This window comes from Flavobacterium cerinum (genome assembly GCF_024496085.1).
Lineage (GTDB): Bacteria > Bacteroidota > Bacteroidia > Flavobacteriales > Flavobacteriaceae > Flavobacterium > Flavobacterium cerinum_A.
On record NZ_CP101751.1, the window covers coordinates 1441785 to 1557127 of the forward strand.

The following is a 115343-nucleotide window of genomic DNA, read 5'->3' on the forward strand; positions in this document are numbered from 1 at the left end:
AAATCTTCGGCGTAGCTAAAAAAATCAATATCGCTGTTTTCGGACACGGATGGGTTGGCGGAACATTAATCGACCAGATTCTGGCTTCTGCCGAAAATATCGAAAAAGTAAAAGGAATAAAACTCAACATTTTTGCGATCGGAAATTCCAGAAAAGTACTACTGAATAAATCGGGAATTGCAACCGACTGGAAAGAACAACTGGAACAAACCGGAAAATTATACAGTGTGGATGATGTGATTGATTATGCTAATGAACATCATTTGGAAAACCTGATTGCTATTGACAATACAGCTAGTGCCGATTTTATAGAACATTATATTCCATTAGCCGAGAATAGCTTTGATCTGATCTCATCGAATAAAATAGCCAATACAGTCGGATATGATTTTTATGAGAAATTACGAAAAGTATTAGCTGAAAATCAAAAGACCTATTTGTATGAAACAAATGTGGGAGCGGGATTACCGTTAATCGATACCATTAAATTATTACACCTTTCCGGTGAGAATATTACAAAGATTAAAGGTGTCTTTTCCGGAACGTTAAGCTACCTGTTTAACCATTTTTCGGTTGAAGACAGACCGTTTAGTCAGGTATTACAGGAAGCGGTAGATAAAGGTTTTACCGAACCGGATCCGCGGGAAGATCTTAGCGGAAATGATGTCGCCCGAAAATTATTGATCCTTGCGAGGGAATTGGATCTGAAAAATGAATTTGAAGAAATTAAAGTACAAAACCTGATTCCGGAAGGATTACGCGGTGGTGATGCTCAGACTTTTTTAAGTCGGTTAACGGAATTGGATGCGCTTTATCAATCGGTTAAAGAAAACCAGCAACCGGGACATGTGCTACGTTATATCGGGGAATTGTCAGGGGATTTACAACAAGAAAAAGGAAATCTCGATGTAAAACTGGTTTCGGTTCCGGGTAATTCGGCATTAGGTCAGTTAAAAGGTTCGGATTCGATTTTTGAAATCTATACCGATTCCTATGGTGATCAACCGATAATTATTCAAGGAGCCGGAGCCGGAGCTTCTGTTACCGCAAGAGGTGTTTTTGGAGATATCTTACGATTATCCGAAAAGAAATAAAATAATTCAGAACAACAAAACATACAATAATATGAGCAACTTAGAATATGGGTTCGAAACGCAGGCCATCCGAACTCAGGCAGAACGAAGTCAATATCTGGAACATTCAGTGCCGTTATACCTGACTTCCAGTTTTATTTTTGAAGATGCGGAAGATATGAGAGCTTCTTTCGCAGAGGAAAAAGACCGAAATATTTATAGCCGTTTTACCAATCCGAATACCAGTGAATTCGTTGATAAGATGTGTAAAATGGAAGGAGCCGAGTCCGGTTATGCTTTTGCAACGGGAATGGCAGCAGTATATGCAACCTTCGCCGCTCTTTTAAATTCCGGTGATCATATCGTGTCGGCAAGTAGTGTGTTCGGTTCGACCCATACACTTTTTACTAAATATTTTCCGAAATGGAATATCACAACCAGCTATTTTAATACCAACCAACCGGAAACGATTGAAAATTATATTCAACCCAATACCAAAATACTTTTTGCCGAATCACCAACCAATCCCGCAGTCGATATTCTGGATCTGGAATACCTGGGAAAAATTGCTAAAAAACACAACCTGATTCTAATTGTCGACAATTGTTTTGCGACACCCTATATCCAGAATCCTATTGCTTTCGGTGCGGATTTGGTGGTTCATTCGGCAACCAAGTTAATTGACGGACAGGGAAGAGTATTAGGCGGTGTTACCGTTGGAAAGGAAGATTTAATACGGGAAATTTATCTCTTTGCCCGAAATACCGGACCGGCGTTGTCTCCGTTTAATGCCTGGATCTTATCGAAAAGTCTGGAAACATTACCTGTTCGGGTAGAAAAACATTGTGAAAATGCAGAAAAAATAGCCCGTTTTTTAGAAGAACATCCGAAAGTACAAACGGTTAAATATCCGTTTCTGAAATCACATCCGCAGTATGAAGTTGCAAAAAAACAAATGCGTTTGGGCGGAAATATCGTTGCTTTTGAAATTAAAGGCGGTATAACAGCCGGTCGCCAATTTCTGGATAAAATCCGTTTGTGTTCGTTATCGGCAAATTTAGGAGATACCCGTACTATCGTAACACATCCGGCTTCCACAACACATAGTAAACTAACCGAACAGGAACGTTTAGCAGTAAGTATAACCGATGGATTGGTTCGGATTTCGGCCGGATTGGAAAGCGTAAATGATATTATCGCCGACCTCGAACAAGCACTGTCGTAAACGAAATCAGAACAGAAATTTGGTTCGTATAAAACAATTGCGTTATTTTGCAGTGTTCTTATACAGACTGAAATGTTATCACGAAAGGCAGAGGGAATAGACCCGTTGAAGCCTTAGCAACCCTTTACACTTTAAAGAAGGTGCTACATTCTACCCGAAACGACTAAGTTTAGTTTTTTCAGGATAGATAACAAAGAATACTTTTTCGGGTATTCACACTCCCTTTTACAGATAACATTTTACAGAATTTTCAGAACGACAAATTGCTAAAGCAGTATGTTGAATTAGTTGTTATCATTTAAAATAACTTTTCATATTGACTTTGGCGGAAACTAAAAAAACTAAAAGATGTCAAAGATTAAGGAAGCCCTGAGCAACAGAATATTGATTCTTGACGGAGCAATGGGAACCATGTTACAACGGTACAATTTCTCTGAGGAAGATTTCAGAAGTGAACGCTTTAAAGATTTTCCGCATCCGCTAAAAGGGAATAACGACTTGTTGTCGATTACACAACCGCAAGCTATCCGTGAAATTCATGCACAGTATTTTGAAGCCGGTGCTGATATCGTGGAAACAAATACCTTTTCCGGTACTACAATCGGTATGGCCGATTATCATCTGGAAGATCTGGTATACGAGCTCAATTACGAATCGGCTAAAATCGCAAGAGAAGTTGCCGATGAATTTACCGCACAAAACCCGGAAAAACCAAGATTTGTAGCCGGTTCAATCGGACCTACAAATCGTACGGCAAGTATGTCGCCCGATGTAAATGATCCCGGATTTCGGGCAGTAACGTTCGATGATTTACGGATTGCCTATAAACAACAGGTGGAAGCATTGATAGACGGAGGAAGTGATATTCTGTTGGTCGAAACAATTTTCGATACACTTAATGCAAAAGCCGCTTTATTCGCCATTGATGAGGTAAAGGAAGAACGCAATCTGGATATTCCGGTGATGGTAAGCGGTACAATAACCGATGCTTCGGGAAGAACATTGTCGGGACAAACCGTTGAAGCTTTTCTGATATCAATTTCTCATATTCCGTTATTAAGCGTCGGGTTTAATTGCGCATTGGGAGCTGATCAGTTAAAACCGTATTTAAAGCGATTGGCTCATAATACTTCTTTTAATATATCAGCGCATCCGAATGCCGGTTTACCGAATGCTTTCGGACAATACGATCAGACACCCGAAGAAATGCAACTACTGATCAAAGAATACCTTGACGACAACCTGATAAATATTATAGGCGGATGTTGCGGAACAACTCCGGAGCATATACGTTTGATTGCCGAAGTGGCAAAAGAATACCAACCCAGAATTTTAGAATAGAAAGGAAAATGGCTGAAGCAGACTGTAAAAAATACTTGCGACTATCAGGATTAGAACCGTTGATAATAACGCCGGAAAGTATTTTCGTGAATGTAGGAGAACGGACGAATGTTACCGGATCCCGAAAATTTTTAAGACTGATTAAAGAAGAAAAATACGAGGAAGCACTCGACATCGCAAGAGCTCAGGTTGAAGGTGGCGCACAGATTATCGACATCAATATGGATGAAGGGATGCTGGATGGAGTTGCCGCGATGACCAAATTTTTAAACCTGGTAGCTTCCGAACCGGATATATCAAGGGTTCCGGTGATGATTGATAGTTCCAAATGGGAAATCATAGAAGCCGGATTAAAGGTGGCACAGGGAAAATGCGTCGTAAATTCGATTAGCTTAAAGGAAGGAGAAGCGACTTTTGTACATCATGCAAAACTGATTAAACGATACGGAGCCGCCGTAATTGTAATGGCCTTTGATGAGGTCGGCCAGGCGGATAACTATCAACGTCGTATTGAAATTTGTAAGCGTTCCTATGATATTCTGGTAGATCAGGTGGGTTTCCCGGCCGAAGATATCATTTTTGATCCCAATATATTTCCCGTAGCAACCGGAATGGAAGAACACCGCCGGAATGCCCTCGACTTTTTCCTGGCTACAAAGTGGATCCGGGAAAATTTGCCGTATACGAATGTGAGCGGAGGAGTGAGTAATGTTTCCTTTTCATTCCGCGGTAACGACAGAGTTCGGGAAGCAATGCATTCCGCATTTCTGTATCACGCTATTCAACACGGCATGTCTATGGGAATTGTAAACCCTGAAATGCTGGAAGTATACGATGAAATTCCAAAAGATTTACTGGAACATGTTGAAGATGTATTGCTCGATCGTCGGGATGATGCAACGGAACGTTTACTGACTTTTGCTGAAAATGTAAAAGGTGATGTTAAAGCAATCGAAAAACAAAATCAGGAATGGCGAAACGGAACAGTTCAGGAACGGCTTACGCATGCTTTGGTTAAAGGAATCGATGAATTTGTAGAACTTGATGTGGAAGAAGCTCGCTTACAGGCGGCTAAACCGATCGAAGTAATCGAGATCAATCTGATGTCCGGTATGAATGTCGTAGGGGATCTTTTCGGAAGCGGAAAAATGTTTCTGCCACAAGTGGTGAAATCGGCAAGGGTAATGAAAAAAGCGGTAGCTTATTTATTGCCGTTTATCGAAGCCGGAAAAGGAGGCGCCTCCCGTTCAGCCGGAAAGATACTAATGGCAACGGTTAAAGGAGATGTACATGATATCGGGAAAAACATTGTATCGGTAGTATTGGGTTGTAATAATTTTGAAATTATCGATTTAGGAGTAATGGTGCCGCCTGAAAAAATCATCGAAACGGCAATTAAAGAACAGGTCGATATTATCGGATTAAGCGGATTGATAACACCATCGCTGGATGAAATGGTTTACCTGGCCAAAGAAATGGATAAACTCAATATTAAAATTCCGTTGATGATTGGCGGTGCAACAACTTCCCGTGCACACACGGCTGTAAAAATTGCACCGGAATACTCGGAAACGGTTGTTCATGTTAATGATGCTTCGAGAGCAGTAACGGTAGCCGGAAATCTGATTAATGAAAATCTGAAAACCAATTATGCGAAAACGATACGCTCGGAATATGACGAATTAAGGGAAGGTTTTTTAAACCGGTCGCGGGATAAAAATTTCCTGACCATTGCCGAAGCGCGTAAAAATAAACGACAATTGGACTGGAATGCATTTACTCCGCAACAACCCAATACAACCGGAGTGCATACAATTACTGTTGCTCTGGAAGAATTAGTCGATTATATCGATTGGACACCATTTTTCAGAACCTGGGATTTGCACGGAAAATATCCGGATATTTTACAGGATGAAATTGTGGGCGAACAGGCTGCGATATTGTTTCAGGATGCGCGGAAAATGCTGCATCAGCTTATTGCGGAAAATTGGCTGGAAGCAAAGGGAATTTACGGAATTTTTCCGGCGAATCAGGTTAACGATGATGATATTGAAGTATATGATACTAACGGAAAATTACTGGAAACATTCCTGACATTAAGACAACAATCGCAAAAAACGAAAGGAGCTCCTAATATTGCATTGTCGGATTTTATTGCACCTAAAACCAGTGGAAAACAGGATTATATTGGTGCTTTCTGTGTCACAACCGGCTTTGGAGTTGATGAAAAGGCAGCGGAATTTGAAGCGGCTCATGACGATTATAACGCGATTATGATTAAAGCATTAGGCGACCGGTTTGCAGAAGCATTTGCCGAATACCTGCATGAAAAGATACGTAAAGAAATCTGGGGCTATGCAGTCGATGAAACATTGAATAATGACGAACTGATTTCGGAAAAATATAAAGGAATCCGACCGGCTCCGGGCTATCCGGCTTGTCCCGATCACCTGGAAAAAAACACCATCTGGAAACTATTGGATGTGGAAACGAAAATCGGAGTCAGATTAACGGAAAGTCTGGCAATGTGGCCGGCATCTTCGGTTTCCGGATATTATTTCGGAAACCCGGAAAGTAAATATTTCGGACTCGGGAAAATAAAAGAAGATCAGGTCCGGGATTATGCACAACGCCGTAATGTAACCTATGAATATGCCGAAAAATGGCTTAATCCTAATATAGCCGATTAACAAAACGAAAATAAGTATCTAAAATGAAAGTTACCCAACATATAGCCAATGCGGAAGGAAAGTCATTGTTCTCTTTTGAAATACTGCCGCCACTTAAAGGACAAAATATTCAGTGCATTTTTGATAATATCGAACCGCTGATGGAATTTAAACCGCCGTTTATCGATGTGACCTATCACCGGGAAGAATACGAATACAAGGAATTACCAAGCGGATTACTGGAAAAGAAAATCGTTAAAAAACGACCGGGTACTGTCGGTATTTGTTCAGCCATCCAGAATAAATATCAGGTAGATGCGATTCCTCATATCTTATGTGGTGGTTTTACAAAAGAGGATACTGAAAATTTCCTGATTGATATGGACTTCCTCGGGATTGATAATGTAGTTGCCCTACGCGGTGATGCTGTAAAAAGCGAAATCTATTTTAAACCGGAAAAAGAAGGGAATCATTATGCCAGCGAATTGGTAACGCAAATCAGTAATCTGAATAAAGGGATTTATCTCGATGCGGATTTACAGAACACTAATAATACCAATTTTTGCATTGGCGTAGCCGGATATCCTGAAAAGCATATGGAAGCACCTAGCCTTGACAGCGATATTCATTTCTTGAAACAAAAAATTAAAAACGGAGCGGATTATATTATCACACAAATGTTTTTTGATAACCGTAAATTTTTCGATTTTGTGGATAAATGCAGAAGAGAAGGAATCACGGTTCCGATTATTCCGGGATTAAAACCGATTTCCACAAAAAAACAGCTAAATCAGATACCCCATCGTTTTAAAGTGGATTTACCGGATGATCTGGTGAAAGAGATCGTCAAAGCAGAAGATAACGATGCGGTAAAAGAAATCGGGATCGAATGGTGCATCGCGCAAAGCCGGGAATTGATCCAGGCCGGAATTCCGGTACTGCATTACTATTCAATGGGACGCTCTGAAAGTATCCGAAAAATAGCCGAAACAGTATTTTAAGGGGCTTACCTGACAGGTTTTACAAACCTGTCAGGTATAAAGCAAGAAGAATCATTTGCTGTAGATGGATGAGTATATTCTTATTTTTTTATATTTGTCTGTTTGCCGAATACAAAATGAGATATTGTTTTTTTTTAGTCCTATTATTTTTCCCCGGTTTTGCGTTTGCTCAAAATGTAAAGGAGAAAAACTATTTTGTTGAAGCCAATTATTTTTACGGTAATATCCTGCCGCATAACAATACGATAAAACACCTTATTACAACCCATCCGGAAGGCGTTTTCTTAAGTCTGAACCGAAAAACGTATGGTAATGCCAACTGGCAATCGGAATACAATTTTCCGGATTATGGTTTGTCTTTTCAGTATCAGGGTAATAAAAATGAAACATTGGGTGATCTTTACGGATTATACGGCCATTATAACTTTTATTTTCTGAAGCGAAATCTGCAATTCAGAATCGGACAAGGCATCGCGTATAGTACCAATCCGTATGATAAGGAACATAATTTTAGAAATTTTGCCTATAGTACCCGATTGATGCCTTCGACTTATTTTATGCTGAACTATCAGAAGCAAAAGATTTGGAAAGGACTCGGTTTTCAGACCGGATTAGTATTGGTTCATCATTCCAATGCCAATATAAAAGCCCCGAACACGAGTACGAATACAATGGCTTTTACAGTCGGATTAAATTATAACTTCAACGAACAGGAACCGGATTATATAACTAAAAAAGATACAACGCGTTTTACCGAACCGTTACGTTATAACGTTGTTTTTAGAAGCGGTGTTAATGAAAGTGATGTAATCGGAAGCGGACAATATCCGTTTTATGTACTCTCGGGTCATGTAGATAAACGGATCAGTAAAAAAAGTGCCCTTCAGTTTGGAGGTGATTTTTTCTGGTCGTTGTACCTGAAAGAATACATCCGCTATATGGCTATTGCTTATTATGAGAAAAACAGTGATCCGGATGTCGATTATAAAAGAGCCGGAGTATTTATCGGACACGAGCTTTTTATCAATAAAATCAGTTTAGAAACCCAACTAGGGTGTTATGTCTATAACCCGGCAAAAATCAACGGGACATTATACCAAAGAGTAGGACTCAAATATTATATCACCGATCAGGTATTCGGTGCTTTCAGTTTAAAAACACATGCTGCCAAAGCCGAAGCACTCGAATTTGGTCTTGGAATCCGATTGTAAAAATGAAACAGATGTTACGTTATATATTTTATTGGTTGCTAATTTCGTTTTTTCTGATATCCTGTAATTCCGAAAAAGCACCGGATTGCTTTATGTCGGCCGGAAGTAGTATCACAAACGAAATTACGGTTCCGGATTTTGATCATGTTGATATCGGTGAAGGCATTGAAGTTATCATCAAACAAGGAACAGAAACGAAAGTAGTATTGGAAACCGGTTCGAATCTGGTGCCGGGTATTTCGGTTTCGGTTTCGGAAAAGAAGTTATTTCTTCGAAATTCTAACGGATGTAGCTGGTTTCGGGATAAGAATATGACAAAAGTATATATTACGGTTCCCGATTTAAAAGGAATCTATTCCGCTTCGCAGTTTAATGTACAATCGGACGGAATATTACATTTTGATGATCTTACGGTACAATCAGGAATGTATTCTGATACAGCTTCCGGAATATTTGATCTCCAGGTGGATTGTACTAACCTTGTTGTGGAAGATAACCAGGCATCTTTATACCGGATTTCCGGAAAAGCAACGAATCTGCATATCGCTTTTTACTCCGGAGCAGAACGGTTTGAAGGTCAGAATCTGATCGCACAGCATATTTATGTCTTCCAACGAAGTACAAACGATATCATTGTAAACCCGCAACAGGATATAAAAGGAAATATCTACAGTACCGGAGATCTGGTGCTGAAAAATAGACCGGCTATAGTTGAAATAACCGAGCATTATACCGGAAAAGTAATCTATAACTAGCCTTATTTTTTTTGCGTCATTTCGCGGAATACAGCCTCCAGATTTTTGTTTTTCAGGTTTAATTGTAATGTTTTTAAACCATTCTCCTGAGCAAAATCAAAAACAACCGGACGCATGTCTTTTTCCGTAGTAAACGTCAGTTCCCAAATAGTATCGTGAATGTTTTTATACGATTGCAGGTTTGGTATTTTTGAGATTAATTGAGCTTCTACCTGATAGTCAAATTCTACTTCAATAATCTGTTCTTTATCTTCCGTCATCAACGTATCCAGTTTTTTATCCGTTACGATTTTACCGTTGTTGATAATGATAACGCGGTCACAGATAGCTTCCACCTCTTGCATGATGTGTGTGGAAAGAAAAACGGTTTTATTTTTTCCGATGTTTTTAATCAGTTCCCGGATTTCAACCAATTGATTCGGATCCAGTCCGGTTGTCGGTTCATCCAGAATTAATACTTCAGGATCATGTAATAAAGCTGTGGCCAATCCTACACGTTGACGGTATCCTTTAGAAAGCGCTCCGATTTTTTTATGACTTTCCGGAGTCAGTCCCGTTAAAGCAATAACTTCATCAATACGGGATTTAGCTACTTTATAAACATCCGCATTAAACGCTAAATATTCGCGTACATATAAATCAAGATATAAGGGATTGTGTTCCGGTAAATAACCTACAACACGCTGAACGGCTTTTTGTTCCGAGGTAACGTCATGTCCGTTAACAGTTGCAGTACCCTGATCCGCATCTAAAAAAGTGGTCAGTATTTTCATTAAGGTTGACTTTCCGGCACCGTTTGGTCCCAGGAAACCGACAATTTCTCCTTTTTTTATCGAAAAAGTAACCGAATCCAACGCTTTTTGCTCACCGTAATTCTTGGATATATTTAAAACTTCAATAGACATAATAATACCTGATTTGGAGCAAAAATAAGAAGAAAATAATGCTGATTATTTTTAAAATCATAATTTTTTTAAAATATTGACAGTTGGAAATATTTTTTTTCTAATTTTGTCACTCAAATAGAATGGCGAAAAACCAATGAATTCAAGTAACACTTTTTATTATAACAATTTCTTTTATTTTTTCTGGAAAGAAGAAAGGGATTGTCGTATGGTTATTTGATCGCAGTATAAAAACGAATTCGTAAAACTATAATACACAATCCCGATGTCTCATCGGGATTTTTTTTTGGCTATATGGAAAGGAAAATTGCAATACAGGGAATAAAAGGCTCTTTCCACCATCAGGTGGCAAAAGAATACTTCAATGAAAGTAAAAGCCTTATCGAATGCATGTCGTTCGATGAATTAGTGAAAAATGTACTGGAGGATGACCGGAATCTCGGAATCATGGCATTGGAGAATTCGATTGCCGGATCCATTATTCCGAACTATGCGCTTATCGATTATAACAAGCTGCATATCATCGGCGAACATTATCTGGATATCCGAATGAATCTGATGGCACTGCCGGGACAAACGATCGAAGATATCCGGGAAGTGCATTCGCATCCGATAGCTTTATTGCAATGTAAAAAGTTTTTTAGCCGCTATCCGCATATCCGATTGGTGGAAGATGCCGATACAGCCGAAACGGCACGAAGAATAAAGGAAAAGCAGCTTACCGGTATCGGAGCGGTTGCCGGAATGGTGGCTTCAGAAATGTATGAGCTGCCGATAATAGCCGATAACATCCATACGGTAAAAAGCAATAAAACCCGCTTTGTGATTGTAAAAGCGCAAAATTCGGTAATCCCGAAAGACGAAATCAACAAAGCATCCTTAAAATTTGAATTAGAGGATATGCAGGGAAGTCTGGCCGGTGTTCTAAATCAGATGAACAATTATAAACTGAATCTGACCAAGATACAATCCATGCCGATTATAGAAAAACCGTGGCAATATTCCTTCTTTGTCGATATCACATTCGATCAGTATGAAGATTATGAAAAAGCAAAAATAAACCTGGAAGCGATTACAAAAGAATTTAAAGTTCTGGGAGAATATAAAAAAGGAGCAGTATGATAACAACAGCAAGAAGATTAGATCATGTACAGGAGTATTATTTCTCACAAAAACTGCGGGAAGTAAGAGCATTGCAGGCTGCGGGAAAACCGATTGTGAATATGGGAATCGGTAGTCCTGACCTGGTTCCGGATGTATCAGTAATGGAAGCCGTACAGGAAGCCATGTTACAACCGGCAGCCCATCAGTATCAGAGTTATCAGGGATTGCCGGAATTACGTCAGGCTATGGCTGCTTTTTATAGCAAGAATTTTAAAGTTGTACTGAATCCGGATACGGAAATATTACCGTTAATGGGATCAAAGGAAGGAATTCTGCATATTGCTATGGCATTCCTGAATGAAGGAGATGGTGTTTTGATCCCCAATCCGGGTTATCCGACTTATGCTTCGGTAGCAAATCTGGTCGGAGCCGAAAGTATACTGTATGATTTAGTAGCAGAAAATAACTGGGAACCGGATTTTGAGGCTTTGGAAAAACAAGATTTGTCTCGGGTAAAATTAATGTGGGTAAGTTATCCGCATATGCCAACCGGAGCCGCAGGAAGTGAAGAACTATTCCGGAAGCTGATCACTTTTGCTAAAAAACATCAAATCCTTTTGGTAAATGACAATCCGTATAGTTTTATATTAAACAATAAACCGGTGTCTGTTTTAAATATTCCCGGTGCGATGGAAGTAGCAATGGAGTTGAATTCACTCAGTAAAACATTTAATATGGCCGGATGGCGCGTAGGAATGGTAATGGGAAAACAAGAACTGATTGAAGCGGTACTGAAAGTGAAAAGTAATATGGATAGCGGTATGTTTTACGGAATACAAAAAGGAGCTATTGCAGCACTGAAAAGTGATCCGGAATGGTTTGAACAACAAAACAGAATTTATGAAAAGAGACGAAATCTTGTTTTTGAACTGGCCGAAAAACTAAATTGTACATACGATGAAAACAGTGTCGGCCTTTTTGTCTGGGCCAGATTACCGAAAGAAGAAACATCGTCCGAAGCTTTTGTGGATAAACTACTTTACGAAAAGGATCTGTTTATTGCACCCGGAACCATATTCGGAAGTAACGGAGAAGGATATATTCGTTTTTCATTATGTATCCCGGAAGAAAAAATTGAAGCGATTTTAAAACGATTTTAATGAAAATGAAGGAAGAAGAAAAAATAGTAATAATCGGTTTAGGACTCATCGGAGGATCATTGGCACTCGATTTTAGAAAAAATAAGGAACGGGCATTGCTGTTAGGAATCGATACCGATAAAGAACATGTTCGGGAGGCTTTGGAACTCGGAATTATTGATTGTGAAATTGACCGGAGTCAAATAGCGGAAGCCGATTGGGTAATATTGGCTATACCGGTTGATAAAACAGCAGCCATCTTACCTGAAATATTGGATTTGGTGAAAGAAGACGCCGTAGTGTTAGATGTAGGTTCGACAAAAGAACAAATTTGTAAAGCCGTTGAAAACCACCCGAAAAGACGTAATTTTATAGCGATGCATCCCATAGCGGGAACGGAATTTTCCGGACCGTCTGCGGCATTCGAAGGACTGTTTGCCGGAAAAACAAATATTATATGCGAAATTGAAAAAACAGCATTTAGTATACAGGAAAAAGCATTGCAATTGTTTAAAAAGCTAAATATGCGAATCCGTTATATGGATCCGAAAGCACACGACAAACACATTGCCTATGTTTCGCATCTGTCACATATCAGTTCCTTTATGCTTGGAAAAACAGTGATTGCCGAAGAACAAAATGAAAGGGATATTTTCGATATGGCCGGAAGTGGTTTTGAAAGTACGGTACGATTGGCTAAAAGTTCCCCGGCAATGTGGACACCGATCTTTAAACAAAACAAAAAGAGGGTATTGAAATCGTTGTCCGAGTATATTGATAATCTGAATCATTTTAAAATGTTACTGGAAAGTGATGATTTTGATTCAGTTTATACGGAAATGGAAGAAACAAATAAGATAAAAGAAATTTTAAAAGGAATACATTTAAAAAAAGAGTTGAGTTATGGAGAATAATGTTGCAATGAGAACATGGCTGGATGCCTTCAATTTAAGTCACCCTTTAGTGATAGCAGGACCATGTAGTGCGGAAACAGAAGAACAAGTATTAAAAATAGCACACGAATTGAAAGATTCGGATGTTAGTATTTTCAGAGCCGGTATCTGGAAGCCCAGAACCCGACCGGGTGGTTTTGAAGGTGTGGGTGCCATCGGATTAAAATGGTTACAACGTGCCAAAGCGGAAACAGGATTATTATTGGCCGTTGAGGTAGCGAATGCACATCACGTACAATTGGCATTGGAACACGATGTTGATGTATTGTGGATCGGAGCCAGAACAACGGTAAATCCGTTTGCTGTTCAGGAAATTGCCGATGCTTTAAAAGATACCGATAAAATCGTATTGGTTAAAAATCCGGTTAATCCCGATTTGTCATTATGGTTGGGTGGCGTAGAACGTTTGTATAATGCCAATATCAAAAAACTGGGCGTAATTCACAGAGGATTTTCAACATACGAAAAAACGAAATACAGAAATAATCCCGAATGGCAATTGCCGATCGAACTACAAAGTAAGTTTCCGGATTTACCGCTTATCTGTGATCCGTCGCATATCACCGGAAAACGCGATATGATATTGGAAGTATCACAACAGGCACTGGATTTAAATTACGACGGATTAATCATCGAAACACACATCGATCCGGATAATGCATGGAGTGATGCGGCACAACAGGTAACACCGTCTGCTTTAAAACAGATTTTTAAAGATTTGAGAATCCGAAAAATAACTGACGAAGCCGATGATTACAACCAAAGACTGGAAGGATTACGTACGCAGATTGATGAAATTGATAACAAGTTGCTGAATATTTTAGGTAAGCGTATGAAGATTGCAGATAGCATCGGAGCGTTGAAAAAAGAACGCAATGTTGCCGTATTACAAAACAAACGTTGGAATGAAATTCTGGGTAAAATGGTATTGGAAGGAGAAGAAAAAGGACTAAGTGAAGAGTTTATACTTAAAATGTTCAAAGCCATTCACCAGGAAAGTATAGCACATCAGGAGAAAATAATAAATAGTTAATAGGTGGGTTTAGGAAATTTCGTAGTTTCGCGAAATTTTTTAAAACAAGCCTTATATGAAAAAACTATTACTCTTAGCTGTAGTAACCTTAATGACAAGTTTTTCGGCTTTTTCTCAGTACAAAATGGAAAATGTTTCCATTACTTACGGAGAAGAAATTACCGAAGAAAAAGGGAAAATTATTAAAATCATCGGAGAAACCAATAACAAAGTGTACGCACTTGGGTTAAAGGGGAAAAGTGATTACTTCCTGAAAATTTTTGATTCCAAAGGAATGAAACTGTTAGTTAATAAACCGATTGTATTACCGGAATTAAAAGACAAAGACATCGATTTTGAGGAAATCGTTATTCTAAACGGAAGACTGTATGTGATCGGAAGTGTATATCACCGAAAAGACAAGATCTTTACATTGGTAGGAATCGAGTTTTCGGAAGACGGTAAATTAAGCAAGGACATGACCACGATGTTTCAGGCGGAAGTAGCAAGAAGTTCAGATCGCGGCGGATTCTATTTTAAAGTTTCACCGGACGAACATATGCTATTGGTAATGCATACGGCACTTTATGAAAAAGAAGACGCCCTGAAATATGAAATGAAATTGTTTGATCCGAATTTAAAACCGGTTTTCACCAATGTTGAAAAGGTAACATACAACGATGATCAAAAAGATTATGAGTTTACCATTGCCGATTTCGAATTGAATATGAAAGATGATGCGTTTCTGGTAATCAACGAAAGTTACAGAGATAAAAAGAAAAAAGAAAAAGTTGAAAAATTCCAGGTATTCGCGTTTAAAAAACAGAACGGATATAAAAAAGAAACTGTAGACATCAACTTTACAGGAAAAGAAATCATCAATTGTAAAATGATTTCTACCGCAAATAACAAATTGCAATTGGTTGGTTTTTATTCGAGTGTAAGAGAGAACGGAAAAGCAAATAAAGAACTGAAAGGAATTTATAATGCTTCTGTTAATCTGGATAACAATACGAACGAAAACCTGAAATTTAACGAGTTCGACTATGCCACCAAAGTAAAATTACTAGGAGAGCGTCGGGCGAAAAAAGGAAAAGATTTAAAACCGTTGTATATGATCCATTCCATCGTGGAAAAAAACGATGGCGGACTGATTGTAATTTCGGAATACCGTTTTGTTTATGTGGGTAAAAAACAAGGAATCGGACCGTTGGGCTTACAACCGATTACTTATACGACAAACGAAATGATCGTTACGGCATTAAAACCGGATGGTTCACTTGATTGGAGTAATGTAGTAGCTAAAGAACAGTCGGCAACAGTTACTGTAGCTTCTCTTAATATGTTTGGAGTAGGCGGTTCCGGAAACTTTAATGTGGCACTTGGATTATCATTTCCGTTGGGTGTAATGGGGAAAGGACCGGAATATTTAAGTGCTATCCCGATTTACAAAGACGGTCAGTTGAGTATTCTTTTTAACGATAATAAGAAAAATAAAGGAATAACGGATATCGAAGAAATTAAAGAATTGGGGAATTACAACAATGCCGTTCCTACAATTTTTGTATTTAGTGATAACGGTAGTATAACCCGAAAAGATCCGGAAGAAGCCATTAAAAATGAATTGGTAATCCGTCCCGGAATTTTTTACAGAAAAAATGAAAAGGAATTCCTGATCTATGCATCCCGAAAATCTCAGGATAAATTAGGTCGAATGGTTTTACAATAATTAAAATCAGAAAAGGTTGCCCTCAAAAGCAACCTTTTTTTGTAATAATAAGATAGTTATCTTTGCGGTATGACAGGAATCGTTTACAAATCTACAGGAAGTTGGTACAGCGTTAAAACCGAAGAAAATGAGGTTTTTGAATGCCGTATAAAAGGCAAGTTCCGAATGAAAGGAATTAAGAGTACCAATCCTATTGCAGTAGGAGATGTGGTGGACTTTGAACTGGATCAATCCACCGATGAAGTGGCCGGGATTATTCACAATATCCACGACCGGAAAAATTATATCGTACGGAAATCGGTTAACTTATCCAAGCAAACCCATATTATCGCATCCAATATTGATATCGTTTTTCTGTTGGTAACAATCAATAACCCGCCTACAACCACCAGTTTTATCGATCGTTTTCTGGTAACGGCCGAAGCTTATGGTATTGAAGCCGTGATTATCTTTAATAAAATTGATACCTACGACGAAGCTACGTTAGACGAACAATTGTATCTGCAATATGTTTATTCTAACATCGGATATAAATGTCTGAGAATTTCAGCCGCTGAAGGAAAGGGAATCGAGGAGTTGAAAGAAATGATGAAAGGGAAAGTATCAATGTTTTCAGGACATTCAGGTGTTGGGAAATCTACATTGGTAAACGCATTGGAACCGTCGTTAAATCTAAAAACAAAACAAATATCCGAACAACATCAGCAAGGACAACATACAACAACATTTGCAGAAATGTTCGATTTATCCTTCGGAGCGCGTATTATCGATACGCCGGGTATTCGCGGTTTCGGAATCGTTGATATGGAAAAACAGGAAATAGGCGATTATTTCCCGGAATTTTTTGCATTAAAAGACCAGTGTAAATTTAATAACTGTCTCCATAAAGAAGAACCGCATTGTGCAGTTAAAGCCGCATTGGACAACGATGAAATTGCCTGGTCGCGTTATAAAAGTTATATCCAGATTTTAGAAGGAGAAGACGAAAATTACAGAACCGATATCTATGGCGAAGGTAAATCACAGGATACCGAATGAAAGCAGTAATACAAAGAGTTACGGAAGCTTCTGTAACAATCGAAGAAAAAAGAGTAGCCGAAATCGGAAAAGGCTTATTGATCCTGATCGGAATTGAAGATGCCGATACCAAAGAAGATATAGATTGGTTGACTGCTAAAATAGCCAATCTTCGCATCTTCGGAGATGAAAACGATGTCATGAACCTTTCGGTAAAAGATATTGCGGGCGATATTATTGTCGTAAGTCAGTTTACGTTACATGCCCAAACCAAAAAAGGCAACAGACCTTCTTATATTAAAGCTTCAAAACCGGATGTTGCCATACCGCTATATGAAGCATTCGTAAAACAAATGGAATCAGAATCCGGCAAACCGGTTCAAACCGGACAATTCGGAGCCGATATGAAAGTTCGGTTACTAAATGACGGACCGGTTACCATTATCATCGATACTAAAAATAAAGAGTGATTTTTAGAGGAAAAAAGCGAAGAAAATCACCATAAATAACATCCCTTAACCGATTTTAATTGTTTCAAATGAGAAAAAAAGTACTTTTTTTTTATGCTTTATTTTGTGTTTTAACCAGTAGTTACGGTCAGATACGAATCCTAGGTCAGGTTGCTGCCGAAGAATTACAACAAAAAAAACACCCTAATGATACGAGTGCGGTTGCAGCAATACAATTTAAAAAAGGGCTTACAACATTTGTAATCGGTACCGACTCAAAATGGTATATGCATACCGAGGTACAACAGCGAATTAAAATCTACAAAAAAGAGGGCTATAGCTATGCCAATACAAAAGTTCCTATTTACAATTATAACGGATCCGGTGAAAAAGTAACTTTCGAAAATGCTTTTACCTATAATTGGGTGAATGGAAAAATAGAAAAAACGAAGTTAACAAAGGAAGGAGAGTTTAAAGAAAAGGTAAATGAAAACTGGGATGTCAAAAAGATTGTAATGCCGGCTGTCAAAGAAGGCTCGATAGTCGAATACCAGTATACAATTGTTTCTCCGTTTATAACCGATTTACGCGATTGGGACTTTCAGTATTTTATCCCGGCGGGTTTTGTGAGTTATAAAGTCAATATCCCGGATCGCCTGGTTTATAATCAAATTCTTACCGGATCAACAAATATTAATAAAGAATCAGTTGTAGAAAGCAGCCTGAACGGAGATTATGCCGAAACGAAGTTAACTTACACCGTTAAGGATGTTCCGGCAATTAAAGAAGAAAAATATGTAGATAATATCAAAAACTATATCTCCGGTTTAAAGTTTGAATTGATAGCAGTCAATTATGTAACAGGTAGTCACACTTACGCAAAAGACTGGAATGATGTTGTTAAGAATATCTACAATGAATCGGATTTCGGTCGACAGTTGAATCTTAAATCGTATTTCGAAGAAGAACTAAATCCTGTTTTAAGAGGTGTAACGGATAAAGATGAAAAACTAAAGAAAATCTTCAATTTCGTAAAACAGAAAATGACCTGGAATGAAACAAACGGTTACCTGTGTAATGAAGGCGTTAAAACAGCATTTAAAAATAAAGTCGGCAATGTAGCGGAAATCAACCTGATGTTGATTGCGATGTTACGATACGCCGGATTAGAAGCCAACCCGGTTTTGATTAGTACCCGAAACAACGGTATTGCGCCGTTTCCGTCCCGTACGGCTTTTAACTATGTTATCGCAGCCGTTAAAAAAGACGGTAAAAACCTGTTTTTGGATGCAACCGATAAAAATACCGAACCGGATGTGTTGCCGTTTAGAGCCATTAACTGGATTGGTAGACTAATAAGAGCCGATGAAACTTCAGAGCAAGTAGAGTTGGTCCCTACATTTAAATCCAGAGAAAACAGTATTGTTATGGCCGATTTGAATAAGGAAGGAGTATTCACAGGTAAAGTGCGAAAACAATATCTGGGCTATAATGCTTTTGAATTTAAAAGTGATTATGCCGGTCTGTCAAAAGAAAAAACAATTGAAACAATCGAAAAAGAATATAACGGAATTGAATTAGGAGACTATTCGGTTGTATATCCGGACGATACTACAAAACCGGTAACGGAAGATTATTCGTTTTCACATCCTAATATGGTAGAACGAATTGGTGACCGACTCTATTTTTCACCGTTATTGTTTCTGGCGATGAGTGAAAATCCTTTTAAATTGGAAAAAAGACAATATCCGATCGATTTTATTTATCCGTTCCAACAAAAAAATGTTATCAGTATCAATGTCCCGGAAGGATATGAAGTGGAATCGTTACCGGAAGCAACAACGTTAGCTATGGAAGAACAAATCGGGACTTTTAAATATAACATTGTAAAAAATGACCGACAACTACAATTGATGGTTCTCTTTGATATTAATCATCCGAATATCCCGGAATCATATTATGATAACCTGAAAGGCTTTTTTAATAAGATGATTAAAAAGCATACAGAAAAAATTGTACTTAAAAAGAGCTAATAATAAAACGATAGTAAAGCATCATGAATTCAAGATATATAGTTATACTGCTGTTTACCCTGGTTTGTTCACTACAATCATTTGCCCAGGATATATTTATCATTCCGGATAGCCTTAAAGAAAATACAAATGCTATTGTAAAAACGGATAGAACAAGTATTCAGGTGGTATCGGTAAAAAATATGCTCATCAGTAAAAAGCAAATTGTATTGGTACTTAACGAACAGGGAATGTCAGGTGTTGACGGAAATTTTTACTATGATACGGCTACTAAAATCAAAAGTGTTGAAGCGATTGTTTATGATAAGTTCGGAAAAGAGATCAAAAAAATAAAACGAAAAGATTTTATTGATCATAGTGTGGCAGATGGTTTTTCGGTTTTTTCGGATAACAGAGCACTTACTTTAAATTATATTCCTACCGAATATCCGTTTACAATCGAATTAAACAGTGAGGTAGAAACGACTAACACCGGTTTTGTAATGCCTTGGTATCCGGTTAAAGGGTATGCGCAAAGTCTGCTGAAAAGCGAATATAAGATCACGTATCCGTATGATCTGAAACTGAAATACAAAGGATATAATCTGGATACGTATAAAGTTTTGAAAACGGAAAAAGGTACAGAAATTTCCTTTACACTCGAAAATGTTCCGGCATTACGACACGAAGAATATGCGCCGGGTTTTAAAAAATTAATACCCTATGTCCGCTTTGGATTTAGCAAATTTTCATTAGAAGGAACCGATGGAGTTGCTGATAACTGGAAAGATTTCGGATTGTGGATGAACGAAAAATTATTACAGGACACACAGGAACTGCCTTTGGAAACGCAGACTGCCGTTAAAAAACTGGTTGAAAATGAAAAGAATCCGATAGACAAAGCAAGAAAGATCTATCGTTATGTACAGGATAAAACCCGATATATCAGTATTCAGGTAGGAATAGGCGGATGGAAACCGATGAAAGCGGTTGATGTGGATCGTTTAGGATACGGTGATTGTAAAGCGTTGTCCAACTATACGAAAGCACTTTTGAATGTGGTCGGAATACCTTCTTTTTATACGGTGATCTACGGAAATACCCAAAAAGAAGATATACAGGATGATCTGGTTTCGATTCAAGGAAACCATGCTATTTTGACGATTCCGGATAACGGAAAATACTATTTCTTGGAATGCACAAGTCAGATAACACCATTTGCTTATCAGGGAAAATTTACGGATGATCGGATGGCGCTACTAATGAAGCCGGAAGGAGGCGAATTGATACGTACGGCTGATATTCCGGATGCGGAAAACAGTCAGAAATCAAAAGGAAATTATACGGTTGACAGTCAGGGTAATTTTAAAGGAGAAGTGCTTATTGTATCCGAAGGGACGCAATATGAGAGTAAATATGAATTAAAAAGAAGATCAAAAGAGGAATCGGATAAGTTTTATAAGAAATATTTTGCTAATATTGAGAACTTGAAAGTTAATTCTGTTCAATTTGAGGATGATCCGGATAATGTGAAATTCAAAGAACGTATCGCAATTCAGGCAGAAGGTTATGGAACACCGTCTGGAGAACGATTGCTTTTTCCGGCCAATGCTTTTAATGTAAGCCGACACATTCCGCAACGGTACCGCAATCGAAAACTGCCTTTCCATCTCGAAAGAGGGTACCATGATTATGATGAAATAATCATACAGTTACCGGAAGGCTTTACTGTGGAAGGATTACCGCAAAATACAGTGCTGAATACAAAATTCGGAGAATACAAAACAGAATATACAATACAGGGAAAAGATAAAATAGTTGCTGTTCGATCGATGTTGTTAAAAAGAGGGATGTATCCGAAAGAGGATTATGAAGAGTTCCGGAAATTTATGGAACTCACAGCCCGAAACGATAATGCCAAAATCAGTCTAACCAAAAACAAATCATAATAATGAAGAGAAAATTAGTATTTCAGACCTTAGTACTTTTTTTATCGTTAAATGCATTCGCCCAAAAATTTGAATTGGGAAAAGTTTCAGTAGAAGAGCTGAAAGAAGCCGAGCACCCGAAAGATCCCAAAGCAGAAGCAGCTGTTCTGTATAAAAAGGGAAGAACGTATTTTGAATACAATGCCGATAAAGGTTTTAAAACCATTACCGAAGTCGAAACCCGTATTAAGATCTATAAAAAAGAAGGGTATGACTGGGCCACTTTTATAATCAATAATTATGCGGATAGTAATAAAAAAGAAAGTGTAAGCTTCTCTAGTGCCTATACCTATAACCTGGTTGGCGGTAAAATTGAAAAAACAAAACTAAAAAGCGAAGGGATTTTTGTAGAAAAGGCAAACAACTATTGGGAACGAAATAAAATTGTTTTCCCGAATGTAAAAGAACAATCCATTGTAGAGTTTAAATACACATTGGAATCGCCTTTTATTAGTACGTTAAAGGATTGGAATTTTCAGATGGCGATACCGGTTAACCACGTTGAATATATGACGCAGGTACCGGAATATTTTATCTATAAAACGCAGATGAAAGGAGCGTTGATTCCGAAAACAAATAAAACCAGTGTATCCAAAACGTATACCGGAAAAGTGACAGAAAAGGTAAATGGTGACGGCGGTTATAAAAATGTAAAGTCGGAAGTGAATATTAATTATATCGAAAATCAGGATACCTATGTCTTAAAAGATGTTCCGGCTATGGCTGATGAAAGTTATATCAATAATATCGATAATTACCGATCTGCGATACTTCATGAACTGATGTCTACAAAATATCCGAACGAACCGTATAAAGATTATTCAACGGACTGGGAAACAATCGTAAAAAATATATATCTGGGTGAGTTTGGAAGTGAACTGGGCAAAAGAAGCTATTTTGAAGACGATCTGAATACGATTCTAAAAGGAGTAACCAATCCGGATGAAAAAATCGCAATAGTTTTTAACTTTGTGAAAAACCGGATGAACTGGAATCAGTATGTCGGATATTTTTGTGAAAAAGGAGTACGTACGGCTTATAAGGAAAAAGTAGGAAATACAGCTGATATTAACCTGATTCTGGTAGCAATGTTACGTGAAGCGGGTATCGATGTAAATCCGATCTTGCTAAGTACAAGAGATAAAGGAGTGGCATTTTTTCCAAACAGAAATGGATATAACTATGTAATCGCCGGAATTCAAACACCAACCGGAATGATGTTTTTAGATGCGACGGATAAAAATGTAGGACCGAATATTCTTCCTTTCAGAGCCTTAAACTGGTTTGGTCGGGTTGTTCGTAAAGACGGCTCTTCTGACGATGTAGAACTGGTACCGACAAACTTGTCCAAAAATGTGGTTAATATTATGGCAACACTTGGAAATGACGGTGTGTTGAAAGGGATGTATCGGGAACAAAATTTTGATTATCTGGCTTATGTTTACAGAACGCAGAATGGCGATCTGAGTGAGGATAAATACCTGGAGAAAATAGAAAAGACCTATCCGGGATTGCAAATCGAAAATTATAAAGTAGCCAATAAAGCCGATATCGCAAAACCGGTAATTGAAGATTATAGTTTTACGCATGATGGTGTTGTTGAAAAAATCGGAGACAAAATGTATATCGACCCGATGTTGTTTGTTGCTAAAACACAGAATCCGTTTAAGCAAGAGAAAAGAGAATATCCGGTGGATTTCTCATTCCCGAATCAGGAAAAATACATGATCAATCTGACATTGCCGGAAGGGTATAAAGTAGAATCGATTCCGGAAGCGATTAGTATGGCCATGGAAGAAGATATGGCAAATTATACCTTTAATATTACACATGCCGGAAATAAAATTCAATTGGTAGTAACATTAGATACCCGATGGCCTATCGTTCCTTCAACACATTATGAAGGATTGAAAAACTTTTACAAAGCAATAATTGCAAAAGAAACCGAAAAAATAGTACTTAAAAAAGCATAAAAATGGACTTGAAAAATGCACAGCTGGATGTAGATAACTGGATTAAAAATCATGGTGTTCGCTATTTTAATGAGCTGACAAACATGGCGCAGTTAACAGAGGAAGTAGGAGAAGTAGCCCGCATTATCGCTCGTCGTTATGGCGAACAATCGGAAAAAGAAAGCGATAAAAACAAAGACCTGGGCGAAGAATTAGCCGATGTGGTATTCGTTGTTTTATGTCTGGCGAATCAAACCGGAGTTGACTTACAGGCGGCTTTTGATAAAAAGATGGATCTGAAAACAAAAAGGGATCACGATCGACATCATAATAATGAAAAACTGAAATAAGGAATCTGCCGGTCAGGTAACACTAAAACGATTAAACTATGGATCTACAACTCCTGAAATCAGAAATAAGCCCTAAATCAGAAATAGCGATAACCGGTTCTAAAAGTGAAACCAATCGCCTTTTATTACTGAAAGCGTTATATCCGAATCTGAAATTGGATAATAGGTCCAATTCTGATGATAGCGTGGTTATGACAAGTGCTTTGCAGTCGAAAGAAATGATAATTGATATTCATCATGCGGGTACTGCTATGCGTTTTCTGACGGCATTTTTTGCCTCACAGGAAGGTAGGGAAGTTGTATTGACCGGTTCTGCACGAATGCAGGAACGACCGGTTAGTATTTTGGTGGATGCTTTACGCCAATTAGGTGCCGATATCCGATATGAAAAAGAAGAAGGATATCCGCCGATTCGAATCAAAGGTAAAAAGTTAAGTCAATCAAAAGTGAATCTGAAAGCGAATGTAAGTAGTCAGTATATTTCTGCTTTACTTTTAATCGCTCCGGGACTTGAAAACGGGCTGGAATTGTTTTTGGATGGTGAACTGACATCAATTCCGTATATTCAGATGACCTTGTCGGTATTACATGAAATCGGCGTTGCAACAACATTTGAAGGGAATCGTATAACGGTTAGTCCAAAAACAGAATTAGCCGATTCGAAAGCTGTAATCGTGGAAAGCGACTGGAGTTCGGCGTCCTATTATTATAGTATTGCAGCATTAGCACCGGTTGGAACGGAAATCAGATTGACCAGTTATAAAGAAAACAGTTTTCAGGGGGATAGCGAATTGATAACAATTTACCGTCATTTCGGTGTTGAATCCACTTTTGAAAATCAGACGGTAGTCTTGCGAAAAATAACGGAAGCGGATAAAGAAAGCCTGACTCTCGATCTTCAAAATACACCCGATATAGCACAAACGATTGCAGTTACCTGTTTCGGACTACAGCGCGCTTGTCGGCTAACAGGTTTACATACATTAAAAATAAAAGAAACCGACCGGTTATTGGCTTTGCAAAATGAATTGACAAAACTTGGAGCATCCGTAACCGTAACGGATAATAGTCTGACTTTGGATCCTTCGGATAAAATAAATCCGGATGTTGCCATCAGCACCTATCAGGATCACCGGATGGCAATGGCATTTGCTCCGTTAGCTTTAAAAACAACACTGCTGATTAAAGAAGCCGAAGTCGTATCTAAATCTTATCCGGGGTTCTGGGAAGATCTCAAAAAAATCGGAGTTAAAATTCAGGAGAAAGACGCGTAAAAAAAGAGTTTTAAAAAATAAAACTTAAAACACTTGACAACCCCTATCTCACGATAGTATATTTGCACTCAATTTAAAATTTGTACAATGAAGTTATCTCATTTCAATTTCAATTTACCGGCTGAATTGCTTGCTGAGTTTCCTGCTGAAAACAGAGACGAAGCACGTTTGATGGTTGTAAACAGAAAAACGCAAACGATTGAACACAAACTTTTTAAAGATATCCTGGATTATTTTGAAGAGGGAGATGTAATGGTGCTGAATAATACTAAGGTTTTTCCGGCTCGTCTATATGGAAACAAAGAAAAGACGGGAGCGAGAATTGAGGTGTTCTTGTTAAGAGAATTAAATGCGGAACAACGTTTGTGGGATGTATTGGTAGATCCGGCGCGTAAAATCCGTATCGGTAATAAATTATATTTCGGAGATGATGATTCGTTAGTAGCGGAAGTTATTGATAATACAACCTCAAGAGGAAGAACATTGCGTTTCCTTTACGACGGTTCATATGAAGAATTCAGAGCAAAACTTTTAGAGCTTGGAGAAACACCGATCCCGAAATACATCAACCGTGCCGTAACGCCGGAAGATGCAGAAAGATATCAGACAATCTACGCTAAAGAAGAAGGTGCTGTCGCAGCTCCGACTGCCGGTTTACACTTTTCAAAACACCTGATGAAACGTTTGGAAATCAAAGGTGTTAACTTTGCTGAAATTACTTTGCACGTAGGATTAGGAACTTTTAACCCGGTTGAGGTGGAGGACTTGTCTAAACACAAAATGGATTCGGAAGAATTACGTATCACAGAAGAAGCTTGTGAAGTCGTAAATAGAGCGAAATCAAACAAGAAAAAAGTGTGTGCTATCGGAACAACAACAATGCGGGCTATGGAAAGTTCGGTTTCATCGGCGAAAACCTTAAATCCGTATGAAGGATGGACGAATAAATTTATTTTCCCTCCTTACGATTTCAGCGTAGCCGATTGTATGGTAACCAATTTCCACACACCAAAATCAACTTTGTTGATGATGATTTCAGCTTTTTGCGGACACGATCTAATGAAAAAAGCCTACGAAGAGGCGGTTAAAGAAAAATACAAATTCTATTCTTACGGTGACGCAATGTTAATCCTGTAAGAAGTAAATTCAAAATAAAAAAAGCGTTCTTTTTACAGGAACGCTTTTTTGTTATATAGCCTAATTGTTATTTAACCTGATAAACCAGTTTCATCGTAATATTAGCCGTTTTCTTTTTAGAAGCCGTGTTAAAGGAACCGCCCCAGGAATATTCCTCGGATGAGTTTTGTGCAATAATCTGGAAAACACCCATATCCGATTTTTTTAGATTGCCCAGTTTTGCATCTGCATTTTCGGCAATTTTCTGAGCGCGGGCATTCGCATCCTTAGTCGCTTCAGCAATCATTTCCAATTTTAAAGCAGCCAGTTTTGTGTAATAATATTCCGGTGGATTTGAATATAATTCTACTCCGGAATTGATCAATTCGGTTACCTCACGAGAGATGCCTTCTACTTTGTCAACTTCCGGACTTTCGATCTGTACATTTTGAGAAAGGGAAAAACCGGTAAAAATCTGTTGACGCGTATTACCGTTACTGTCATAACTATATTCGAAATCCTTGTTGATATTCACAGCCGAAAAAACAATGTTACTTTCCGGAATCCCTTTTGAAATCAAATACGATTTAATGATTTCACGATCTTTATCAAGAGCAGCATAGGCTTCCTTCAGGTTCATATTCTTTTTAGAAAAAGAACTGCTCCATACAATAAGATCGGAAACGAAATCTTTTTTACCCAAACCGGTAACACTTATGGTGTCGTTACTTTGGTTCCTGTTTTTAAATGCACTCGAAAATAGGAAAGCCGCAATAACAACAGCTGCTCCTATAATAAGGGAATTGATATTGTTTTTCATAACTAAAAAATATTTAATTGTTATAAATGTATGAAATATCTGTATTATAATAACAAACGCAAAAAATTATTTTTTCTTATTTTTACCCGAAACCAAAATTACTAACAATGACATTTCAAAATACACGTGAATTTGCAAGACAACTGGATGAGAAAGATGGGTTGGCAAAGTATCGAAGCGAATTTATATTCCCTAAAGTAAATGGTAAGCAGGTAATTTATTTTACCGGAAATTCTTTGGGATTGCAACCTAAAAGAACTAAGGCTTATGTGGATGAGATTATGGATGACTGGGGGAATCTGGCAGTGGAAGGCCATTTTTATGCCGATAAACCTTGGTGGGATTATCACGAGCGTTTTGCAGCGCCGTTAAGCTCAGTTGTAGGAGCGAAGCCAAGTGAAGTAACTGTGATGAATACTTTAACGGTAAACTTACATTTGCTGATGGTTACCTTTTACCGACCAACGGCTAAAAAATATAAAATCATTTGTGAAGAAAAAGCGTTTCCAAGTGATCAGTATATGTTCCAAAGTCAGGTTCATTTTCACGGACTGGATCCTAAAGATACTATCGTGGAAATCAAACGTAGAGAAGGGGAGCACAACATCCGTTTGGAAGATATTCTGGCAAAAATAGAAGAAGTAGGTGATGAGTTGGCTTTAGTGTTAATCGGTGGTGTTAATTATTATACCGGACAGGTTTTTGATATGAAAACCATAACCGAAGCCGGACATAAATACGGCGCTTATGTAGGATGGGATTTAGCACATGCTGCCGGAAATATTAAATTGGAATTACACGATTGGAACGTAGATTTTGCCGCTTGGTGTAGTTATAAATATATGAATTCAGGGCCGGGTAATGCTTCCGGATGTTTTATTCATGAAATGCATCACAATGATACCAGTTTACCGCGATTTGCAGGATGGTGGGGTCATAATAAAGAACGCCGTTTTAAAATGGAACCGCAGTTCGATCCGGTTCGCGGAGCAGACGGATGGCAAATCAGTAATTTACCGGTAATTTCATTGGCGCCTTATCTGGCATCGGTAGAAATGTTTGCCGAAGTAGGAATGGATAAACTAATTGAAAAAAGAAACCTGCTTACAGCTTATCTGGAATTTATCTTACAGGAAGTGGATAAAGAAGTGGAAAGTGAATTTGAAATTATCACACCTTCTGATCCGGAACAAAGAGCATGTCAACTTTCAGTATTTTTGCACGGAGAAGGTAGAGCCCTTTTTGATTACCTGATGAAAAACGGGGTTATCACCGATTGGAGAGAGCCGAATGTAATTCGTTTGGCACCGGCACCGTTTTATTGTTCTTTCGAAGATATGTACGAATTCGGACAGATTTTAAAAGAAGGAATTTTGAATAAAAAATAAATAAAAATCAACTTTTTTGTATTTTCTCTTCATTTTTATCTATTTTAGTAATCAAACTTAACTGAATTAACTAAAAAAAACTAACTAAAATGAAGAGAAAATTACTTAAGCTTGTTGTGGCTGTCTTTCTGATGTCACTACAGGTGAATGCGCAGCATTCCGATAAGGAAAGAGCGGCACGCGACTACATTAAATCACAGGAGAAAAACCTGAATATCCAATCTTTTCACGACTTTACATTACGATTTAACAGAAAAGGTCCTTCAGGGGAAACATTGCGTTTTCAACAAATGCTAAAAGGAGTTCCTGTTTTTGAATCGGAAATTGTAGTTCATTTTGATACTACAGGAAAAATTTCCTATTCCTCGGATAGTTATGATAAAACCATAACCGACATTGATGTGGCACCTCAGTTTGATGATAAACGAGCCATTGAAATTTCGGATAAGGCTTTGGAAATCGAAGGAGCCGGAACGATAACCTGGCAGGAATGCAAGCTGTTTGTTTATAATAAGCAGGAAAAAACAACATTGGTTTACCGAATTACTACGGCGGCCGAAAACTTAAAAGGACAATGGGAAGCCATAGTCGATGCAAAAACCGGAACAATAATAAGTCTTAAAGATGTGGCTTATTATGCGCATTCGAATAAAGATAAAGACAAGAAAAAACAAAAAGAAAAACAATTCGGAAAAAGTATAGCCGGAACGGCGCAATCCGTAACGGGAACAGCACTGATTTTTAATCCGGATCCGTTATCCGTTGCGGGTGCGACATATGGCGGTCAATATGTCGATAATAATGATGCTACAAATGCCGCGTTAGATGCCGCAAGAAGTCAGGTGGAATTGGTGGATATCGAATTGCTAAACGGTGTCTATAAACTGAAAAGCCAGTATGTAGAGATCAAAAATTTACAAAATCCGAATACAGGATTGTTTACTCAAAGCACGAATTCTTTTATGTTTAACCGATTTGATCAGGGATTTGAAGCTGTAAATGCTTTTTATCATATTGATCAAAGCTTTCGTTATATTAATGAAACGCTAGGAATACCGTTGGTACCGTTACAAAATAACGGAGTGTTATTCTACGATCCGCATAGTTTTAACGGAGCAGATAATTCCAGTTATGCCAGTGGCGCTCTTAACTTTGGTGAAGGTGGCGTAGATGATGCGGAAGATGCTGATGTAATCTTACACGAACTAGGTCACGGATTACACGATTGGTTAACCGGAGGTTCTCTGTCACAGGTTAACGGATTAAGTGAGGGTTCCGGTGATTATTGGGCGCAATCGTACAGTCGTAGTTTGAATCAATGGAGCTCCGGTCAGGCGGCTTATCATTATGTGTTTAGCTGGGACGGGCATAATCCTTTCTGGCCGGGAAGGGTAACGAATTATACGGCTACTTATCCGGGTGGATTGGTAAACCAGGTGCATCAGGACGGACAAATTTGGGCTACCGCTTTAATGAAAGTATATGATCAAATTGGTAGAACGAAGGTGGATAAAGCGTTTTTGGAAGGTTTGGCCAGAACAAATAGCTCGACTAATCAGCAGAATGCGGCAATTGCGGTTCGTCAGGCGGCAATTGATATGGGATATAGTTGTTCCGATGTACAGGCTTTTACAACCCATTTTACAGCGACAGGATATAATATGCCGGCATTACCGTTAACAATTCACTGTCCGGGTAATCAGACAGTAAATGCGAATAGTAGCGGAAATTATACAGTTCCGGATTTTACCGGACAAGCGAGTGTGGTGACAGCCAATTGTAATGCAACAGTGGCGCAATCTCCGGCTCCGGGAACGATTGTTGGCGTTGGTACGCATCAGATAACGATGACGGGAACCAGCGGATCATCGGTTAATTGTAATTTCTCATTACTGGTGCAATCGGCTTTGGGAACGGATGATTTTTCAGCGCAGAAAGTGTCAATTTACCCGAATCCGGCTACGAATAGTTTAACGGTGAAAACAAATTTTACGAATTCGGAAACAGTAGCGGTCTACAATATGATCGGACAAAAAGTTCTGGAAAATACTATGGATAACGGTGAGTTGGTTTTTGATGTTTCTCAATTGTCTCCCGGAGTATACGTGGTGTATTTTAATAACAGCAAGACAAGCCATAAGTTTGTAAAAAAATAAAGAGTAGATAATTATAAAAATGGCCGGTAGTATCCGGTCATTTTTTTTGAATATTTTTTCTGAATTATGCTAATGCGACTATCTTTGTAGGCATTAGTTGTACCATTACCATTATAAAAAGTAAAATGAACAAACAGCAAAAAATTGAAAATTTTGATCCGTCACAACCGGGATTAGCAGATGCAAGTGTATTTGGTTTACCATTTACAGCGGAAGAAAGTGATATTATAATTGTACCGGTACCATGGGAAGTTACCGTGAGTTATGGAGCCGGAGCCTCAGAAGGACCGGATGCTATAATGGATGCTTCTTTTCAGGTGGATTTACAACATCAGGAATTTCCGGAATTGTGGAAATTAGGAATATATATGGATGAAGCTCCGGAACATTGGGCTAGTAATTCTGAAAAATATAAAAGTCTGGCACAGCCAATCATTGAAGCATTGGAAGCAGGAGAGGATATTGCTACATTTCCGGCATTGCAAACGGATCTGGATAAGATCAACAAAGTTTGTAAAGAGCTGAAGAATGAAGTTAAAGAGCGTGTTTTACATTGGATGAAGCAAGGCAAAAAAGTGGCATTGCTTGGCGGTGATCACAGTACGCCGCTTGGCTATTACGAAGCATTGGCAGCACAGCATGAAAGTTTCGGTATCCTACATTTGGATGCACATATGGATTTGCGTATCGCTTATGAAGGATTTACGTATTCACACGCATCAATCATGTATAACACATTGCAGATTCCGCAGGTTTCAAAAATTGTACAGGTGGGAATCCGTGATTTTTGTGAGCAGGAGGTGGAAGTTGCCCAAAAAGAAGGTAACCGTGTGTTGATTCATACTGATATGGATCTAAAAGCAGAAACTTTTGAAGGTAAAACATGGTTACAGCAATGTGATGATATAATTGCATCATTACCGGAAAAAGTGTGTATCTCGTTTGATATTGACGGAATGTATCCGTGGTATTGCCCGAATACTGGAACACCGGTTCCGGGTGGTTTTTCGTTTGAACAGGCTACTTATCTGTTAAGCCGATTAGCGGAAACGAATAAAGAAATTATCGGTTTTGACCTTGTGGAAGTAGCACCGGGTGAAAACGATGACTGGGATGGAAATGTGGGAGCAAGGATGTTATTTCATATGTGTGGAGTACTGGCGAAGTCACAAAAATTAAACGTCGGACAGAAGATTAAATTCAATCGATAAAAAAATCCCCTTTTGGGGATTTTTTGTTTTTATAACTTTTTACCGGTTGCTAATCGATATAAAATACCGATTACAGCCAGGATTAATAAAATGTGAATGAAACTGCCAACAGCTTCTCTGAAACCAAAATAGCCAACCAGCCATCCCAGTAGTAAGATAACTACAATTAACCAGACTAAATCTTTCATAATAGATAGTTTTTAAGTTGTTATCTTAAAAGTATTAATATTTATTTGAAAATGTTGAAATTTTAATAAAAAATTAAGGTTGTTGTGATTTTTTTAGAGATTTGCTAAAAGGGTGAATTGTACGGCTGATTTAAAAGTGAAAAATATAATAAAATCAGTATAAAACGGTCGTGGTTCTTTAATTATTAAGTATTTTTACGCCAATTATTTACAAACTGATTTCATGCAAACGCAGCAACGCATAGCCATAGTTGGCTCAGGGTTAGTAGGGACATTATTGGGTATTTATCTAAGAAAAGCAGGACATGTTGTTCATGTATACGACAGAAGTCCGGACGTTAGAAAAGTAGCTTTCTCGGGAAGATCAATTAATCTGGCGATGTCACACAGAGGATGGAAGGCTTTAGATGGAGCGGGGATAGGTAAGAGAATACGGGACGTGGCAATTCCGATGGATAAAAGAGCGATACATCTCGTTGATAAAGCATTGGCCTATCAGGCATATGGTATAGACGGAGAAAGTATTTACTCGATTTCAAGAGGAGGATTAAACCGTTTGATGCTGACGTTGGCTGAAGAAGTTGGAGTAGAATTCTTTTTTGAAAAGAAAATCTGGGATGTAACGTTGGCTGATGCAACACTACATATCGGGGAAACCGAAAAAGGAGCATGGGAAGAACTGAAATACGATAAGGTTTTCGGAGCAGACGGTGCTTTTTCAAGAGTGCGTCACAGAATGCAGCGTCAGAACCGATTTGATTATTCACAAGACTTTTTAGATACCGGTTATAAAGAACTTAATATTCCGGCTAATCCGGACGGATCTCATAAACTGGACAAAAATTCATTCCACATTTGGCCGCGAGGTGCTTTTATGTTGATCGCCCTTCCGAATATGGACGGAAGTTTTACCTGTACGTTGTTTATGCCGTTTGAAGGTGAAAATTCTTTCGAGGCGTTACACGACAGAGAAGCGGTGGAGAGTTTCTTCCAAAAACATTTCCCGGATACCATTCAGGTGATTCCGGAATTAGTAAACGATTTCTTTAAAAATCCAACCAGTTCACTGGTAACGATGAAATGTTATCCATGGACCTATAATGATAAAGTGGCCTTAATTGGTGATGCGGCTCATGCTATTGTGCCGTTTTACGGTCAGGGAATGAATGCGGGATTTGAAGATATTACTTGTCTGGCCGATTTGATGGTGCAATACGGAGATGATTGGGAAACTATTTTTAAAGAATATCAAATAATCCGCAAACCGAACGCAGATGCAATTGCCGAATTATCATACCGTAATTTTATGGAAATGAGTACTAAAACGGCTGATGAGAAATTCCTGTTGCAAAAAAAGATTGAAAAATGGTTTGCACTAAAACATCCGGAACAATGGTTGCCGTTATATGATAGAGTGACATTTAGCCATCGTCCGTATTCGGAGGCACTGGCTATCGGGAACCATCAAAATGCGATTATGGAAGAGATTATGAAAATTCCGGGAATCGAAACAAACTGGGAAACCGAAGAAGTAGAAAAGAAAATATTGGAACTGTTACAACAGTCATTATAATAAAAAGGGCGGTCTGAATTAATTAGATCGCCCTTTTTACATCTGACAGGTTTGATGTGTATTATTATTTTATTCTTCCCGATGTACGGCTTCAATCGTAAAAGCGGGTAAGCAAACAGAAAGGTACTCGCAAGGTTCGTCAAACGGATTGGAATATTGAATACGTGCATTTTTCTCAATCCGGATTGATTGTCCGGCTTCCAGAATAATCGTATCATCTTCAATGATGAATTGCTTTTTTCCGCTTATAATATAGGTGTATTCGTCGAATTCCGGTGTTTGGAAAGGCTCGCTCCAGTGTGGCGGTGCGATCATACGGGCTATTGATATTTCGGTATTGCCTGTAGCTATTTTTCCGTGATGTTCTTCAATGTGTTTGCCATCGGTAGTGGGAACTATAAATGGGTTATTCTGAATTTGATATTTTTTCATAATCGATTATTTTTTAAATATAAAATAGACGGCCAGTATCAGAAAACAAAAACCGATGACATGATTCCATCGAAAGGATTCATTTTTGAAAAACAGCAGGGAGAAAATTACAAATACCACCAATGTAATTACTTCCTGAATCACTTTTAATTGCATCAGATTAAATGGTCCTCCGTTTCCTTCATAGCCTATTTTGTTGGCCGGTACCTGGAAAAAGTACTCAAATAAAGCCAATCCCCAACTGATTAGTACAATAGTGATCAATCCGGCATTTTCAAACCATTTTAATTCCTTGAATTTTAAATGACCATACCAGGCCAGTGTCATGAAAATATTAGATAGTATTAGTAATCCAATTGTAATGTAGCCTTTCATGATCTATTTTTTAAACATTTTGGATAGAATTCCAAAAGCACCCCGGATAAAGGTTGCACTTGTCAGAACTTTTACAATAGGATTCATCGCCGAACTTTTACGGGGAGATTGCGCTTCTTTTTCTTCCGCTTTGCGCTGTTGTTCCTGAGCTGCAACTTCCTGAGCTGTTTCTATTTTCTTGTTTAAAATTTCATAGGCACTTTCCCTGTCGATTGTCTCCTGATATTTTTTAACCAACTTAGAATTATTGTTAATCGTGTCGATCTCGTTTTGAGTTAAAACATCCATCCGACTCATAGGAGCGCGTAACATACAGGCTGCAAGAGGTGTTGGGATTCCTTTTTCATTTAAAGCGGTTACAAAAGCTTCACCGATACCCAATTGCGTAAGTACTTCGTCTGTTTTGTAATATTCTGAAATCGGATAATTCTCGGCAGTCATTTTAATTGCCTTGCGGTCATTTGCTGTAAAAGCACGCAAAGCATGTTGAATTTTAAGTCCTAATTGCGCCAAAACACCATTTGGAACATCTGTGGGGTTTTGTGTAATAAAATAAATACCGATTCCTTTCGATCGGATTAGTTTTACAATGCTTTCGATCTGATCCAATAAAGCTTTGCTGGCCTGGTCAAATATCAAATGCGCTTCATCGATAAAGATAACCAGTTCGGGACGTCCGCTGTCACCTTGTTCCGGCATCTGACCGTATATTTCAGCCAAAAGGCAAAGCATAAAGGTTGAAAAAAGTTTCGGTTTATCCTGGATATCGGTTAATCGGATGATGTTTATGTAACCGTTTCCATTGCTGTCAATGCGCATCAGGTCGTCGATTTCAAAAGATAATTCTCCGAAAAAAACATCGGCGCCTTGTTGTTCCAGTTCGATAATTTTTCGCAAAATGGAACCGGTAGAAGAAGTTGAAATTCGACCGTATTCTTTTTCGAATTCCGCTTTACCTTCTTCAGTAGCATATTGCAATAATTTTTTAAAATCCTTTAAGTCTAATAACGGTATTTGATGATCATCACAATATTTAAATATAACGGATACTACGCCGCTTTGCGTGTCATTCAGATCAAGGATTCGGGAGAATAATACCGGACCGAATTCAGAAACAGTGGCGCGTAAGCGAACTCCGTTTTGCTCGGATAAGGTTAATAATTCGACCGGGAATGCCTTGGTTTCATAAGGGATGCCCATTTTTTCATGACGCTCGGTAATAAAAGGTTTGACTTCGCCCGGCATTGCAATACCGCTAAAATCACCTTTGATATCCATCATCAATACGGGGATTCCGTTTTGGGATAATTGTTCGGAAAGCACCTGAATGGTTTTTGTTTTTCCGGTTCCGGTTGCGCCGGCAATCAGCCCGTGTCGGTTGATCGTTTTTAACGGAATTTTGATTAAGGTGTCCGGAACGGCTTCGCCATTAAGCAGGGCGCCTCCGAGTATAATGTGTTCGCCCTTACAGTCGTATCCTGCATTAATCGAATCGGAAAATTGTGTTGCTGTCATATGGATTGTGGTAATAGTATTACGAGGTTGACTTTATACAAATATACAAAACCATTTTGTTCCTGTTTTAGGCTTTGTGAAGGTTAAATTACAGCTTTATTAGAAAAAATACTAAAAGAAAACGATACTAAAAGAATAATAGTAACAATTAAGCGTTATTGATTTAAAGTTATGTTAATACTAGAGGGGGATTTTAAAAAGAAAAGTATACTCATTGTTAAATAATTTGTTGTACAGGCTTAAAAAAAATACTTTTTATTTTTTTATTTACTCTAAAAACATAAATTTGCGAATCTTATAAGGCGAAAATATTCATTTTGTAAGAAGGTAGTTATAATAAAATCAAAAAACTAAAAATTAAAAGAAATGACAAAAGTATCTAACGAAAATGTTGGGAAAGGAGCTAGCTCTAATGGATCAAATTTATTTGCAGGTTTAGCTATTGTAATCTGTATTGTAATCGGAATTCTTATTTGGAAATTCGTAATGGGGCATTCATCAAACTTTGTTAACGGTGATCCTAATGGTCATCCACTACCAGGAAACTATCTAGGAATGGTTTATAAAGGTGGATATATCGTACCGGTATTGATGGGATTATTCTTGATGACTGTTGTGTTTTCAATTGAGCGTTTCTTCGTGATCTCTAAAGCAGCTGGAAAAGGAAATGTTGAAGGTTTCGTTAAAAATGTACAGGGGTTAATTAACCAAGGTAAAATTGAAGAAGCTATTGCTGAGTGTGATACACAGCAAGGGTCAGTGGCTAACGTAGTTAGAGCTGGTTTAACTAAATACCAAGAAGTTAAAAAAGAAGGATTTGACAGCGAAAAAGCGACTGAAACAATCCAAAAAGAAATCGAAGAAGCTACTTCATTGGAAATGCCAATGTTAGAGAAAAACTTAACGATTATCGCTACATTAGTATCTATCGGTACGTTAATGGGATTATTAGGAACGGTATCAGGTATGATTAAAGCGTTCTCTGGATTAGCTGCAGCAGGTGCACCGGATCAGGCAGCATTAGCAACAGGTATCTCTGAGGCACTTATTAATACTGCTACTGGTATTGGTACTTCTACTTTAGCGATTATCTCTTATAACATCTTTACATCTAAGATTGATAAATTAACTTACTCTATCGATGAGGCTGGTTTTGCAATCACGCAAACTTACAGACGTTTCAAAGCGCGTAACAACGCATAATCATCGAGTAAAAAGAGTAATTTAATAATCAGTTGCAGTTAAATGAATTGTCAAATTTTGAGTTTGACTGCAATTATAATTCTAATAGAGAATGGCTAAAGCAAAAATGAAAAAGAAGAGCACCAGGATCGACATGACCGCGATGTGTGACGTGGCGTTCCTACTCTTGTCTTTCTTTGTAATGACATCTACAGCAAAGCTTCCTGAGCCGCTTCCGGTAGATACGCCTGCTTCTACGGTACAAACAAAATTGCCGGATTCCGATTTGGCAACCATCACCGTAGGTAAGGAAAAAGTATTCTTCGGTGTAGTAGGTAAGGATATCAGAATTCTGACTTTGGAAAAGATAGGTGAAAAATACAATGTGGAATTTACTGACGATGAAAAGAAGAAATTCTCACTTGTAGATGGTTTTGGAGTACCGGTTGGAGGTTTAAAGCAATTGTTAGCTTTAAGCGGTGAAGAACGTAATAAAGAAGGTTTTCAACCTGGTATACCGTATGATTCAACTGACAATCAGTTAAGAGAATGGTTATTAGCAGCCCGTTTAGCTACGAAAGAGTTAAACAATGCCGAGCTTAAGATTGCTATCAAAGGAGATGCGAAAGAAGAATATCCGACTGTTAAAAAGGTAATTGATATTCTACAAGATCAGAAAGTAAACAAGTTTTTCTTGGTTACAGGTTTGAGAAGCGAAGATTTTTAATTTAAAAAGAAACTGTAGAAATGGCAGAATTAAATACAGGCGGCGGCGACGGTAAAGGCAAGAAAGTAAGAAGTAAAAAACAAGACGCTGGTGTCGATTTGACAGCAATGGTGGATTTGGCATTCTTATTGATTACTTTCTTTATGTTAACGACTTCGTTGTCTAAACCTCAGTCAATGAATTTGGCGATGCCGGATAAAACACCAAAAGATAAACCTCAAGAAGAGTTAACTATCCCTGATGATCGTTCTTTAACGATTTTGATTGGAAAAGACAATAAGATCTTATGGTTTAAAGGGCAGCCTAGTGCTCCTCTTGAAGGTCCGACAGCGGCAGGTTTCGGTAAAGAAGGAATTCGTAAGGTAATTTTAGAACAGATTGAAAAAGTTAAAGGTATTTATGGTACAGATCCGAAAAAAGGTCTGATTGTAGTAATCAAGCCTACTGAAAAATCGAACTATAAAAACTTAGTTGATATTTTAGATGAAATGGCAATTACTTCGGTACCTACTTATGCAATTGTAGATATTACACCTGAAGAACTTAAAATGTTAGATAAAGAAGGAATGAACAACTAATTCCTTTGGAACTAATTTAAAAAACGAAATTATGTCAAGATTAAACATATTTAAAAAAGGGTGGATCGATATGGTTTTCGAAGGACGAAACAAGTCTTACGGAGCTTATCAATTGCGTTCAGAAAACCCAAAAACGACAACAAGAGCTCTGGCTATCGGAATCTTGTTATTCGGTTCTGCGGTTAGTGCCCCTTTGGTGACAAGCTATCTTTCTGATAAACTTGGAGCTAAAAAGAAGGAGAACCTGGACAAAGTGATCGAGACGGCTTTATTGCCACCACCACCGAAAAACGATGAAGTGTTGCCACCACCTCCACCGCCGGAACCGCCAAAATCGGTTAACGATCAGGTGAAGTTCCCGCCGCCAAAGGTTGTGGATAAAAAATTGGTTCGTGATGAAGATCCGCCAACGGTAAAAGATTTGGAAACGGCTGACCCGGGACAAAAAAATGTTAAGGGAGATAAAGATGCCGGAGATATCCTAATCGATAAACCGGCTGGTGATGGACCAAAAGGTTCTGATATCGTGGAAGAAAATCCGAATAAGATTTATATGGCCGTAGAGGTTGCACCGGAATTCCCGGGAGGTATGGCCGGATTCAACAAATACGTTCAAAGAAACTTTAGAGCTCCGGATGTTGATGAAGGAGTTAAAGTATTACGTGTTATCGTTGGTTTCGTAGTAGAAAAAGACGGTAGCTTAACGGATATTAAAGTTTTAAGAGATCCGGGATACGGAATGGGTAAAGAAGCAATTCGTATGTTACAAAATGCTCCGAAATGGAAACCGGGTGTTCAAAACGGTAGATCTGTTCGTGTAGCGTATAACTTACCAATCACTATCCAGGTAGGAGAATAATATTTTCTATGAATATATTTCAGAAATTTAGACAGAAATCGCCTAAACAGCGATTTCTGTTTGTTTTAGGACTTGTCTTCCTAAGCTTGTATATCTTTATGGCTGCAACTTTGATCATCTGGAAATCGATGCCGGTTGAGTTGCCGTATCGAAATAGGGTTATTTTGGCCGTGATATTGGTCGTATATGCCGCATTTCGTTTTGTCCGACTATTGAAACAAGACGATAATTAACGTAAATTATAACTTTAATTTAGCAACTTCAATTTCAGTACTATCAAAAAAGGACTAACTTTGTAGCTAACGTTATTGGAATTGAGTTGATTTCTTTATGAAAAAGAACATTTTTAGAATAAGTTTACTTTTGGGAATTGCATTACTGGCGATTCAGATAGGTTGTAAAAAAGCAGAAAAGAACACCGAAAGTGAAGAAGAAACACCGGTTTCCGGTAAAGCAACCGTTTTGGTGGAAGAAACTATTTTTCCTGTCATTGATGATGAAGCGATACTATTTGAAAACGAATACGATCGGGCTAAACTAACATTGGAGAAAAAAACAGAAACAGCGATTTTGCAATCGGTTTACAGTGAAAAATCTCAGATAGTAGTGATGCCAAGAACATTGGATTCGTTGGAATTACAAAACTTCAAAAGCAAACAGATCATTCCGCGTATCACTGAAATCGGTACTGATGCATTGGCGTTTATTGTTAATTATAAACAAGCCGATTCAACTATCACCACTGAGGAAATCATGGATGTGATGTTGGGGAAAAAGTCTACAAAAATTAAAAGCCTGGTATTTGATAATGCAAATTCGAGTACAGTTAGAACCTTAAAAGACTTCGCTAAAGTTAAAGAATTGCCTAAAGAAGGCGTTTCTTCGCTTAATTCCAATGAAGAATTACTAAATTACATCGCATCTAATACAGATGTTGTAGGCGTAATTGGAGTAAACTGGCTGTTACAAACACCACGTGAACTGCAAAATGCGGTTATAAATGTTAAAGTTTTAGGGGTTAATAACAATAAACTGAAGAATAATAAGTTCTTTAAACCGACGCAAAGTAACATTGCTACAGGAGATTACCCGTTTACCCGAAAAATGTATGTGTTAAATTTTCAGGGAACAACCGGTTTAGGCATGGGGTTTGCCTCTTTTGTAGCTGGACAGAAAGGTCAGCGAATTATGTTGAAATCAGGATTGGTACCGGCAATTATGCCGACAAGAGAAATCCAGGTGCGTAATTAAAATTAAAGAAACCAAATAATAATAAATAAGACTATAAAATGAAGAATGTAAAAGTTTTTAGTTTGTTACTGTCTGTGATTGGTACAGCCACTTTTGCACAGGATTTGGAACAGGCGAAAAAAGCAGTTGATGCAGAGCAGTATGAAAAAGCCAAGAAGATCTTAAAATCTTTAGTAGTGTCGGATCCGAATAACGGTAGAAACTTTTTCTATCTTGGAGATTTGTATCTTAATGAACAAGTAACCGATTCTGCTAAAATCTTCTTTGAAAAAGGTTTGGCTGCCAAAGATAAAGGCGCTATGAACTACATTGGTTTAGGTGAAATTAACTTAGATAATGGTGATGGTTTCGGTGCCGAAGCTAATTTTGCAAAAGCAATTAAAGACATAAAAAAGAAAGATACCGAGGAGTTTTTATTGATCGGTAGAGCTTATATTAAATCGGAAAGACCGGATTACAAAAGAGCAGTAGAAAATCTTAAAAAAGTATTGGTGGTTGATCCGAAATCAGCACAGGCTTATTTAAGTCTTGGTGATGCTTATTACGGAGAGCGTAATGTAAACGAAGCTTATAGTGCTTATCGTAATGCATACGACAACGATAATACATTGTTAATGGCTAAAATTAAATTAGCAGCAATTACTAAAAATGCAAAAGCTTTCCCGGAAGCAGTAAAAGCATTTAACGAAATCGTTGCTACACATCCGAATTACGGTCCGGTTTACAGAGAATTAGCTGAAACGTATTACCACTGGGGAGCAAGTGAAACATCGAATTACAATGCATACGTAAAAAAAGCATTGGAATACTATGAGAAGTATATGAGCCTTACCGATTACTCTTTAGAATCTCGTATGCGTCATGCTGACTTCCTGATCTTGGCGAAAGATTACAAAGCATTGGAAGCGGAAGCTAAAAAAATGCAACAATTGGATAAAGTGAATCCGAGAATCTTACGTTATTTAGGTTATTCGGCTTACGAGAACGGAAACTATCAGGAAAGTGTGAAAGCACTAAATGAGTTTATCGCTAAAGCGGAAGCTAAGAAAATCATCGCAAGAGATTATTTACATTTAGGATTAGCTAAAATTGGTTTATCTAAAGGTGCTGACGGAAAATATGAAAAAGTAATGTTCGATCAGGGAGTAGACGAAATCAACAAAGCAGTTGAAAAAGACCCGGCTATTGCTACTGAATTAAACGAAATCGGATTAAAACTTTTCAAAGAGAAATTCTACAGAGAAGCAGGTAAAATCTTCGAAGTTGCTGTTAAAAACACAAAATCGAAAAACTACTTGTATGATAACTTCTATTTAGGATATGCATTGTACTTTAACTACGATGAGAAAACATCTCCGAAAGAAGAGTTAGCTAAAGCAGATGTAGCTTTTACAAATGTAATTGCAGCTTCTCCTACAACACAGGATGCGCAATTATACAAAGCGAAAGTAAACCGTACAATTGATACTCCGGAATCTAAAAAAGTAATGGTTTCTGCATACGAACAATATGTTAAAATCGTAAAAGAAAAAGGCGAAACTGAAAAAGCAAAAAATAACCTGATTGAAGCGTATACGTATGTTGGAGCATACTATGCAAATAACGGTGAAAAAGCAAAAGCAGTGGAAAACCTTAAAGAGCTTTTAGTATTAGAACCAGGAAATAAATATGCTACTGATACATTGAAAAAATTGTAAGCGTAACATAAAAACAAACAAAAAGCCGATGATTATTCATCGGCTTTTTGTTTGTTATATTGCCAATTGATAAACTTTAGTTAATTCGAACTAAGCTTTTTATGTTTTACCGTGATAAAAAATCAAATTACGTATCTTTGCAGACTATTTTAAATACAAATGCTTAAAAAAGAAATTCAATTAGCGGTAGAAAAAGGCGAAATGTTGCCTTTAATGGAGGAATTTTACACCATTCAGGGTGAAGGATATTATACCGGAACAGCGGCTTATTTTATCCGTATAGGAGGGTGTGATGTAGGTTGCCATTGGTGCGATGTAAAAGAAAGCTGGAATGCAGAATTGCATCCGCCTACAGAAACAGATCGTATTGTTGATAATGCTAAAAAATATGCAGAAACGGTTGTAATTACAGGAGGAGAACCATTGTCCTGGAATATGGAACCGCTTACGTCTAAATTAAAAGCGAAGAATTTAAGAGTGCATATCGAAACATCCGGTGCATATCCGTTATCCGGAATCTGGGATTGGATTTGTTTGTCTCCCAAAAAGACAAAATTGCCTACGGAAACGGTTTATGATGCAGCACACGAACTAAAAGTAATCATACACAATAAACACGATTTTTTGTTCGCCGAAGAACAAGCGGCAAAGGTTAACGATAAAGCCATATTGTTCTTGCAACCGGAATGGAGTAAAAAAGAAGAAATGACACCGTTAATCGTGGATTATGTGATGAATAATCCAAAATGGAGAGTTTCATTACAGACTCATAAATATTTGAATATTCCATAAAAAAGTGTATTTTTATCCGACATTATTAATTAAAAAACGATGAAAAAAATAGTTTTAACATTTGCCTTCGTATTAGCTGCGCAAATCGGTATGGCTCAAACAAATGATGCCTTCAAAAAAGATGTGTTAAAGGTGATTGAAGTTACCGGTTCTGCAAGTCAGATGAAGATAGCGAAAGACCAGATCCTGAAAATGATCCCTAAAGAAAAGCAAGCTGCTTTCCTTGTTGAGTTTGATGCTTCTTTGCCGTCTTTATACGAAAAAATTGCAAATGTTTATATGCAAGAGTATACGCATGACGATGTTAAACAAATCTTGAAGTTCTATGAAACTCCTGTAGGGAAAAAAATGACTGAAAAAGCTGGTGTGATCGCTGAGAAAAACATGGCTGCTAGTCAGGAATGGGGATCTTCTTTACAAGGGATGATGATGAAATACATGCAATAATCCGCATTGCAATAAAACAGAAAAGAGTCCGTATCGGACTCTTTTTTTATGCTTATAATTTAAGATGTGTCAGTCGGGCCAGGTAATCGTAATGTTCGCCTTCAATCAGCAGTTCGCATTGTAATCCGTTAGCGTGAGCTGCATTCTGAAGTGTGTTGTAATCGATGTAAACCCAGTCAAAAGGATCTTCTTGTTCTCCTTTATAGCGAACATTAAAAATCAATTCCCCGTAATAATCCACATTAGAAGGAATCCATTTACCGCCGTCTTCATCCTCGTCAAACATATAAATAATATCGGAACTATCAATCAGAATCTGACCGCCCGGTGTTAAGAGTGCTTTTAATTTTTGAAGAAAAGCGGCAATCCGGTTTAACTTTCCGGCCAATCCGGTACCGTTCATTAATAATAAAATCGTATCGTATTGTGTCGCCTCAGACAAAGTCATTACATCCTGAACCGATACATTTTGAAGACCTCTTAGTTTACAAGCTTCTACGGCATGTTCAGAAATGTCAATTGCCGTAACGTCCAATCCTTTTTGTTGAAGATATAAGCTATGACTACCGGCTCCGCAACCCACATCAAGAATTTTTCCTTTTGCCATTTGCAGTGCCTTTTGTTCTATTTTTGGCATTTCCGAATAATCCCGGAACAAATAGGCTACAGACATACTATCGGCTTCGGTTAGCGAAGTTTCTGTTATAATATCTTCAGGAGCGTTGTTCGTCTGGTAATCCAGTATCGCTTTTCCAATCAGGTCTTTCATTATTTAGTTTGTATCTTATATCGGTTATTTGTTTATTTGCCAACAGAATAATGTGTGTTGAACAATGGACAATGTTATAAAAAATTTGCCTAAGCTTGCCAAAGATAAGCATAACGAAAACAAAAAGTATTTCGATAAGCTGAAAAAGAAGCCGCCTAAAAACCTGGACTATGTTATGCAGGAACTTCATGATGCGGAGTTTCGGAAAACAGATTGCCTGAAATGTGCTAATTGTTGTAAAACAACCGGCCCTTTGTTTACATTGGCAGATATTGAGCGGATTGCGAAACACTTTCGACAGAAACCCCAGCAATTCATCGAAAAGTACCTTCGAATCGATGAGGATAACGATTATGTATTACAAAGTGTTCCGTGTACTTTTCTGGATCATGAGAACTATTGTATGATATATGATGTCCGACCGAAAGCTTGTCGTGAATTTCCGCATACAGATCGGAAAAAGTTTCAGCAAATTGCCAATCTGACCCTGAAAAATGTAGCAATATGTCCGGCTGCGTATAATATCGTAGAAGAGATGAAAAAAAAGTTACCTTTATAAAATGAGAGTTTATAAATCTAAAATAGATAGCGGTCTAGTGCTGTTACTCGTAGCCTCTCTTTTGGGTCCGAGTTTAGTATTTCTTATGAAAAGAGAGTGGGCTGGTGTGCTGATATTATTGGCTACAATTGCCTTTATCTTTTATCTGTTTCTTCAAACGAAATACATTGTTACCAATACTATGCTACAAGTAAAATCCGGTTTTTTGGTAAACAAAAAGATAGCAATTCAGGAAATCATATCGATTGCTAAAACCGATAGTATAATGAGTGCTCCGGCCAATTCAATTATGGATAGGATAGAAGTCCGATATAAGCCGAATAAGAGTGTGATTATTTCTCCAAAAGAAAAACAGGCCTTCGTTGAGCAACTATTAGCGATCAACCCGGATATAAAGATTACATTGTAATTGGTACAAGAATAGCAATAGTGCTAAAAAGACTATTGGTCTAACCACTTTTTAAAAGTATTGATTTCGCTTTTGCTGACAAAAATCGGAGCGGATTCCTTTATAGTACTGTCAATTACAATCTCTACTTTTTGACTTGAATGACGAATAACTTCTTTAATTGCTGAACGGTGTAAGATATATTTCCGATTTACTTTAAAGAAAAACTCCGGATCCAGTTTCGTGATAATGTCTTTAATGGTATCGTCATACAAAAAGCTGTTTCCGTTTTCGGTGAAAATAAATAAATGTTTTCCGGATCCCATAAAAGAACTGATGTCCGAATCATTAATTGAAATAAAGCGATAACCGTGATTCACCAAAAAACGCCTTTGGTAATTGTTAATGCCTTTATCGTCGATTGTGGCTAATGATTGTACCGTCTGGTTGATATTAAAAGCACTTTTGATTTTTTTGTACTTTGTTAAAGCTTCCAATAACTCTTCTTCTTCAAAAGGTTTTAGAAGGTAATCAATCGTAAAATGCTTAAAAACCTGAATGGCATAGGAGTCATAAGCCGTTACAAAGATAATCGGACTGGTTATAGAAATCGCTTCAAAAATGTCAAGACTCTTTCCGTCTCCCAGGTGAATATCCATAAACACAAGGTCTACAGCATGTGCTTTAAAAAAAGTAATAGCCTCTTTTACAGATTGTAAAATGGTAATGTCGGTTATCGTAAGGATCTCCTGTCGCTCTAAAATTGACTTTAGATAACCGGAAGCAAGGCGTTCATCCTCTACAATAGCAATTTTCATTTCTACTTTTTTATGTAAAAGTAAAAAAAAAGTCCCGGTTTAAATGAACCGGGACTTCTGAAATTATAAATTCGGATTGTTTAACTGCGCATTCTTAGGATACGGTAGGGTATACCTAGGATCATTTTGACTCAGTGTGTAATTCTCTCCGTCAAGTTGATGAATGATCTGTTTCTGGTTGGCTCTTCTTAAATCAAACCATCTGTGTCCTTCCACAGCCAGTTCACGTCTTCTTTCTTCAAAAAGGAAAGCGGTAAAGTCATCAGCAGCCATTGCGTTCACTTGTGTTTCCAATTGCGTATATCCGGTTGGAGTATAACGCTTTTGTGCCAATGTCAACACCGTAGTTTTAGCTTCCGGCAGACTACCCAATTTAGAAAGAGCTTCCGCTTTAATTAAATACAATTCGGATGTTCTGAACGTACATTTTTGCTCCTGCTCACCACCTTTAAGGAATCTGTAGCGACTGCCCGATGCCTGAAAGTATAGTGGGAAACGCAAATCATTTGACTGGTTATACGCACCGATTAGGTCAGCAGAGGCAAAAGAAGCACTTTTTAGCGAGTTAATGAATACATCTTCCAACGCCATTACAGATTCTACCGAATTGTATTTGTTAGGCAAGCTGGCAGTTGTGTTCAGGTCAACTAACTGATTTTTATAGGTCAACGCCGTATTTGCGGCATCCAAAGCATTTTGCCATTCGTTTCGGTACAAACGTACACGCGCTTCTAAAGCATAAATTGCTGCTTTTGAAAAACGATAGTTAAAACCGGTAGCCTGTGAAGACTGATTTAAAAGACCTTTCGCCTGATCAATATCAAATAAAATTTGATTATATACATTGGCAACACTTTCCGGTACAAAATTTTGTTCCAGATCCACTTCTAAAGCTAACGGTACACCGCGATCCGAACCGGAAGTTGCGGCATTGTAAGGTTTACCGAATAAATTAACCAGGTCAAAATAGGTAAGGGCTCTTAAAGCGTGAGCTTCTCCCAATAACTGATTTTTTTCCTCAGAAGCCGGTATTTTAGAACCACCGTCGTTAATTACCACGTTGGTATAGAAAACAGTGTTATACAATTGTGCCCATTGGAAACTTGTAGTGGCCGGATCAGGATTGGCATCTTTCCAGATATAAATATCTTTGATGTAAGTCAGCTGATCGTCAAACTCATTTAAAGTCAATTCATCACCACGCAATGTCGTCAATGATTTATGTTGCGGATATACACCATAACCACGCGTCATTACGGCTCTGAAATCCTGTAACGTTTCCGGTATTACTTTCCCTTCCGGCTGAATGTCCAGATAGTCATCACAGCTTGTCATTCCGATTGCAGCTACAGCCAGAACGATATATTTTGATAGTTTTTTCATAATCTCAATTTTTTAAAAAGTTACATTTAACCCTAATGTTACCGATCTGGGAATTGGTTGTGCATAGATGTTCCCAAAAGTTTCCGGATCAAAATAACCTTTAAAATCAGAACTGATTACAAAAAGGTTTCTGCCTTCCACGCTGAATCGTACATTTTGGATATTCATTTTATCCGTAACTGTTTTCGGTAATGAGTACCCTAAACGGATACTGCTTATTCTCAAATAACTCATTTCATCTACCCAGGTATCCAATAAAGAATACGTGTTGATTGGTGTTCCGTTAGCAAACCATTGGTAAGCCATCCATGAATTATCCGTAAACGGATCGCCTTTTCCTACGATACCCGGTAAATTCGAACCGGTGTTGGTAGGAGACCAGGCATTCAGAATATCCGTAGTAAAGTTTTGTCCTCTGTCAACTTGCGTTCCGTTGTAAGGTGGTGTCTTAACAACAGTTTGCTTTAAGTTGAAAGCAGTGGAAACAGTCAAATCAAAATTCTTTATTTTAAAAGTATTGATAAAACCTCCGGTAAACTTAGGATCTCTGTCTCCCATATAAGTAAACAAGCTTCTGAACTTATCTGCATTCTCCGTTAAACGGGATTGTGATAATTCACCCGGGATGATATCGGCATACGGATCGTACAACTGGAAGAAATCCACTGCACTTACTACCTCACCGTTATTGTTTAAAAACTGCGGGTATCCGTTGGCATCGATTCCGGCTGTTCTTAATGCAAAAACAGCATTAACCGGATAACCTTCACCTGATGGCAAATAACTATTAGCACGTACTTCAATACGGTCTATATTACTCTTGTTATGCGCTAAATTGAAATTCGTTGTCCATTTGAAATCTTTGTTATCAATGTTTCTTGTGGTTAATGAAATTTCATATCCTTTATTTGTAACCTGAGCCCAGTTCATATTCGTGTACTCAAAACCGTTTTCAAGCGGTAAAGCACGAACACCTAACAAATCAGTACTTTTACGACCGTACATATCGACAGCCATACTAATTCTGTTTTTCAATACACCTAAATCAAAACCAAAGTTTACGTTTTCTGTTTTCTCCCAACGCAATTTACTGTTTGGCGGACTGGTTACAACAATTGTCGGTTCCGTTTGTCCCGGTAAGATACTTACGTTACCATAGTTTCCAACTACGAACGGCGATGTGTTTTTATCGATATTCCCTTGTAAACCATAAGAACCTCTAAATCTCAAATTGCTTATCGTTGGTACATTGTCTTTCAGAAATTCTTCTTCTGAAGCTAACCAGGATCCGGAGATTGACCATAACGGTAAATATTTATATTTCGGATCGACACCGAATAAATCGGAACCATCATAACGCACACTACCAAAAACCGTATATTTTCGGTCATAAGTATAAGAAGCCGTTGCATAAAACGATGCGAAAGCATTCTCATTATGCGTTCTGTTATACGTTCTGTATTCGGTACTGTTAGCCGTTTCCTGATCCGGGAATAGGATTTGCCCTGTAGTACCGGTTTTACGATCATAACCGAAACCTCTGGAATAGATACTCGTATTGTATGTTCTTCTTAACTCATTACCAACTAATAAATCCAATTCGTGTTTTTCACCGAATGTTTTATTATAAGTCAACTGTGTTTTGATGTTATACTGGAAAAAATCCGTATCCCAATTCTGAACGATTCCACCATCCGGTAAGAAATAGTAATAATTTCCGTTTTTGAATCGTCGGCTTTTTTCTCTTTCCTTACGGGAGAAATAGGTTTCCTTACCGGCATATTTTTCCGTGTCAGAGTTGTCCATCTGTAAACCGATCTGTGAGGTTAACTTTAAATCATCCGTTACCTTATATTCCAGATCAAAAATAGCTTTTAACGCTCTTGTTTTTAATTCATATGACGTATTGTTACGTTCTTCCAGAAAGTTAAACGGAACATAACGATCAGAATACCCCTGAATGTCTTTATCGTAAACATAATTTCCGTTTGCATCTAAAGGCGATAAATACGGATTGGCATTTCTCGAATAATTCGCCGGATTGGTAAAGGCATCTGTATCGGAGATATAAGAAGAATTCTTACTCTGTGTTCCGAAAAGGCCTACACCTACCTTAAGTTTATCCGATATTTCGTAATTATTTTTTAAGGTGATATTATAACGTTCAAAACCGGTTCCGATAGTCGCACCTTTTTCGTCATAATAACCCAATGAAAAATAATAATCCGATTTTTCACCACCACCGGATAGACTTAAACCGTATTGCTGGTTAACCGCAGTACGATATAATAAGTCACCCCAATTGGTTTGATTCGCACGTAAAGCATTTATCGCTTGTTGTGTTGATGGCAGCAAAGCCGAAAAACCACCGGCACGATAAGCGCCCAATTCTCCGCTAGTGTTTAATATACGGGAAATCTCCCCTTTGTCATCACGATAGGTTAACTCCGGACGGCTGGCCAAACCAAGTTCAAAATCTACTTTTTGATTGGCATCCATCAGATTTAATTTCGAAAAATCAGGTTTTTGCGTTATGAATGTATTGGCTGTAAAATTAACTGCCATACGTCCTTTTCTTCCTTTTTTCGTAGTGATCACAATTACTCCGTTAGCAGCACGAGCCCCGTATATAGCAGTAGCAGCGGCATCTTTCAGAATAGTTATATCCTTAATGTCATCCGGATTTAATCCGGCAATTGAAAAATTATTTAGTTGATCAATATTGTCTTTGTCATTAAATTTCGGTACATCGTTTCCTTCCAACGGAAGTCCGTCTAAAACCCATAACGGATCTTGAGGGCCGGATAGTGAAGCCGTTCCTCTGATTCGGATTTTAGCCGCTCCACCGGGAGCACCATTGCCCGGCGCTACAGCGACACCGGCTACCTGACCCACTAAAAGCTGGTCTACACTGGCAACACCGGCCTGGTGGATGTCTTCCATATCTACTTTTGTCAAAGCAGAAGTAAGTTTACGTTTCTCGATTTTCTGATACCCGGTTACAACTACTTCCTGCAATTGATTTAAATCAGACTTTAGACTCACATTATAGTGGTTTTGTGAGGTCAGATCAATCAGATACGATTCATAGCCTATAAAGCTAACCCGAAGGCTTTTTACATCTTTGGTGATTTCCAGTTTGAAATTACCATCCATATCAGTTACAGTACCTACACCGGTACTTTCTATTATTCCGCTTTGACCTGTTTTGGTCGCTATTGATTTATTCTCAACATAAACCGAAACCCCGGGCATCGGCAACTTATCCTGAGAATCGATTACCTTACCGGTAACCGTCCTGCTTTCCTGGGCATATCCCGCCAGGGAGAGGAAGAGTGTCATTAAAAAAATTAATCTTTTCATTTCTTGAATTGTTAGTTATAGAGGATTGTTTAGTGCTTTTTCAATGCGATTAATCAAATCGGCATAATGATTACGGGTCTCCACATTTCCGGTATTTTTTTTCAGCTTTAAAAGCTGTAATACCTTATTCAGTTCTCCTTTCTTCTCCGATGTCACTTCTGTAACTCGCTTTAAAGAGGATTGATTGATATTTCGGATCATCTGGTCCTCATGAATATGGTTACAAAGCATCGGCATGTTCAATGTTTTCGTAAACATCAATTTCTTCGCATCTGTTTTTTCAAATAACTTATTAGTTGAAACAATCAGCACATCCACATAATTTTTTTGTGTCATACGTTCCAAAATCGACAGCGATTTGTTTTGCAGTGTACCACTAAATACTTGTTGATGTACTCTTTTAAACAGGTCGGTTACCGTAAACAATTTGTCTTTGGCTCCGTTTCGCTGGTATAGTTCGTTTTCGATCATTCGCAGTAAACGCTCATCACTAAATAAATCGTATAGGATACCGTACTGCAATTCTCTTGACAATGTATAAGGCGTATATTCGTAAGGTCCAACTGGGGAGTCTTTTAACGGATTCGTTTTGTCAAGAATCGGATTAAAAAATAACCACTCCGGAATTGTTATTACATTTTTAAGCAAATAGTCGGTTGCTCTGCGTTGCATTGTTGCCGGAACCGGAATATAACTGGATTTGTGATCACCGTGAACAGTTGTATTCAGATAAACACCTCCGATATTATTTAATACATGACGGTTGTATAACTGCCATTGTCCGATTGTTCCGATATACAACTTACCGGTTTCATAGTAAGAAGCATCCTTCTCATAGGTCCATTTTAAAATATTATCGACAACGCGTCTCAAATTTTTTAAACCGTATTCACTTGCTTTAACGGCATCATTCCCTAAATCTTCCGATTGTGAACGCGGATCGATTATAGCGCCACCGTCTTGTTGTTCTCCATAAAAGTACATCGGATCGTTTTGGTGCTTGTCGATCAAAGCACTTAACTTGGCTTTCTCTTCCGATTCACCCGGATACCAACGATACCCCCATTCGATAGCATATTTGTCATATTCTCCGATTTTTGGTGTGATAGCGGTCACTCCATCTTCCGGTTGTGCTACATAATTGTATCGGGCATAATCCATAATCGACGGAGCAGTTCCGCCCATTTTTTCCGTAAAAACTTTAGAACGTAGAGAGTCAACTTCAAATGCAAAAGAAGCGCCCATGTTATGTTTTAAACCGAAAGTATGACCCACTTCGTGAGAAGATACAAATCGTATTGCTTCTCCCATATGCTCATCACTGAATTTATTACCTCTGGCTTTCGGATCGATCGGTCCGGTCTGGATTCGCATCCAGCTGTGTAATGATGTCATAACGTTGTGCCACCAGATAATATCAGCTTCAATAATTTCACCGCTTCTCGGATCTACAACAGACGGTCCCATGGCATTTGCTTTTGGTGAAGCGGCATAGGTGATAACGGAATAACGAACGTCATCAATGTCAAAATCAGTATCGCTTTCAGATGGTTCTTTGGCGATTACTGCATTTTTAAAACCGGCTCTCTCAAAAGCAGCCTGCCAGTCATGGACACCGTCTATAATATATTGACGCCACTGTTTTGGAGTGGACGGATCGATATAATATACAATCGGTTTTTTCGGTTCAACTAATTCGCCTCTCAGATATTTTTCTTCGTCTCCCTTTTTCGGTTCCAGTCTCCAGCGTGTGATCAGTTCTTTCTCAACCATCGCATGCTGATTGTCGTTAAAATACCAGTGTTTTTCGGTAAAGTACCCGATTCGCTTGTCCAGAAAACGCGGCTTCATCGGGACTTTATCCAACAAAACAATATTACTAGTTACCCCTAAAGTTACGGATAAAGCCGGTCCGCCCTCACTTACTGAGGTAGTTAATTGTGATTTTACCACAACATTCCCCGGAAACGTTTTTACCGCTTCTATATAGGAGAGGTCGGATTTTACCGATCCTCCAAACCCGATGTTACTCAGCACATCGTTAAAACTTTTTTGCTTTCCGTCGAATACCTTATTCACTTTGATTACTACCGCAGTAGAATCGCTGTTTTTGGTTTCAATATCGAATACTTCAATAATGGACTCGGAAAAGTTATCACGCACTGAACCGGTAATAGCATCCGATTCCGGTGACGAAACTTTTGGCAGGGATGATTTTACCCAAACCTTTTTTGCAACTGTATCTTTATGGAAAGAAATGACTTTGTTTTCATAATTCATTCCTTTGTTTAATCCGGCTTCGTTCACCTGCATCGGTACCTGAGACAGTTTGTTTACGACAAGGAATTCTCTCCCCATCAAACTATCCGGTATTTCAAAATAAATATCGGTTTTTACCTGAATTACGTTAAAAAGACCCTTTTTGAGAGTTCCCTTCTTAACTAATTCGGCATAACCTTTTGTTTTTGCAATGGTGTCTTTTGTAGTTTCTGTTTTAGTTTCTTTTTGTTTCTTTTTCTGTGAAAAAGCAGTAACATTACTCAATAAAAACAACAATACCAATACAAATTTTGTACATGATATGAATGTCTTTTTGTTCATTATGTGTTAAGTTTTGGTTAAATAAATGTCTCGAAATTTAGAAGTTCCTGAAACGATATAAAAACAAAACGGAGTGAGTGGTTCTTTTTTGAGAGTGAATGACTTGTTTTAGTCAATTAATGGTAGAATGCATACAAATTCTCCGTTTTTCTCAAAAGTTTTGAAGTCTTTTTTAGAATAGTAATTATATATACTTTGTAAGTATTTTAAGCCAAAATTATTACTTTGTTCATTACTGGCTTTTTTTTGTAAATTATTGCTAATAATTACATGATCTTCTTTGATAATGATACGGGTTTTTAAGGGCGATTCTATCGTAGCAGAATTATGCTTAATAACATTTTCGATACAAATCTGTAAGGAGAGATACGGAATGTTTTTTATTAATCCCATGTCGGCTTCAATCTCAATGGAAAATTGCAATTCCTGATTAAAGCGGGTCATTTGTAAAAAGATATATTTTTCAATAAAGGAAAGCTCATCGCTCAACGGAACAATATTTTCCTGCGGCGGATCGATCAGATAACGATAAATTTTTGATAGATTTAAAGTGAACTTTTTCGCCTTTGGTGCATCTGCATCAATCAACATGTATAACGAATTAAGCGTGTTGAACAGAAAATGCGGATTAATTTGTTCCTTAAGTTGTTGGAGTTGAATTAAAGCATTTTCCTTGTGAATTTTTTCATTTTCGAGTAAAAGACTGTTTTTGTCGGCTATTAAAGCTTCTTTTTCAAGATACTCTTTTCGGTTGGCCCGATTAAATAAATAAAAGATAAATACCAGGATAAAAGTAGTAATCAGATAGATGGTTGAAACGTGTTGCTTTACTTTGATGACATTTTCATCGGCGACCATTTTTGGAAAGTTAATACAAATGTACCAATCAATGCCATCCAGTTTCAAAGGTTTTACAAAACGAATAACGTCTAGTTGTAAATATTCGGACAGGGCTATTTCCTCATTATAACCTTTTTTGGAATTAATAGTAGTGTCCGACGGACTAAGATTGGAAAAATTAAAAATGTTTTTTCCGTTTTTCTCAGCATCCGGGTGAAAAATACAAGTTCCGTTCCGATCAAAAACAAAGGCATAGTTGGGTGCGTTACCATCGATAAGCGAAAAATGATCGTGTAATTTTTTAAGGTCAATATCATAACCATATCGGATGACCGTATTGTTGTCTTTTACAATTTTGAAATAGTTACGCCATATTAAAGTGTCACCTTGTTTTAATATCACACTGGAATTTTCTTCCTTTCCTTTGGGATCAACAAGGAGATTCAAGTGTTTTTGAAAAGAACCTTTCCCGGAATTATTAGTATAGATCGGCCCGTTGTTAATTTGAAACCAGTTACACAATACAACCGGATTACTTAATTGTATCGCATTTAATAAAGTCAGATTGTTTGTAATATTCTGATTGTTGCTTATTTTGAGCACTTCCTGAACATTTTTCTTTTGTTCCAGTAAACGCGAAAATTCCTGTTCAAGAACATCATATTTTTTTAGAAAACTACGTTGTGCCACTTCCTGATTGGATTTTTCGGTGATCTGAGTGATCAGATTACTTAAAATAAAAATCGTTACCGTAGTAACTACAATCACAATAAGCCCTGTAATTAAAAAGGTACGTCTGGAAATAGTATTTTGAATCGGAAATTTCAAGCAAGCGAAAATTAATTTTCATATATAAGGTAAGGAGAACGCATTTTTTTAAAAGCATTCAAACCTTTTTCCCAGGATTTTCGGATATCGGATTCTTTCATTCCGGATTCGATTTGCTGTTGTAATTTTTGAGTTCCGGCCAGTTTACTGAAGAAACTATTGAAGAATACTTTTTTATCGGATGTCTCCTGTTGCGCTTTGATCAGCCATTTTAGTTCCAATCGATTTACTTTTGGTGCGTCAGACAAGTCTTCGCCATAACACAATTTACCGTTGTATACCGGATCTTTGGCGCCAAGGTTCGGGCCGGGTGTAAAGCTAAAATCAGATTTCGGAAGAAACGGAGAACCGTAAATTTGAAATTGTTTTTCGGTACCGCGTCCCATACTCACATTTGTTCCTTCGAATAAACATAAGCTGGCGTATAAATTAATGGATTGATCATTTGGAAGGTTAGGAGAAGGTTTTACAGGTAAGCTATACGACATGCTTCGTTTGTAATTGGAACAAGGAATAATCTCAAGTGCACATTGTACACCATTTTTAAGCCATTTTTCACCATTGATCATTCTGGCGTATTCTCCGATAGTCATACCGTGTAAAACCGGAATCGGATGCATACCGACAAAACTGGTAAATTCTTTTTCAAGTACCGGTCCGTCAACAATGGAACCATTCGGATTCGGTCGGTCCAGTATTAATAAAGGAATGTTTTCCTCGGCACAGGCTTCCATGATATAATGTAATGATGATATATAGGTGTAAAAACGAGCACCTACATCCTGCAAATCAAAAACCATGATGTCGATTTGCTTCAGTTGATCCGGTTTCGGTTTTTTGTTATTACCGTATAAAGATATAATCGGTAAACCGGTTTTACTGTCTTTTCCGTCTTTGATCAATTCACCGGCATCGGCTGTACCTCTAAATCCGTGTTCAGGAGCATATATTTTAACAACATCCAGTTTATTGCTCAACATAAAATCGACCAGGTGTACCGGATTTTTTAATTTTTTATTGTTTCCGTCATAATTAACGATGCTCGTAGGATTCGTTACAACACCAATTCTTTTGTTGGCCAGAAGAGACTGGTATTTTTCAAAATTGTCGGCACCGCAAAGAATCGGATCATTTTGTTTATGAGTTAAAGTGCCTGCATCGGATATTTCGGTTTTAGAACCTTTCTGCCGGATAGCAGAATTTCCACAGGATACTATCGCTAAAACCAAGAATAAAACTGTATTTTTGAAAACGGAATTTGATATCATAAGTCTTGAGATTAGAATATTTTATAGCAAAACGATTAATTACTACTAAAAACTATAAAAGTAGTATATCTGCACCAATAATAAAAATTGCAATTGCGGCTATTGCCATCGGCATCATCATGATGATTGTTTCGGTAGCGACCGGAGTTGGTTTACAACAAAAAATACGCCAGAAAATTGCGGCATTCAACGGACACATAATTATCTCGAATTATGACGATAACCAATCCGAAGTGAGCGTGGAGCCTATTTCAATTCATCAACCGTTTTATCCGAAATTCAAAAATATTGATGGAATTAGTCACGTTCAGGCTACCGCATCTAAAGCCGGTATCATTCGGACGGAGAATGCTTTTGAAGGAATTGTATTTAAAGGAGTAGGGAAAGATTTTAAGTGGACTGATCTAAAAGAGTATATTGTTGAAGGGCGGATCCCTAATTTAAATGCAGCGCTTAATAATGAAATAATCATTTCAAAGTATCTGGCAGATCGTTTACAGTTGAAGTTAGGTGATAAGTTCAATACCTTTTTTATGAAAGAAGAAGGAAACAAATTGCCAAACGTACGTCGTTTTGAAATTGTAGGTATTTATAATTCCGGATTCCAGGAATTTGATGCGTCCTATATAATAGGAGATATTCGACATATTCAGCGAATCAATAAATGGAGTAAAGATGAAGTAGGGGAGTTTGAGGTTTTTATTGATGACTTTTCGAAGATAAAAGAAAAGGGTGAGCAGATTTATACAGAAATTCCGCCTACTTATAATAGTGTAACGATACAGGAGAAATATTATAATATTTTTGAATGGTTAAAATTATTCGATTTTAATATTGTGGTCATTCTGATTGTGATGGTAGTGGTAGCTACTATTAATATGGTCGTGGCTTTATTGGTGTTGATTTTAGAGCGCACCCAAATGATAGGAATATTAAAAGCGGTTGGAGCGGATAACTGGATAATCCGAAAAATATTTTTGTATAATGCATTATACCTTATAATAAGAGGACTGCTTTGGGGGAATGGGATCGGTATCAGTTTGCTGTTGATTCAGAAATATTTCGGAATTATAAAGCTGAACCCGGAAAATTATTATGTTACCGAAGCTCCGGTTGTGATAGAGGTACTTCCGATTTTACTTTTAAACTTAGGAACAATATTGATTTGTTTGTTAGTTCTGCTGATTCCGTCTTATATCATTACTAAGATTTCTCCGGTAAAGGCAATCCGTTTCGATTAGAGGAAACATTTGGTTTTATTTTTAAATTTCAAAAGAAGAAAAATAAAACTACTACATGTATATAATAGTATACCGCGGGGATTTCCTGCGGTTTTTTATTTCATCCGGACACACCTGCCAGATTTTTAAAACCAGTCGGGTTTTATATTTTAGTTGATGAATTTCGGTTTTAGTTTATTACGCTATATATATTATAGTGTAAAGTATCCGTTTTTGATACCCGAAGGTTTTAAAAACCCGTGAGATATGAAAAAGAGCATTCTTTTTTCTTTTCTCTTTCTTCTTTTTTCGGGATGATTAGCATTAAAAACCGTCCTATATATAGGACAAGCTCTCTTTTCTCTTTCTTCTTTTCTCTTAGCTCTTATGATTGCAGAAAAAAAGGTTTAGTATTAACAAATGGTAATGAGGGAGTTAAAAAATAGTTTTAAAAAAAGGCTTAATAAAGTTTGTGAAATCGGAAAAAGGTTCTAGTTTTGCAGCCGCAATAAGGAAGTTCATTGAGAGTTAGCAGCAGATTGGGAATTGACTAAGGAATAGAAAAAAGTCAAAAAAAGATTTGCGAGAAACAAAAAAGCGAATTATCTTTGCAGCCCGCAAAACAGGGAAGTTCTTAAAGATATTGAGTAAGAAAAACGAAGAAAATTTTTTCAAAAAAAACTTCAAAAAAATCTTGCACAGTTTTAAAAAAGTTTCTACTTTTGCAGCCGCTAACCGAGAGAGGTTAGTTGGAAAAAGAGAATGACACGTTCATAGACATATTGGATTGACAGCATACAAAGAGAGAGTAAAATTTTTCGAGTATAAAAAATTAGACCTGAGAATTATCGACAATATTAAAAATATACGATGAAGAGTTTGATCCTGGCTCAGGATGAACGCTAGCGGCAGGCCTAACACATGCAAGTCGAGGGGTAGGATTAGCTTGCTAATCTGAGACCGGCGCACGGGTGCGTAACGCGTATGCAATCTACCTTGTACAGAGGGATAGCCCAGAGAAATTTGGATTAATACCTCATAGTGTTTTAGAGTGGCCTCACTTTATTACTAAAGTTCCAACGGTACAAGATGAGCATGCGTCCCATTAGCTAGTTGGTGTGGTAACGGCATACCAAGGCAATGATGGGTAGGGGTCCTGAGAGGGAGATCCCCCACACTGGTACTGAGACACGGACCAGACTCCTACGGGAGGCAGCAGTGAGGAATATTGGACAATGGGCGCAAGCCTGATCCAGCCATGCCGCGTGCAGGATGAAGCATCTATGGTGTGTAAACTGCTTTTATACAGGAAGAAACCCTACCACGTGTGGTAGATTGACGGTACTGTAGGAATAAGGATCGGCTAACTCCGTGCCAGCAGCCGCGGTAATACGGAGGATCCAAGCGTTATCCGGAATCATTGGGTTTAAAGGGTCCGTAGGCGGTTTTGTAAGTCAGTGGTGAAATCTGGTCGCTTAACGATCAAACGGCCATTGATACTGCAGGACTTGAATTACCAGGAAGTAACTAGAATATGTAGTGTAGCGGTGAAATGCTTAGATATTACATGGAATACCAATTGCGAAGGCAGGTTACTACTGGTTTATTGACGCTGATGGACGAAAGCGTGGGGAGCGAACAGGATTAGATACCCTGGTAGTCCACGCCGTAAACGATGGATACTAGCTGTTGGGCGCAAGCTCAGTGGCTAAGCGAAAGTGATAAGTATCCCACCTGGGGAGTACGAACGCAAGTTTGAAACTCAAAGGAATTGACGGGGGCCCGCACAAGCGGTGGAGCATGTGGTTTAATTCGATGATACGCGAGGAACCTTACCAGGGCTTAAATGTAGAGTGACAGATTTGGAAACAGATTTTTCTTCGGACACTTTACAAGGTGCTGCATGGTTGTCGTCAGCTCGTGCCGTGAGGTGTCAGGTTAAGTCCTATAACGAGCGCAACCCCTGTTGTTAGTTGCCAGCGAGTCATGTCGGGAACTCTAACGAGACTGCCGGTGCAAACCGTGAGGAAGGTGGGGATGACGTCAAATCATCACGGCCCTTACGTCCTGGGCTACACACGTGCTACAATGGCCGGTACAGAGAGCAGCCACTGGGCGACCAGGAGCGAATCTATAAAACCGGTCACAGTTCGGATCGGAGTCTGCAACTCGACTCCGTGAAGCTGGAATCGCTAGTAATCGGATATCAGCCATGATCCGGTGAATACGTTCCCGGGCCTTGTACACACCGCCCGTCAAGCCATGGAAGCTGGGGGTACCTGAAGTCGGTGACCGCAAGGAGCTGCCTAGGGTAAAACTAGTAACTGGGGCTAAGTCGTAACAAGGTAGCCGTACCGGAAGGTGCGGCTGGAACACCTCCTTTCTAGAGAAAGATAAGCATCAGGTTTATGATACAAGAGATTTTACTCTCGCTGTTAGTTCAAAAAAAAGAAAAGTAAAAAGAGTTTAAACTATTTTTAGAGGAAAATGTGAGTTTTAATTTAAAATTCAGCATTTAAAATTTAAAATACGTTAAAAATAGTCTCGTAGCTCAGCTGGTTAGAGTACTACACTGATAATGTAGGGGTCGGCAGTTCGAGTCTGCCCGGGACTACAACTTTTACTTAGAAGGAAATTCTGGAAGTTGGGATTTGGATTAAGGGTTATTAATTCAAAATTCGAAATTCAACATTCAAAATAAGAAAGAATGGGGGATTAGCTCAGCTGGCTAGAGCGCCTGCCTTGCACGCAGGAGGTCATCGGTTCGACTCCGATATTCTCCACGATTCCATAATAATGGAAAATAGTTCATTGACATATTGAGATAAGAAAACAAAAAAATTAGAAAGCACAGAATTTAGGGTGCATCGTAAGATGTATTTTAAAAAAGTAAGTACAATAAGCAAAATAAGGGCGTATGGGGGATGCCTAGGCTCTCAGAGGCGAAGAAGGACGTGATAAGCTGCGAAAAGTTACGGGGATTGGCACATACGAATTGATCCGTAAATATCCGAATGGGGCAACCCACTATGTTGAAGACATAGTACATCGATAGATGGGCGAACCCGCTGAACTGAAACATCTAAGTAGGCGGAGGAGAAGAAAACAAAAGTGATTCCGTAAGTAGTGGCGAGCGAACGCGGAAAAGCCCAAACCAGTGCTGTTACGGCAGTGCTGGGGTTGTAGGACCACGACATTTCTTGCGGATTGAATTGGAATAACCTGGAAAGGTTAACGATATAGGGTGATAGTCCCGTACAAGTAAGAGAAGATAAGAATAGTGGTATCCTGAGTAGGGCGGGGCACGTGAAACCCTGTCTGAATCTGGCGGGACCATCCGCTAAGGCTAAATACTCCTGAGAGACCGATAGTGAACCAGTACCGTGAGGGAAAGGTGAAAAGAACCGTGAATAACGGAGTGAAAAAGATCCTGAAACCATACGCCTACAAGCGGTCGGAGCCCTTAAGTGGGGTGACGGCGTGCCTTTTGCATAATGAGCCTACGAGTTACCGTTGCTGGCAAGGATAAGCACTTCAGGTGTGGATCCGTAGCGAAAGCGAGTCTGAATAGGGCGCCATAGTCAGTAGTGGTAGACGCGAAACCGTGTGATCTACCCATGGGCAGGATGAAGCTGTGGTAACACACAGTGGAGGTCCGAACCGGTTGACGTTGAAAAGTCTTCGGATGACCTGTGGGTAGGGGTGAAAGGCCAATCAAACTCGGAAATAGCTCGTACTCCCCGAAATGCATTTAGGTGCAGCGCTGATTTAGTTATATAGAGGTAGAGCTACTGATTGGATGCGGGGGCTTCACCGCCTACCAATTCCTGACAAACTCCGAATGCTATATAATGATTTTCAGCAGTGAGGGCATGGGTGCTAAGGTCCATGTCCGAGAGGGAAAGAACCCAGACCATCAGCTAAGGTCCCCAAATGTATGCTAAGTTGAAAAAACGAGGTTTGTCTGCCCAGACAGCTAGGATGTTGGCTTGGAAGCAGCCATTCATTTAAAGAGTGCGTAACAGCTCACTAGTCGAGCGGACGAGCATGGATAATAATCGGGCATAAGTATACTACCGAAGCTATGGATTTGTATTTGATACAAGTGGTAGGGGAGCATTCTAAACTGGGTTGAAGGTGATATGTGAGTATTGCTGGACTGTTTAGAAAAGAAAATGTAGGCATAAGTAACGATAATGCGGGCGAGAAACCCGCACACCGAAAGACTAAGGTTTCCTCAGCTATGCTAATCAGCTGAGGGTTAGTCGGGTCCTAAGGCGAACCCGAAAGGGACAGTCGATGGCCAACGGGTTAATATTCCCGTACTACTTATAATTGTGATGGGGTGACGGAGTGATGAAAGTACCGCGAACTGACGGAATAGTTCGTTAAAGCACCTAGCTATAGGTCCCGTAGGCAAATCCGCGGGAACTGGTGAAATGCGATAGTACACGGAGTCTTCGGACAAAGTGATAGTGTACCTAAGGGCTTCCAAGAAAAACCTCTAAACTTAGATTATAAGTACCCGTACCGTAAACCGACACAGGTAGTCGAGGAGAGAATCCTAAGGTGCTCGAGAGATTCATGGCTAAGGAATTAGGCAAAATAGACCTGTAACTTCGGGAGAAAGGTCGCCAGCAGCAATGCTGGCCGCAGTGAAAAGGTCCAGGCGACTGTTTATCAAAAACACAGGGCTCTGCCAAATCGTAAGATGAAGTATAGGGCCTGACACCTGCCCGGTGCTGGAAGGTTAAGAGGAGATGTTATCTTCGGAGAAGCATTGAATTGAAGCCCCAGTAAACGGCGGCCGTAACTATAACGGTCCTAAGGTAGCGAAATTCCTTGTCGGGTAAGTTCCGACCTGCACGAATGGTGTAACGATCTGGACACTGTCTCAGCCATGAGCTCGGTGAAATTGTAGTATCGGTGAAGATGCCGATTACCCGCAGTGGGACGAAAAGACCCTGTGCACCTTTACTATAGCTTAGTATTGACCTTGGATAAGTGATGTGTAGGATAGGTGGGAGACTATGAAGCGGCTTCGCTAGGAGTTGTGGAGTCATTGTTGAAATACCACCCTTTGCTTATCTGAGGCCTAACTCTTCGGTGAAGAGGACATTGCTTGGTGGGTAGTTTGACTGGGGTGGTCGCCTCCAAAAGAGTAACGGAGGCTTCTAAAGGTTCCCTCAGCACGCTTGGTAACCGTGCGTAGAGTGCAATGGCATAAGGGAGCTTGACTGAGAGACATACAGGTCGATCAGGTACGAAAGTAGAGCATAGTGATCCGGTGGTTCCGCATGGAAGGGCCATCGCTCAAAGGATAAAAGGTACGCCGGGGATAACAGGCTGATCTCCCCCAAGAGCTCATATCGACGGGGGGGTTTGGCACCTCGATGTCGGCTCGTCACATCCTGGGGCTGGAGAAGGTCCCAAGGGTTGGGCTGTTCGCCCATTAAAGTGGCACGCGAGCTGGGTTCAGAACGTCGTGAGACAGTTCGGTCTCTATCTACTGTGGGCGTTAGAAATTTGAGTGGATCTGACTCTAGTACGAGAGGACCGAGTTGGACAAACCTCTAGTGTATCTGTTGTCCCGCCAGGGGCACCGCAGAGTAGCTACGTTTGGAAGGGATAAGCGCTGAAAGCATATAAGCGCGAAACCCACCACAAGATGAGATTTCTTTAAAGGGTCGTGGGAGATGACCACGTTGATAGGCTATAGGTGTAAAGGCAGTAATGTCATAGCCGAGTAGTACTAATAACCCGTAAGCTTATGTACGTGTCCTTCCGCCGCAAGGCGGAAGGGAAGTCTTTCTGACTGATGTTTTTGATTTTTTATCTCAGTATGTTAAAATATTAGTGTCTCGTTTAGAGAACGAGACCAACGATTTAAGGTGGTTATTGCGGCGGGGCTCACCTCTTCCCATTCCGAACAGAGAAGTTAAGCCCGCCTGCGCAGATGGTACTGCAATCCTGTGGGAGAGTATGTCGCCGCCTTTCTTTTAAAAACCCTATCATTACCGATAGGGTTTTTTGTTTTTATATAATGTCGGATCCAACCCAAATGGAGCCGACATTTTTATTGCTGCATGTTTTGTTTCTACTTAATAGGGTTTTAATCGCTGTTTTTTCTAGGACTGCTTTTTTAAATACCGGTTTGAAATTAGAAAAGGAGCAGATTCCACACTTTTTTCTTTTTCTGATTGTAGAATTATTCTACACTTTGACAGGATTTCCACAGCTATTTAAAGTTTTAAATAATCTTTTTGTTTTAGTTAATTACCTGTTTTGTAGTGATTTATATGTTTTGTTTGTGTGTTTTTCTAATTGTGGTATGTTTTTTTCATATAGGTTAAGTGTAACAGAAATTAATAACATATAAAATTTAATCTTATGAAAAATTTACTTTTATCAACGGCTTTAGTTTTAGGATTAGGAACAACTGCTTTCGCTTCTAACGTATCAATCTCAGATGTTCAATCTATCAATATCGATCAACAAAAAGAGTATAAAGAAATCAAACCGTCAGAGGTTAATGCTGATGCATTGAAAAAAATCGGTGAGAAATATGCAGGATATACTTTAACAGGTGCTGCAGTTGCTGCTGACGGAGAATACAAATTAACATTGCAAAAAGACGGAACTAGTGTAGTTGCATTGTTTACTTCTGCTGGTGAATTCATCAAAGAAGCTTAATATTTGAAATGTAGTAAGGTGAATAAGTAGATTTTTCTACTCGGTAAGAGGAGGCATTAGCCTCCTTTTATTGTTTTAGGACTTAACATTAATTAACAACCAAAAATGTTAAATTTGTACCTTATCAAATTAATTGTAGATGAGTTCAAAAATTCTGGTTGTAGATGATGATATTTCTTTCTGTGTAATGTTAAAGACCTTTTTGGAGAAAAAAGGATTTAATGTACATAATGTTTTCTCGGCTAAAGAAGCTGAAAGTATATTAGAAAATGAATTCTTTGATGTTGTTCTGACTGATATCAGATTACCGGATAAAGACGGAATCGAACTATTACAATTAATCAAAACCAAATCATTCCCAACACAGGTCATTCTGATGACAGGCTATACAGAAATCAAAACAGCTGTAAATGCTATTAAGATGGGAGCATTTGATTATGTCGGAAAACCGATCAATCCTGATGAAATTCTACATACGATCAATCAGGCATTAAGTAAAAAAGCTAACCCGATAGTAACTCAGGAAGAGACAGAGATAACAGCCACTCCGTCTAAATCGAAATCAAACGCTCAAAATAACACTTTCCCTTTTGTTAAGGGGATAAGTGATCACTCAGGACAATTGCATGATTATATCGAATTAGTTGCGCCGACAAATATGTCTGTGTTGATTATCGGCGATAGCGGAACAGGAAAAGAATATATTGCTCATAGTATACATGTGCAGAGCAAGCGTATGGATAAACCTTTTATTGCGGTTGATTGTGGTGCTATTCCGAAAGATCTAGCTTCAAGTGAGTTTTTCGGACATTTAAAAGGATCTTTTACCGGAGCTTTTAATGACAAAACCGGACATTTTGAAGCCGCTAATGGTGGAACTTTATTCCTGGATGAAGTTGGAAATCTGTCTTACGAAGTACAAATCCAATTACTTAGGGCGCTACAGGAAAGAAAAATCAAACCGGTTGGTAGTAATAATGAAATTGCTGTTGATATAAGGGTCATTGCAGCAACGAATGAGGATTTACAGGAAGCGGTTAAAAGAGGCGATTTTAGAGAGGATTTATATCACAGATTGAATGAATTCAGTATTAAGGCTCCGCGACTTTCAGAGCGTAAAAATGATATCCTGATTTTTGCAAATTATTTCCTGGAAATGGCAAACCATGATCTTGAAAAAGATATTCAGGGCTTTTCACAACCTGTAACCGATTTGTTTCTCACGTATGACTGGCCGGGGAACTTAAGAGAGATGAAAAACATCATAAAAAGGTCAGTACTGCTTACCAGAGGTGATATCGTACAGAAAGAAGTATTGCCGCAGGAAATGTTTGAAAATCTGACTCAAAATAAGCCGGAAAGTGAATTCCAGTTGTATTCGTCCAAAGATGAAGAAAAAGCAATTGTGGAAGCTTTAGAAAAAGCGAAATTCAATAAAACAAAAGCAGCACAGCTACTGGGAATCGATAGAAAGACGCTTTACAATAAAATTAAATTATATAACATCGACCTTTAACGAAGCTCTTCTTTTAACTTTTCAATCAGTAATTCTAATTGATCAATTACAGATTGCAGATAGTCTTTTGGATTGATTTTTTGAAAATCGAGTGTTTTGTCTTCTAATGGGAGCAGCATGTCTACAATAGAATGAACCTGCATTTGTTTTAGCATCGGAATCAGTTTATGTGCCAATTGTGCTATTGTATCCGGATCATTATCGGTCATAGCGGCTTTTAATCCGTCAATATTATCTTTACAGCTACTGATGAAAATAGTGATGATGCCTTGTAATGCAGCCTGATCATTTTGTGTAAACTGATTTAAACTGTTTAAGTTGTATAGCTGATGATTGCGATGCTGATGCTGATCATATTTAATTTCTCCCGGAGATCGACCTTCAAAGAGGGCTTGTAACTGATTTAAAAGATCTTTTAACTGAATAGGCTTAGGGTGAAATGTCGTAAATCCTCTTTTGATAAAATCTTCCAGTACCAAATCACGCTTTCCGGTTAAAGCAATAACAGGAATATCGGAAAGATTGGGATAGGATTTAATCTTTTCAATCAATTCAAATCCGTCCATTTTTGGCATTTGGATATCCGAAATCAAAAGATCATAAGCCTGATCATTTAATAATGCAATTACTTTGGTGGCATCAACTTCAGTGGTTACCTCAATAGCATAATTAATCAGGATCTCTTCCATTAGTTTTAACTGTAATGGATCATCATCAACAATTAAAATCTTTTTATCCCGTAAAAAATCATATTGAGTAGTGTCATTTTCGGATGATGACAAATGAACGGATTGTTCCGCTTTTATATTCGGAATCCGAACTGTAAAGGTTGATCCTTTGTGTTCCTCACTTTTTAGCTGAATAGTTCCTCCCAGAAGTTCAATGATTCGTTTGGCAATAGTAAGGCCCAAACCGGTTCCTCCGTATTTCTTTTCAATGCCGGAATGCGCCTGTGTAAATTCTCTAAAAACGTCTTTCTGTTTGTTTTTCGGAATTCCGATTCCGGTATCGGTTACTGTAATGGAAATCCACTCGGAATCCAAAACGGCTTCTATTGTTACTTGGCCTTCCTGCGTAAACTTAATAGCATTTGTAACAAGATTGGTCAGTACTTGTTTAATGCGATACGGATCGGAAACAAATAACCCGTCAAGTTCTTTCTCAATTGTCCACTTCAACTGAATTCCTTTATTTGTCGCATTCGGAACCAATGGCTGACAACTATTTTCAATCAGATCTTTAAAATTAAAGTTGATTTTTTCGATTTTGATCTTGTTATTTTCCAATTTGGAGAAATCGATCAGATCATTCACCAGCTTTAATATATAATGTGAGGAATGTTTGATGTTATCCAGATATTGAAGTTGTTTCGGAGTGACAGGCGTATTTTTTAACAGGTCAGAAAAGCCGATCACGCTACCCAATGGTGTTTGGATATCGTGTGTTACCGTAGCTAAAAGCATTGTTTTGCTACGTAACAAATCTTCTTTTTCTAAATTCAACCGTTCCAATTGCATCCTGTATTTCTGATTCCGTTGTAAATCACGAACAATAATTAAGCCAAAAAGGAGCACAAGTAACAGCGCAACAGCACCAATCCAGGCAATGTTTTTTGTGGTTTTACTAATCGCGAATTTGGACTCGTTGATTTTCTGATATGATTTCTGAAGGATTTCTTTTTCAACAGAGGTTAATACATTTCGAAGCTGATCGGAAATCACGCGATTTTCTTCCAGTAATTTCTGTTCTCTTTTAAAAAGCTGATTTTTAATCTGATTTTCTTTGGTTACCACATCCGAAATAATCTTTTCAAATGCCAGAACCAATGAATCGTTGGAAACAGGTAGTATGCTTAAAGAGTCGCGCTGATGCGGATTGAGTACGTTATCCAGAAATTTACGGATCTGCGAATTATTACGGGCACGACTAAGCGGTTGGAAGTTCAGAACCAGTGAATCCTTAACATTGTAAATTTTGGTGATGGCTTTATCCAGGTTGTTTTCGTGACTGTATTTTTTTCGGAAGTTCAAAATCTCCCGAATACTTTTCCGCTTCTTTTTCAAAAGCATTTGTATGGAATCGAACTTGGCAAGCTGGTTGTCATCGGCGCCTTCTTTAATCGTCTCAATTTCGGCATTGATGCTATCCAGAATTCGGTAATATTCGTTAATCGTATTCTTGTTTTCGGTTAGCATGGCTGAACGACCAATAGCTTCAGAAGTATACAGATTGGTTACGACATTACTGATTTTTAATATTTTTTTATTTTCTTCCGAAGTGGTTTCTTTCGGAGTAGCAATTTTCAGGATTTCAGAATAGATATACCAAACAGAAATGACAGCGATAACAATCAGGAAAATATACCCAAGTACAACTTTAAACTGTAACGATTTTGCTCTTTTATCCATTCCATAAAGATACTGGATATGATTTTGCTGTCAAAAAAAAAGTCCAACATTGCGTTGGACTCTCTTATGATATAAGGGTTAGATTTAAGAAACCAAACCTCTTGAGATTACAATTTTCTGGATTTCAGAAGTTCCTTCATAGATCTGAGTGATTTTTGCATCACGCATCATACGCTCTACATGGTACTCTCTAACGTAACCGTTACCACCGTGGATCTGAACAGCCTCGATAGTAGTATCCATTGCTACCTGAGAAGAATATAATTTTGCCATTGCACCTGAAAGAGAAATGTCTTGTCCGGCATCTTTTTCGCAAGCTGCTTTAAAGCATAACATTCTTGCAGCAGTGATTTGCGTTGCCATATCAGCCAATTTAAATGCGATAGCCTGGTGTTTGAAGATTTCTTTACCGAAAGCTTTACGCTCCTGAGAATATTTTAAAGCCAATTCGTAAGCTCCTGAAGCAATTCCTAATGCCTGAGAAGCAATTCCGATACGACCACCGTTTAATACTCCCATTGCAAAGTTAAATCCGAATCCGTCTGCTCCGATTCTGTTTTCTTTCGGAACCTTAACATCCGTAAACATTAATGAATGCGTGTCGGATCCGCGAATACCCATTTTTTGTTCTTTCGGACCGATTTCAAAACCTGCCCATCCTCTTTCAACGATAAAAGCATTGATTCCTTTGTGTCCTTTTTCTACATCAGTTTGCGCAATTACAATATAAGTAGAAGCAGTGTTACCGTTTGTAATCCAGTTTTTAGTACCGTTTAACAAATAATGGTCACCCATATCGATAGCAGTAGTTTTTTGCGAAGTAGCATCTGAACCCGCTTCAGGCTCTGATAAACAGAAAGCTCCGATAACTTCTCCTTTAGCTAACGGCACAAGGTATTTTAGTTTTTGTTCTTCGTTACAATATTTTTCAAGACCGGCACATACCAATGAGTTGTTTACTGACATTACTACAGCGGCAGAAGCATCAATTTTTGCAATCTCTTCCATAGCTAGTACGTAAGAAACGCTATCCAAACCGGCTCCTCCGTATTTTGGGTCAACCATCATTCCCAAAAATCCTAGTTCGGCCATTTTTTTAACCTGCTCCTCAGGGAATTTCTGGTGTTCATCTCTTTCAATTACGCCCGGAAGTAATTCGGTTTGAGCAAAATCACGAGCAGCCTGCTGTATCATTATATGCTCTTCAGTCAGTTTAAAATCCATTTTTTATAAGTTATTTTGTTTGAATGTTCTTTAAAAAAGTTTCCAAATATAGCGTATAAATATCATAATTTCAACAGGATTGCCTAATTTTAACCCATGCAAAATACAGTCTATAATGTTATCGGAGTGATGTCCGGAACGTCGCTCGATGGGATCGATTTGGCCAAAATAACGTTTACATTGGAAAACGAACAATGGTTTTTTAAAATTGGACCATGTGAAACGATACCCTATTCGGAAGAATGGGTAGGGTGGTTACAGGAAGCGGTTGGTTATTCAACGTTACAGCTTCAAATGCTAAATGAAAATTATACCGGGTTGTTAGCCGGAATAATCCGCGATTTTATAGAAAAGCATAACATAAAGGAAATTGATGCTGTTTGTTCACACGGACATACGATTTTGCATCAGCCGCAAAACGGATTTACACTTCAAATCGGTAATTTGCCGAAAATAGCAGAACTGGTCGGCCAAAAAGTGGTTTGCGATTTTAGAGTTCAGGATGTGGAACTTGGCGGACAAGGCGCTCCTTTGGTTCCGATCGGCGACCGGTTGTTGTTTGCTGATTATGATTATTGTCTGAATCTGGGTGGTTTTTCCAATATCTCCTTTGAAGAAAACGGAAACCGAATTGCTTTTGATATCTCTCCGGTTAATACCGTGCTGAATTTTTATGCCGGTAAATTAGGATATGCCTATGATGACAGAGGAAAATTAGCCGGAAAAGGCATAGTTTCGGAAGATCTCCTGAACGAGCTGAATGCTCTGCCGTTTTACAAAGCAAAACATCCGAAATCGTTAGGATTCGAATTTGTAAAAGAAACAATCTTCCCGCTTATCGAAAAATATAAGCTGTCTGAACATGATGTTTTGGCAACTTTTACCAAACATATCGCTTTTCAGGTAGCGCAAGCTTTACCCGGGCAAAAAGGGAAATTATTGATTACCGGTGGTGGTGCCTATAACGATTTTCTTTTAGAGTTGATCAAACATAATTTACCCGATGTTGAAGTCGCTGTACCGGATGCCGGAACCATCGAATTTAAAGAAGCGCTGATCTTTGGATTGCTGGGTGTTTTAAAGCTTCGAAACGAAATAAACGTACTGGCTAGTGTTACCGGTGCCGGACATAATCACAGTTCCGGAAGAATTTATGATATACCGGAAAAACTTTGAGACTTTGATAGTTTACGGTTATATTTGTGCCACTTAAAAAACAACAATACAATAAATAATTACATAAAATGAAAGATTTATTAAAGAAATTCGAAAATAAAGAACCGGAAGTAGTATTCCATTGGAAAGATGCAGAAACGGAAGCCGAAGGATGGACAGTGATCAACTCATTAAGAGGTGGTGCTGCCGGTGGCGGAACCCGTATGCGTAAAGGTTTGGATATGAATGAGGTATTGTCACTTGCTAAAACAATGGAAGTGAAGTTTTCGGTTTCAGGCCCGGCAATCGGCGGAGCAAAATCTGGAATTAATTTCGACCCGAACGATCCGAGAAAAAAAGGCGTTTTACAACGTTGGTATAAAGCCGTTTCTCCTTTATTGAAGAGCTATTACGGAACCGGTGGTGACTTAAACGTGGATGAAATTCACGAAGTAATCCCGATGACGGAAGAGTGTGGTGTTTGGCATCCGCAAGAAGGAGTGTTCAACGGACATTTTAAACCGACAGAAGCTGATAAGATTAACCGTATCGGACAATTACGTCAAGGTGTGGTAAAAGTGATTGAAAATACAACTTTCTCTCCGGATATCAACCGTAAATATACTGTGGCTGATATGATTACCGGATATGGTGTAGCACAGGCGGTTCGTCATTTTTATGATATTTACGGCGGAAATGTTGAAGGTAAAAAAGCCATCGTACAAGGTTTCGGAAACGTAGGTTCTGCTGCGGCTTTCTACCTGGCTGAAATGGGAGCGAAAGTTGTCGGAATTATCGATAGAGACGGTGGTGTGATTAAAGAAGAAGGATTCTCATTTGAAGAAATCAGAACGTTATTCCTTAACAAAGACGGTAACAAACTGGTAGCTGATAGTATGATTCCTTTTGAAGAAATCAACGCTAAAATATGGAGTCTTGGTGCGCAAATCTTCACACCATGTGCGGCTTCAAGATTAGTAACAAAAGATCAGGTTGAAAGTATGATTGCTTCCGGATTAGAAGTAATTTCTTGCGGAGCGAATGTACCGTTTGCTGATAAAGAAATCTTCTTCGGTCCGATTATGGAAGAAACCGATAGTAAAGTAAGCTTGATTCCGGACTTTATTTCAAACTGTGGAATGGCAAGAGTATTCGCTTATTTTATGGAGAAAAAAGTACAGATGACAGACGAGGCAATCTTTAATGATACTTCGGATATTATCCGTGCCGCAATTGAAAAAGTTCACGCTTTAAACCCGGATAAGAAAAACATAAGTGCGACAGCTTTTGAAATAGCACTAAAACAGCTTTTATAATCCTAAAAACACCCAACAATTTGTTGGGTGTTTTTTTTCATAATAATTATTTACCTTTATTGCCGTTATATAGAAAAAGGAACAATATTTGCTAACCGTATAATTACAGTTTATTTAGCGAACCGATGAAAGGATTTGAAACAGAACAGGAAAAGAAATCATTTGTAATCACAACCGTATTATGCGGAGTGATTATTGCGTTGTTGTTTCTTTTGAAATTTACATCCAGCTTGGATATCATGCAGCTTGAAGGTGGTGGCGGTGGTGGAATTGCGGTAAATTTCGGTGATAGTGAAGTGGGTTCCGGAAAGAACTACCAGAGTGAGGTTTTAAACGTTTCCAATCATACCAAAGCGAGTCCGGTAACTCCGGCGCCGCAGGAAGAAATTATCGGACAGGATTATGATGAAGCGCCGGTTGTAGCCACTACTAAAAAAGTAGAAAAAACGAAGATAACCCCGAAACCGGTTGAAAAACCAACTCCAGTACCGGAGAAACCAAAACCGTCAAAATCAACAACGGACGCTTTGGCGAATCTGATGGGTGGTTCTAAAACAGGTGGTGATGGTGACGATAATGCCAGTGGAAATAAAGGAAAATTAAACGGTGATAAAAATGCTTCCGGTTATTATGGCGGAGGTACCGGTAACGGAAAAGGAAATGGAAACGGAGATGGCGAAGGACCGGGAACCGGTAACGGAAAAGGTGGCGGATATGGAAACGGAAACGGTACAGGAGTAGGAAACTACCAATTGGCCGGACGTAAAGCAATCTCAAAGCCAAGTCCAAACTATACTTGCAATGAAGAAGGTCGTGTAGTCGTAACCATCGAAGTAGACCGAAACGGAAAAGTAATCGGTGCAGAAGCCGGTGCAAGAGGAACGCAAAATGCTGCTAAATGTCTTTTGGATCAGGCGCGTATTGCGGCTATGCAAACCAAATTTGACCCGAATCCAAGTGCACCTGACAAACAGGTGGGGAAAATTGTTTATAACTTCAAGTTAACAGAGTAAAGATTTTCTTTACTCTTTTTCTTTTTATATCAGATGAATTATCAGGAAACAGTAAACTGGATGTTTGCACAACTGCCGATGTTTCAGCATCAGGGCGCATCCGCTTATAAAAAGGATTTAACCAATACACTTTTGTTGTGTAGCGAATTGGGAAATCCAGAGAAAAAAATTAAAACCATTCATATTGCCGGAACTAACGGAAAAGGATCAACCTCATCCATGATTGCTTCGGTTTTGCAGGAAGCCGGATATAAAACCGGATTGTATACTTCTCCGCATTTAAAGGATTTCAGAGAACGAATCAAAATTAGCGGTGAAGAAATTCCGGAAGATTTTGTGTGTGAATTTATCGGTAAGCATAAAGCTTTTTTTGAAAACAACGAGCTTAGTTTTTTCGAAATGACGGTTGGTCTGGCTTTCGATTATTTTGCGCAGGAAGAAGTGGATGTTGCGGTCATTGAAGTCGGAATGGGTGGCCGATTGGATTCTACAAATGTAATCACACCTTTGGTATCGGTTATTACGAATATTGGTTTTGACCATACACAGTTTTTAGGAACTACTTATCCGGAAATTGCATTTGAAAAAGCAGGAATTATTAAACCCGGAATTCCGGTTGTGATCGGTGAGTATAACGAAGAAACACAACCCGTTTTTATAAAGAAAGCCAACGAATGCAGATCGGAGCTTTATTTCGCATCCGATTTGATTCAAAAGGATTATCCGGGTGCTTTATTGGGCGATTACCAGTTTCACAATAAGAAAACGGTGGTACAAACGGTTGAAATCCTAAAACGATTTTTTACGATCACAGAAGAAAATCTGGAAAAGGGTTTGTTGAATGTGGTAAAAAATACACAATTGCGCGGACGATGGGAACAAATTCATTCCAATCCAAAGGTGATTTGTGACACGGCACATAATAGTCACGGACTAAAAATGGTCTTAAATCAGATTCAAAAGGAAAGATTCGAACAGTTATTTTTCGTTTTGGGTGTGGTGAATGACAAAGATCTGGATGCTATTTTACCGTTATTTCCAAAAAATGCCCGTTATTTTTTCTGTAAGCCCAATGTGCCGAGAGGACTGGATGTTTTAGTTTTACAACAAAAAGCGAGTGAATTCGAACTTGTTGGGAATGCATTCGATTCTGTTTCAGAAGCTTATGAAGAAGCCTTGAAAACAGCGGGACCGGACGATTTTATCTATATCGGAGGCAGTACTTTTGTTGTAGCGGAAATTTTATGATTTTTTCCTTTTTTTGTTTGCAGATATCAAAAACTGTCCTATATTTGCACTCGTAATCAGGAACACAATTGCTGATTTCAAAACATAAAAGGGCGATTAGCTCAGCTGGTTCAGAGCACCTCGTTTACACCGAGGGGGTCGGGGGTTCGAACCCCTCATCGCCCACCACTTTTAAGACTCCAACAGAAATGTTGGAGTTTTTTTGTTTTAAAGCTTTTATGAAGATCGTCAAAAAAGCTGCAAAGCTTAGTCTGTTCAAAATTAAAAACAAGATTTTGAAAATTTTCAGTAAATACTCAAGGTTTTATCGAGTATTATTATGCGCGTTTTAGCGCAATGCGTGTAGTACTGTTGTGTACTGATTTTATTCGTCCAAATATTCTTTGCCGTCTAAACCTAACCAACCTTTTTTTCCGTTTGGTAATTCAAACCGTGCGAAGTTATCCGTGAATTTTTCTAATTTTTTATATTTTATTTCTTTTACCAATGGATAATAGGTAAATAAATTTTCTTTTTCGATTATATATATATCTTCATTTACAGCAACAATTGAATCCAGATTTTTTGGGAGTAAGTTATTAAACCCGATGCTTTGGTCATTTATTTTAGGATCAATTAAAAAGTCAATTGTGTTTAAATTGTATTTGCCGTTTTTAAGTTTTGTATAAATTAGAATAGGATATTTTTTCTCATAATTACCCATTTCTGAATATAGTGTAATAAAAGTTTTTTCATTTAAGAATTGAATACTTTCATACTTTTCAGAATTTATAATTTTATATTTATTTTCAAAATTTAGATTATCATATCGTGACTGGAAAATTTCAGATTCAATATAAAAATCATTATTTTCTTTAGTTACACCTATTGTCACTGTATTAGACGGGAAAAAATGATTGAAACCCGGATAGACAGCTATATCATCAGTTTTAAAATCGCTGCCAATTAAATTGATGTTTCTTAACTTGTTATTTTGAATGATTTGTAGTGTAGGATAAAATTTATTAAAACTAATGGCTTTCACCTTTTTCAGGTTTAATTGTTCAAGTGTATAGTTATAAATGGCAATCGTTTTCTTGTTATAACCAACTATAAAAAAGGGATTAAATGCAATCGAATCAAACTTCTTATTGATTACAGTCTGATTATAACGGTTTTTAATTCTTAATTTCTTGTTTTTTAAGGTATCAATTGAATAAAACTCCCCGTTTAATTCTAAATCAGAATTTAGCAGATGAATTTCATTTGCTTTCAGTTTGTTATAATTTATAGTAGAATAACTTGTAAAAGCTTTATTTAAGCTATAATGATCAAATAAAAAATTAAGTTTTTCTTTAGTTGGGACAATGCAACCTCCAGAATGGTATATGATTTTTTTGCCATTATTAAAATCTAAAATACAATAATGAAATAGATATTCGTTTCGTGGCTTTTGCAACGAATCTTCTAAAATTCCAACTAAAAAAAACGCTTTATTATATTTGATGAATTGGTAATTATCATCATCAGTTACCTTTGTAATAAATTTTGTTTTTTCTAATTTGTTGAAATTGTATTTGGTTATTTCTTTGGCAAAAATTGTTGAAGGATCATTTTTTAAGTTTTCAACGTCTTCAAGAGTTGTATTGTTTAATTTATAGTTGAAACCTTTCGCTATTTCTTCGTAATCTGAAATGTTTTCTAAATCCAGTTTATAAATTTTGTTCTCTTTTTTGATAAAAATTCCTTCTTTTGGATGTATAAACTGCAATTCTCCTTCGGTAACTTTATACGTTTGCTGACCAAAGGATACAATGGAAATAAATAGGAACCATAAGAGAATTAGATTTTTCATTTTAATTGATAGTTTTGATTTCTTCCATTATTTTAGTTATAAATGGTTTCTCGGTTGCAATCATTTTTTTCATTTCTCCACTTCCGGATTTAATCATTCGATAGGCGCCCTGATTGTTTTGCCAGTCTTGAACATATAGTGCAGTCTGAGAAATTTGCTGGTCCTGGTCTTTGTCAGGATTAGAAAAATAATCGATATAGATAGGCGTTGAATTTCGTAGATATAAGGTTAGTATAAAAACAGAAGTTTTTTGATAATGATAAATTATTTCGTACTTCACTTTGTAAACTTCATTATCAATTTTAAATACTGTAATTGTTTTATTTGAAGGTGGCGTATTTTCTGTGATACTTTTTTTAACCGTTTTATTTAATGATATAGTATTGTCAATTGTTTTGACCATTTGATCAATAGTATGTTTAGTCGAATCGTTATATAAAGAAACCATTGGATTACCCCATGTATCGTATAGTACATATCGAAATTCATTATTGATCTTTACCAGAATAACATTTAGTCTGCTATCCGGGTTTCCGCTATAAGAAAATAAAATCTCATAATCGTTTATTTTATTTTCAGCCATACAAAAGGCAACTATCTCTTTTTCATCTTTGAGATTTGTTTGTTTCCAGTTATACATAATTTGGTTTTGACCATCTCTATAATAAAACTCATTGATTTCTTTGCGTTTTGCAACAATCATATCAAGATATTGTCTGTTCTTTTGGTCTTGTTCAAGACTTCCTTCACTTTTCAACAAATGGAAGCCGTTTTCTTCTTTATAGTAATAATATAAACCTAAATCTTCATTGGGTTTAGAATTTCCGGAACAGTCGCCATTTCTTTCAATATCTTCAAGGTAAAAGCAGATATAATTTTCATTTATGATCTTATATTTACCTTTAGTAGTCGTAAAACAATCGTTTCCACACTCGGCACTATAGCTGCTTATAAAGGTCTGATCTGAATTAAATGAAACATTGTTCCCGTAGTTCTCAAATCTATCCTGGCTTTGATTTTTCAATATATATTCTTTGGTTTCCGAATTCGAAATCAAAGAATTTATTCTCCATTTACCGATTAAAGAATTTATTTGTGGATTATGCGTGACTAAGTCAAAACCTTTGTAATTAGATTGTTTTTGCGCACAACTGTTTGTCAATGCAAGCAGAAATAATAAAAATATAATTCGCATAAAGAGGGATTTTACTTTACTATATTGATTTATATAAAAGTTTAATTTTAGAAGCGTCGCCCGAAATAGGGTAGAACTATCTTATATACGCTATAATATTTCGGCAATCTGATACCACCTGCTAATGCGAGTGTCTCGCACCAACAAGGGGAAAGTGTTCATTGTCAAATATAAACTATTTATAAATCATTAAACGTTCTTTTTGTTTGTTGATCATTTTTAGGACTAAAGATGAGTTCCGGTAAGGAGAGTCTATAGACAAAGAGGAACAAGCTATCAATGACTCTATAAAGACAAAAAGCGAGATCGGAAGACGATGTCGCTTTTTATACAGCTGTTTTTTTTGATCAAGCGCTTGGATTTCCAAATAAACGAAACAACTAAAGTGAATTTACATGATTAAGAAAAGGAGGAATACTACTTTCGATCCATTCTTCTGTTGCGTTTTGCTCGATGTCGTAATAGGCAAAAAACGATTTATATTCAGCTCTTATATAATTAACTGTAACCTCAAATGGTCTGAGTAATTCATTCATAGTGTATTTGTATTTTCCTTCAGCACTATAATCTTTTTCGTTAATTCCGGCAGTTACTGCAAAACCAATTTTTTTCGAGGCAACTTTATAACCGCTTTTGCTTCCGTAAGCCCAGCCGTAAGTTAGCACATCATCTAAATACTTCTTAAAAAAAGGAGGACAGTTAAACCAATATATCGGAAACTGAAATAGTATTGTATCAAAATCTTCAATAATTTTTTGTTCCATGTTTACGTCAATTTTTTCATCCGGGTAAATATCATATAGATTACGGACAAAATACTTTTCCGGGGATTTTTCAAGTTCTTTTTTCCATCTTTTATTAATTACCGATTGCTCTATATCGGGATGAAAAATCAACACTAATGTTTTCATTTTATACGATTTAAAATTATTTCCGCAAAATTACGCAGTATGAATGCAATTTTGTAAGTTAGTGCCCAATTGTAAGGTACATACAAAAATGTAAGTAATGACTAAAATTAAAGAAACATCAACAAATTTTGCAAATAAAGAGGCTCTTGAAAACGATTGTCGAGAAGTTTATGCCTCTAATATTATTGGCGGACAATGGTCTTTAGCAATATGCTGTTATCTTATTGGCGGAAAACACAGGTTTGGAGAATTGAAAAAATGCCTTCCGAATATTACCGAAAGAATGCTGACATTACAGCTAAGGAAATTGGAAGAAAATAAAATTGTTACAAGAACTGTTTATGCTCAGATCCCTCCAAAAGTTGAATATGAACTAACTGAAATCGGAAAAGAATTAGCACCAATAATAAAGGAATTAGGGAAATGGGGCGAAAAACACAGACTTCTTAAATAAAAGGTAATTCGGAACAACCTTAATTTTAATTTCTTTTTAATTAAATTTTAATTTTTAGCCGTTACTTTTACCGGATTTGCAATTTCATACCCTTATCACTTTTTGGGAATGTTATAAAAAGATATCCTATTATGGCGAATATACTTGTAATTGAAGATGATAGCAGAGTCGCATCCTTTATCGAAAAAGGACTTTCCGAACATTCTTATACCGTTACCGTGGCTGAAAAAGGTTTTATCGGAATTGATGAAGCGATGTCATTTACCTATGATCTTATTATACTCGATATCATGTTGCCGGATATAAGCGGAGTTGAGGTGTGTAAGGTTTTGCGGATGCGGAAAGTCATAACGCCGATTCTGATATTAAGTGCTTTGGATAATTCGGAAGAAAAGGTGGAAGGACTTCGGGCCGGAGCCGATGATTATCTGGGTAAACCTTTTCTGTTTGAAGAATTGCTGGCGCGTATTCAGGCACAATTACGCCGGATAGAATTTAATAAAGGGATAACCGAATTTCAGAGTTATGCCGGAGTCGAAATAAATGTAGATGAACAGAGCGCGACCCGCGATGGTAAAGAACTGGATTTGTCGCCTCTTGAATATAAGTTACTGCTATACTTTATGCGAAACCGGGAAAAAGCCTTATCGCGTACATTAATAGCACAGGCTGTATGGAATATCGATTTCGATTCGACAACCAATACCGTAGATGTATACATCAACTTTTTACGAAAAAAACTGGATAAAGAATTTCCCCGGCCTTTAATTCATACAATTAAAGGTACCGGATACATGTTAAAACAAAAAGGCGATGAGTCTTAAAAAAAAGCTCTCTTATCGGTCAACTTTACTTTTTTTCTTTACAATGAGCTTTGTTATTGTAGGGACTTATCTGTTGTTTTCCTATTCGATTAAAGAAACGTATAAAGATAAACTGCTGGGAATTGCTGAACTTTCCGGGAATTTTTACCTTGAAAAAGATGAACTTCCTGCCAAGTCACATAAAAAAGTCGAAAAAGAATTTAAGCGAATATCAAAAGAATCGGTACGGCTTTACAGAGCCAACAGTAAAGAAATCTACGTTAATGATACCCTTGATTTTAAAGTTACCGATCAGCTAATTGAACTGACCAGGAATAAAGGAAGTATTACCTTTAAAAAAGGAAACCGACAGTTTTTAAGTTTACTGTATAAAGATAATCAGGGTGACTTTGTAATTGTTGTATCCGGTGTCGACAAAACGGGAAGTACACAGTTAAGTAATCTTAAAAAAATGTTGCTGTTTTTTGGCTTTCTGGGACTTAGTATTCACTTTCTGCTCACCTGGTTACTGGCTAACCGAACCTTTAGGCCACTTAATAAACTTTTAAATCAAATCAACTCGATTAAAGGCGATGACTGGAAATCACGTTTGCGATACACGAATAAAGGCGATGAACTGGCGATGTTGGTTGGTGAATTCAATTATCTGTTGGACCGGATCGAATCGAGTGCGACTACACAAAAAAACTTCCTTAAAAATGCTTCTCATGAAATAAAAACACCGTTGGCAATCATTATAGGAGACATAGAAGTCGGACTCAATCATGAACGATCGGAACAGGAATATAAAGAATTGCTTGTATCGGTAAAAGAAAACGCATTGCATCTGAAATCCGTTACCGAAAGCCTTATCACACTTTCCAATCTGGAAGTCAATAATCAGATCAACAACGAAAAAGTGCGTATTGATGAAATCCTTTTTGATGTCCTCGAGAAAAAGAAAATTGAATATCCGGGGCGGAAAGCGCAGCTCAATTTTATAACCGGAGATGAATTTAAAGAAGAACTTTTAATTGTAAACGGAAACGGACATCTGCTGTTTGTCGCACTGAATAATATCGTCGATAATGCGTTTAAGTTCTCCGGGCATCAGGATATCCGTATTGAAATCAACCTTAAAGAGGACAAACTTCGTATAGTGATTCGGGATTATGGAGCGGGAATGCCGGCCGGTAGCAACGAAAATATCTTCAAACTCTTTTATCGCAATCCGGAAAATACAACCATTCCCGGACATGGTATCGGTTTATATCTGACCAAACAGATATTACAACGCCATCATATCGTAAATGAAGTTGCTTCCGTACAAGGCGAAGGCACTGCGTTTACGCTGTTTTTTCCGTAATCCTTTAATCGAATTTTAATCTACCTTAAAAAAGACTTTAATAGTCCAAAAGTACCTTCGCAAAGTAATTGATCTTTTAAAGGTACTATGATGATTAAACACCTGAAAAGCTACGTGATGCTATCGCTTGTCACTGTAGGCGCTTCGGCACAGCAAACAACCGATACACTGCGGTATAAAACAGCAGATGCCGAAAAAATATTCCTTGAAAATAACCTCCCGTTATTGGTTGAAAAACTAAACATCAACCAGGCTGATGCACAAATTTTACAGGCTAAAGTATGGCCTAATCCTACATTTACGCTCAACGAAGTACAGCTGTATAAAAATGAGACAACAGATGATATTCCTCCGTTGTTCGGAAACTTCTGGAAAGATCGAAACTTTGCAATGCAACTGGAACAATTGGTGTATACGGCAGGAAAACGCAAAAAAAATATCAAACTACAGGTAGAAAACAAGCAAATGGCCGAATTGGTATTTGCGGATATGTTGTTGGCATTAAAAGCGGAATTCAGACAAGTGACGGCAACGCTTATTTATCTTCAAAATGTAAAAGAGAACTATGTGTTTCAGCGCAATGAGGTTGATAAACTGCTGAAGGCGCAAAAAATACAAATGAAGAGCGGCTATATATCGGAGGCAGAATTGTTCCGACTAAAAGGACTTCATTTAGCATTACAATCCCAAATTAATGAGATTTCCGAGCAAATGACGGAAAGCCAACAAGGACTTAAAAATCTGATGTATGTAAATCCCGCATCCTACATTATTATCATTCCTGAAGCTATCGAAACTGATTTGGCGAAAATAAAAGAGCAAAATGTAAATCAGCTTATCAAGAGAGTAAATGATAATTCTCAGATTAAAATAGCGAATAGCCAACTGAAAATTAGTGAAGCGGCATTGTTGGTTGAAAAAGCCAATAGTATTCCCAATCTTAATCTGATGGCGAGTTATGATCGCAACGGAAGTGTGATGCGTGATTTTGTAGGATTCGGATTCTCGATTGACTTACCCGTTTTTGATCGTAACAAAGGGAATATTATGGCTGCCAGACAGGAAGTCGAAAAAGCAACACTGGGAAGAAAATATAAAGAAGCGGAAATAACAAATGCGCTTATAAAAAGTTGGGAAGATCTGCATCGGGCCGTAGTACTATATGAAAGTATTGATCCGGACTATATTGAAAAACTGGAAAAAATGACAAAAGCGGTTGGTGTTAATTTTTCAAACCGAAACATAAGCCTTATTGAGTTCCTGGATTATTACGAATCGTTTCGGGAAAGCCGCGAAAAGTATTACGAAGCCATAAAAAATATCAGTATAAAAAAAGAAACGATCAATTACCTGATCGGAAGTGAACTGTAAAACGGTAGAAAATGAAAAAATATAGTATAGCATTTCTTGTAATCGGAGCCTTGATAGGAACAAGTTGTAACAACGATAAAAAAGAATTGATCATTGAGAATGAGAAATTTTGCCTGGATCCGAACTTTAAAAAAGGGTTGGAACTGGTAACGGTTACCCGACAAAAAATAACCGAGGGTATCCATCTTACCGGAACCGTAGATGCAAACCCGGATAAAGTAGTCAGCTTTAAAAGTCTTTTTAGCGGTATTGTTTCGGAAACGTATTTCTCCCTCGGTGACAAAGTACAAAAAGGACAATTACTTGCTGAAATAAGCAGTACGGAATACAGCGCACTTCAGGCAGAACTGAAAGGGGTAGAATCCCAGATAAAAGTGGCGGCAACCAAATTGAAATCGGTAAATGCCATGTTTAATGATCAAATGGCATCACAAAAAGAACTGGATGAAGCACAAAGTGAACTGGATATCTTAAAAGCAGAAAAAGCGAGAGTGAGCAGTAATCTTAATCTGTATAGTGCGAGTACCAGCAAAAATGTATTCCAGATAAAAGCACCGGCTTCCGGGATTATCACTGATAAAAACATTGCTGTAGGAATGCAGATTACCGGTGATTCGGATGAACCGTTGTTTACGATTTCCAATCTGGATAAAGTGTGGATTATGGCCAATATCTATGCTTCTAACCTACAGGATGTTAAAACAGGGATGGAGGTTGAAATTACCACCATGTCTTATCCGGATACGGTTTTTAAAGGGAAAATAGCTATCATTTCTCAGGTTTTCGATACAGAAGCGAATGTACTGAAAGCGCGTATTGAACTTGATAATGCCGATTTTAAATTAAAACCGGGAATGCTGGTGGATGTTATGGCATTACAAAAAAGGGAGGATGAGGCAGAGAGTATTCCGGCCGCTGAACTGATCTTCTCTGAAAACGAAAATTATGTGCTGGTATATAAAGGAGATTGTGATATCGAAGTGCGAAAAGTAGACATAATCGCCAAAAATCCGTCAACAGTATTTATAGCAAACGGTATAAAGGAAAATGAAAAAGTAATCGCCAAAAACCAATTGCTCATTTTCAACAGACTTATGCAACACTAATTATCGGTAAGTCTAATTTTTTAATCTAAAACCAACGAAATACAATGCATAAACTTGTAGAAAAAATAGTTTCGTTCTCCCTTAAAAATTCGCTTGTCATTTTCTTCCTTACTTTTTTAGTAGTAGCGGCCGGAATTGTAAGCTATATTCATACACCCATTGAAGCTTTTCCGGATGTTACCAATACGCGCGCCCGAATCATTACACAATGGCCCGGACGTAGTGCCGAAGAAATAGAGAAGTTTATTACACTTCCTGTTATGCGGGAAATGAATACGATCCCTAAAAAATCGGGTGTACGGTCAATATCACTATTCGGGTTGTCGGTTGTAACGGTAACTTTTGAAGATGATGTAGACGATTTTTATGCACAACAGTATGCGGCAAACCGTATACAAAAGATAAAGTTGCCGGAAGGCGCTGAAGCGGAAATCGAACCGCCTTATGGTGCTACCGGTGAAATATTCCGATATGTAATCCGAAGTGAACGACCGGTTAAGGAAATAACGGCTTTACAGGAATGGCTTATAACACGGGAATTGGTATCGGTTCCCGGTATTGCTGATGTGGTGACTTTCGGAGGAGAGGAAAAGATTTATGAAATAAAAATCAATCCGACTCAATTGGCGAATTATAATTTGTCTCCGCTGGATGTATACGAAGCGGTCAGCAAAAGTAATGTTAATGTGGGAGGCGATGTGATTGAACGCGGTGATCAGGCTTATGTAGTACGTGGCGTCGGACTTCTGGAAAGTATTGCTGATATCGAAAATATATTGATTGAAGTAAAAGGAGCTACGCCTGTTATGGTAAAACATGTCGCTGAAGTAGTCATCTCAGCGAAACCGAGATTAGGGAAAGTCGGACTTCAGAATAAAGATGATCTGGTACAGGGAATTGTCGTGATGCTCCGCGGAGAAAATCCAACGGAAGTAATCGCCAGATTAAAAGATAAGATCATTGAACTGAATGATCGTGTTTTGCCTGCCGATGTTAAGATCGAACCGTTTATTGATCGAACGGAACTGGTTGATACAACCGTACATACCGTAACGAAAAACCTTGTGGAAGGGATATTACTGGTTTCGGTTATTGTATTTATATTTCTATACGACTGGAGGACAACATTGATTGTCGCTTCGGTTATTCCGCTGTCCTTTCTTTTTGCACTTTTCATGTTAAGAATACAGGGATTACCGGCTAATCTGATATCGATGGGATCACTGGATTTTGGTTTACTTCTGGAGGGGACATTGGTTATCGTAGAATCCGTCTTTGTAGGCATGGCCGTCAAATCGCATGCTATGGGAGCCGACAGGTTTAACGAAATGAGTAAACTCGGAATTATAAAAAAGAGTGCCAGTAGTGTAGCAACTTATATTTTCTTTGCACTGCTGATTCTTATTGTCGCACTAATGCCGATCTTCTCTTTTCAAAAAGTAGAAGGAAAAATGTTCTCTCCGCTTGCCTTTACATTGGGATATGCCTTATTAGGATCCTTATTATTTAGTCTGACCTATGTGCCGGCGATGTGTAAGGTTTTACTAAGAAAGAATATTGATGAACGGGAAAATAAAATCTCAGCGTTTTTCCGTACAAATCTATTTCGTTTATTTCGTCTTAGTACACGTCATAAAAAAGCAACCTTGTCCGTTTTTGTAGTAATCGTTATCGTATGTGGCGTTCGGTTTGCTTATTATGGTTCGGAATTCCTGCCGAAACTTAATGAAGGATCCATCTACGTACGAGCGACATTGCCTAATAGTGTAAACATTCGGGAAACCTCCGGACTGGCTGATGAAATACGGGATAAGATACGGAACATTAAAGAAGTGAAATTCGTATTGAGTCAGGTTGGACGTCCGAGCGAAGGTACTGATCCGACAGGTTTCTTTAATGTAGAATTTCACATTGAGCTTTTACCGGAAAAAGAATGGGAGCGAAAAGTAACGAAAGAAGATCTGATTACGGAAATCAGAACGATGCTTCAGGTTTATCCGGGTGTTGTATTCGCCTTTAGTCAGCCGATACAGGACAATGTGGAAGAATATGTAGCCGGAGTGAAATCATCGTCGGTCATAAAAATTTTCGGTGACAATCTGCCGGAACTTGAAAAATATGCAGATGAGGTGGCCGGAATTATTAAAAATGTAGAAGGGATCGAAGATGTAAACGTATTCCGTAATATGGGATTACCGGAACTTCGAATCACACTTCACGATCATAAGATGGCGCGTTATGGAATCGATATTGCCGATGCACAGGCTGTTGTTGAAATGGCTATAGGTGGCGCTGCGGCAACGAGTTTCTATGAAAACGAACGTATTTTTGATGTACGCCTGCGATTTGCAAAAGAATATCGGGACAACGAAATTAAAATCGGTGAAATACTAATACCGTCAAAAGATAATAGTAAACGGATACCGTTACGGGAAATAGCGACAATCCAATATATCACCGGTCCTGCTTTTATATACAGAGAAGGCGGCAGCCGATATATCGCAATAGGTTTTGGTGTTGAAGGACGCGACCTCGGTAGTACAATTGCCGATGCCCAAAAAGTAGTAGCAGAAAAGATTAAATTGCCGTCACATAATAAAATGGAATGGGCCGGTGAGTTTGAAAGTAAAGAACGGGCTACACGGCAGTTGATGATGATAGTGCCGATTTCATTACTGCTGATCCTGTTCTTGCTTTATGCGAATTTTAAAGGCAATCTTAAAGATATGCTTATTGCTTCGATGACATTACCGTTTGCTTTTATTGGTGGTTTTGTATCGCTTTGGATAACGAATACCGTTTTTGGAATATCAGCAGGAATCGGATTTATCATACTATTTGGTGTGGCAACGATCGATGGTATTGTACTTATCGGAGTGATGCGGGAAAACATTCAGAACCGTATGCCTTTAAAAGAAGCAATCGCATCGGGTGTACAAAGCAGAATCCGACCAATAGTGATGATCGCTCTTATGGGATCGTTGGGTTTACTTCCGGCGGCATTATCAACGGGAATGGGATCGGAAATCCAAAAACCACTCGCTATTATGATTGTAGGCGGATTGATCATCTGTATGCTACTCTCAATAACGGTGTTGCCGCAAATTTTTTACTGGGTTTACCGGGAAAAGAAACCTCAAAAATAATACTATACAACCGATAAGATAGTACGGTGTATATCACGATTGATACAACATAAAAACTCCTTAATTTTTAAGGAGTTTTTTGTTTTGGATCGGAAAGTAGTATCGGTGTTTTTTATTACTGAACAGCCTCACTTATTTTGTTTAGTAACTCCTGTCTCATTTTGGAGTTCCGGTAATCCAAAAGTAATATAACACCCCAGTTTTTAGCTCTGTTATAAAATAGGATTGATGATTGTCCCATCGAGTCACCGGATTTTAAATAAATCGTGTTTTTATCATCTGTTATAATATTGGTCCCTAATCCCATTTCACGATTTTGGTCTTTATAAGTAGTTTTCTCCGTAAGTAGCGCCGCTTTGCCGATTGCAGTTTTGTCATTTAAGACAGCTTTTAAATAGGCAACCATATCCGAAGCTGTCGATTTTACCAACCCGGCTGGTGCTGTAACATTCCATTCGAAAAATTCCTGAATACCACCATCCGGATTATGACCGGTCGTACGGTTTTTAACATTAAAATCGGTAGTTAATGTATGCGTCATACGTAACGGAGCAATCATTTTCTCCCGGATAATGGTAGCATATGGCTTGTTGTATATTTTCTCCAGTATTTGTCCGAGTAACGTATAACCAACTGTGGAGTAACGATATTTACCATAATCGGTTAATGCTGTACAATTATTGATCATTGATATTAAAGCTTCTTCCGTAAAGGCGCTTATCGGTTGTTGCGGATTGCGTTCTATTAATTGTTTAAAATCCACATCAGGTAAACCGGATTGATGGGAAGCCAGATCCGAAATTTTTATTTTGTGCGTCAGATTCGGATGCAACTGATAGGCTTTCGGCAGGTAGCTGTCGATATAATCATCTATTTTTAATTTATTCTCAACAGCCGCCTGTGCAATTAAATTTGAAGTTAGGATTTTTGTGATAGACGCAATTTCAAATAATGAATTTTTATCGATCTTTTTCGAACTGTCGTTATTTAATTTACCATATGAAACATAGTGTTCATTATTGTTTTGAATAAATCCAACGCTAATTCCTACAGTCGGATTTTTTTGATAATTATCTTTGATTATAGAATCAATCTTTTTAGTGACGTCTTGCCCGAAAGAAATGTTGCTTATTACTAATAGCGCTGTTACGAATTGGAATGGAGTTTTCATTGTACCGTGTTTTTAGGTTAAAAAATGATTTCGGTACAAAGATGTGAGAGAAATAATTGCTGTGCGACCGAATGCATGTAGTCGAACGCATTTGTTTTAAAAAAGGAGTACGAGTATTTAAAAATACAAGTACGAGTAATTACAAAGTGCTGAATTATATGTTTTTACGATAGGAAGTAGGCGTGTGTCCGGTATGCTTTTTAAAAGCCGTATTAAAAGAAGATTTTGAATTAAAACCTACAACATACAGGATTTCGGAAATAGTTATTTTACTTTTTGTCGCATCTTTTAAAATTTCCATAGCATGTTCGATACGATAGCTGTTGATAAAATCATAAAAATGCTGCTCTAGCTTATGATTAATTAAAAGCGATAAGTCGCGGACCGGAATTTCTATCGCATTGGAAATATCCTGAATGGTTAAAGATGGATTCAGGAACGGCTTATCTTCGATCATATACTTCTTTAATTTTAGTAACTCCTGATCGTATATCTCTTCATTTACAACTAACGAATCGTCCTTTTCCTCTTCGAGAATTATATTTTTTACCAGTTTTAACCGGGAATCAATATTTCGGAATAAATTGGGATTATTTAATGCTTTATATAAATACCAGCTAATGATGCATAACTCAATTATAAAAAGCCCGATTTTAAACCATTCGGAGATATGCGGATATTCACTAAATTTAAAAACGTTTTTCAATAGCGCCATGCAATAAAAAGCGGATAATGCCATAGAAAATTGAAACAGCCAGTTTAGGTATTCCAGACTGGCACCGGCATAATTTTCAAGGTATATTTTTTTCACTCTTCTCAGAAGTATAAAAACGGCTGTGAGATACGATATAATTTGGATATGAGTCAGCATGTAGGTGAACTGTATTTCCGGCATACTGCTACTGTTCTTCATAAAACTCATTTTTGCGGCAACATCAACACTATAAAAACGAGGTATTAAGATGAGGTTGACTACTAAAAATGGAATAATATGTAGTAAATGTTTTGGCTTTAGCCTGAAATCAGAATAACAGACAGATAAAACATACAAGTAAAAAGTAGGGAGCTGTAAGAAAAAGAATAAACTTTTAAATATTCTTACATTAAAAGAAGGTGCAAACGAAGGACCTAGATTTACGCTAATGTCAATAGCTGTTAAAATCAGAAAAAAAGCGAAAAGACGATTACTTAATTTATGCTCTGTTTTAACGGTAACTAAAAATAATGACAGAAAAAATGAGATAAAAATTGTGATTACAGTGATTGTAGTCAATAAAGTAATTTTATCCATTAATTGTTTTTTAGTTGTATTATTTTTAATAGGTCGACTTTGTATAAACAATCCGTCATTTGTCTGGCGAATATAAGAAATATTTTACCACAACTTATTGTCTTTTCGGTAACTGAAATGATTTCAAATATTAGGGTCCTGAAAATGCTATTTCATTTTATATATAGCGGTTACATCGAAAAAAAACGATTGTATTTTGATGTTAAAACAGAATTAAATATTTCTCCAACGTGTGACTTGTTCTATCTTTGTCTTATTGTAATCAAAAAAACAAAACATCAATCAAATCATCATCAATCAAATGAAAAACAACTTTATTTTTCTGCTGTTACTTTTTGCAACCTATGGCTTTTCGCAAAAAAAGTTGCCGGTTGTAAAAGCAAATAGTAAGTCGGCCATCATAAAGGAAGAAGGGAAATCACTTACAAAATGGAACCTGGATCCGAAAATCAAAATAGATGCCTATACCACAAATAAACTGATTGAAACGGCTGTTATAAAATTAAAAACGGATATCGACTCGATTAGTATAGCCCTAAAACCGGGAGAACAAAAAGATTTTATCGTTTTATTAAACGGAAAAGACACTTGCTATACCCGTTTTCAAAGCCCGGAAGTGAAAAACTTTAATAAATTAAAACCGGAAGTGCACGATACTATTCCAATGACGATCAATACGAAAAATACAAATCGTATTAGAGTAGTGCTCAATAAAGCAGATACTTTACAATTGAATTTCGATACCGGTGCTACAGAAATAGTATTGATTGAACAGGCGTTAAAAAATAAAGTAAAAAGTAACCTGAATCTTTATAATACATTCTATGACATTAAGGTTGGCAACCAAATTTATAAATCGAAAGTGTATGATATTAAGGTTGCGGGCGATGAAGCCGACGGATTGATTGGCTGGGATCATTTTGACGGGATGATCGTTGAGCTAAATTATGATCAAAATATTATGGTCGTACATTCAAAATTACCAAAAGCCGTTAAGCGAGACAAAACAACGGAGAAATTTAAAATAAAATATTTTAATCAAAAGCCGTTTATTGAAGCGGAAATTGTAGAAGGAAATACAAAAGTGAAAGACTGGTTCTTATTTGATACCGGATACCAGAAAACGGTAATGCTGGACAATGAATTATTAAGCAAGGAAAAATTTCCTGTTGATCAAATGAAAGTGCTCCATACTGAAATGATGCGCGGAACAAAAAATAACGAAATACCGGTTGTGACATCAAACCTGCAAATACTAAAGTTGGGAAAACACGAACTGAAAAATGTTCCCGCGCAAATTTTAGCGTCCAATAAACCAATGCCGGGCGCCAATATCCATATTTTAGGAAGCGATGTTTTGAAAAGGTTTAATACATTTCTCGATTTTCAGGAAAATGTAGTGTACTTACAACCCAATCAGCTATATGATGTGAAATACCTTCAAAAATCATAATGATGAAGCTTAAAACAATATTTACCCTTATAGTGACAATCCTTTTTGTATCCGTAAATGCGCAAAAAGCATCCGGATATATCCAAAAAGAGGACCTGAATAAAGATTTCGATTTTTTGATCAATGCGATAAAAGCCACGCATCCGAATCCGTGCACAGGAATTTCAAAATCCGAATTTGAAAACAAGGTGACGATGATTCGCCAACAGTTTAAGGATTCGCTATCCTTAAAACAATATTATCAATATATCGCACCATTAGTGGCTTCGCTACAGGATGGGCATACGGCACTTACTTTTCCGGGAAGGAAACTTTTAAATGCCAATGATGCTCTTTTTCCGTATATCGTGGAAGCGAAAATGGTAAAGCCTTATCTGAAAATTACGGAAAACATCAGCCCGGATTATAACCAGATTCCGGTTGGCGCTGAGATTTTAAAAATCAACAACCACACGGCGGAAGAAATTATCCGGAAGATTATAGAAAATACAAGTGGAGAAAGCGATATGTACCGGTTAAAAAAGAGTGCCGATTTTAATATGTTTGCCTTTCTTTTTGGTGCTTTTTACGAATTAGGAGAAACGGTAAAGGTGAGTTATAAATTCGAGAACCAGCATTTTGAAAAAACGGTGCCGACAGTTACGTTAACCAACCTAATGGGAATTGCTAAAAACAGAAAACCGGCTAATAAAAATAATACAACAGAAACACCTGATTTTTTATTACAGCTAAAACCGGAATCGAAAACTGCCATTTTGGAGATTCGCTATTTTAATGATAAAGAAAAGTTTCAGGCGTTTTTAAAAACCAGTTTTAAGACAATTCAGGATAATAAAATCAAGAAATTAGTAATCGACATTCGGGAAAACGGAGGCGGAAACTCGGCATTGGGCGATGAGTTGTTAAAATACCTGGCGGTTACACCGTTTCGCCAGTTTGACCGAACTTTGATCAAATATAGCCAATTGCAAAAAGATATCTATGCTGAATATTGCAAAGAAGATGCACAATATTGTAATCAGTATAATTATATTAAAGAAAAACATAATGGTGCAGTAGAAACATTTCCGGTAAAAGAGTTGATTTTGCCTTATGCCAAAGCTGATCGTTTTAACGGTAAAATATTTTTGCTTACCAGTGTGCGAACATTCTCTTCGGCGATGAATTTTGCTCAGGCGTTTAAACAGTATAAAATCGGTACCGTTGTAGGGGAAGAAACCGGTGGCTGGCTGGTTTCATACGGCGATCGTATCATGGTTAATCTGCCGGTGTCAAAAATTCCGCTTTCTATTTCAACTAAGAAATTTTATACCGTCGGAGCAACCGATAAAGATTTACATGGTGTTAAACCGGACGTGAATATTAAGTCGGATGCAGCATTGGATTATGTAATAAAAGAATAAAAGGCGACTCCGGATAGGAGTCGCCTTTTTAAATAATACGCTTTAATAATGCAACACTTCGGATTAATTCTTCTTTTGTAGCTGAAGCAAATCCAAGACGTATCGAATTGGTTTTATAATCCGGATAATGATGCGTTTTTCCGTCCGATAACAATAGCCCTTTCTGATACGCTTTTCGGGCGAGCAATTCCAAATTGATGGCATCGTTAAAAGTGGTCCACACCGTCATGCCGCCTTCGGGAACGGTAAAGGTCACTGCATCATTTAATTCATTTGATAGTAAGTCGCAAAACAGATTACGCCTTTCTTCATAGATCGGAATTGCTTTTCGGGTATAGCGCTGTAAAGTCCCGTCCTGTACTATATCGGCCATAGCATTGTCAAGCATATGGTCGCCTTGTCGATCCAGTAAAATACGAATACGAGCCAGATGTTCTATTACATTTTCAGCAGCGACCAGATAGCCCATCCGAAATGCCGGAGAAAAACTTTTGCTAAAAGAACCGCAGTAAATAACCATACCGTTTTCATCGGCACTGGCAAGCGGTGATAACGGACGATGTTTATAATGAAAGTCGAAATCATAGTCGTCTTCAAAAATAATAAACCCGTATTCATTGGCTAAGCGCAGCAATTCCAGTCGGCGATCGATACGCAGTGATACCGTGGTCGGATAATGATGATGTGGTGTTACATAGACCATTCGTACTTTTTGTTTCTTACAAATTTCCCGAAGTTGATCCACAACCAATCCGTGTTCATCTACAGGAATTCCGATATGGCGGGCACCGGCATGAAGAAAATTATGATCGGCTCTTTTCCATCCCGGAACACCTGAAACAACAACATCACCCGGACGAATCAATGCGGTGCAAACCAGATTAATTCCCATTAGCGTTCCGCGTACGGAAAGAATGTTCTGTGCTGTAGTCCGTAATCCGCGGGTAGTGTTGAGATAATCAGATAATGTTTCCCTATAGTATTGCGGTCCGGCGGCATCGCTATAACTGCCAAACCGATGGTATAATCCGCCACGTGTAAGCTGATTGCGATACGCCCGGTATAATTCTTTTAAAGGTGCTAATCGGGGATCGGGATAACCGTCATCAAGATGAAGTTCCGGAATGGGAATGTCGCTTGTTTTATCCGGAAAATCCTGATCAGGAACAAAAAAACCGGCTGTTTTTAAAGCGTTTGGTTGTAAGCTTCCGCCTAAAGTTTTCGGTTCATGATCAATTAGATGTGAGGATATAAATGTACCGCGACCGACAAAACTTTCCAGCCATCCCTGCATTTGTAATTCGTCATAGGCTTTAGCCACTGTAATCCGGTTAAGGTGTAATAATCCGGCAACATCTCGGGTTGAAGGCAGTTTTTGTCCGGATCGAAGTTTTCCCTTTTTGATAAAATTTAGCAATGCATCGGCTAATTGAAGATAGAGCGGACGTTCAAGAGCGGGATTTAAGACAATATTTTCAACAAGGTGAATCAAAATTGGACTATCCATAATAAAATAATTGGATTGTAAATATAATCCAATGCCGGGTTAATTTTGCACATATTAAAAGAATACTATTTATGGAATATAAAATAAGAGATTGTAAACCTGCTGATTTAGATGTTCTTGTTGTGCTATGCGGGAAACATGCCGATTATGAAAAAGCGGATTACAAGGCAGAGGGTAAAAAAGAACAATTACACACGGCACTCTTTTCCGAAAATAGAATGTTGTATGGTATTGTCGCGGAAGTTGAGGATACCATAATAGGATATGCCACCTATACATTTGATTTTTCTACCTGGATGCCCAAAAATTTATTTATCTGGATTGCCTGTATCTCGAAGAGGGATATCGTAATTTTGGTATCGGAAAGGCATTGCTGGAAAAAGTAAAGACAATTGGTGAAGCAGCGGATTGCATCAATATGCAATGGCAGACCCCGGATTTTAATGAGAATGCGATTCGGTTTTACAAAAGAATAGGTGGAATAGGGAAGAATAAGGTACGGTTTACATTACCGTTATAAAAAGAATAGATATGGAAAAAATGCGAATTAGCAGTGTTTCGATTGCTGATATTGAAATACTGCAACAGATAGGAAAAGATACTTTTTTTGAAACGTTTTCGGCAAACAACTCCGAAGAAGACATGAAGAAATACCTGGAGAATAGCTTTAGTATTCCCAAATTAACAGCGGAATTGAATAATCCGGATTCACGGTTTTTTATCGTTTGGGATGACGTAAATGCTGTGGGCTATTTAAAAGTAAACTTTGGTCAGGCACAAACGGAATTACAGGATGATACTGCGATCGAAATAGAACGGATTTATGTGAAAAGTGAATATCACGGACAAAAGGTCGGTCAGTTGCTTTATGAAAAAGCATTGGAAATTGCAGAGCAGGAACAAATGAAATATGTCTGGTTAGCAGTTTGGGAAGAAAACCAGAGAGCTACTCGTTTTTATACCAAGAATGGATTTGTCGCATTTGATAAACATATTTTCCGATTAGGGGATGAAGAACAAACCGACATCATGATGAAAAAAGAGTTACGATAATAAAAGGTTTGGGTCCCTCCGTGGTCACATGAATAATAATTGTAGTTTATTCGATTAACGTGTTATTAGAATTTTGTTTACTGGTTTCGGAAGATATCAGCCGAATTTGTTAGGTAGTTTAGTCTAAAATGTTAAATTTGCGAATTAACTAGTAAAGTAGTTAAACAAACGGAATATTTTAAAAGATAAACAATAAACAAAAGGTGTTGTTGCTATTTGTGCAAATTAAGCTGTGAGCGACAATACCGGTTTTTACTAATTAAAGAAACGATTATGTCTGAAGAAATGAAAACATGTCCGCAGTGCGGATCGCCTTACGGGTATTATTTAAACGATGAAGCTTATGCCTGTCCGGAATGTACACATGAATGGAACCCGGCGGAAGCAACCGGACAAGATACTCTGGTTGTAAAAGATTCAAACGGTAATCTTTTACAGGATGGTGATGCAGTTATCGTAATCAAAGACCTACCGGTGAAAGGTGCTAAAGGGCCTATTAAAGCAGGAACAAAAGTAAAAAACATTCGTCTTACAGACGGGGATCATAATATTGATTGCAAAATTGACGGTTTTGGCGCCATGGCGTTAAAGTCGGAGTTTGTTAGAAAAGCATAGTGATCAAACCGATTGCTACTATAAAAGGACATACAATAACGTATGTCCTTTTTTGTTGGGTAAAAGCATAATTATGATCAAGTAAAACCAGCAATTGATAACCTGATTGCAATATGTTTTATAGGTCAATTATGGCTGTGTTTTTTATGAATAAGAAAAAATAAATTACTTTTATCGAAATATATTTATTGTTTTTCGATAAATGTTTTTATATTTGTCCTGTTCATTCTAAACGAATAGTTATATGGAAATTAAAATCACAACGAATCAAATCCTGAAAGTACTTCAGTTACTGTCGTGGATTATTTTTATCGGCTTATGTGTTCAGGCCGGTGCTGTTATTGTTAATACTTGTATTACACTGTTTATTAATCCAGACGGTGTGAAGAATTTTTGGGAAGGAGCGGATTACCTGTCGGAACTATATAAAAACGATACGGGTTATTTTTTGATCATTACTGTAATTATGAGTATTGTATCGGTACTGAAAGCCATTTTGTTTTACCTGATCGTTAAACTTTTTGTCGATAAAAAAATTAGTATTTCACAACCGTTTATCCCGGCTTTTCAACATTTTATCTTGAAAATAGCCTACCTGTCACTGGGAATCGGATTATTTTCTTATTGCGGACAAAACTATTCGAAATGGCTAAGTCAGGTTGGAAATAGCAATGCCGATCTACAGGTATTGGACATTGCCGGCGCGGATGTATGGTTGTTTATGACGGTCATCCTCTTTGTGATTGCTCATATTATAAAAAGAGGTGTGGAAATTCAGCATGAAAATGATTTAACGATTTAAGATATGGCTATTATTGTAAATTTGGATGTTATGATGGCGAAACGGAAGATGTCATTGAATGAACTTTCTGAGAAAGTAGGGTTGACGTTATCGAATTTGTCTATTTTAAAAACCGGAAAAGCAAAAGCGATACGATTTAGTACACTTGAAGCAATATGCGAGGTTTTGGAATGCCAACCGGGTGATATTCTGGAATACGTAGAGGATAAAAAATAAGATAACAAAAAATGCTCAGTCATAATGATTGAGCATTTTTGTTTTAACGGATTCCTTATCGGATTAATTCGTTTCAGCATATTCTTTAAAATTATCAAGTATAGCTTGCCAGCCTCCTTTTTGCATTTCAATCGGATTTTGATTTTCCGGATCAAAAGCAATAATTAGTTCGGTCGGATTGTCAGATCCGTTGAAGGATACTGTAACCTGTCTGCCGTCCGGCATAGTGTACGTAAAGCTGTTACCGGGTTCAATCGCATCATAGATGGCTTCGAACTCAAAGCCGAAACTACCGTCTTTGGCTTCCATTCGCGCCGAATATTTACCGCCAACCTGCATGTCGTTTGAAGCCGACGGACAATGCCATGACGGATGAGCAAAGTTCCATTTTTTTATATGTTCCGGTTGTGTGTAATAATCCCAAACCTTATTCTTATTAGCGGCAATGGTTGTGTTGATTGTGATTTTTGAGGTCATAATTATGATTTTAGGGTAGTTAATAAATCGTCTAATTTTTCCAATGTTGCCGCCATACCTTGTTCCATTCCCATTTGAATTATAGTTTCAAGATCGGCTAATGATTTATAGGTAACGATGGTTTCTACTAAAGTGTTTTCTGCTTTATCCGTAAAATTTACAAGCCATTCTGCACTTGGTAGATTGGTATTAATCTCACCGGCTTCATTTGTGAAAGCATCCCATGCGGTATAATAATCAATCGGTTTTATTTTTTGATAAGCAATCCAGTTCCAATAGGTTGTACCGTTTGGCTCAATCATGGCATAATGCCAATGTCCGCCTTCGCTAAAATTCATTGCTTTTGTTTTGGTCGTAAGCGGTTTTGGCGCAAACCATTGATCCAATAGTTCACTTTGCGTATAGCAGTTCCAAACCAATTGACGATCGGCTAGAAATTCTCGTCTGATGGTCAACGTGTTTTTTTCTTTATCGACTATAAAGTCGAATTGCAAATTGTGTTTCATTTTTTCTGGTTTTTTAGGTTGAGTAATAGATGGTCAAGTTGGTCAAAGCGGCTTTCCCAAATCTTGCGGAATTGTTCCAGCCATTGGTCAATTTCTTTCATTTTGTCAATTTCAAGCTGATAGTAAATTTCGCGTCCCTGTTGTTCCGGTCTTACCAATTTGCATTCCGCGAGTATTTTCAGATGTTTGGAAACAGCTTGTCGCGTGGTGTTAAAGTGCTCGGCAATGGCATTGGGTGTCATTGACTGTACGGCAATTAACGTTAAAATGGCTCTTCGGGTCGGGTCGGCTATAGCTTGAAATATATCTCTTCTCATGTTTGGATTATTTTATATGAAACCAATCAGTTGCAAATGTATGTGAAACTATTCGGTTGCGCAAATTTTTTATTGAAAATTTTTAAAATTAAAGAGATACATAAAATCAAAAGAAATGTTAGTAGAGAAAAATTACCTTTACAATAAGCTAAACATCCTAAATGAAAACCGTCATCTTTAAAAAAAGCGAATGTGAAACCGATTTCCTGTTAACGGTAAGAGACTGGCAAAGCCTACGATATACGCATGTTATAACGGATACTTATAATACGGATTATTTTGAGGTGCTTTTTTTTAAACGAGCTAAAGGATATGTTGAGCTCAATCATAGTGAGATAGCGGTTACCGATAATACAATTGTTTTTATTTCGCCGTATCAAAAACGAAAATGGAAACTGGATCCGGATCATCTGGATTTTACAATGCTGATTTTTCAGGAAGATTTTCTGAATGATTTTTTCTCGGATAAACTGTTTACCTATAGAATGTTGTATTTCTACCAGTTGAAATGCCCGCTGAAACTACCGGTCGCACAAGATGAAATGGAAAAATATTACAGTACGCTAATGGAAATCAAAGCCGAATTACAACATATTCGTATGGATAGTGTTCATATTATTCGTTCGTTGTTGTATTATCTGTTACAGAAATTAAACCGGAATTATTCGGAAATGTACGATTTGCCATTGGAATTGCCGGTAAACAATTATGCCTATCAGTTTAAGCAACTGATGGAAGTACACATAAAAGAAAAACAAAGAATTGAAGATTACTGTGAGCTCTTACGCATTAGCCGAATCACCTTAAATAAAGCGGTAAAAGCCCAATTTAATCTGACGGCTTCTCAGCTTTTAAAATACCGGCTACTACTGGAAATAAAGAATTTATTACTGTTTTCGGAATTGAATGTAAGCCAGATTGCCGGAGAACTTAATTTTTCGGAAGCGGCTCATATGATGCGCTTTTTTAAACAACAAACCGGAATAACCACCGGAGCATTTTTGCAGGATTATCAAAATGGCAGGATTTGATCCGGAAATGGTAGGAGTGTAAACCGGTTATTACGGTTACTTTGCTATGTAGATTACGGCTTACGCTTGCTACAAAACAAACACTTTTATTGACTTTAAATGTTTAAATTATGTCAGATACTACCATAATTCCAATTCCTACGGTACAATTATTTCGCAATGCAACTTTAAAAATCAATTATGCAGATAAGACTTTTCTTCTGGATCCGATGTTTTCAGATAAAGGCATGTTACCTTCATTTGCCGGAATAAGTCAAAATCCAACTGTCGGACTTCCGTTTGCTATTGCTACCTTATTGCAAAATATCGATTATGTAGTGGTGAGTCATACGCATCCCGATCATTTTGATACGGTTGCCGCAACAATGTTGGATCCCGATATTCCGGTTTTAATTCAGCCGGACGATATAGTCTTTTTTAAAGAACAGCCTTTTAAAAATGTAAAAACAATTATGGATAAAGTCGTAATTGACGATGTGACAATTTATCGGACATCGGGAAAACACGGAAAAGGGAAGGTGCTTGAAAAAATGGGAACCATCTCCGGATTTGTATTTCAGGCAATGGGATATCCGACCCTCTATATTGTAGGCGATTCCATTTGGAATGAAGAAATCCGACAAAATTGTACTGCATTTAACCCGGATTATATTGTGGTAAATTCTGGCGGAGCCGTTTTACCGCCCTTTGCTGAAGACGGACCGATTATCATGGATGAAGAACAGGTTATAACACTTATGGAGGAAGCATCGGAAGCGAAAGTAATTGCCGTTCATATGGAAGCTTTGGATCATTGTCGGACTACCCGTAATTCGCTTCGGACGAAAGCCAATGAAAAGAATATTACTCGCGATCGGTTATTAATTCCAAATGATGGTGAAACAATCCGATTACAATAAGTATCAAAAAAATAAAAAAGCCTCCGAAGTGGAGGCTTTTTTGTTGATCAGGAATTTACATTCTATTGGTTTCTTCGTTTAATGAAGCGGCTTTTATCGTTTTGGATTTACCGCCTCCGAAATAATAAGTAGCCTGTAAATAAAAACGTCGGGTTTCCCATCGATTAGTCCAGTCGGTAGTGACATTTTGTACTTCGGTTACTTTGTGGTACAAGCTTTTTCTCAAAATATTGGTACAACCGCCGGATAATTGGATTTTCTTATTCAGTAGGTTTTTCTTGGCCGAGATACTAAAATCACCGATGGCTTTGGAATAGCCGTTCGGAACGGTCGAACGTCCGGCATAAAAGCCATTTACATTAATGGTCCAGTCATTTTTTAAAGTAAGATTTTCACTTAGGTTAATTTCGTGTCTGAAACCGTTTCCACTATATTGAAATCCCGGAATATCAGATGATTCACTGCTGTAAGTCGCCTCAGCCGTAAGTTGCATCGACCACCAAGGTGTTATCGAATACGGATAGGAAGCTGAAAAACCGATTTTTTTTCCGGTGGCCGCATTGGCTTCATAGGTGACATTGTAATTTCGGTCTTCCTGATAATCAATAACATTGATAAACCCGTTTTTATAAAGGTAGCCGTATAAACTTAAATTTAACGCATTCTTGTAAATATAACCCAACTGAAAACTGTGATAAAATTGCGGTTTTAACGCCGGGTTTCCTTTTTGTAACGTATAGGCATCCAGATATAAATAATACGGATTTAGGGATAAATAACCCGGGCGACCTATACGACGGCTATAGCCAATTTGGAACCGGTTGTTACCTTCTTTGTAGTTGATAGAAAAGGAAGGGAAAAAATTGATATAACTGTCGGTGTTCGATTGATGATTGATGAAGGAAACGGCTTCGTATTGATAATGTTCTGCGCGTAGTCCGGCCATAATATTCCATTTGTCCAGATTAAGTTCAAGCTGCGCATAAGCCGATGTAAGATGTTCTTTATACGTAAAGTCATTGGTTAATAAACTGTCGGGAATAATTAAAAGCCCGGAATTATTAGTGTTATAACGATTGTAATAATCCATATTAATATAAGAATACTTAAAACCGGTTTCCAGATGTAAAGGACGGATTAAGCGTTGACGTAAATCACTTTGAGCCGTAAGGATGGTATAGCGGGTATTATTATTACCATTTAGCTGCATATAAGATTGATCCGGATAATCATTCCGCAGATAGCCGTCGGATGACGTTGTATATCGCGCCAGATTGGCCTGTACATCGAGTTTGGTGGTAATACTGTCGTTTGTGAAATTATAGAAAATATTACCGGTGATCCGTTCCGTTGGTTTTAACAAATGTTGTGTCAGCTTTACAGTATTGACGGCGGAGCCATTAAGAGATTCGTAAGTGGCGCCATATGTTTCCTCATCAGAATCCGAACGATAATATTGCCAATCAGTACTGATTAGTTGTTTCTTCGAAAGCTTTCGTTCGATGGCCAGATTTAGATTTTTTGAAGTAGTTTCCGGTAACCATTCATTAGTTTGATCAATAGTACGTATTCCCTGTGAAGTTACAATGTTTTGTGTGATATGACGGTGATTAACGGAGTTTCCTTTGTAATAAGACGTGTTACCGTTAATATTCCATAACGAATCACTATAATAGATTCGGCCGCCGTATTGATGTTTGAAATATTCACCATAAGAAGCCCAGGCATATGCGTTTCCGCTCAGGGATTTTTCTTTCTTTTGTTTTAAAACGATATTGATGATTCCGGCTGTACCCGAAGCATCGTAACGGGCAGATGGTTGCGCTATAATTTCTACTGAGGCAATATCATCGCCTTTTAGCGAACGGATGAATTCACGAAGCGCTTCACCTTGTAAAGAACTTTTCTTTCCATTGATCATAATTTGAATGTCACCATTGCCGCGGAATAAGAGGTTTTCATCTTTATCAAGTCGTATTCCGGGTAGTTGCTGAAGGGTTTCGAGTCCGTTGTTTCCCGCACCGATTCCGGCCATTTGGATGTTGTAAATCATTTTATCTCCTCTGGAGGTAACGGCATTTTGCTTGGTTTTGATCACCACTTCCTTTAAGGTTGTTGTCGGTTTTAAGGTGGCTTTTATTACTAAAGGAAATTTGTTTTCCTGTGTTTTCTGAATATAATCGTCATATCCGATATAGCGTATTGTTAGAATACCGTTATTGAAAGTAGTCGGAATTGCTACTGAAAAGTGACCGTTGTCATCGGTTTGGACGGTAGTAATAATTTGCTGTAATGTGTCGGTTACAATTACCGATGCATAAGGTAATGTCTGACCGGAATCACGATCGGTTACTGTTCCGGTAATGTTTTGCTGCGCAGCTATAGAAGCGGATGCCAGTAAAAAAGTAAATAATAAAATAACTGATTTCATATGTTGATTTATATGAGGCAAGATTACGAAACCTGAAAAGCATCTGGTTTGAAAAAGTATGAAGTTGCGATATTGTATGATAAAACAGCGCTAAAAAGAGATTTGTGTTTTGGTTGTATAAAAAGTAGCTTTGATATAAGATTTTCGGGGTTTCATAAGAATCGGATTAAAAGCTATTTTGAAAAGCCATATTTTCGTGGTATGTTAAAGAAAAAAGAATTACGCTACCATATTCTCTTCTGGGGTATCATGATGATACTTGATCACTTATTGGAGAGTATCATGAGGGACAAGCATCACGAATTTACCTGGAAAATGTTGCAGGGTTTCGGTTTTACCGGACTGCAAATGTTGATCTTTTATCTCAATTATCTTTGGATTTGTCCGAAAACGATTCCGTATAAAAAATGGAAAACACTCGCATTAGGACAATTGGGGTTGTTTTTTCTATTCCCGGCATTGCGTTTTATCATAGAAGAAATAATCATATTCAATATTGTCGGAAATCACAATTATGTAATGGAAGATTTAACGGTGGTCTATTATGTCTACGATAATTCCTATTATGTGATACGGGTATTATTATTGAGCTCGATTGTTTACATTGTGAAAGATTTGTGGATAACGAATGAAAAAATGAATGTATTACAACTGGAAAAAAAACAAGCCGAACTTCAGGTGTTGAAAAACCAGCTAAGTCCGCATTTTCTGTTTAATACACTTAATAGTTTTTACTCGGATTTGTATGATACCCAGCCTAAAGAAGCCGCTGATATTATGAAGTTGTCAGAAATGCTGCGATATGTAACCTATGAAAATGAAAATGATTTGGTATTGCTTCGGAATGAAATGGTTTTTCTTCAACATTATATTGATCTCTTTCAAAGACGATTTGATAATACTATTGCAGTCGAGTTTCGTTATCCGGACAACATGAAGGAATATCGGATTCCTTCGTTGTTATTGATCCATTTTGTTGAAAATGCGTTTAAGCACGGAATATTGGACGACGAAAATCACCCGGTTAGTATTGCTGTTCGTATTGAAGGTGATAGACTGTTGTTTACGTCGACCAATCACTATCGTAAAAGTGAGCATTATGATGAACGGGGTATCGGACAAAAAAATATTGTGCAAAGACTGGCTATTTTGTTTCCTGATGATCATGTTTTAAAAGTGGATCAGGACGAAAGTAGCTATACTGTGATTTTAAATATACCTTTGTTATAATGCAACATTTAACCTGTATAATAGTCGACGATGAGCCGCATGCGATAAGGCTACTTCAAAAATACACCGATCAGCTTCCCGGACTCGAATGTGTCGGAACTGCTACCCGGGCTATAGAAGCATTACAGTTGGTCGAACAACTACAACCCGATATTGTTTTTCTGGATATTCAGATGCCGGACCTAACCGGATTACAATTGTCGGCGATCATAAAAGATAAAGTGAAAATAGTTTTTACAACAGCTTATCCGCAATTTGCCGTTGAAGGTTTCGAACAGGATGCTGTTGATTATATGCTTAAACCGATTGCTTTTAATCGTTTTATTGCCGCAGTCGAAAAAGTGCGCAAAATAGCGGATCAACCAAAAAGTAAACCGGTAGCAGAAACGATTCAGGAGTCGTATTTTTTTGTAAAAACAGACGGAAAGAATCGTTTTAAACGTATCCTGATACAGGATATATATTATATCGAAAGTATCAAGAATTATGTGGTAATTCACACCGGCGAAGAACAGGTTATTACTTATAGTACGTTAAAACATTTTGAAGAGCATTTGCCGGAAGAACACTTTGTAAAGATTCATAAATCGTATATGGTGGCTTTAGGGAAAATTGAGAAAACAGACAATAATGAGGTTTGGATGCTGAATAAAAGTTTGCCGCTAGGGGATACGTATAAAGCCGACTTCTTTAAGCGGGTTCATCAGTTTTTGCTCTGATATTATTACTATACCTGACAGGTTTTTAAAACCTGTCAGGTATAGTATTTGTTTTTTAAAACCTGTCTGGTGTAGTATCTGGTTTGCCGCCGTATTGTTTCAATAGCTCCCAGATCTTGTAAAACACCTGATTGCCTTCTTGTGTCGAAAAATTTGTGTTGAACATCATAATCCGACCAATATTGGTTTCGGGATCGAAAAATAGCATGGACATAACACCGGGATCACCTCCGGTATGTCCGATATAACCGGTATAGCCGAATCCGATAAAAATACCGACATTATAGGATTCGTTATAAGGATTGTTAGTAGGCCGATCGGTAAAATTTTCAGCGGATAATTGCGGCTTAAAAAACTCCCGGTAGCTTTCCTTAGAAAGAATTTTCCCTTTTCCGTTATAACCTCGAATCAATTCCTGTAGATAGAAACTTAAATCCTGTATTGAGGTCATAAAACCGCCGTCGGGATAGGAACTCATCGTATAATAGGGAAGCAAAATTTTCGGATCCTGATAGTAACGGGATAACTTCTTAAAATCGATGGTATTGAATTTCCAACCGGAATCTTTTAGTTGTAATGGTGTCAGAATGTGTTTTTGTGTAAAGCGATCGAATGATTCACCGGTTGCCTGTTCAATAATATAGGCAGCCAAAGTCGTTCCTGTATTGGAGTATTCATACAGCATACCCGGTTTTTGGTTTTGAAATGTATTTTCGGTATACCATTTTTCGCCGGGAATAAGCATGTTTTTTAGGAAAGTGTTTAAAGGTAATGCTGTATCGGACGGGTTAAAAACCTGTGTTTCGTCAAACACCAAAGGTAATCCGGTTAGCTCCTGATCACTTTTTAAATAGTAATTCTGACTTAAGTAATATTCATTGTCCAGTATTGTCGAAGTATGATTCGCCAGATGTCTTATTGTAATCGGAATATTCGGAAAATAGGGGTTGTTTACTTGAAACGGCAGATAATTATTGATAGGATCATCTAATCGGAGTTTGCCCATTTCCTGCGCTTTTAAAAGCGCTATTCCAACAAAAGTTTTGGAAACGGATGCAATACTTTGGACGGTTTGGGTACTATACGATTTTTGAAGGGCTACATCGGAATATCCGAATCCGTTTTGATAGCGTATTCCGGTTTCGTCTACTATCGCTACGCCAAATCCGTTAAAATAACCTTTTTTGTAAAGCTGTTGCAATTGTTCGGTCAAGGAATCGGAAGCAGATTGATTCAAAGTCGTGGAAAGGTTCTTTTTCGGAGCCGAGCAGGAAACAGTCATCAGTAGGATGATTGCGATAGTAAAGAATTTGGTTTTCAATGGGATAGCTTTCGTTTTTACGAATATACGGATTATAATTGGTTGCCCGACCGATTTTACACCAGACCGATTTTACACCTGACAGGTTTCAAAAACCTGTCAGGTGTAGCAATAATGTTAGTTATCGTAATTCTCCTCTATTTTCGTAATAGCCGTTATGATGCTTTCTGTATTGGCATGTTCTTTCCGGATTTGTCTTTTGCCGATAATAAAATATGCGATTAGCATCCAGGCGGTATAAATGATAAGGGTGATCACTTTCGTTCTTGTGGATAAAGGTTGTACAATTTCGTAGGCATATAGACCAAAAGCAATATTCAATATAATATAATAGAGTAGTGTGTAAGTTGTGTTTACTTTTTGCTGAAAACTATAGAATTGCTTGATAGCTACCATAGCGATTTGAGGTGAAGCCGTCAGGTCCGTTTTCTGTAGTTTGTGAACCATTACTAATCGCAGTGCCGAATAGCCGGCTATTGCAGCAAACATCAGTCCGATCCCAGTATAAGTTGTCAGCATTTTAAAGTCGATGCTATTAACCAACCAGGCAATAAATACTATTGTTAGTAATAAAATCAAAACCTGAATACGGATTTTCTTAGTCATGGATTGTTGTTCTTTTTTCGCTTTATTGATGATAACAGTAACATCAGGTAGCGCACTGGTATTTTGTTGTTGCCAGATTTCCTTCAGATTGTCAAACGCTTTCATATTTACTGTAAATGGTGTTTAATTGTTGTTTTATCCGGTGTATTTTTACTCTTAAATTTCCCTCGGTAATTCCGGTTGCACTGGCGATTTCGCTATAGGGAACATCTTCGAGGAGAAGTGTGATGATCAAACGATCTGATTCGTTGAGCTGACTAATACATTTGTATAAAAGCTGAATTTGTTGTTCTTTTTCATTGCCCTCTTCATTTTCTATTTTTATTTGTTCCGAACTTAAATCCGTTGTTTTTTTATTCTTTTGTGACCGGATATGATATAAGCAGGTATTGACGGCTATTCTGTATATCCAGGTACTGATTTGCGCCTCACCCCGAAACTTGTCCTGATTTTGCCAGACCCGGATAAACACTTCCTGTAAAAGATCATCGGCTTCCATACTATTTCCGGTATAACCCAGACAAACACGATGAATCTTTGTGGCATAAGTAGTGTATAATTCCCGGAAATAGCTGTCTTTTTGTTGTTCTGTCGACACGGGCTTATTTTTGATTTAAAAAGTTGTCAATTGCATTGTAAAACCATTCCGGAGCATCATACATTATAAAATGCTTACTATCGGCTACCTGTATCGTTTTGTTGGGTAATGCTGCATATTGTTCTTTATAGATTTTTTCACTGTTTTCTTTCGTATTAAAGAGACTTGTTAAGATTAAAGTCGGACTTTTTATTTTAGCAATATCGGTTCTAAGATCGGTAAGTGACATTTCTACTATTGTTGAACCGAGTGTTCTGCGGTCACCGGCGAAGCTCCATTCGGCAATTTGTTTGGCTCTGGCTGTATCACGTACCTGATATAACATCATTTTTGTCATATTCGTAACATAGCCTTCACTCGGAATGGCTTTAAAATTATTAATCACTGCTTCTTTGTTAAAGCGAGGATCTTCTTTTATTGAAGCAACAGTGGTTTCCGGTTTGGTTAGTGCCGAGATAAACGGAACTCCGTCTACACAAATAATTTTTCCGAATAAATCAGGTTGTGAACTGCTTACCCATAATGACATAAAAGCACCAAGACTGTGACCGATTAGGATTGGTTTGTTCAACTTGTTGTCTTTTACATATTGTATTAATTGATCGTGCACAGTTTGCAATACCGGATCTTCAATTGGTTTTACTCCGGCATAACCGGCAATGGTAAGAATGTGCAATTGGTAGTTGTTTTTTAAATGATCGGCGGTTTCTTTCCATACAGCACCGCTGCAAGAATAGCCGGGAATCAGAATTATCGGTTGGCCTTTTCCGGTTACTTTTACTTCAAAAGCTTTTTGTTGTGCATTAACGGTTGAGAGTGAGAATAGTAATAATAGTAATAATAGTGTAAGCATTAGATTTTTCATAATAACTGCGTTTTAAGATTTGTTTTCTTTTGATGCAGTTGTTTACTAATTGTTACAACCGGATGAAAAAAAATCGCTGCATAATTGCAGCGATCTTAATTTATAATAGTTCAAGTGTTCTTTCAAGTGCCATTCCGCGAGAACCTTTTATTAATAAGGTGTGTTCTTTTGGAATATTGTTTTGGAAATAATTAGCAAAGTCTTCAAAGTTTGCGAAAAAATGCAAATGAGGTTGATCTACCTTGGAAGCAAAGAAATCTTTTCCGATAAAATAGGTTTTGATTTCCGGCGTACGACTCACCAATTCCACAATGTTTTGATGTTCATCAATACTCTCGTTTCCTAGTTCAAACATATCGCCCAGTATTGCAATTTTAGAACGGTCTTCTAATTGAGCGAAGTTTTCCAAAGCGGCAGTCATACTGCTTGGATTAGCATTATAGGCATCCAGGATAATATGATTGCTGTTTTTTTCAATCAGTTGCGAACGGTTATTACTTGGAATATAATTTTCAATCGCGTTTTTAATGGCTTCCGTCGGAACGTTAAAATATTTTCCTATGCTAATAGCTGCATTGATATTATTGGCATTATAAATTCCGATTAAGTGAGATTGTATCTCAATATTTTCATAACCTATTTTAACCATCGGATTGGCTGAAACCGATTGGATTGTTACATCACTTCCTTCGTTTTGTGAAAAAGTATAACGTGTCAGGTTTTGTGTTTTCTCTTGCTGAATAATGTCATCCAGATTGACAAAAGCAGTTTTAGCATGTTGCTCCAGATATTGATACAATTCGCTTTTCCCTTTGATTACACCTTCAGTTCCGCCAAAACCTTCCAAATGTGCTTTTCCGAAATTGGTAATATAACCGAAATCCGGTTGAGCAATACGACAAAGCATTTCAATCTCCTTTTGATGATTGGCCCCCATTTCTACAATACCGATATCGGTATCCTCTGTAAACGATAATAAGGTTAAGGGTACACCGATATGATTGTTTAGATTGCCGATTGTTGCTTTTGTGTTGTATTGCTGCGATAACACGGCATTAATAAGTTCCTTGGTTGTGGTTTTTCCGTTACTACCGGTTAGAGCAATAATTGGAAGCCCTAGTTGCAGGCGGTGGTAATTAGCGAGTCCTTGTAATGCTTTTAAACTGTCCGGAACCAGTAACATTTTGTCTTCGTCCGTAAAATATTTTTTATCGTCTATAACAACAAATAAAGCACCTTTGTTAAGGGCTTCAGCGGCAAATGTATTGGCGTCAAAGTTGTCTCCTTTTAATGCAAAAAACAAGGAGTTGGGCTCTATTTTTCGGGTGTCAGTACAGATACTGGTGCTTTGTAAAAAACACTGATAAAGTTCTTCTATTTTCATGTTGTGAAAGTACTAAAAAAATAAAAGCCCTAAAATAAATTAGGGCTTTTAAAGTATGTATGAAAATTAAATTATCCTCTGGCTTTTTTCTTACCTGATTTTGGACCTACTTTAGACATTGCACATCGGAATCCGATATAGTCAGTAGCCATATCTTGTGGGTAATATCTTCTTGATGCAGGATCTAACCAGTAAGCTCTGTCTCTCCAAGATCCACCTTTGTAAACTCTACTGTCGTCGTTTACTAAAGTAGTTCTTTTGTCAGAATGGTCATATTTTCTAATCAAGTTACCAAGACTGTCTTTTGTTACAGAGTGTTTCGGTGAATCGTACATTCTGTTTTTGTCGTCTTTTTTCTCGTCAGCTTCTTCTTCATTTCCGAAGTTGTAGAAACGAGTTGATTGTTTATCACCATCTCTATAGTTTCTGTTATCACTCTTAGAGAAGTTTTGTCTTAAATACGTTTCGTTGTCATCGATTGCTACCTGAGCGATTTGTCCAGGGAAGTTACGAGCCATGATTCTACCGTTACTTAATGTATCATAAGTGATGTTTTCAGTAGTAACCATTTCAACTTTTCCGTCTTCACCGATTTTGTTTTTCATGTAAACGTTACCTCTGTAGTAGTTGAAGTCATTCGCTTCATCATCAACAATTGGTCTGTATACATCGGCAACCCATTCAGCTACGTTACCGGCCATATCGTATAAACCGAAATCATTTGGCGGGTATTTTTTAACTTCATTAGTGATGTCAGCTCCGTCATCAGACCATCCGGCAATTCCTCCGTAGTCTCCTTTTCCTTGTTTAAAGTTCGCTAACTGGTCACCTCTGTATTGTCTTTTTCCGGAACGTGTGTATTGTCCGCTCCAAGGGTATTTTTTCTTCCCTTTGTAAGTGTTGTACTCACGGATTCCTCCTAAAGCTACAGCAGCATATTCCCACTCTGCTTCAGTTGGTAGTCGGTATTCCGGTAAGATAATACCTGATGTTCTTTGCGCATAAACGTTTTTAGCGTCGTCTTTAGCGGCTAATTTATTTCTTTGTCCTTTGTAAACAAGCTCTTCGTTTCCACCATAAGTAGAAGTAGGTGACGCTAAGTAAGATTCTGTACTAAAAGTGCTTTCTGCTTTCACTTCTGTAATTTTAGAATCTTTTTTAAGGTAGCCTTCGCGCTCTAAAATAGCTTCGTTCACACGGTCAGTTCTCCATTTGCTAAACTCAACAGCCTGAATCCAGTTTACACCAACTACTGGGTAGTTTGCATAAGCCGGGTGTCTTAAATAGTTGTTGGTCATTGTCTCGTTATATCCTAAACGATTTCTCCATACCAAAGTATCCGGTAATGCACCAACATAGATATTTTTATAATTCTCATCTGTTGGAGGGAAAATGGTTTTTAACCAGAATAGGTACTCGGTATACATGAAGTTAGTTACCTCGGTCTCATCCATATAGAATGACTGAACATGCTGCTGGTTTGGAGTGTTATTCCAATCGTGCATTGGGTCATCTTGCACTTTACCCATAGTAAATGTTCCACCTTCTACGGCAACCATTCCTGGAGGGGTCTCCTGTTTTTTGTACTTCGCATTGTATTGGAAACCACCTTTTTTATCGTTGATCTTCCAACCAGTAGCCGCAGAAGTTCCTTTTGACCCCGATTTTTTACTACAACTAGTAAAACCAATCGATAGCGATAATGCTGCCATCAATTGTAAAGCCATAATTCTGTTGATTTTCATACTTTCAGTTAGGTATAATTTTAGTGCCGCAATATAATAATTAACCATTAAACGACAACAATTTTTTTGTGATTTATTAAAACTAATTGTAAATTTTTGTTAAATCTAATATAAAGAACGTCAGTTGTATTTGGATATTGTGTATAAGTCCTATTTATTTATATCGGGCTCGAAATTAGTTTTTCCAAAAAATATTTTTTCTCTTTGTAATATCTCTGAAATTAATACGTTTTGATCTTGATGAAAAAATATATACTCTTTGTCTTCTTGTTTGTCAGCCTGCTGTCTTTTGCGCAGCAGAAAGAGCATATTGTTATTGAGTGGAAACCGGCAGCCGGTATACAGTTTGAAACTGTTAATTATATGGTACCGCAATTTAATGCCGATAACTTTGAGTTTAACGCCGATTTAAAGAGTATTCGTTACAAGAAAGCTTTTGCTGTTTCCGGTCAGATTGATGTTAAATCACTAAAGATTTCCAATGTTGTGTATGAGACAATTTCTCAAAATGATTTGAAAGATCTTTCAGTAACAGCATTGCCGGATAAACTTAACGAAAAGTTAGAGTTCGTTATTGCTCGTGAAGATTATAAAGCGATGTTGGTTTTTTCTCCTATTATTAAGGTAGGAGGAGGATATAAAAGAGTAGTATCATTAGATGCAGAATTTACGACCGGTGCTGCTGCAAGATTGTCGGCTGAAAACTTTAATGTTAATGCGGTTTCGAATTCAGTATTGGCATCAGGTGATTTTTATCGTTTCTATGTAGACCGATCCGGGGTTTATAAAATATCCAGAAGCTTTTTGCAACAACTCGGAATGAATGTTAATGTTGATCCGAGAAATATTAAAATTTACGGTAACGGCGGTCGTATGTTGCCGTTGCTTAACAGTACGCCTTATCCGGATGATCTGGAGGAAAATGCTATTCAGGTGATCGGTGAGAATGACGGTGATTTCGGAGAATACGACTATATTATATTTTATGCCGAAGGCCCGGAAGGATGGAATAAGGAAAGTTTAACAAATGTGAATCTTTATTCGGATCGTTCACATTATTATATTACGACTAAAGGTGGTGCCGGGAAAAGAATTAATACGAATGTACAGCCTACAGGTGCGCCGACAGTAAGCTATAATCAGTTTGATGATTATCAGTTTCATGAAGTGGATAAAGTTAATATCGGACGTTTGGGACGTAAATGGTTCGGTGAAATGTTTGCAATTGAAAATGAACAAACATTTAAATTTCAGATACCGAATATTGTAACCACCGTACCGGTAAAAATAAGAGTGAACGCAGCTTCGGCTTCTTATGGAAGTTCGTCGTTGAAGGTAAATGTTAATGAACAAAGTGTAGGAACGATTCCGTTTGCTTCGTTGAGTCCGGATGTACATGTGGCGGCATATGAATCTTTATTGGAAAACACTTTTACTGCAACCAGCGGTGAAATTGCTGTTAAGCTTACGTATGATAACGGAGGGGTGCCTTCTTCAAACGGTTATCTGGATTATATTGCACTGGAATCACAACGGCAATTGTCGGGTTACGGAAAACAATTCCTGTTTTACCGGAATGATGCCGCTAATAATATAGGTGTAGCCGAATATGTGCTGTCAAATGCTGTTGGTGTCGGACAGGTTTGGGATGTGACGGATATTTATAATGTTACAAAATTTGAAAACCAGGGACAGGCTACATTTTCTTTTAAAGCGAATTTAGGTGAAGTACGAAAATATGTGGCAGTTGATTATAATGATTTGTATTCACCGTTAAATGACGGAGCGGGACGTATCCCGAATCAGGATTTAAAAGGAACTATATTTAAAAATCAACAAGGTGAATTTCAGGATGTGGATTACCTTATTATAACTCCGGCAGCTTTAAACGGACAGGCGGAACGACTAGCTAATTTTCATCGTAATAATTCCGGGTTAAATACAAAGGTGGTGAATCTTGAAAATATTTATCATGAATTCTCATCCGGAAAACAAGATGTAGCTGCTATTCGGAATTTTATTAAATATGTATACTGGAATGCGTCGACTCCGACAAAAAGAGTGCGCTATATAAATATGTTCGGAGATGCCTCGTTTGATTATAAAAACAGAATTCCGAATAACACGAATATCGTACCGGTTTTTCACGGACTTAATCCGAATGATCCGAAAATTAATAACTCACAAAACTTTTCGGCTTATGCAACTTTTATGTCGGATGACTTTTATGTGTTGATGGATCCGAATGAAGGTCCGATGACAACAACTTCAGGGTTGGATATTGCGGTTGGAAGAATGTTGGTGAGTTCCAATCAGCAGGCTGCTGAAATGGTAAATAAAGTATTAGAGTATCACGATGAAAGATCATACGGAAGATGGCGCAATAATTATGTGCTGATTTCGGATGATGCGGATAATCCAACCGATGCAACCTTGCAATTTGATTTGGATAAATTAGGAGATGAATTATATAGGGAGAAGCCTTTTGTAAATGTCAAGAAAATACATACCGATTCGTATTTACAAGAAGTGGCTGCCGGTGGGGAACGTTATCCGAAAGCAAGACTTGATATATTGGAAGCTTTTGCACAGGGAGCTTTGGCGGTGAATTATTTTGGACATGGTGGAGAAGATGGTTTGGCGGCTGAACGTATTTTTGATAAAACGGATGCGCAAAACCTGACAAATCGTTTCCGTTATCCGTTGTTTATTACGATTACCTGTGAATTTACCCGTTTTGATAATCCGTATCGTCCTACTGGTGGAGAATATATGTATTGGAATACGGCAGGTGGAGCAGTTGCTTTGGTGGCAACAACAAGGGAAATCGGAATTACAACCGGATTAAACATGAATAAATCATTAAGTAAATATTTGTATTCTTTCGGTTCGAATAACTACGATACAATGTCGGAAGCTTTGCGTAGAACTAAAAATGAAAATCTTACCGATAATAGAAATGTGGTTTTCTTTATTGGTGATCCGGCGGTAAAACTGGCGATACCGAAACCGAAAATCAAGTTGACAAAAGTGAATGATGTGCCGTTGGCGCAATTTAATGATGCGTTACAGGCATTGGCTTATGTGAAAATGACCGGAGAGGTGACGGATGAAAATGATAACCCGCTGACATCGTATAACGGAGATCTGGCGGTTCAGATTTTTGATAAGAAAATTTCCAGAAGTACGTTAGGAAATAATGGTGCTACAAATGGTAATGGTCTTATCATTATGAATTTTAAAACGCTGGGTGAAACGGTTTTTAGAGGAAATGCTTCGGTAACAAACGGTGCTTTTGAATTTGGTTTTGTAATGCCGAAAGATATCCGGATTCCGGTTGGAAACGGAAGAGTGAGTTTTTATTCCAAAAAAAGACAGATATTAGAAAATCAAACGGGTTATGATACGTTAATTAAAATAGGAGGGATTAATCCGAACGCGGCTGTAGATAATACACCGCCGAAAGTGCGATTGTATATGAATGATGAATCGTTTGTTTCAGGTGGTATTACGAATGCGTCACCGTATTTGTTGGCTTTCCTGGAAGATGAAAACGGAATTAATACCGCCAGTGGAATCGGACATGATATTATCGGTATTTTGGATGGTGATGAAACGAAGCCGTATGTAATGAATGATTATTATGAGACGTTTCCGGATGATTATACAAAAGGAAAGCTCCGGTTTCCGTTCCGTAATCTGGCAAAAGGATTGCATACGCTGACGTTTAAAGCCTGGGATGTATATAATAATCTGGTGACGGCCGAAATACAGTTTGTGGTAGTAGGAGATGAAGGGCTGGAGCTGGATAAAGTGTTAAATTATCCTAATCCTTTTGTAAGTTATACTGAATTTTGGTTTACACATAACAGTCCGTATGAGCCGTTGGATGTACAGGTGCAAATCATGACAATTACCGGAAAAGTAGTGAAAACAATTAACCAATCTATTATGACTGAGGGATTTCTGTCACGTGATATCAAGTGGGACGGAAGGGATGATTTCGGAGACAGGATCGGAAAAGGAGTATACGTATATAAACTAACGGTTAAATCTTCCGTTTCAAATAAAAGGGCCGAAAAGTACGAAAAACTTGTAATCCTTTAATAAAATATTATATTTGTTGAATTAAATCAAATGATAGCTAATGAGAAAAATTGCAATATTATCGTTGTGCTTATTTGCAGGCGCAACACAATGGATGCAAGCGCAAGATAGAGTTATTACTACCGGAGTTCCTTTCTTAATGATTGCTGCCGATGCTAGAGCGGCGGGTATGGGAGATATCGGAGTATCGAGTTCTTCTGATGCTTATTCGCAACAATACAACCCGGCTAAATACGCTTTCGCCTTGACGAAACAAGGGTTTTCTGTGAGTTATACCCCATATCTTACATCAATTGCCAATGATATTTCATTAGGTCAGATTACCTACTTTAATAAAATAAACGAACGTAGTGCCTTTGCCGGTAGCTTACGCTATTTCGGATTAGGTGATATTCAGTTAACCGATGCATTGGGTAACCAGTTAAATACGGTTAGCCCGAACGAATTTGCATTGGATGCGTCTTACTCATTGAAGTTGAGCGAGCAGTTTGCAATGGCGGTTGCCGGACGTTATATCCGTTCTAACCTGAAAATTAATGACGGAACTAACGATGCTTCTGCTGCTAATACATTTGCAGTTGACGTAGCCGGTTTCTATCAGTCGGAAGAAATGGCTTTTTCTGATTTTGACGGACGTTGGAGAGCTGGTTTTAACTTTCAGAACATGGGGCCGAAAATCAGTTATGATAACGACGATTTAAGTAGTAACTTCCTTCCTGCTAATTTAAAACTGGGTGCCGGTTTTGATTTTATCTTGGATGAATACAATAAAGTATCCGTGATGGGAGAGGTGAATAAATTGTTAGTGCCGACACCACCAAACCCGGATTTAAACGGAGATGGTATTGTAACGGCTGACGAAAGAAATACCGCAATTTCAGATTACAGAAAAACAGGCTGGGTTTCCGGTATGTTTAAATCATTCGGTGATGCGCCTGACGGAATCAGCGAAGAGTTAAAAGAATTTACCTGGGCTTTAGGAGCAGAATATATGTATCAGAATTCATTCGCTTTACGTGCCGGGTATTTTAATGAAAGTGAATTAAAAGGAGCCCGTAAATATTTTACAATGGGAGCCGGATTTAAATATAGTGTTGTAAAAGTGGATGTATCCTATTTGTTCTCAACGTCAAAAGTGAGAAACCCGCTTGAAAATACATTGCGATTCTCTCTGACATTCAATTTCGGAGATTCGTATGATGAATATTAGTCGTTAATAATATAATAAACAAAGTGTCCAAATTCCGGAAGGAATTTGGATTTTTTGTCTAAAAGAAGTTTGATATGAAGAAAATAGATGTAACTACTACGTTTTTGGTTTATGATTCCGAAAA

At 37.8% G+C, this 115343-nt stretch carries 94 protein-coding genes, 3 tRNA genes, 3 rRNA genes and 1 riboswitch (2 of these 101 cut by a window edge); of the genes, 69 read left to right on the plus strand and 31 right to left on the minus strand.

Features of this window, described 5'->3' with window-relative positions; all coding sequences use genetic code 11:
• From thrA to NOX80_RS06380, 7 genes are all read left to right on the plus strand, one after another.
• On the plus strand, positions 1-1094 hold the 3' portion of the coding sequence (gene thrA, locus NOX80_RS06350; RefSeq protein WP_256552471.1) for a bifunctional aspartate kinase/homoserine dehydrogenase I. 1318 nt of this gene lie to the left of the window's left edge; only the last 1094 of its 2412 coding nucleotides appear in the window; the start codon falls outside the window, past its left edge; the stop codon is at positions 1092-1094.
• 31 nt (positions 1095-1125) lie between these two features.
• A complete protein-coding gene (locus NOX80_RS06355) occupies positions 1126-2298 on the plus strand; it encodes a trans-sulfuration enzyme family protein (protein ID WP_256552472.1) in 1173 nt (390 codons plus the stop codon).
• Positions 2299-2370: 72 nt separating this feature from the next.
• A riboswitch (SAM riboswitch) is annotated at positions 2371-2492 on the plus strand.
• 154 nt (positions 2493-2646) lie between these two features.
• Complete coding sequence (locus NOX80_RS06360) at positions 2647-3639, plus strand: homocysteine S-methyltransferase family protein (RefSeq protein ID WP_256552473.1); 993 nt, start codon at positions 2647-2649, stop codon at positions 3637-3639.
• Positions 3640-3647: 8 nt separating this feature from the next.
• The gene (metH, locus tag NOX80_RS06365) at positions 3648-6329 is read left to right on the plus strand and encodes a methionine synthase (RefSeq protein ID WP_256552474.1); all 2682 of its coding nucleotides are present in this window, start codon (positions 3648-3650) and stop codon (positions 6327-6329) included.
• A 23-nt stretch (positions 6330-6352) separates the two neighbouring features.
• Positions 6353-7309, plus strand: coding sequence for a methylenetetrahydrofolate reductase [NAD(P)H] (gene metF, locus NOX80_RS06370; RefSeq protein ID WP_256552475.1), 957 nt, complete (start codon positions 6353-6355; stop codon positions 7307-7309).
• A gap of 116 nt (positions 7310-7425) precedes the next feature.
• Complete coding sequence (locus NOX80_RS06375; protein WP_256552476.1) at positions 7426-8520, plus strand: acyloxyacyl hydrolase; 1095 nt, start codon at positions 7426-7428, stop codon at positions 8518-8520.
• Positions 8521-8531: 11 nt separating this feature from the next.
• The gene (locus NOX80_RS06380) at positions 8532-9275 is read left to right on the plus strand and encodes a head GIN domain-containing protein (protein ID WP_256552477.1); all 744 of its coding nucleotides are present in this window, start codon (positions 8532-8534) and stop codon (positions 9273-9275) included.
• Positions 9276-9277: 2 nt separating this feature from the next.
• Here the strand turns inward: NOX80_RS06380 and gldA are convergent, their stop codons facing one another.
• Positions 9278-10180 carry a gliding motility-associated ABC transporter ATP-binding subunit GldA gene (gene gldA / locus NOX80_RS06385; RefSeq protein ID WP_256552478.1) on the minus strand — a complete coding sequence of 301 codons (903 nt, stop codon included), beginning with the start codon at positions 10178-10180 and terminating at the stop codon, positions 9278-9280.
• 294 nt (positions 10181-10474) lie between these two features.
• On the opposite strand from gldA, the gene NOX80_RS06390 reads away from it, so the two are divergent.
• From NOX80_RS06390 to queA, 13 genes are all read left to right on the plus strand, one after another.
• On the plus strand, positions 10475-11302 hold the full coding sequence (locus NOX80_RS06390) for a prephenate dehydratase (RefSeq protein ID WP_256552479.1): 828 nt from the start codon (positions 10475-10477) through the stop codon (positions 11300-11302).
• Positions 11299-12444, plus strand: coding sequence for a pyridoxal phosphate-dependent aminotransferase (locus NOX80_RS06395; protein ID WP_256552480.1), 1146 nt, complete (start codon positions 11299-11301; stop codon positions 12442-12444). Before NOX80_RS06390 ends, NOX80_RS06395 begins: the two co-directional genes overlap by 4 nt.
• Positions 12444-13337, plus strand: coding sequence for a prephenate dehydrogenase (locus NOX80_RS06400; RefSeq protein WP_256552481.1), 894 nt, complete (start codon positions 12444-12446; stop codon positions 13335-13337). The genes NOX80_RS06395 and NOX80_RS06400 overlap by 1 nt, the downstream gene beginning before the upstream one ends.
• Entirely contained in the window at positions 13327-14409 is a 1083-nt protein-coding gene (locus NOX80_RS06405) for a bifunctional 3-deoxy-7-phosphoheptulonate synthase/chorismate mutase type II (RefSeq protein ID WP_256552482.1), read from the plus strand. Before NOX80_RS06400 ends, NOX80_RS06405 begins: the two co-directional genes overlap by 11 nt.
• A 55-nt stretch (positions 14410-14464) precedes the next feature.
• A complete protein-coding gene (locus NOX80_RS06410) occupies positions 14465-16117 on the plus strand; it encodes a hypothetical protein (protein ID WP_256552483.1) in 1653 nt (550 codons plus the stop codon).
• A gap of 69 nt (positions 16118-16186) precedes the next feature.
• Complete coding sequence (rsgA, locus tag NOX80_RS06415) at positions 16187-17155, plus strand: ribosome small subunit-dependent GTPase A (protein ID WP_256552484.1); 969 nt, start codon at positions 16187-16189, stop codon at positions 17153-17155.
• Positions 17152-17604: a D-aminoacyl-tRNA deacylase gene (gene dtd, locus NOX80_RS06420; protein ID WP_256552485.1), complete on the plus strand. Its 453-nt coding sequence runs from the start codon at positions 17152-17154 to the stop codon at positions 17602-17604. Before rsgA ends, dtd begins: the two co-directional genes overlap by 4 nt.
• A gap of 68 nt (positions 17605-17672) precedes the next feature.
• On the plus strand, positions 17673-19616 hold the full coding sequence (locus NOX80_RS06425; protein WP_256552486.1) for a DUF3857 domain-containing protein: 1944 nt from the start codon (positions 17673-17675) through the stop codon (positions 19614-19616).
• A 23-nt stretch (positions 19617-19639) separates the two neighbouring features.
• Positions 19640-21544, plus strand: coding sequence for a DUF3857 domain-containing protein (locus tag NOX80_RS06430; RefSeq protein WP_256552487.1), 1905 nt, complete (start codon positions 19640-19642; stop codon positions 21542-21544).
• Positions 21545-21546: 2 nt separating this feature from the next.
• Positions 21547-23556 (plus strand): transglutaminase-like domain-containing protein, encoded by a 2010-nt coding sequence (locus tag NOX80_RS06435; protein ID WP_256552488.1) that lies wholly within the window; start codon positions 21547-21549, stop codon positions 23554-23556.
• Positions 23557-23558: 2 nt separating this feature from the next.
• Complete coding sequence (locus NOX80_RS06440; RefSeq protein ID WP_256552489.1) at positions 23559-23885, plus strand: nucleotide pyrophosphohydrolase; 327 nt, start codon at positions 23559-23561, stop codon at positions 23883-23885.
• 38 nt (positions 23886-23923) lie between these two features.
• Positions 23924-25159 carry a 3-phosphoshikimate 1-carboxyvinyltransferase gene (gene aroA, locus NOX80_RS06445; protein ID WP_256552490.1) on the plus strand — a complete coding sequence of 412 codons (1236 nt, stop codon included), beginning with the start codon at positions 23924-23926 and terminating at the stop codon, positions 25157-25159.
• An 87-nt stretch (positions 25160-25246) separates the two neighbouring features.
• Entirely contained in the window at positions 25247-26296 is a 1050-nt protein-coding gene (gene queA, locus NOX80_RS06450; protein WP_256552491.1) for a tRNA preQ1(34) S-adenosylmethionine ribosyltransferase-isomerase QueA, read from the plus strand.
• Positions 26297-26363: 67 nt separating this feature from the next.
• Here queA and NOX80_RS06455 read toward each other — a convergent pair whose 3' ends face one another.
• Positions 26364-27095 carry an SIMPL domain-containing protein gene (locus NOX80_RS06455; protein WP_256552492.1) on the minus strand — a complete coding sequence of 244 codons (732 nt, stop codon included), beginning with the start codon at positions 27093-27095 and terminating at the stop codon, positions 26364-26366.
• Between the two features lie 107 nt (positions 27096-27202).
• Between NOX80_RS06455 and kynU the strand changes: the two genes are divergently transcribed.
• The 3 genes from kynU (at position 27203) to NOX80_RS06470 (ending at position 31850) form a co-directional block, all read left to right on the plus strand.
• On the plus strand, positions 27203-28483 hold the full coding sequence (gene kynU, locus NOX80_RS06460) for a kynureninase (RefSeq protein WP_256552493.1): 1281 nt from the start codon (positions 27203-27205) through the stop codon (positions 28481-28483).
• Positions 28484-28572: 89 nt separating this feature from the next.
• Complete coding sequence (locus NOX80_RS06465) at positions 28573-30639, plus strand: T9SS type A sorting domain-containing protein (RefSeq protein ID WP_256552494.1); 2067 nt, start codon at positions 28573-28575, stop codon at positions 30637-30639.
• Between the two features lie 125 nt (positions 30640-30764).
• Entirely contained in the window at positions 30765-31850 is a 1086-nt protein-coding gene (locus tag NOX80_RS06470) for an agmatinase family protein (RefSeq protein ID WP_256552495.1), read from the plus strand.
• Between the two features lie 29 nt (positions 31851-31879).
• Here the strand turns inward: NOX80_RS06470 and NOX80_RS06475 are convergent, their stop codons facing one another.
• Positions 31880-32038 (minus strand): lmo0937 family membrane protein, encoded by a 159-nt coding sequence (locus NOX80_RS06475; protein WP_136403607.1) that lies wholly within the window; start codon positions 32036-32038, stop codon positions 31880-31882.
• A 223-nt stretch (positions 32039-32261) separates the two neighbouring features.
• Between NOX80_RS06475 and NOX80_RS06480 the strand changes: the two genes are divergently transcribed.
• Positions 32262-33611 carry an FAD-dependent oxidoreductase gene (locus NOX80_RS06480; RefSeq protein WP_256552496.1) on the plus strand — a complete coding sequence of 450 codons (1350 nt, stop codon included), beginning with the start codon at positions 32262-32264 and terminating at the stop codon, positions 33609-33611.
• 69 nt (positions 33612-33680) lie between these two features.
• Here NOX80_RS06480 and NOX80_RS06485 read toward each other — a convergent pair whose 3' ends face one another.
• Genes NOX80_RS06485 through NOX80_RS06495 form a run of 3 tightly spaced genes read right to left on the minus strand, consistent with a single transcriptional unit; the run spans position 33681 to position 35933 of the window.
• Positions 33681-34043, minus strand: coding sequence for a cupin domain-containing protein (locus tag NOX80_RS06485; RefSeq protein ID WP_256552497.1), 363 nt, complete (start codon positions 34041-34043; stop codon positions 33681-33683).
• Positions 34044-34049: 6 nt separating this feature from the next.
• A complete protein-coding gene (locus NOX80_RS06490; RefSeq protein WP_256552498.1) occupies positions 34050-34418 on the minus strand; it encodes a DMT family protein in 369 nt (122 codons plus the stop codon).
• Positions 34419-34421: 3 nt separating this feature from the next.
• Positions 34422-35933, minus strand: a complete 1512-nt coding sequence (locus tag NOX80_RS06495) for a helicase HerA-like domain-containing protein (RefSeq protein ID WP_256552499.1) — start codon at positions 35931-35933, stop codon at positions 34422-34424.
• Positions 35934-36299: 366 nt separating this feature from the next.
• On the opposite strand from NOX80_RS06495, the gene NOX80_RS06500 reads away from it, so the two are divergent.
• The 9 genes from NOX80_RS06500 (at position 36300) to NOX80_RS06540 (ending at position 43466) form a co-directional block, all read left to right on the plus strand.
• On the plus strand, positions 36300-37136 hold the full coding sequence (locus NOX80_RS06500; protein WP_256552500.1) for a MotA/TolQ/ExbB proton channel family protein: 837 nt from the start codon (positions 36300-36302) through the stop codon (positions 37134-37136).
• Positions 37137-37227: 91 nt separating this feature from the next.
• On the plus strand, positions 37228-37842 hold the full coding sequence (locus NOX80_RS06505; RefSeq protein ID WP_256552501.1) for an ExbD/TolR family protein: 615 nt from the start codon (positions 37228-37230) through the stop codon (positions 37840-37842).
• A 20-nt stretch (positions 37843-37862) separates the two neighbouring features.
• Positions 37863-38420, plus strand: a complete 558-nt coding sequence (locus tag NOX80_RS06510; protein WP_256552502.1) for an ExbD/TolR family protein — start codon at positions 37863-37865, stop codon at positions 38418-38420.
• 31 nt (positions 38421-38451) lie between these two features.
• A complete protein-coding gene (locus NOX80_RS06515) occupies positions 38452-39279 on the plus strand; it encodes an energy transducer TonB (RefSeq protein ID WP_256552503.1) in 828 nt (275 codons plus the stop codon).
• A gap of 8 nt (positions 39280-39287) precedes the next feature.
• Positions 39288-39512, plus strand: a complete 225-nt coding sequence (locus NOX80_RS06520) for a hypothetical protein (RefSeq protein WP_256552504.1) — start codon at positions 39288-39290, stop codon at positions 39510-39512.
• A gap of 97 nt (positions 39513-39609) precedes the next feature.
• On the plus strand, positions 39610-40530 hold the full coding sequence (locus tag NOX80_RS06525) for a PstS family phosphate ABC transporter substrate-binding protein (RefSeq protein WP_256552505.1): 921 nt from the start codon (positions 39610-39612) through the stop codon (positions 40528-40530).
• 38 nt (positions 40531-40568) lie between these two features.
• A complete protein-coding gene (locus NOX80_RS06530) occupies positions 40569-42227 on the plus strand; it encodes a tetratricopeptide repeat protein (RefSeq protein WP_256552506.1) in 1659 nt (552 codons plus the stop codon).
• 159 nt (positions 42228-42386) lie between these two features.
• On the plus strand, positions 42387-43019 hold the full coding sequence (locus NOX80_RS06535) for a 7-carboxy-7-deazaguanine synthase QueE (protein WP_256552507.1): 633 nt from the start codon (positions 42387-42389) through the stop codon (positions 43017-43019).
• Between the two features lie 39 nt (positions 43020-43058).
• Positions 43059-43466, plus strand: coding sequence for a DUF2059 domain-containing protein (locus NOX80_RS06540; RefSeq protein WP_256552508.1), 408 nt, complete (start codon positions 43059-43061; stop codon positions 43464-43466).
• A 52-nt stretch (positions 43467-43518) separates the two neighbouring features.
• On the opposite strand, the gene NOX80_RS06545 is transcribed toward NOX80_RS06540, so the two are convergent.
• On the minus strand, positions 43519-44235 hold the full coding sequence (locus NOX80_RS06545) for a class I SAM-dependent methyltransferase (protein ID WP_256552509.1): 717 nt from the start codon (positions 44233-44235) through the stop codon (positions 43519-43521).
• Positions 44236-44299: 64 nt separating this feature from the next.
• On the opposite strand from NOX80_RS06545, the gene NOX80_RS06550 reads away from it, so the two are divergent.
• Together NOX80_RS06550 and NOX80_RS06555 are read left to right on the plus strand one after the other, a co-directional pair.
• Positions 44300-44794, plus strand: coding sequence for a YkgJ family cysteine cluster protein (locus NOX80_RS06550; RefSeq protein ID WP_256552510.1), 495 nt, complete (start codon positions 44300-44302; stop codon positions 44792-44794).
• A gap of 1 nt (position 44795) precedes the next feature.
• A complete protein-coding gene (locus NOX80_RS06555; RefSeq protein WP_256552511.1) occupies positions 44796-45203 on the plus strand; it encodes a PH domain-containing protein in 408 nt (135 codons plus the stop codon).
• 32 nt (positions 45204-45235) lie between these two features.
• On the opposite strand, the gene NOX80_RS06560 is transcribed toward NOX80_RS06555, so the two are convergent.
• From NOX80_RS06560 to NOX80_RS06585, 6 genes are all read right to left on the minus strand, one after another.
• Positions 45236-46000, minus strand: a complete 765-nt coding sequence (locus tag NOX80_RS06560) for a LytR/AlgR family response regulator transcription factor (RefSeq protein ID WP_256552512.1) — start codon at positions 45998-46000, stop codon at positions 45236-45238.
• A gap of 63 nt (positions 46001-46063) precedes the next feature.
• Complete coding sequence (locus tag NOX80_RS06565) at positions 46064-47383, minus strand: RagB/SusD family nutrient uptake outer membrane protein (RefSeq protein WP_256552513.1); 1320 nt, start codon at positions 47381-47383, stop codon at positions 46064-46066.
• Positions 47384-47395: 12 nt separating this feature from the next.
• A complete protein-coding gene (locus NOX80_RS06570; RefSeq protein WP_256552514.1) occupies positions 47396-50746 on the minus strand; it encodes a SusC/RagA family TonB-linked outer membrane protein in 3351 nt (1116 codons plus the stop codon).
• Positions 50747-50761: 15 nt separating this feature from the next.
• Positions 50762-53347 carry a zinc-dependent metalloprotease gene (locus tag NOX80_RS06575; RefSeq protein WP_256552515.1) on the minus strand — a complete coding sequence of 862 codons (2586 nt, stop codon included), beginning with the start codon at positions 53345-53347 and terminating at the stop codon, positions 50762-50764.
• Between the two features lie 108 nt (positions 53348-53455).
• Positions 53456-55015: a histidine kinase gene (locus NOX80_RS06580; protein ID WP_256552516.1), complete on the minus strand. Its 1560-nt coding sequence runs from the start codon at positions 55013-55015 to the stop codon at positions 53456-53458.
• Between the two features lie 11 nt (positions 55016-55026).
• On the minus strand, positions 55027-56283 hold the full coding sequence (locus tag NOX80_RS06585; protein ID WP_256552517.1) for an exo-beta-N-acetylmuramidase NamZ family protein: 1257 nt from the start codon (positions 56281-56283) through the stop codon (positions 55027-55029).
• Between the two features lie 5 nt (positions 56284-56288).
• Between NOX80_RS06585 and NOX80_RS06590 the strand changes: the two genes are divergently transcribed.
• The 8 genes from NOX80_RS06590 to NOX80_RS06625 all read left to right on the plus strand — a co-directional run bounded on the left by NOX80_RS06590 (position 56289) and on the right by NOX80_RS06625 (position 65712).
• Complete coding sequence (locus tag NOX80_RS06590; RefSeq protein WP_256552518.1) at positions 56289-57524, plus strand: ABC transporter permease; 1236 nt, start codon at positions 56289-56291, stop codon at positions 57522-57524.
• 846 nt (positions 57525-58370) lie between these two features.
• Positions 58371-59886 (plus strand): 16S ribosomal RNA (locus tag NOX80_RS06595).
• A 157-nt stretch (positions 59887-60043) separates the two neighbouring features.
• A tRNA-Ile gene (locus NOX80_RS06600) sits at positions 60044-60117 on the plus strand.
• 95 nt (positions 60118-60212) lie between these two features.
• Positions 60213-60286: transfer RNA gene (locus tag NOX80_RS06605), tRNA-Ala, on the plus strand.
• Between the two features lie 113 nt (positions 60287-60399).
• Positions 60400-63279 (plus strand): 23S ribosomal RNA (locus tag NOX80_RS06610).
• Between the two features lie 111 nt (positions 63280-63390).
• Positions 63391-63500 (plus strand): 5S ribosomal RNA (gene rrf, locus NOX80_RS06615).
• Together the 16S, 23S and 5S rRNA genes with 2 tRNA genes alongside form the textbook arrangement of a ribosomal RNA operon.
• A 393-nt stretch (positions 63501-63893) precedes the next feature.
• Positions 63894-64196, plus strand: a complete 303-nt coding sequence (locus NOX80_RS06620; RefSeq protein ID WP_256552519.1) for a hypothetical protein — start codon at positions 63894-63896, stop codon at positions 64194-64196.
• Between the two features lie 139 nt (positions 64197-64335).
• A complete protein-coding gene (locus NOX80_RS06625; RefSeq protein ID WP_256552520.1) occupies positions 64336-65712 on the plus strand; it encodes a sigma-54-dependent transcriptional regulator in 1377 nt (458 codons plus the stop codon).
• Here NOX80_RS06625 and NOX80_RS06630 read toward each other — a convergent pair.
• Both NOX80_RS06630 and NOX80_RS06635 read right to left on the minus strand, forming a co-directional pair.
• Positions 65709-68120: a hybrid sensor histidine kinase/response regulator gene (locus NOX80_RS06630; RefSeq protein ID WP_256552521.1), complete on the minus strand. Its 2412-nt coding sequence runs from the start codon at positions 68118-68120 to the stop codon at positions 65709-65711. The genes NOX80_RS06625 and NOX80_RS06630 overlap by 4 nt on opposite strands.
• A gap of 84 nt (positions 68121-68204) precedes the next feature.
• Positions 68205-69344 (minus strand): acyl-CoA dehydrogenase, encoded by a 1140-nt coding sequence (locus NOX80_RS06635; RefSeq protein WP_256552522.1) that lies wholly within the window; start codon positions 69342-69344, stop codon positions 68205-68207.
• 96 nt (positions 69345-69440) lie between these two features.
• Between NOX80_RS06635 and NOX80_RS06640 the strand changes: the two genes are divergently transcribed.
• The 5 genes from NOX80_RS06640 (at position 69441) to NOX80_RS06660 (ending at position 74244) form a co-directional block, all read left to right on the plus strand.
• Positions 69441-70520, plus strand: coding sequence for an anhydro-N-acetylmuramic acid kinase (locus NOX80_RS06640; protein WP_256552523.1), 1080 nt, complete (start codon positions 69441-69443; stop codon positions 70518-70520).
• 68 nt (positions 70521-70588) lie between these two features.
• Positions 70589-71815 carry a Glu/Leu/Phe/Val dehydrogenase dimerization domain-containing protein gene (locus NOX80_RS06645; protein ID WP_256552524.1) on the plus strand — a complete coding sequence of 409 codons (1227 nt, stop codon included), beginning with the start codon at positions 70589-70591 and terminating at the stop codon, positions 71813-71815.
• Positions 71816-71940: 125 nt separating this feature from the next.
• Positions 71941-72828, plus strand: a complete 888-nt coding sequence (locus tag NOX80_RS06650) for an energy transducer TonB family protein (protein ID WP_256552525.1) — start codon at positions 71941-71943, stop codon at positions 72826-72828.
• 33 nt (positions 72829-72861) lie between these two features.
• Positions 72862-74076, plus strand: coding sequence for a bifunctional folylpolyglutamate synthase/dihydrofolate synthase (locus tag NOX80_RS06655; protein WP_256552526.1), 1215 nt, complete (start codon positions 72862-72864; stop codon positions 74074-74076).
• Positions 74077-74166: 90 nt separating this feature from the next.
• Positions 74167-74244 (plus strand) — tRNA-Val (locus NOX80_RS06660).
• 196 nt (positions 74245-74440) lie between these two features.
• Here NOX80_RS06660 and NOX80_RS06665 read toward each other — a convergent pair.
• From NOX80_RS06665 to NOX80_RS06675, 3 genes are all read right to left on the minus strand, one after another.
• Complete coding sequence (locus NOX80_RS06665; protein ID WP_256552527.1) at positions 74441-75910, minus strand: hypothetical protein; 1470 nt, start codon at positions 75908-75910, stop codon at positions 74441-74443.
• 1 nt (position 75911) lies between these two features.
• Entirely contained in the window at positions 75912-77105 is a 1194-nt protein-coding gene (locus tag NOX80_RS06670) for a hypothetical protein (RefSeq protein WP_256552528.1), read from the minus strand.
• A 380-nt stretch (positions 77106-77485) separates the two neighbouring features.
• The gene (locus NOX80_RS06675) at positions 77486-78016 is read right to left on the minus strand and encodes an NAD(P)H-dependent oxidoreductase (RefSeq protein WP_256552529.1); all 531 of its coding nucleotides are present in this window, start codon (positions 78014-78016) and stop codon (positions 77486-77488) included.
• A gap of 97 nt (positions 78017-78113) precedes the next feature.
• Between NOX80_RS06675 and NOX80_RS06680 the strand changes: the two genes are divergently transcribed.
• From NOX80_RS06680 to NOX80_RS06705, 6 genes are all read left to right on the plus strand, one after another.
• A complete protein-coding gene (locus tag NOX80_RS06680) occupies positions 78114-78470 on the plus strand; it encodes a winged helix-turn-helix transcriptional regulator (RefSeq protein WP_256552530.1) in 357 nt (118 codons plus the stop codon).
• A gap of 131 nt (positions 78471-78601) precedes the next feature.
• Entirely contained in the window at positions 78602-79294 is a 693-nt protein-coding gene (locus tag NOX80_RS06685) for a response regulator transcription factor (RefSeq protein ID WP_256552531.1), read from the plus strand.
• Between the two features lie 43 nt (positions 79295-79337).
• Positions 79338-80639, plus strand: coding sequence for a HAMP domain-containing sensor histidine kinase (locus tag NOX80_RS06690; protein WP_256552532.1), 1302 nt, complete (start codon positions 79338-79340; stop codon positions 80637-80639).
• An 87-nt stretch (positions 80640-80726) separates the two neighbouring features.
• The gene (locus NOX80_RS06695; protein WP_256552533.1) at positions 80727-82010 is read left to right on the plus strand and encodes a TolC family protein; all 1284 of its coding nucleotides are present in this window, start codon (positions 80727-80729) and stop codon (positions 82008-82010) included.
• A gap of 11 nt (positions 82011-82021) precedes the next feature.
• Positions 82022-83116, plus strand: coding sequence for an efflux RND transporter periplasmic adaptor subunit (locus tag NOX80_RS06700; RefSeq protein ID WP_256552534.1), 1095 nt, complete (start codon positions 82022-82024; stop codon positions 83114-83116).
• A gap of 44 nt (positions 83117-83160) precedes the next feature.
• Complete coding sequence (locus NOX80_RS06705; protein WP_256552535.1) at positions 83161-86262, plus strand: efflux RND transporter permease subunit; 3102 nt, start codon at positions 83161-83163, stop codon at positions 86260-86262.
• A 115-nt stretch (positions 86263-86377) separates the two neighbouring features.
• Here the strand turns inward: NOX80_RS06705 and NOX80_RS06710 are convergent, their stop codons facing one another.
• A complete protein-coding gene (locus tag NOX80_RS06710) occupies positions 86378-87433 on the minus strand; it encodes a serine hydrolase domain-containing protein (protein WP_256552536.1) in 1056 nt (351 codons plus the stop codon).
• Between the two features lie 154 nt (positions 87434-87587).
• The gene (locus tag NOX80_RS06715) at positions 87588-88346 is read right to left on the minus strand and encodes a helix-turn-helix domain-containing protein (protein ID WP_256552537.1); all 759 of its coding nucleotides are present in this window, start codon (positions 88344-88346) and stop codon (positions 87588-87590) included.
• 679 nt (positions 88347-89025) lie between these two features.
• Between NOX80_RS06715 and NOX80_RS06720 the strand changes: the two genes are divergently transcribed.
• Together NOX80_RS06720 and NOX80_RS06725 are read left to right on the plus strand one after the other, a co-directional pair.
• Positions 89026-90177, plus strand: coding sequence for an aspartyl protease family protein (locus tag NOX80_RS06720; RefSeq protein ID WP_256552538.1), 1152 nt, complete (start codon positions 89026-89028; stop codon positions 90175-90177).
• Positions 90177-91580, plus strand: coding sequence for a S41 family peptidase (locus NOX80_RS06725; protein WP_256552539.1), 1404 nt, complete (start codon positions 90177-90179; stop codon positions 91578-91580). The genes NOX80_RS06720 and NOX80_RS06725 overlap by 1 nt, the downstream gene beginning before the upstream one ends.
• 28 nt (positions 91581-91608) lie before the next feature.
• Here NOX80_RS06725 and NOX80_RS06730 read toward each other — a convergent pair whose 3' ends face one another.
• Complete coding sequence (locus NOX80_RS06730) at positions 91609-93087, minus strand: aminotransferase-like domain-containing protein (RefSeq protein ID WP_256552540.1); 1479 nt, start codon at positions 93085-93087, stop codon at positions 91609-91611.
• Positions 93088-93158: 71 nt separating this feature from the next.
• Here NOX80_RS06730 and NOX80_RS06735 point away from each other — a divergent pair, with 71 nt between their 5' ends.
• The 6 genes from NOX80_RS06735 (at position 93159) to NOX80_RS06760 (ending at position 95773) form a co-directional block, all read left to right on the plus strand.
• Entirely contained in the window at positions 93159-93473 is a 315-nt protein-coding gene (locus NOX80_RS06735; protein ID WP_256552541.1) for a hypothetical protein, read from the plus strand.
• A complete protein-coding gene (locus tag NOX80_RS06740; RefSeq protein ID WP_256552990.1) occupies positions 93446-93607 on the plus strand; it encodes a GNAT family N-acetyltransferase in 162 nt (53 codons plus the stop codon). Before NOX80_RS06735 ends, NOX80_RS06740 begins: the two co-directional genes overlap by 28 nt.
• A gap of 20 nt (positions 93608-93627) precedes the next feature.
• On the plus strand, positions 93628-94140 hold the full coding sequence (locus NOX80_RS06745) for a GNAT family N-acetyltransferase (protein WP_371926090.1): 513 nt from the start codon (positions 93628-93630) through the stop codon (positions 94138-94140).
• Between the two features lie 273 nt (positions 94141-94413).
• Positions 94414-94755 (plus strand): zinc ribbon domain-containing protein YjdM, encoded by a 342-nt coding sequence (locus NOX80_RS06750; RefSeq protein WP_256552543.1) that lies wholly within the window; start codon positions 94414-94416, stop codon positions 94753-94755.
• A gap of 244 nt (positions 94756-94999) precedes the next feature.
• The gene (locus NOX80_RS06755; protein ID WP_256552544.1) at positions 95000-95557 is read left to right on the plus strand and encodes a DUF2975 domain-containing protein; all 558 of its coding nucleotides are present in this window, start codon (positions 95000-95002) and stop codon (positions 95555-95557) included.
• 3 nt (positions 95558-95560) lie between these two features.
• On the plus strand, positions 95561-95773 hold the full coding sequence (locus NOX80_RS06760; RefSeq protein WP_256552545.1) for a helix-turn-helix domain-containing protein: 213 nt from the start codon (positions 95561-95563) through the stop codon (positions 95771-95773).
• Positions 95774-95836: 63 nt separating this feature from the next.
• On the opposite strand, the gene NOX80_RS06765 is transcribed toward NOX80_RS06760, so the two are convergent.
• The 3 genes from NOX80_RS06765 to NOX80_RS06775 are packed head-to-tail and all read right to left on the minus strand — an operon-like array spanning position 95837 to position 97073.
• Positions 95837-96250, minus strand: coding sequence for an SRPBCC family protein (locus NOX80_RS06765; protein ID WP_256552546.1), 414 nt, complete (start codon positions 96248-96250; stop codon positions 95837-95839).
• 2 nt (positions 96251-96252) lie between these two features.
• Positions 96253-96756, minus strand: a complete 504-nt coding sequence (locus tag NOX80_RS06770; protein WP_256552547.1) for an SRPBCC family protein — start codon at positions 96754-96756, stop codon at positions 96253-96255.
• Positions 96753-97073 carry an ArsR/SmtB family transcription factor gene (locus tag NOX80_RS06775; protein WP_256552548.1) on the minus strand — a complete coding sequence of 107 codons (321 nt, stop codon included), beginning with the start codon at positions 97071-97073 and terminating at the stop codon, positions 96753-96755. The genes NOX80_RS06770 and NOX80_RS06775 overlap by 4 nt, the downstream gene beginning before the upstream one ends.
• Before the next feature lie 161 nt (positions 97074-97234).
• On the opposite strand from NOX80_RS06775, the gene NOX80_RS06780 reads away from it, so the two are divergent.
• Together NOX80_RS06780 and NOX80_RS06785 are read left to right on the plus strand one after the other, a co-directional pair.
• Positions 97235-98104 carry a helix-turn-helix domain-containing protein gene (locus NOX80_RS06780; RefSeq protein ID WP_256552549.1) on the plus strand — a complete coding sequence of 290 codons (870 nt, stop codon included), beginning with the start codon at positions 97235-97237 and terminating at the stop codon, positions 98102-98104.
• A gap of 110 nt (positions 98105-98214) precedes the next feature.
• Positions 98215-99003 (plus strand): MBL fold metallo-hydrolase, encoded by a 789-nt coding sequence (locus tag NOX80_RS06785; RefSeq protein ID WP_256552550.1) that lies wholly within the window; start codon positions 98215-98217, stop codon positions 99001-99003.
• A gap of 55 nt (positions 99004-99058) precedes the next feature.
• Here the strand turns inward: NOX80_RS06785 and NOX80_RS06790 are convergent, their stop codons facing one another.
• A complete protein-coding gene (locus tag NOX80_RS06790) occupies positions 99059-101434 on the minus strand; it encodes an outer membrane beta-barrel family protein (RefSeq protein ID WP_256552551.1) in 2376 nt (791 codons plus the stop codon).
• 201 nt (positions 101435-101635) lie between these two features.
• Between NOX80_RS06790 and NOX80_RS06795 the strand changes: the two genes are divergently transcribed.
• Positions 101636-102664, plus strand: coding sequence for a sensor histidine kinase (locus NOX80_RS06795; RefSeq protein ID WP_256552552.1), 1029 nt, complete (start codon positions 101636-101638; stop codon positions 102662-102664).
• A complete protein-coding gene (locus NOX80_RS06800) occupies positions 102664-103383 on the plus strand; it encodes a LytR/AlgR family response regulator transcription factor (protein ID WP_256552553.1) in 720 nt (239 codons plus the stop codon). Before NOX80_RS06795 ends, NOX80_RS06800 begins: the two co-directional genes overlap by 1 nt.
• 55 nt (positions 103384-103438) lie before the next feature.
• Here the strand turns inward: NOX80_RS06800 and NOX80_RS06805 are convergent, their stop codons facing one another.
• The 6 genes from NOX80_RS06805 to gldJ form a co-directional block, all read right to left on the minus strand.
• Positions 103439-104704, minus strand: coding sequence for a serine hydrolase domain-containing protein (locus NOX80_RS06805; RefSeq protein ID WP_256552554.1), 1266 nt, complete (start codon positions 104702-104704; stop codon positions 103439-103441).
• A gap of 117 nt (positions 104705-104821) precedes the next feature.
• The gene (locus NOX80_RS06810; RefSeq protein ID WP_256552555.1) at positions 104822-105415 is read right to left on the minus strand and encodes a hypothetical protein; all 594 of its coding nucleotides are present in this window, start codon (positions 105413-105415) and stop codon (positions 104822-104824) included.
• Positions 105402-105908 carry an RNA polymerase sigma factor gene (locus tag NOX80_RS06815; protein WP_256552556.1) on the minus strand — a complete coding sequence of 169 codons (507 nt, stop codon included), beginning with the start codon at positions 105906-105908 and terminating at the stop codon, positions 105402-105404. The genes NOX80_RS06810 and NOX80_RS06815 overlap by 14 nt, the downstream gene beginning before the upstream one ends.
• A 4-nt stretch (positions 105909-105912) precedes the next feature.
• Positions 105913-106773: an alpha/beta fold hydrolase gene (locus tag NOX80_RS06820; protein ID WP_256552557.1), complete on the minus strand. Its 861-nt coding sequence runs from the start codon at positions 106771-106773 to the stop codon at positions 105913-105915.
• Positions 106774-106873: 100 nt separating this feature from the next.
• Entirely contained in the window at positions 106874-108157 is a 1284-nt protein-coding gene (locus NOX80_RS06825) for a UDP-N-acetylmuramoyl-tripeptide--D-alanyl-D-alanine ligase (RefSeq protein ID WP_256552558.1), read from the minus strand.
• Between the two features lie 71 nt (positions 108158-108228).
• Positions 108229-109902, minus strand: coding sequence for a gliding motility lipoprotein GldJ (gldJ, locus tag NOX80_RS06830; RefSeq protein ID WP_256552559.1), 1674 nt, complete (start codon positions 109900-109902; stop codon positions 108229-108231).
• 240 nt (positions 109903-110142) lie between these two features.
• Between gldJ and porU the strand changes: the two genes are divergently transcribed.
• The 3 genes from porU to cdd form a co-directional block, all read left to right on the plus strand.
• On the plus strand, positions 110143-114009 hold the full coding sequence (porU, locus tag NOX80_RS06835) for a type IX secretion system sortase PorU (protein ID WP_256552560.1): 3867 nt from the start codon (positions 110143-110145) through the stop codon (positions 114007-114009).
• A 40-nt stretch (positions 114010-114049) separates the two neighbouring features.
• A complete protein-coding gene (gene porV, locus NOX80_RS06840; protein ID WP_256552561.1) occupies positions 114050-115219 on the plus strand; it encodes a type IX secretion system outer membrane channel protein PorV in 1170 nt (389 codons plus the stop codon).
• 74 nt (positions 115220-115293) lie between these two features.
• Positions 115294-115343, plus strand: partial view of a cytidine deaminase gene (cdd, locus tag NOX80_RS06845; RefSeq protein WP_256552562.1) — the beginning only. The gene runs 433 nt beyond the window's last position; only the first 50 of its 483 coding nucleotides appear in the window; its start codon is at positions 115294-115296; its stop codon lies off the right edge, out of view.

Coding starts and splice junctions, on each gene's coding strand:
- NOX80_RS06355 (WP_256552472.1), top strand. CDS start 1,126: ATGAGCAACTTAGAATATGGGTTCGAAACGCAGGCCATCCGAACTCAG.
- NOX80_RS06360 (WP_256552473.1), top strand. CDS start 2,647: ATGTCAAAGATTAAGGAAGCCCTGAGCAACAGAATATTGATTCTTGAC.
- metH (WP_256552474.1), top strand. CDS start 3,648: ATGGCTGAAGCAGACTGTAAAAAATACTTGCGACTATCAGGATTAGAA.
- metF (WP_256552475.1), top strand. CDS start 6,353: ATGAAAGTTACCCAACATATAGCCAATGCGGAAGGAAAGTCATTGTTC.
- NOX80_RS06375 (WP_256552476.1), top strand. CDS start 7,426: ATGAGATATTGTTTTTTTTTAGTCCTATTATTTTTCCCCGGTTTTGCG.
- NOX80_RS06380 (WP_256552477.1), top strand. CDS start 8,532: ATGTTACGTTATATATTTTATTGGTTGCTAATTTCGTTTTTTCTGATA.
- gldA (WP_256552478.1), bottom strand. CDS start 10,180: ATGTCTATTGAAGTTTTAAATATATCCAAGAATTACGGTGAGCAAAAA.
- NOX80_RS06390 (WP_256552479.1), top strand. CDS start 10,475: ATGGAAAGGAAAATTGCAATACAGGGAATAAAAGGCTCTTTCCACCAT.
- NOX80_RS06395 (WP_256552480.1), top strand. CDS start 11,299: ATGATAACAACAGCAAGAAGATTAGATCATGTACAGGAGTATTATTTC.
- NOX80_RS06400 (WP_256552481.1), top strand. CDS start 12,444: ATGAAAATGAAGGAAGAAGAAAAAATAGTAATAATCGGTTTAGGACTC.
- NOX80_RS06405 (WP_256552482.1), top strand. CDS start 13,327: ATGGAGAATAATGTTGCAATGAGAACATGGCTGGATGCCTTCAATTTA.
- NOX80_RS06410 (WP_256552483.1), top strand. CDS start 14,465: ATGAAAAAACTATTACTCTTAGCTGTAGTAACCTTAATGACAAGTTTT.
- rsgA (WP_256552484.1), top strand. CDS start 16,187: ATGACAGGAATCGTTTACAAATCTACAGGAAGTTGGTACAGCGTTAAA.
- dtd (WP_256552485.1), top strand. CDS start 17,152: ATGAAAGCAGTAATACAAAGAGTTACGGAAGCTTCTGTAACAATCGAA.
- NOX80_RS06425 (WP_256552486.1), top strand. CDS start 17,673: ATGAGAAAAAAAGTACTTTTTTTTTATGCTTTATTTTGTGTTTTAACC.
- NOX80_RS06430 (WP_256552487.1), top strand. CDS start 19,640: ATGAATTCAAGATATATAGTTATACTGCTGTTTACCCTGGTTTGTTCA.
- NOX80_RS06435 (WP_256552488.1), top strand. CDS start 21,547: ATGAAGAGAAAATTAGTATTTCAGACCTTAGTACTTTTTTTATCGTTA.
- NOX80_RS06440 (WP_256552489.1), top strand. CDS start 23,559: ATGGACTTGAAAAATGCACAGCTGGATGTAGATAACTGGATTAAAAAT.
- aroA (WP_256552490.1), top strand. CDS start 23,924: ATGGATCTACAACTCCTGAAATCAGAAATAAGCCCTAAATCAGAAATA.
- queA (WP_256552491.1), top strand. CDS start 25,247: ATGAAGTTATCTCATTTCAATTTCAATTTACCGGCTGAATTGCTTGCT.
- NOX80_RS06455 (WP_256552492.1), bottom strand. CDS start 27,095: ATGAAAAACAATATCAATTCCCTTATTATAGGAGCAGCTGTTGTTATT.
- kynU (WP_256552493.1), top strand. CDS start 27,203: ATGACATTTCAAAATACACGTGAATTTGCAAGACAACTGGATGAGAAA.
- NOX80_RS06465 (WP_256552494.1), top strand. CDS start 28,573: ATGAAGAGAAAATTACTTAAGCTTGTTGTGGCTGTCTTTCTGATGTCA.
- NOX80_RS06470 (WP_256552495.1), top strand. CDS start 30,765: ATGAACAAACAGCAAAAAATTGAAAATTTTGATCCGTCACAACCGGGA.
- NOX80_RS06475 (WP_136403607.1), bottom strand. CDS start 32,038: ATGAAAGATTTAGTCTGGTTAATTGTAGTTATCTTACTACTGGGATGG.
- NOX80_RS06480 (WP_256552496.1), top strand. CDS start 32,262: ATGCAAACGCAGCAACGCATAGCCATAGTTGGCTCAGGGTTAGTAGGG.
- NOX80_RS06485 (WP_256552497.1), bottom strand. CDS start 34,043: ATGAAAAAATATCAAATTCAGAATAACCCATTTATAGTTCCCACTACC.
- NOX80_RS06490 (WP_256552498.1), bottom strand. CDS start 34,418: ATGAAAGGCTACATTACAATTGGATTACTAATACTATCTAATATTTTC.
- NOX80_RS06495 (WP_256552499.1), bottom strand. CDS start 35,933: ATGACAGCAACACAATTTTCCGATTCGATTAATGCAGGATACGACTGT.
- NOX80_RS06500 (WP_256552500.1), top strand. CDS start 36,300: ATGACAAAAGTATCTAACGAAAATGTTGGGAAAGGAGCTAGCTCTAAT.
- NOX80_RS06505 (WP_256552501.1), top strand. CDS start 37,228: ATGGCTAAAGCAAAAATGAAAAAGAAGAGCACCAGGATCGACATGACC.
- NOX80_RS06510 (WP_256552502.1), top strand. CDS start 37,863: ATGGCAGAATTAAATACAGGCGGCGGCGACGGTAAAGGCAAGAAAGTA.
- NOX80_RS06515 (WP_256552503.1), top strand. CDS start 38,452: ATGTCAAGATTAAACATATTTAAAAAAGGGTGGATCGATATGGTTTTC.
- NOX80_RS06520 (WP_256552504.1), top strand. CDS start 39,288: ATGAATATATTTCAGAAATTTAGACAGAAATCGCCTAAACAGCGATTT.
- NOX80_RS06525 (WP_256552505.1), top strand. CDS start 39,610: ATGAAAAAGAACATTTTTAGAATAAGTTTACTTTTGGGAATTGCATTA.
- NOX80_RS06530 (WP_256552506.1), top strand. CDS start 40,569: ATGAAGAATGTAAAAGTTTTTAGTTTGTTACTGTCTGTGATTGGTACA.
- NOX80_RS06535 (WP_256552507.1), top strand. CDS start 42,387: ATGCTTAAAAAAGAAATTCAATTAGCGGTAGAAAAAGGCGAAATGTTG.
- NOX80_RS06540 (WP_256552508.1), top strand. CDS start 43,059: ATGAAAAAAATAGTTTTAACATTTGCCTTCGTATTAGCTGCGCAAATC.
- NOX80_RS06545 (WP_256552509.1), bottom strand. CDS start 44,235: ATGAAAGACCTGATTGGAAAAGCGATACTGGATTACCAGACGAACAAC.
- NOX80_RS06550 (WP_256552510.1), top strand. CDS start 44,300: ATGGACAATGTTATAAAAAATTTGCCTAAGCTTGCCAAAGATAAGCAT.
- NOX80_RS06555 (WP_256552511.1), top strand. CDS start 44,796: ATGAGAGTTTATAAATCTAAAATAGATAGCGGTCTAGTGCTGTTACTC.
- NOX80_RS06560 (WP_256552512.1), bottom strand. CDS start 46,000: ATGAAAATTGCTATTGTAGAGGATGAACGCCTTGCTTCCGGTTATCTA.
- NOX80_RS06565 (WP_256552513.1), bottom strand. CDS start 47,383: ATGAAAAAACTATCAAAATATATCGTTCTGGCTGTAGCTGCAATCGGA.
- NOX80_RS06570 (WP_256552514.1), bottom strand. CDS start 50,746: ATGAAAAGATTAATTTTTTTAATGACACTCTTCCTCTCCCTGGCGGGA.
- NOX80_RS06575 (WP_256552515.1), bottom strand. CDS start 53,347: ATGAACAAAAAGACATTCATATCATGTACAAAATTTGTATTGGTATTG.
- NOX80_RS06585 (WP_256552517.1), bottom strand. CDS start 56,283: ATGATATCAAATTCCGTTTTCAAAAATACAGTTTTATTCTTGGTTTTA.
- NOX80_RS06620 (WP_256552519.1), top strand. CDS start 63,894: ATGAAAAATTTACTTTTATCAACGGCTTTAGTTTTAGGATTAGGAACA.
- NOX80_RS06625 (WP_256552520.1), top strand. CDS start 64,336: ATGAGTTCAAAAATTCTGGTTGTAGATGATGATATTTCTTTCTGTGTA.
- NOX80_RS06630 (WP_256552521.1), bottom strand. CDS start 68,120: ATGGATAAAAGAGCAAAATCGTTACAGTTTAAAGTTGTACTTGGGTAT.
- NOX80_RS06635 (WP_256552522.1), bottom strand. CDS start 69,344: ATGGATTTTAAACTGACTGAAGAGCATATAATGATACAGCAGGCTGCT.
- NOX80_RS06640 (WP_256552523.1), top strand. CDS start 69,441: ATGCAAAATACAGTCTATAATGTTATCGGAGTGATGTCCGGAACGTCG.
- NOX80_RS06645 (WP_256552524.1), top strand. CDS start 70,589: ATGAAAGATTTATTAAAGAAATTCGAAAATAAAGAACCGGAAGTAGTA.
- NOX80_RS06650 (WP_256552525.1), top strand. CDS start 71,941: ATGAAAGGATTTGAAACAGAACAGGAAAAGAAATCATTTGTAATCACA.
- NOX80_RS06655 (WP_256552526.1), top strand. CDS start 72,862: ATGAATTATCAGGAAACAGTAAACTGGATGTTTGCACAACTGCCGATG.
- NOX80_RS06665 (WP_256552527.1), bottom strand. CDS start 75,910: ATGAAAAATCTAATTCTCTTATGGTTCCTATTTATTTCCATTGTATCC.
- NOX80_RS06670 (WP_256552528.1), bottom strand. CDS start 77,105: ATGCGAATTATATTTTTATTATTTCTGCTTGCATTGACAAACAGTTGT.
- NOX80_RS06675 (WP_256552529.1), bottom strand. CDS start 78,016: ATGAAAACATTAGTGTTGATTTTTCATCCCGATATAGAGCAATCGGTA.
- NOX80_RS06680 (WP_256552530.1), top strand. CDS start 78,114: ATGACTAAAATTAAAGAAACATCAACAAATTTTGCAAATAAAGAGGCT.
- NOX80_RS06685 (WP_256552531.1), top strand. CDS start 78,602: ATGGCGAATATACTTGTAATTGAAGATGATAGCAGAGTCGCATCCTTT.
- NOX80_RS06690 (WP_256552532.1), top strand. CDS start 79,338: ATGAGCTTTGTTATTGTAGGGACTTATCTGTTGTTTTCCTATTCGATT.
- NOX80_RS06695 (WP_256552533.1), top strand. CDS start 80,727: ATGATGATTAAACACCTGAAAAGCTACGTGATGCTATCGCTTGTCACT.
- NOX80_RS06700 (WP_256552534.1), top strand. CDS start 82,022: ATGAAAAAATATAGTATAGCATTTCTTGTAATCGGAGCCTTGATAGGA.
- NOX80_RS06705 (WP_256552535.1), top strand. CDS start 83,161: ATGCATAAACTTGTAGAAAAAATAGTTTCGTTCTCCCTTAAAAATTCG.
- NOX80_RS06710 (WP_256552536.1), bottom strand. CDS start 87,433: ATGAAAACTCCATTCCAATTCGTAACAGCGCTATTAGTAATAAGCAAC.
- NOX80_RS06715 (WP_256552537.1), bottom strand. CDS start 88,346: ATGAAGAACAGTAGCAGTATGCCGGAAATACAGTTCACCTACATGCTG.
- NOX80_RS06720 (WP_256552538.1), top strand. CDS start 89,026: ATGAAAAACAACTTTATTTTTCTGCTGTTACTTTTTGCAACCTATGGC.
- NOX80_RS06725 (WP_256552539.1), top strand. CDS start 90,177: ATGATGAAGCTTAAAACAATATTTACCCTTATAGTGACAATCCTTTTT.
- NOX80_RS06730 (WP_256552540.1), bottom strand. CDS start 93,087: ATGGATAGTCCAATTTTGATTCACCTTGTTGAAAATATTGTCTTAAAT.
- NOX80_RS06735 (WP_256552541.1), top strand. CDS start 93,159: ATGGAATATAAAATAAGAGATTGTAAACCTGCTGATTTAGATGTTCTT.
- NOX80_RS06745 (WP_371926090.1), top strand. CDS start 93,628: ATGCGAATTAGCAGTGTTTCGATTGCTGATATTGAAATACTGCAACAG.
- NOX80_RS06750 (WP_256552543.1), top strand. CDS start 94,414: ATGTCTGAAGAAATGAAAACATGTCCGCAGTGCGGATCGCCTTACGGG.
- NOX80_RS06755 (WP_256552544.1), top strand. CDS start 95,000: ATGGAAATTAAAATCACAACGAATCAAATCCTGAAAGTACTTCAGTTA.
- NOX80_RS06760 (WP_256552545.1), top strand. CDS start 95,561: ATGGCTATTATTGTAAATTTGGATGTTATGATGGCGAAACGGAAGATG.
- NOX80_RS06765 (WP_256552546.1), bottom strand. CDS start 96,250: ATGACCTCAAAAATCACAATCAACACAACCATTGCCGCTAATAAGAAT.
- NOX80_RS06770 (WP_256552547.1), bottom strand. CDS start 96,756: ATGAAACACAATTTGCAATTCGACTTTATAGTCGATAAAGAAAAAAAC.
- NOX80_RS06775 (WP_256552548.1), bottom strand. CDS start 97,073: ATGAGAAGAGATATATTTCAAGCTATAGCCGACCCGACCCGAAGAGCC.
- NOX80_RS06780 (WP_256552549.1), top strand. CDS start 97,235: ATGAAAACCGTCATCTTTAAAAAAAGCGAATGTGAAACCGATTTCCTG.
- NOX80_RS06785 (WP_256552550.1), top strand. CDS start 98,215: ATGTCAGATACTACCATAATTCCAATTCCTACGGTACAATTATTTCGC.
- NOX80_RS06790 (WP_256552551.1), bottom strand. CDS start 101,434: ATGAAATCAGTTATTTTATTATTTACTTTTTTACTGGCATCCGCTTCT.
- NOX80_RS06795 (WP_256552552.1), top strand. CDS start 101,636: ATGTTAAAGAAAAAAGAATTACGCTACCATATTCTCTTCTGGGGTATC.
- NOX80_RS06800 (WP_256552553.1), top strand. CDS start 102,664: ATGCAACATTTAACCTGTATAATAGTCGACGATGAGCCGCATGCGATA.
- NOX80_RS06810 (WP_256552555.1), bottom strand. CDS start 105,415: ATGAAAGCGTTTGACAATCTGAAGGAAATCTGGCAACAACAAAATACC.
- NOX80_RS06820 (WP_256552557.1), bottom strand. CDS start 106,773: ATGAAAAATCTAATGCTTACACTATTATTACTATTATTACTATTCTCA.
- NOX80_RS06825 (WP_256552558.1), bottom strand. CDS start 108,157: ATGAAAATAGAAGAACTTTATCAGTGTTTTTTACAAAGCACCAGTATC.
- gldJ (WP_256552559.1), bottom strand. CDS start 109,902: ATGAAAATCAACAGAATTATGGCTTTACAATTGATGGCAGCATTATCG.
- porU (WP_256552560.1), top strand. CDS start 110,143: ATGAAAAAATATATACTCTTTGTCTTCTTGTTTGTCAGCCTGCTGTCT.
- porV (WP_256552561.1), top strand. CDS start 114,050: ATGAGAAAAATTGCAATATTATCGTTGTGCTTATTTGCAGGCGCAACA.